The organism is Streptomyces sp. NPDC030799, assembly GCF_055572255.1.
Genome location: NZ_JBVIDS010000002.1, coordinates 376,871 through 492,213, shown reverse-complemented (window position 1 = coordinate 492,213; position 115,343 = coordinate 376,871). Strand labels below are relative to the sequence as shown.

General features: G+C 69.9%; 95 protein-coding genes and 3 pseudogenes (1 of these 98 cut by a window edge). 55 read left to right on the top strand and 43 right to left on the bottom strand.

Annotated features, from left to right (window positions below; genetic code table 11):
- The 3 genes from ACZ41I_RS06125 to ACZ41I_RS06115 all read right to left on the bottom strand — a co-directional run.
- Positions 1–952 carry the 5' end (the start) of an ATP-binding protein gene (locus ACZ41I_RS06125; RefSeq protein WP_468513288.1) on the bottom strand. The gene continues 1,508 nt to the left of window position 1, outside the view, so the window shows 952 of its 2,460 coding nt (coding positions 1–952); its start codon is at positions 950–952; its stop codon lies off the left edge, out of view.
- A 118-nt stretch (positions 953–1,070) separates the two neighbouring features.
- Positions 1,071–1,910: an intradiol ring-cleavage dioxygenase gene (locus ACZ41I_RS06120; RefSeq protein ID WP_468513287.1), complete on the bottom strand. Its 840-nt coding sequence runs from the start codon at positions 1,908–1,910 to the stop codon at positions 1,071–1,073.
- A 255-nt stretch (positions 1,911–2,165) separates the two neighbouring features.
- Positions 2,166–2,525, bottom strand: coding sequence for a transposase (locus ACZ41I_RS06115; protein ID WP_363219111.1), 360 nt, complete (start codon positions 2,523–2,525; stop codon positions 2,166–2,168).
- A 697-nt stretch (positions 2,526–3,222) separates the two neighbouring features.
- On the opposite strand from ACZ41I_RS06115, the gene ACZ41I_RS06110 reads away from it, so the two are divergent.
- The 3 genes from ACZ41I_RS06110 to ACZ41I_RS06100 are packed head-to-tail and all read left to right on the top strand — an operon-like array spanning position 3,223 to position 7,131.
- Positions 3,223–4,461 (top strand): hypothetical protein, encoded by a 1,239-nt coding sequence (locus ACZ41I_RS06110; RefSeq protein ID WP_468317843.1) that lies wholly within the window; start codon positions 3,223–3,225, stop codon positions 4,459–4,461.
- The gene (locus ACZ41I_RS06105) at positions 4,448–6,565 is read left to right on the top strand and encodes a tetratricopeptide repeat protein (RefSeq protein WP_468513286.1); all 2,118 of its coding nucleotides are present in this window, start codon (positions 4,448–4,450) and stop codon (positions 6,563–6,565) included. Before ACZ41I_RS06110 ends, ACZ41I_RS06105 begins: the two co-directional genes overlap by 14 nt.
- A complete protein-coding gene (locus ACZ41I_RS06100) occupies positions 6,562–7,131 on the top strand; it encodes a flavin reductase family protein (RefSeq protein WP_399762826.1) in 570 nt (189 codons plus the stop codon). The genes ACZ41I_RS06105 and ACZ41I_RS06100 overlap by 4 nt, the downstream gene beginning before the upstream one ends.
- Here ACZ41I_RS06100 and ACZ41I_RS06095 read toward each other — a convergent pair.
- Complete coding sequence (locus ACZ41I_RS06095; protein WP_468317836.1) at positions 7,123–9,045, bottom strand: CASTOR/POLLUX-related putative ion channel; 1,923 nt, start codon at positions 9,043–9,045, stop codon at positions 7,123–7,125. The two genes, ACZ41I_RS06100 and ACZ41I_RS06095, sit on opposite strands and share 9 nt — an antisense overlap.
- 218 nt (positions 9,046–9,263) lie before the next feature.
- Here ACZ41I_RS06095 and ACZ41I_RS06090 point away from each other — a divergent pair, with 218 nt between their 5' ends.
- On the top strand, positions 9,264–11,258 hold the full coding sequence (locus ACZ41I_RS06090; protein WP_468513285.1) for a flavin monoamine oxidase family protein: 1,995 nt from the start codon (positions 9,264–9,266) through the stop codon (positions 11,256–11,258).
- A 102-nt stretch (positions 11,259–11,360) separates the two neighbouring features.
- On the opposite strand, the gene ACZ41I_RS06085 is transcribed toward ACZ41I_RS06090, so the two are convergent.
- The 3 genes from ACZ41I_RS06085 to ACZ41I_RS06075 all read right to left on the bottom strand — a co-directional run bounded on the left by ACZ41I_RS06085 (position 11,361) and on the right by ACZ41I_RS06075 (position 15,006).
- Positions 11,361–12,962, bottom strand: coding sequence for a M4 family metallopeptidase (locus ACZ41I_RS06085; RefSeq protein WP_363219160.1), 1,602 nt, complete (start codon positions 12,960–12,962; stop codon positions 11,361–11,363).
- Between the two features lie 147 nt (positions 12,963–13,109).
- Complete coding sequence (locus ACZ41I_RS06080; protein ID WP_363219159.1) at positions 13,110–14,090, bottom strand: LysR family transcriptional regulator; 981 nt, start codon at positions 14,088–14,090, stop codon at positions 13,110–13,112.
- Positions 14,091–14,271: 181 nt separating this feature from the next.
- On the bottom strand, positions 14,272–15,006 hold the full coding sequence (locus tag ACZ41I_RS06075) for a flavodoxin family protein (RefSeq protein ID WP_363219158.1): 735 nt from the start codon (positions 15,004–15,006) through the stop codon (positions 14,272–14,274).
- Between the two features lie 143 nt (positions 15,007–15,149).
- Between ACZ41I_RS06075 and ACZ41I_RS06070 the strand changes: the two genes are divergently transcribed.
- The 13 genes from ACZ41I_RS06070 (at position 15,150) to ACZ41I_RS06010 (ending at position 28,610) form a co-directional block, all read left to right on the top strand.
- The gene (locus ACZ41I_RS06070) at positions 15,150–16,046 is read left to right on the top strand and encodes a LysR family transcriptional regulator (protein ID WP_468513433.1); all 897 of its coding nucleotides are present in this window, start codon (positions 15,150–15,152) and stop codon (positions 16,044–16,046) included.
- Positions 16,047–16,259: 213 nt separating this feature from the next.
- Positions 16,260–16,979, top strand: coding sequence for a YqjF family protein (locus ACZ41I_RS06065; RefSeq protein ID WP_399762832.1), 720 nt, complete (start codon positions 16,260–16,262; stop codon positions 16,977–16,979).
- A gap of 225 nt (positions 16,980–17,204) precedes the next feature.
- On the top strand, positions 17,205–17,345 hold the full coding sequence (locus ACZ41I_RS06060; protein WP_468513284.1) for a hypothetical protein: 141 nt from the start codon (positions 17,205–17,207) through the stop codon (positions 17,343–17,345).
- 25 nt (positions 17,346–17,370) lie between these two features.
- Positions 17,371–18,057, top strand: coding sequence for a hypothetical protein (locus tag ACZ41I_RS06055; protein WP_468513283.1), 687 nt, complete (start codon positions 17,371–17,373; stop codon positions 18,055–18,057).
- On the top strand, positions 18,054–18,599 hold the full coding sequence (locus ACZ41I_RS06050) for a hypothetical protein (RefSeq protein ID WP_399762835.1): 546 nt from the start codon (positions 18,054–18,056) through the stop codon (positions 18,597–18,599). The genes ACZ41I_RS06055 and ACZ41I_RS06050 overlap by 4 nt, the downstream gene beginning before the upstream one ends.
- A 239-nt stretch (positions 18,600–18,838) precedes the next feature.
- Positions 18,839–21,625 (top strand): helix-turn-helix transcriptional regulator, encoded by a 2,787-nt coding sequence (locus ACZ41I_RS06045; protein ID WP_468513282.1) that lies wholly within the window; start codon positions 18,839–18,841, stop codon positions 21,623–21,625.
- Positions 21,626–21,930: 305 nt separating this feature from the next.
- Positions 21,931–22,350 carry a hypothetical protein gene (locus tag ACZ41I_RS06040; RefSeq protein ID WP_468513281.1) on the top strand — a complete coding sequence of 140 codons (420 nt, stop codon included), beginning with the start codon at positions 21,931–21,933 and terminating at the stop codon, positions 22,348–22,350.
- Between the two features lie 103 nt (positions 22,351–22,453).
- Positions 22,454–23,041: a MarR family winged helix-turn-helix transcriptional regulator gene (locus ACZ41I_RS06035; protein ID WP_468513280.1), complete on the top strand. Its 588-nt coding sequence runs from the start codon at positions 22,454–22,456 to the stop codon at positions 23,039–23,041.
- A gap of 639 nt (positions 23,042–23,680) precedes the next feature.
- Entirely contained in the window at positions 23,681–23,788 is a 108-nt protein-coding gene (locus ACZ41I_RS06030) for a keywimysin-related RiPP (RefSeq protein ID WP_116152784.1), read from the top strand.
- Between the two features lie 158 nt (positions 23,789–23,946).
- A complete protein-coding gene (locus tag ACZ41I_RS06025; protein WP_468513279.1) occupies positions 23,947–25,788 on the top strand; it encodes an asparagine synthase-related protein in 1,842 nt (613 codons plus the stop codon).
- A 129-nt stretch (positions 25,789–25,917) separates the two neighbouring features.
- Positions 25,918–26,178 (top strand): lasso peptide biosynthesis PqqD family chaperone, encoded by a 261-nt coding sequence (locus ACZ41I_RS06020; protein ID WP_363219149.1) that lies wholly within the window; start codon positions 25,918–25,920, stop codon positions 26,176–26,178.
- A gap of 74 nt (positions 26,179–26,252) precedes the next feature.
- The gene (locus ACZ41I_RS06015) at positions 26,253–26,669 is read left to right on the top strand and encodes a lasso peptide biosynthesis B2 protein (protein ID WP_363219148.1); all 417 of its coding nucleotides are present in this window, start codon (positions 26,253–26,255) and stop codon (positions 26,667–26,669) included.
- Between the two features lie 3 nt (positions 26,670–26,672).
- Positions 26,673–28,610, top strand: a complete 1,938-nt coding sequence (locus ACZ41I_RS06010; protein WP_468513278.1) for an ABC transporter ATP-binding protein — start codon at positions 26,673–26,675, stop codon at positions 28,608–28,610.
- A gap of 102 nt (positions 28,611–28,712) precedes the next feature.
- Here the strand turns inward: ACZ41I_RS06010 and ACZ41I_RS06005 are convergent, their stop codons facing one another.
- Together ACZ41I_RS06005 and ACZ41I_RS06000 are read right to left on the bottom strand one after the other, a co-directional pair.
- Positions 28,713–30,155, bottom strand: a complete 1,443-nt coding sequence (locus tag ACZ41I_RS06005) for an alpha/beta hydrolase (protein WP_468513277.1) — start codon at positions 30,153–30,155, stop codon at positions 28,713–28,715.
- A 275-nt stretch (positions 30,156–30,430) separates the two neighbouring features.
- Positions 30,431–31,297 carry a class I SAM-dependent methyltransferase gene (locus ACZ41I_RS06000; RefSeq protein WP_468513276.1) on the bottom strand — a complete coding sequence of 289 codons (867 nt, stop codon included), beginning with the start codon at positions 31,295–31,297 and terminating at the stop codon, positions 30,431–30,433.
- 128 nt (positions 31,298–31,425) lie between these two features.
- Between ACZ41I_RS06000 and ACZ41I_RS05995 the strand changes: the two genes are divergently transcribed.
- Complete coding sequence (locus ACZ41I_RS05995) at positions 31,426–32,010, top strand: TetR/AcrR family transcriptional regulator (protein WP_468513275.1); 585 nt, start codon at positions 31,426–31,428, stop codon at positions 32,008–32,010.
- Positions 32,011–32,110: 100 nt separating this feature from the next.
- Here the strand turns inward: ACZ41I_RS05995 and ACZ41I_RS05990 are convergent, their stop codons facing one another.
- The 5 genes from ACZ41I_RS05990 to ACZ41I_RS05970 all read right to left on the bottom strand — a co-directional run bounded on the left by ACZ41I_RS05990 (position 32,111) and on the right by ACZ41I_RS05970 (position 37,985).
- On the bottom strand, positions 32,111–33,301 hold the full coding sequence (locus ACZ41I_RS05990) for a permease (protein ID WP_468513274.1): 1,191 nt from the start codon (positions 33,299–33,301) through the stop codon (positions 32,111–32,113).
- A gap of 62 nt (positions 33,302–33,363) precedes the next feature.
- Positions 33,364–34,290, bottom strand: a complete 927-nt coding sequence (locus ACZ41I_RS05985) for a hypothetical protein (RefSeq protein ID WP_468513273.1) — start codon at positions 34,288–34,290, stop codon at positions 33,364–33,366.
- 101 nt (positions 34,291–34,391) lie between these two features.
- On the bottom strand, positions 34,392–34,838 hold the full coding sequence (locus ACZ41I_RS05980) for a hypothetical protein (RefSeq protein ID WP_468513272.1): 447 nt from the start codon (positions 34,836–34,838) through the stop codon (positions 34,392–34,394).
- 172 nt (positions 34,839–35,010) lie between these two features.
- Positions 35,011–35,733 carry an LmeA family phospholipid-binding protein gene (locus tag ACZ41I_RS05975; RefSeq protein ID WP_468513271.1) on the bottom strand — a complete coding sequence of 241 codons (723 nt, stop codon included), beginning with the start codon at positions 35,731–35,733 and terminating at the stop codon, positions 35,011–35,013.
- A 47-nt stretch (positions 35,734–35,780) separates the two neighbouring features.
- Positions 35,781–37,985: an MMPL family transporter gene (locus ACZ41I_RS05970; protein WP_468513270.1), complete on the bottom strand. Its 2,205-nt coding sequence runs from the start codon at positions 37,983–37,985 to the stop codon at positions 35,781–35,783.
- A gap of 159 nt (positions 37,986–38,144) precedes the next feature.
- Here ACZ41I_RS05970 and ACZ41I_RS05965 point away from each other — a divergent pair, with 159 nt between their 5' ends.
- Positions 38,145–38,768 (top strand): TetR/AcrR family transcriptional regulator, encoded by a 624-nt coding sequence (locus ACZ41I_RS05965; RefSeq protein WP_399762859.1) that lies wholly within the window; start codon positions 38,145–38,147, stop codon positions 38,766–38,768.
- Between the two features lie 298 nt (positions 38,769–39,066).
- On the opposite strand, the gene ACZ41I_RS05960 is transcribed toward ACZ41I_RS05965, so the two are convergent.
- From ACZ41I_RS05960 to ACZ41I_RS05950, 3 genes are read right to left on the bottom strand one after another with little or no spacing between them, the layout of a single operon-like run.
- Entirely contained in the window at positions 39,067–40,716 is a 1,650-nt protein-coding gene (locus tag ACZ41I_RS05960) for a serine/threonine-protein kinase (RefSeq protein WP_468513269.1), read from the bottom strand.
- A gap of 55 nt (positions 40,717–40,771) precedes the next feature.
- A complete protein-coding gene (locus ACZ41I_RS05955; RefSeq protein WP_468513268.1) occupies positions 40,772–42,370 on the bottom strand; it encodes a serine/threonine-protein kinase in 1,599 nt (532 codons plus the stop codon).
- Complete coding sequence (locus ACZ41I_RS05950; protein ID WP_468513267.1) at positions 42,367–44,124, bottom strand: FHA domain-containing protein; 1,758 nt, start codon at positions 44,122–44,124, stop codon at positions 42,367–42,369. The genes ACZ41I_RS05955 and ACZ41I_RS05950 overlap by 4 nt, the downstream gene beginning before the upstream one ends.
- Positions 44,125–44,213: 89 nt before the next feature.
- Between ACZ41I_RS05950 and ACZ41I_RS05945 the strand changes: the two genes are divergently transcribed.
- A complete protein-coding gene (locus ACZ41I_RS05945; protein WP_468513266.1) occupies positions 44,214–45,308 on the top strand; it encodes a hypothetical protein in 1,095 nt (364 codons plus the stop codon).
- A gap of 807 nt (positions 45,309–46,115) precedes the next feature.
- Positions 46,116–47,750 (top strand): serine hydrolase, encoded by a 1,635-nt coding sequence (locus tag ACZ41I_RS05940; protein ID WP_468513265.1) that lies wholly within the window; start codon positions 46,116–46,118, stop codon positions 47,748–47,750.
- A gap of 205 nt (positions 47,751–47,955) precedes the next feature.
- On the opposite strand, the gene ACZ41I_RS05935 is transcribed toward ACZ41I_RS05940, so the two are convergent.
- Genes ACZ41I_RS05935 through ACZ41I_RS05925 form a run of 3 tightly spaced genes read right to left on the bottom strand, consistent with a single transcriptional unit; the run spans position 47,956 to position 52,708 of the window.
- On the bottom strand, positions 47,956–49,317 hold the full coding sequence (locus tag ACZ41I_RS05935; RefSeq protein WP_468513264.1) for an MFS transporter: 1,362 nt from the start codon (positions 49,315–49,317) through the stop codon (positions 47,956–47,958).
- Between the two features lie 8 nt (positions 49,318–49,325).
- Positions 49,326–51,338 (bottom strand): PEP/pyruvate-binding domain-containing protein, encoded by a 2,013-nt coding sequence (locus ACZ41I_RS05930; RefSeq protein WP_468513263.1) that lies wholly within the window; start codon positions 51,336–51,338, stop codon positions 49,326–49,328.
- Positions 51,335–52,708 (bottom strand): ATP-grasp domain-containing protein, encoded by a 1,374-nt coding sequence (locus tag ACZ41I_RS05925; protein WP_468513262.1) that lies wholly within the window; start codon positions 52,706–52,708, stop codon positions 51,335–51,337. The genes ACZ41I_RS05930 and ACZ41I_RS05925 overlap by 4 nt, the downstream gene beginning before the upstream one ends.
- A 326-nt stretch (positions 52,709–53,034) precedes the next feature.
- On the opposite strand from ACZ41I_RS05925, the gene ACZ41I_RS05920 reads away from it, so the two are divergent.
- On the top strand, positions 53,035–54,321 hold the full coding sequence (locus ACZ41I_RS05920) for a PAS domain-containing protein (protein WP_468513261.1): 1,287 nt from the start codon (positions 53,035–53,037) through the stop codon (positions 54,319–54,321).
- Here ACZ41I_RS05920 and ACZ41I_RS05915 read toward each other — a convergent pair.
- The gene (locus tag ACZ41I_RS05915; RefSeq protein WP_468513260.1) at positions 54,243–54,977 is read right to left on the bottom strand and encodes a hypothetical protein; all 735 of its coding nucleotides are present in this window, start codon (positions 54,975–54,977) and stop codon (positions 54,243–54,245) included. The two genes, ACZ41I_RS05920 and ACZ41I_RS05915, sit on opposite strands and share 79 nt — an antisense overlap.
- Positions 54,978–55,077: 100 nt before the next feature.
- Between ACZ41I_RS05915 and ACZ41I_RS05910 the strand changes: the two genes are divergently transcribed.
- The 7 genes from ACZ41I_RS05910 (at position 55,078) to ACZ41I_RS05880 (ending at position 62,999) form a co-directional block, all read left to right on the top strand.
- On the top strand, positions 55,078–55,572 hold the full coding sequence (locus ACZ41I_RS05910; protein WP_468513259.1) for a cytochrome P450: 495 nt from the start codon (positions 55,078–55,080) through the stop codon (positions 55,570–55,572).
- A gap of 116 nt (positions 55,573–55,688) precedes the next feature.
- Positions 55,689–56,081 (top strand): nuclear transport factor 2 family protein, encoded by a 393-nt coding sequence (locus ACZ41I_RS05905; protein WP_468513258.1) that lies wholly within the window; start codon positions 55,689–55,691, stop codon positions 56,079–56,081.
- Positions 56,082–56,308: 227 nt separating this feature from the next.
- Positions 56,309–58,222 (top strand): P-loop NTPase family protein, encoded by a 1,914-nt coding sequence (locus tag ACZ41I_RS05900; RefSeq protein ID WP_468513257.1) that lies wholly within the window; start codon positions 56,309–56,311, stop codon positions 58,220–58,222.
- Between the two features lie 116 nt (positions 58,223–58,338).
- On the top strand, positions 58,339–59,826 hold the full coding sequence (locus tag ACZ41I_RS05895; RefSeq protein WP_468513256.1) for an MFS transporter: 1,488 nt from the start codon (positions 58,339–58,341) through the stop codon (positions 59,824–59,826).
- An 85-nt stretch (positions 59,827–59,911) separates the two neighbouring features.
- Positions 59,912–61,276 carry a carotenoid oxygenase family protein gene (locus tag ACZ41I_RS05890; protein WP_468513255.1) on the top strand — a complete coding sequence of 455 codons (1,365 nt, stop codon included), beginning with the start codon at positions 59,912–59,914 and terminating at the stop codon, positions 61,274–61,276.
- A gap of 83 nt (positions 61,277–61,359) precedes the next feature.
- A complete protein-coding gene (locus ACZ41I_RS05885; RefSeq protein ID WP_468513254.1) occupies positions 61,360–62,580 on the top strand; it encodes an alpha/beta hydrolase family protein in 1,221 nt (406 codons plus the stop codon).
- A gap of 83 nt (positions 62,581–62,663) precedes the next feature.
- Positions 62,664–62,999, top strand: coding sequence for a P-loop nucleotide/nucleoside kinase family protein (locus ACZ41I_RS05880; protein ID WP_468513253.1), 336 nt, complete (start codon positions 62,664–62,666; stop codon positions 62,997–62,999).
- On the opposite strand, the gene ACZ41I_RS05875 is transcribed toward ACZ41I_RS05880, so the two are convergent.
- Together ACZ41I_RS05875 and ACZ41I_RS05870 are read right to left on the bottom strand one after the other, a co-directional pair.
- Positions 62,975–63,517, bottom strand: coding sequence for a DUF4232 domain-containing protein (locus ACZ41I_RS05875; protein WP_468513252.1), 543 nt, complete (start codon positions 63,515–63,517; stop codon positions 62,975–62,977). The two genes, ACZ41I_RS05880 and ACZ41I_RS05875, sit on opposite strands and share 25 nt — an antisense overlap.
- A 400-nt stretch (positions 63,518–63,917) precedes the next feature.
- Entirely contained in the window at positions 63,918–65,216 is a 1,299-nt protein-coding gene (locus ACZ41I_RS05870) for a phospholipase D-like domain-containing protein (RefSeq protein ID WP_468513251.1), read from the bottom strand.
- Positions 65,217–65,508: 292 nt separating this feature from the next.
- Here ACZ41I_RS05870 and ACZ41I_RS05865 point away from each other — a divergent pair.
- Together ACZ41I_RS05865 and ACZ41I_RS05860 are read left to right on the top strand one after the other, a co-directional pair.
- Positions 65,509–65,801, top strand: a pseudogene (locus ACZ41I_RS05865) (SDR family oxidoreductase); the annotation flags it as partial.
- 21 nt (positions 65,802–65,822) lie between these two features.
- Positions 65,823–66,755: a DUF2510 domain-containing protein gene (locus ACZ41I_RS05860; protein WP_468513250.1), complete on the top strand. Its 933-nt coding sequence runs from the start codon at positions 65,823–65,825 to the stop codon at positions 66,753–66,755.
- Between the two features lie 207 nt (positions 66,756–66,962).
- Here the strand turns inward: ACZ41I_RS05860 and ACZ41I_RS05855 are convergent, their stop codons facing one another.
- From ACZ41I_RS05855 to ACZ41I_RS05845, 3 genes are all read right to left on the bottom strand, one after another.
- A complete protein-coding gene (locus tag ACZ41I_RS05855) occupies positions 66,963–67,613 on the bottom strand; it encodes a peptidylprolyl isomerase (protein WP_363220180.1) in 651 nt (216 codons plus the stop codon).
- Between the two features lie 488 nt (positions 67,614–68,101).
- Positions 68,102–68,323, bottom strand: coding sequence for a helix-turn-helix domain-containing protein (locus ACZ41I_RS05850; protein ID WP_133024831.1), 222 nt, complete (start codon positions 68,321–68,323; stop codon positions 68,102–68,104).
- Positions 68,323–68,814, bottom strand: coding sequence for a DUF2975 domain-containing protein (locus tag ACZ41I_RS05845; RefSeq protein ID WP_468513249.1), 492 nt, complete (start codon positions 68,812–68,814; stop codon positions 68,323–68,325). Before ACZ41I_RS05845 ends, ACZ41I_RS05850 begins: the two co-directional genes overlap by 1 nt.
- A 508-nt stretch (positions 68,815–69,322) precedes the next feature.
- Between ACZ41I_RS05845 and ACZ41I_RS05840 the strand changes: the two genes are divergently transcribed.
- Positions 69,323–69,826, top strand: a complete 504-nt coding sequence (locus ACZ41I_RS05840) for a DUF4253 domain-containing protein (protein WP_468513248.1) — start codon at positions 69,323–69,325, stop codon at positions 69,824–69,826.
- Here the strand turns inward: ACZ41I_RS05840 and ACZ41I_RS05835 are convergent.
- The 6 genes and pseudogenes from ACZ41I_RS05835 to ACZ41I_RS05810 all read right to left on the bottom strand — a co-directional run.
- Positions 69,785–70,190: pseudogene (locus tag ACZ41I_RS05835) on the bottom strand (transposase); the annotation flags it as partial. The gene ACZ41I_RS05840 and the pseudogene ACZ41I_RS05835 sit on opposite strands and share 42 nt — an antisense overlap.
- A 113-nt stretch (positions 70,191–70,303) precedes the next feature.
- The gene (locus ACZ41I_RS05830; RefSeq protein WP_468513247.1) at positions 70,304–71,275 is read right to left on the bottom strand and encodes an antibiotic biosynthesis monooxygenase; all 972 of its coding nucleotides are present in this window, start codon (positions 71,273–71,275) and stop codon (positions 70,304–70,306) included.
- Positions 71,276–71,281: 6 nt separating this feature from the next.
- On the bottom strand, positions 71,282–73,999 hold the full coding sequence (locus ACZ41I_RS05825) for a molybdopterin-dependent oxidoreductase (protein WP_468513246.1): 2,718 nt from the start codon (positions 73,997–73,999) through the stop codon (positions 71,282–71,284).
- The gene (locus tag ACZ41I_RS05820; protein ID WP_399762905.1) at positions 73,996–74,823 is read right to left on the bottom strand and encodes an FAD binding domain-containing protein; all 828 of its coding nucleotides are present in this window, start codon (positions 74,821–74,823) and stop codon (positions 73,996–73,998) included. The genes ACZ41I_RS05825 and ACZ41I_RS05820 overlap by 4 nt, the downstream gene beginning before the upstream one ends.
- 842 nt (positions 74,824–75,665) lie before the next feature.
- A pseudogene (locus tag ACZ41I_RS05815) lies at positions 75,666–75,791 on the bottom strand (transposase); the annotation flags it as partial.
- 84 nt (positions 75,792–75,875) lie between these two features.
- The gene (locus ACZ41I_RS05810) at positions 75,876–77,660 is read right to left on the bottom strand and encodes a sigma-54-dependent Fis family transcriptional regulator (protein ID WP_468513245.1); all 1,785 of its coding nucleotides are present in this window, start codon (positions 77,658–77,660) and stop codon (positions 75,876–75,878) included.
- Positions 77,661–77,843: 183 nt separating this feature from the next.
- Between ACZ41I_RS05810 and ACZ41I_RS05805 the strand changes: the two genes are divergently transcribed.
- From ACZ41I_RS05805 to ACZ41I_RS05775, 7 genes are all read left to right on the top strand, one after another.
- Positions 77,844–78,869 (top strand): NAD(P)-dependent alcohol dehydrogenase, encoded by a 1,026-nt coding sequence (locus tag ACZ41I_RS05805; RefSeq protein ID WP_468513244.1) that lies wholly within the window; start codon positions 77,844–77,846, stop codon positions 78,867–78,869.
- Between the two features lie 17 nt (positions 78,870–78,886).
- The gene (locus tag ACZ41I_RS05800; protein ID WP_468513243.1) at positions 78,887–80,488 is read left to right on the top strand and encodes an extracellular solute-binding protein; all 1,602 of its coding nucleotides are present in this window, start codon (positions 78,887–78,889) and stop codon (positions 80,486–80,488) included.
- A gap of 81 nt (positions 80,489–80,569) precedes the next feature.
- Entirely contained in the window at positions 80,570–81,448 is an 879-nt protein-coding gene (locus ACZ41I_RS05795; protein WP_399762913.1) for a carbohydrate ABC transporter permease, read from the top strand.
- Positions 81,449–81,480: 32 nt separating this feature from the next.
- On the top strand, positions 81,481–82,290 hold the full coding sequence (locus tag ACZ41I_RS05790; RefSeq protein WP_399762915.1) for a carbohydrate ABC transporter permease: 810 nt from the start codon (positions 81,481–81,483) through the stop codon (positions 82,288–82,290).
- A complete protein-coding gene (locus tag ACZ41I_RS05785) occupies positions 82,287–83,384 on the top strand; it encodes an ABC transporter ATP-binding protein (protein ID WP_468513242.1) in 1,098 nt (365 codons plus the stop codon). Before ACZ41I_RS05790 ends, ACZ41I_RS05785 begins: the two co-directional genes overlap by 4 nt.
- A gap of 1 nt (position 83,385) precedes the next feature.
- Entirely contained in the window at positions 83,386–84,465 is a 1,080-nt protein-coding gene (locus ACZ41I_RS05780) for an ABC transporter ATP-binding protein (protein ID WP_468513241.1), read from the top strand.
- A 222-nt stretch (positions 84,466–84,687) separates the two neighbouring features.
- On the top strand, positions 84,688–85,020 hold the full coding sequence (locus tag ACZ41I_RS05775; protein ID WP_399762919.1) for a putative quinol monooxygenase: 333 nt from the start codon (positions 84,688–84,690) through the stop codon (positions 85,018–85,020).
- 35 nt (positions 85,021–85,055) lie between these two features.
- Here the strand turns inward: ACZ41I_RS05775 and ACZ41I_RS05770 are convergent, their stop codons facing one another.
- From ACZ41I_RS05770 to ACZ41I_RS05760, 3 genes are read right to left on the bottom strand one after another with little or no spacing between them, the layout of a single operon-like run.
- Positions 85,056–85,628: a VanZ family protein gene (locus ACZ41I_RS05770; protein WP_468513240.1), complete on the bottom strand. Its 573-nt coding sequence runs from the start codon at positions 85,626–85,628 to the stop codon at positions 85,056–85,058.
- 53 nt (positions 85,629–85,681) lie between these two features.
- The gene (locus ACZ41I_RS05765) at positions 85,682–86,410 is read right to left on the bottom strand and encodes a DUF3152 domain-containing protein (RefSeq protein ID WP_468513239.1); all 729 of its coding nucleotides are present in this window, start codon (positions 86,408–86,410) and stop codon (positions 85,682–85,684) included.
- A 48-nt stretch (positions 86,411–86,458) separates the two neighbouring features.
- On the bottom strand, positions 86,459–87,346 hold the full coding sequence (locus tag ACZ41I_RS05760; protein ID WP_468513238.1) for a HAMP domain-containing sensor histidine kinase: 888 nt from the start codon (positions 87,344–87,346) through the stop codon (positions 86,459–86,461).
- 132 nt (positions 87,347–87,478) lie between these two features.
- Here ACZ41I_RS05760 and ACZ41I_RS05755 point away from each other — a divergent pair, with 132 nt between their 5' ends.
- Positions 87,479–88,039, top strand: coding sequence for an aldehyde dehydrogenase family protein (locus ACZ41I_RS05755; RefSeq protein ID WP_468513237.1), 561 nt, complete (start codon positions 87,479–87,481; stop codon positions 88,037–88,039).
- A 181-nt stretch (positions 88,040–88,220) separates the two neighbouring features.
- Here the strand turns inward: ACZ41I_RS05755 and ACZ41I_RS05750 are convergent, their stop codons facing one another.
- On the bottom strand, positions 88,221–89,333 hold the full coding sequence (locus ACZ41I_RS05750; protein ID WP_468513236.1) for a catalase family protein: 1,113 nt from the start codon (positions 89,331–89,333) through the stop codon (positions 88,221–88,223).
- Positions 89,334–89,532: 199 nt separating this feature from the next.
- On the opposite strand from ACZ41I_RS05750, the gene ACZ41I_RS05745 reads away from it, so the two are divergent.
- Together ACZ41I_RS05745 and ACZ41I_RS05740 are read left to right on the top strand one after the other, a co-directional pair.
- Positions 89,533–90,690, top strand: coding sequence for a peptidoglycan-binding domain-containing protein (locus tag ACZ41I_RS05745; protein WP_468513235.1), 1,158 nt, complete (start codon positions 89,533–89,535; stop codon positions 90,688–90,690).
- Positions 90,691–90,888: 198 nt separating this feature from the next.
- Positions 90,889–92,397, top strand: coding sequence for a DUF4246 domain-containing protein (locus ACZ41I_RS05740; RefSeq protein WP_468317703.1), 1,509 nt, complete (start codon positions 90,889–90,891; stop codon positions 92,395–92,397).
- A 257-nt stretch (positions 92,398–92,654) separates the two neighbouring features.
- On the opposite strand, the gene ACZ41I_RS05735 is transcribed toward ACZ41I_RS05740, so the two are convergent.
- The gene (locus tag ACZ41I_RS05735) at positions 92,655–93,158 is read right to left on the bottom strand and encodes a hypothetical protein (RefSeq protein ID WP_468513234.1); all 504 of its coding nucleotides are present in this window, start codon (positions 93,156–93,158) and stop codon (positions 92,655–92,657) included.
- A 260-nt stretch (positions 93,159–93,418) separates the two neighbouring features.
- Between ACZ41I_RS05735 and ACZ41I_RS05730 the strand changes: the two genes are divergently transcribed.
- From ACZ41I_RS05730 to ACZ41I_RS05715, 4 genes are all read left to right on the top strand, one after another.
- Positions 93,419–93,709, top strand: a complete 291-nt coding sequence (locus ACZ41I_RS05730) for a hypothetical protein (protein ID WP_468513233.1) — start codon at positions 93,419–93,421, stop codon at positions 93,707–93,709.
- 477 nt (positions 93,710–94,186) lie between these two features.
- Positions 94,187–95,488: an MFS transporter gene (locus ACZ41I_RS05725; protein WP_468513232.1), complete on the top strand. Its 1,302-nt coding sequence runs from the start codon at positions 94,187–94,189 to the stop codon at positions 95,486–95,488.
- The gene (locus tag ACZ41I_RS05720) at positions 95,485–97,884 is read left to right on the top strand and encodes a phosphotransferase (RefSeq protein WP_468513231.1); all 2,400 of its coding nucleotides are present in this window, start codon (positions 95,485–95,487) and stop codon (positions 97,882–97,884) included. Before ACZ41I_RS05725 ends, ACZ41I_RS05720 begins: the two co-directional genes overlap by 4 nt.
- A 197-nt stretch (positions 97,885–98,081) precedes the next feature.
- Positions 98,082–98,423 carry a hypothetical protein gene (locus tag ACZ41I_RS05715; protein ID WP_399762938.1) on the top strand — a complete coding sequence of 114 codons (342 nt, stop codon included), beginning with the start codon at positions 98,082–98,084 and terminating at the stop codon, positions 98,421–98,423.
- 416 nt (positions 98,424–98,839) lie between these two features.
- Here ACZ41I_RS05715 and ACZ41I_RS05710 read toward each other — a convergent pair whose 3' ends face one another.
- Complete coding sequence (locus tag ACZ41I_RS05710; protein WP_468513230.1) at positions 98,840–99,679, bottom strand: SDR family oxidoreductase; 840 nt, start codon at positions 99,677–99,679, stop codon at positions 98,840–98,842.
- A gap of 92 nt (positions 99,680–99,771) precedes the next feature.
- Between ACZ41I_RS05710 and ACZ41I_RS05705 the strand changes: the two genes are divergently transcribed.
- Positions 99,772–100,143: a winged helix-turn-helix transcriptional regulator gene (locus ACZ41I_RS05705; RefSeq protein ID WP_399762941.1), complete on the top strand. Its 372-nt coding sequence runs from the start codon at positions 99,772–99,774 to the stop codon at positions 100,141–100,143.
- A 144-nt stretch (positions 100,144–100,287) separates the two neighbouring features.
- On the opposite strand, the gene ACZ41I_RS05700 is transcribed toward ACZ41I_RS05705, so the two are convergent.
- Positions 100,288–100,884 carry a TetR/AcrR family transcriptional regulator gene (locus ACZ41I_RS05700; RefSeq protein WP_468513229.1) on the bottom strand — a complete coding sequence of 199 codons (597 nt, stop codon included), beginning with the start codon at positions 100,882–100,884 and terminating at the stop codon, positions 100,288–100,290.
- A gap of 386 nt (positions 100,885–101,270) precedes the next feature.
- On the opposite strand from ACZ41I_RS05700, the gene ACZ41I_RS05695 reads away from it, so the two are divergent.
- From ACZ41I_RS05695 to ACZ41I_RS05665, 7 genes are all read left to right on the top strand, one after another.
- Positions 101,271–103,730 (top strand): ATP-binding protein, encoded by a 2,460-nt coding sequence (locus tag ACZ41I_RS05695; RefSeq protein ID WP_468513228.1) that lies wholly within the window; start codon positions 101,271–101,273, stop codon positions 103,728–103,730.
- Positions 103,731–104,280: 550 nt separating this feature from the next.
- Complete coding sequence (locus ACZ41I_RS05690; RefSeq protein ID WP_399762947.1) at positions 104,281–105,015, top strand: chitinase; 735 nt, start codon at positions 104,281–104,283, stop codon at positions 105,013–105,015.
- A 192-nt stretch (positions 105,016–105,207) separates the two neighbouring features.
- On the top strand, positions 105,208–106,032 hold the full coding sequence (locus ACZ41I_RS05685) for a thaumatin family protein (protein ID WP_468513227.1): 825 nt from the start codon (positions 105,208–105,210) through the stop codon (positions 106,030–106,032).
- Entirely contained in the window at positions 106,029–106,952 is a 924-nt protein-coding gene (locus tag ACZ41I_RS05680) for a glycoside hydrolase family protein (RefSeq protein WP_468513226.1), read from the top strand. The genes ACZ41I_RS05685 and ACZ41I_RS05680 overlap by 4 nt, the downstream gene beginning before the upstream one ends.
- 128 nt (positions 106,953–107,080) lie before the next feature.
- Complete coding sequence (locus ACZ41I_RS05675; RefSeq protein ID WP_468513225.1) at positions 107,081–107,509, top strand: septal ring lytic transglycosylase RlpA family protein; 429 nt, start codon at positions 107,081–107,083, stop codon at positions 107,507–107,509.
- Between the two features lie 41 nt (positions 107,510–107,550).
- Positions 107,551–107,955 (top strand): hypothetical protein, encoded by a 405-nt coding sequence (locus ACZ41I_RS05670; protein WP_468513224.1) that lies wholly within the window; start codon positions 107,551–107,553, stop codon positions 107,953–107,955.
- Between the two features lie 124 nt (positions 107,956–108,079).
- Positions 108,080–108,295 carry a hypothetical protein gene (locus ACZ41I_RS05665; protein WP_468513223.1) on the top strand — a complete coding sequence of 72 codons (216 nt, stop codon included), beginning with the start codon at positions 108,080–108,082 and terminating at the stop codon, positions 108,293–108,295.
- A gap of 280 nt (positions 108,296–108,575) precedes the next feature.
- Here ACZ41I_RS05665 and ACZ41I_RS05660 read toward each other — a convergent pair whose 3' ends face one another.
- Positions 108,576–110,162: a protein kinase domain-containing protein gene (locus tag ACZ41I_RS05660; RefSeq protein ID WP_468513432.1), complete on the bottom strand. Its 1,587-nt coding sequence runs from the start codon at positions 110,160–110,162 to the stop codon at positions 108,576–108,578.
- Between the two features lie 386 nt (positions 110,163–110,548).
- On the opposite strand from ACZ41I_RS05660, the gene ACZ41I_RS05655 reads away from it, so the two are divergent.
- Positions 110,549–111,925, top strand: coding sequence for an MFS transporter (locus tag ACZ41I_RS05655; RefSeq protein ID WP_399762956.1), 1,377 nt, complete (start codon positions 110,549–110,551; stop codon positions 111,923–111,925).
- A 48-nt stretch (positions 111,926–111,973) separates the two neighbouring features.
- On the opposite strand, the gene ACZ41I_RS05650 is transcribed toward ACZ41I_RS05655, so the two are convergent.
- The 3 genes from ACZ41I_RS05650 to ACZ41I_RS05640 form a co-directional block, all read right to left on the bottom strand.
- Positions 111,974–113,893 (bottom strand): helix-turn-helix domain-containing protein, encoded by a 1,920-nt coding sequence (locus ACZ41I_RS05650; protein WP_468513222.1) that lies wholly within the window; start codon positions 113,891–113,893, stop codon positions 111,974–111,976.
- Positions 113,894–113,969: 76 nt separating this feature from the next.
- Positions 113,970–114,785, bottom strand: coding sequence for a 3-hydroxybutyrate dehydrogenase (locus tag ACZ41I_RS05645; protein WP_399762959.1), 816 nt, complete (start codon positions 114,783–114,785; stop codon positions 113,970–113,972).
- A gap of 54 nt (positions 114,786–114,839) precedes the next feature.
- Positions 114,840–115,319, bottom strand: coding sequence for an NUDIX hydrolase (locus ACZ41I_RS05640; protein WP_363217808.1), 480 nt, complete (start codon positions 115,317–115,319; stop codon positions 114,840–114,842).
- Positions 115,320–115,343 lie beyond the last annotated feature (24 nt).

The window sequence follows — 115,343 nt, the reverse complement described above, 5'->3', positions numbered from 1 at the left end:
GCCTGTGGCTCCAGTCGACCGCTGCGGCGAGCCCGCTGTGGCGTGGAGGTCCGGTTCTGCTTCCCCCGGACAGCAGGTCCAGCTGGGAGAACTGGTCGTCCAGCCCTGCCAGGATGTCGCTCGGCGAGAACGCACCGACGTGGCGGGCCGCCAGTTCGACGGCGAGCGTCAGGCCGTCCAGGCGCCGGCAGATCTCGGCCACCAGGTGGCCGTTGCCTCGATGGAGTGTGAACCCGGGTGAGTTGCTCGCGGCGCGGTCGACGAAGAGGCGTACGGCATCGGACTGCAGGAGGGCCGTCACATCGTCTCCGGCGTCGGCGGGCGGCAGGGACAGCTCACCGACCCGGAACACCGTCTCTCCGGGCACCCTCAGGGCCTCCCGGCTGGTGGCCAGGATCCGCAGACCGGGACAGCGGCCCAGCAGGGCCGCCGCCAGTCGGGCGCACGGCTCGGCCAGATGCTCGCAGTTGTCCAGAATCAGCACCCGGGAGGCGCCGCCGATCGCCCGGACCAGAACGTCGGTACCGGTCCGGCCCGCCCGTTCACCCACTCCCAGTGCGGCGGCCAGGGTCTGCGTCAGCAGCGCGCTGTCCTGGAGGGGGGCGAGTTCCACCAGGTCGACTCGCGTGAAGCGCTTCGGTAGCCCCTTGGCGAACTCCAGCACCAGCCGGGTCTTGCCCACCCCGCCCGCACCGGTCAGCGTGAGGAGGCGCGAGCTCCGCAGAAGTGTGCGCAGGCAGGAGAGCTCATGCTGCCGGCCGACGAAGGAGTCGAGCGCCGACGGCAGGACGCTCGCAGCGGCCGTCGGGACCGCGGCCGTGACATTCGAAGCCGCCCTTCGCCGCAGCGCCCGCTGCCGGCAGGCGTTGGAACAGTACCGAGCCGGCCGGCCCCCGTGCCGCCTCACGACCAGCGCTGTGCCGCAGACATCGCATGTTCGACTCCGGCTCATCCCCGATTCCTGGCCGCACCGCCCCGGGACGAAACCATCGCCTTCAGCCATGTGTGCCCGCGGAGGAATGCGGTGGCCGACACCGGGGCAGGGCCGGCCACCGCAGGGTCCGGGTGCGTCAGGGGGTGGCGGCGGGGTCGATGCCGAGTACGACGGTCCCGGTCACGCCCTTGCCGAGGTCGCTGCCTGCCTGGGTGAGGGTCAGCAGGGTCGAGGAGCCGCCGTTGCGGTAGATGCCGTCACGCGCGTTGAGGGTGCGGGTGGCCGTGTTGTTCCGGTACGGGGACAGGGCGGCGACCTTGGTGTTGTACGCCTCCGGAAAGTAGAGCTGGCCCGTGTGGGACACGTGACCGCCGTGATAGGTGCCGCCGGAGACGGTGCCTCCGCCATGCGTCTTGACGTGGATGTGCAGGGCCCGGCCGACGTACCACCCGGGGTAGATGGTGGTGAACTCCGCGACACCGGTGGAGTCGGTCAGCTGCACGCCGCGCAGGAAGGTGGTGTCCGGGGTGGAACCTCCGGCGACGTAACCGGAGTAGACCCCGAGCGCGTCGCAGTGCCAGATGTCGACCGCCGTCTGGGGCAGCGGGGCGCAGGTCGCTGCGTCGACCACCGTCACGCGCAGGGTCAGCGGAACGCCGGCCTTGCCCTCGGTGATGTTCTTGCGGACCGTCTCCAGGTCCAGGTAGTACGGCCCCTCTGTCTGCTCGGGGGTGAGGACGCAGGCGGCGGCCGGGCGGGCGGCGGACCGGGGTGCGGTGGCGGGCCGGGGTTCGGTGGCGGGCCGGGGTTCGGTGGCGGCGGTCGCCTGTGTGGCGGCGAGACCCAGTGCGGCGACGCCGAGGGTGGCGCCGCCCAGGGTGGCTATGACGGACCTGCGGGTGGCACCTGAGGGACCGTCGGACGGCCCGGAGCCACGCTGTGGCTGCGCGGTGTTGTGGTGGGGGATGTCAGTCATGGTGTGAGCATGACGCCCGCGACGGCCCAGGGGATCGCTCGGACGACCCACGAAGCGACCGCGTTACGAAACAAGTGATCGGCGTGCACGACATCACCGACAGAGCCTCACTGCCCGCTCCGTCACCACGTTCGGTGACGGAGCGGGCGTTGTCCTGCCGTCCGGGAGGAGCGGATGTGCGCCGAGGTGAGCGCTCGGGCACAACACTCCGGATAACGGCATAACCGACATAACGGGCATCTCACGTGGTGGACATCAGCAGGGGCCCGAAGAGGTGCGCGCTGCCGCTCTCCTGCCGGCCGCGGCGACGACGTCGTTGATCCACAGCTCGTCGGCGTGTCCGGCGGCGGCTTCTTCCAGACGGCCCCAGAGGGACGCGCGAGTCCAGGTGATGAAGCGGCGGTGCGCAGTGGCGGGTGAGACCCCTAACCACGGCGGTAACTGCCGCCATGTACACCCCGAGGTGAGGACGTAGACCACAGCGGTGAAGGTCTGCCTCTCGTTCAGCGGCGCGGTGCCGCCGCCCTGCCTGCGCCCCGTGAAGCTCGGCAGCATCGGTTCGACCAGGTTCCACATCCCGTCCGGCACCAGCCGTCGGGCCAGCTCGTATTTCATGTGACCCCCCATTCCGCGCCCGGCTTTCCCCATTCCGCGCGCCCTGCCTAAAGCAATATCGCCGGGGCCACGTGAGACAAGGATTCGCGTGGCCCGTGACCGCAACTGCGTTCGACGCGCCGACTATGGCCTTCCCGCGGGCACTTGTCCACCGCCGCCGACATTCATAACTGAACGTTTGATTCCCCTTGATGAGTGAGGAGGAGACCTCTTCGATGACGGTCACAGCGCCCCGTCCAAGCCGTTGACATGCCTGTCCCGCAGGATGTAAATCTGTCGAGCGTCGGACGGAGATGCGAATCCCGATGTGGTGAACAAGGTCGTTCGGCGAAGCATTACAAGGAAAACGCAGGCGTCTTTCCGGTTCATCGTCCAGGCTATTCTTCCATTGCGCGAGCGAATTACTGCGCGGAACTCACGCGTTATTCATGGTCGTGGTGTTCCTTCTCGGCCCACTCCCAAGAGCGCCCGAGACATCGGGTACGCCGTCCGGATCCCCGGCGGCGCTGTGCACCACTTCGCAGAGAAGGAGATCCCCATGAAGAAGATCGCCGTGCGCAAGGCCGGGACCGTCCGCCTGACGTCCGCCGCCGCGTCCGCGTACTGCTGCGGCACCGCCTGATCCCAGGCAGGTGCGCGCCGGGCCATGTCGCCCGGCGCGCACCGCACACCGGTCGCCAGACAGTGAGGTGAGGCAGTGACGACACCGCCGTCCAGGAATCTCGACGAACCCGTACGGCTGCATCCGCTCACCTATCTCGAGGAGGGCGACGAAGTCACCGTCGGCCGCGCCGACATCGAGTCCTACGGCCTCTTTCCACCCGACGGTGCCGCGCTGCTGCGCCGTCTGGAGGCCGGTACACCGCCGAACGCCGCGGCACGGTGGTACACGGAGCAATACGGCGAACAGGTGGACATGGCGGAGTTCCTCGACGTCCTCGAAGAGCTCGAACTCGTCGTCAAGGCCGGAGAGAAAGTGGCCGCGCCCACGGGCCCGGTGCGCTGGCAACGGCTGGGCCGCGCCGTCTTCTCCCCCATCGCCTGGGGGATTTACGGCCTGATCGTGCTCGCCGCACTCGTGGCCATGATCAGACAGCCCCACTTGGCACCGCACTACCAGAACTTGTTCTTCACCCGACGGTCTCTGGTGCTGCTCACCCTCGGCATCGTCCTCGGCCAGGTGCCGTGGATTCTGCTGCACGAGGCCGCCCACGCTCTCGCGGGGCGGCGCCTGGGCCTGAACTCCACGCTGTCGATCAGCCGGCGGTTCTACTACGTGGTCTTCGTGACCGCCCTGGACGGCCTGGTCGCCGTACCCCGTCGCAAGCGGTACCTGCCGATGCTCGCCGGCATGATCACCGATGTCCTGGTCGTCAGCGGCCTGACCCTGGTGGCCGCGGCCCTGCAGGGCGCCGACGGCGTCACGGCCGATGTCCGGCGGCTGCTGCTGTCGATGGCCTTCGCGGTCGTACTCCGGCTGGTGTGGCAGTTCTACTTCTTCCTGCGCACCGACCTGTACTACCTGGCCATCACCGTGCTCGGCTGCAACGACCTGCAGACCACCGCCCGCCAGATGCTGCGCAACCGCCTCATGCGGCTGCTGAACAAACCCGGGCGCATGGCCGACGAGAGCAGGTGGGGCGAACGCGACCGGCAGATCGCCCGCTGGTACGCGTGGCTGATGGTGGCCGGGTACGTCTTCCTCACCGTCACACTGCTCACCGCCGCGATCCCCACCGGAATCCGCCTCACCGAGGTCGCCGTGCACAAGCTCGGCAGCGATCTCTCGCCGGCCAACGCGGCTGACGTGCTGACGTTCCTCGTCATCAACTTCTGGGAGCCGGTCTTCGCCGCCTACCTGGCGCTGCGCGCATGGCGGCGCCGCACCCGCACCTCCGCCACCCCCGCAAAGGAGACCGCACATGCAGCAGGCTGACTCCGCGCCACCCGCCCATCTGAGGGTTCAGGGCGGAACACGGCAGGACCGGGCCACAGCCCTCGACGGACTCCCGCTGCCGCCCCTGCTCCTGCCCCCGGTCGACGCCCACCGCCGGCTGCGCGGCCCCTACACAGCGGTCGGCACCATCGCCCGGGCCCTGGTCCCCGGCGTGCTCGCCGCCGATCCCGAACTCGTGCGCCGGCATGACATCGAACTGCTGTCGGCGGCACCCGAGTTGGCGGCCATCGTGCCCAACTCGCGGGAGACGCTGACCTCCATGGCGCTGCCCGCCGAACGTACCCGCTTCTACGCCAGGCTGCGCACCCGGCGGATCGCCAACGGGCTGGTGGAATTCGTCCGCGACGCACTGCCCGTGCTCGGCCACGACGGACCACGGCGCCTGGTGGTGGAGAACGCCGAGCACGCCGAGACCACGGACGAGGAGTTCCTCGCCGCGTTGCTGCGCCGCGTCGGTCCCGGCACCCTGACCGTCGTCCTGTGCGGCGCGCACTCCCCGGACCCCGACGGCGTCCTGGCCCCCGCGCTGAACCGGCACACCACTGCCGTGCCCGTGACCCCGACCGTAGCCGCCCCGGCCAGCAGCACGGACGAACCCGCATGGCGCTGGGTCGCCTCCGACGGGCTGCTCGACGGCCCCGACGGCACGGCCGCCCGCACCGCCTACGAGGCACTGCCCGCCGCCGAGCGCGCCGCCCTCCACGACCGCCGGGCCGCGCACCTGCGCCGGACCGAGGAGCTCTCGCTCACCCTCGGCGCACTGCCGTACCACCTCGAACGCGGCAGCGACCCGGTGCGCGAGGCCGTGCCCGTCCTGTGGGCGGCGTCGGACCACTGCCTCGTCAACGGCTTCTACACCGCCGTCGTCGACTACGGCCGGCGCGGCCAGCACCTCGTCGACGGACGGGAGAACACCGCGCAGTGGTGGAAGTTCGGCGTACAGCTCGGGCTCGCCCTGTCCATGCTCGGCCGGACGAAAGAGGCCGAGGCCGTCTACGACGAGGCGCGTCTGCTGTCGACCGACCCGGCGGTGCACATGGCGTGCGCCTACTCCACCGCCATGCTGTACACACGGCACAACGACCCCGCCGACCGGGACGAGAAGAAGGCCAAGTCGCTCCTCAACGGCGCGATCGCCACGGCCTCGTTGCTGCACGACAGAGTGGAGCAGGCCTTCCAGAGCGCCTTCTACAAGAACGGGCGTGCCCTGGTGGAGGTCAACCTCGGCGACCCCGAGGAGGCGCTGCGCCTGGTCACCGAGTGCATCGACGACCTGGACCGGCAGCTGACCCCGGACGAACACCGTCTGCACCGCTCGGTGCTCAAGAACAACCGAGCCCGGGTGTACGCGGGCCTGGGGCGGCTGGACGAGGCACTCGCCGACTACGCCGTCGTCATCGACCAGGACCCCAACCACGCCGAGCACTATCTCGAACGCGGCAACCTGCTGCGCAGGCTCGGCCGCGGTGACGAGGCCCTCGCCGACTACTCGCGCGCACTGAGCCTGTCGCCGCCCTTCCCTGAGATCTACTACAACCGCGGCGACCTGCGGTTGAGCAGGGGCGATGTGGCCGGCGCGCTCGCCGACTTCAGCTATGTGATCGAGCAGGATCCCGAGTTCGTGGACGCGTACGTCAACCGCGCGGGTATCCACCTCGGAGCCGGTGACCTGGCCGCCGCGCTGGAGGACGCCCGGGCCGGGCTGCGGCTCGATCCCGCCAACGCCCATCTGCACACGGCAGTCGGACAGGCGCTTGCGGAGGGTGGTGAACTCGCCGAGGCGGAAGCCGCCTACGACCGCGCGGTGGATGCCGATGCGACCCTGGTGAGCGCTCTGTCCGGACGCGCGGGGGTGCGCTACGAGGCCGGGCGCCTGCAGGACGCCCTGGACGACCTGTGCCGGGCGGTGGAACTCGATCCCAAGGACGCCGCGTTGCGCTACAACCGCGCCTTCCTCTACCAGGAGAGCGGCCGGCGGCAGGAGGCTCTGGAGGACTTGGAGCTGGCCGCCGTGCTCGACCCGGAGGACGCGGAGATCGCCGAGGCGCTGTCCGCGTTGCGTGGACGGCCGGACGCCGCGTGAAGGTGTCTCCCGACGCCGCGGTGACCGCCGAGGACACGGCAGGGCCGGCTGAGCTGCGGAGTGCCGCGCCGGCCGGCCCGGGCTCGCGTGCGCTGCGCGATGTCCTCGGCCGCTATGCGACCGGAGTCACCGTGATCACCTGCGTGGGCCCGCGGCGTGCCCCGGTCGGTGTGACGGTCAACTCCTTCACCTCCGTGTCGCTCGATCCGCCCCTGGTCCTGTGGTGTCTCGCGTTGTCCTCCCGCAGCCGGCCCGCGTTCACGGATGCCGAGTTCTTCGCCGTCCATGTGCTCGCGGCCGACCAGCGGGAACTGGCATCCCGTTTCGCCGGTCCGGGCCGGCGGTTCCAGGGACTCGCCACGGAGCCCGGACCGCACGGCGAGCCACTGATACCGGGGGCGGCGGCGACGCTGTGCTGCCGCCGCGTCCGTCTGCTTCCGGCCGGTGACCACATGGTCGTCCTGGGCGCCGTGCAGCACCACACACATGCGGCGCACCGCGTCCTCCTCTTCGCGGACGGCGCCTATCACGAGGGCCCGCCGGGGAAGCTCGCACGGTCATGCTGAACAGTCTTGGCCTGAACAGTCATGGCCGACGACGACCACCTCGTCCTCGACCGTCCAGTGGCGTCGCTCGGCTTTGGGCGGGTTGATCCGCACGCCGTAGCCCGGACTCGTCGACGTGTCGTCGTGGCTTCGGTAACCGATGGCACATTCGCCGCGGTGACGTGCCGCGGCCACGACTGTGGCGAACGAGGTCTCACGCCCCGGCAGCACGTAGTCGGTGGCAGGCCGCAGGTGAACAGCGGCGCCGTCGGCGGAGAACAGTTCCTCGAACACCGCCGCCAGGTGCCGGTTCTGCGAGATCTGCGCCATGAGCAGGCCGATGAGCTTGCCGCTGATGATCACGTCGGCTCCGGGGCCGATGGGGGCCAGTGCCCGGTTGCGGTCGTCGATCAGTTCGGTGACGACCGGCAGCTCGCGTCCGGTGGCTTCCTCCAGTTGACGCAGCAGCAGGAGGGTGACGAGCGTACGGTTGTCGGGGTCGTCCGGCGGTTGTCCGGGAGCGGGGTCCTGACCGAGCACGATGACGCTGTCATAGGAGTGAACGTCCAGCCGTCGCAGGGTCTCGGGCCGGGCGATGTCCCCATGGTGCAAGGTCAACGTCAGGTCGCTGCCACCGTGCGCGTCCGCCTCGCTGACCTGCCGCTTTGTCGCTTCACCAGCGTTCGCCACCACGTCGACGGCCGATCCGGGCCGGGCGCGGCGGCGCAGCTGCTCCACGACGAGCGGCGCTCGGCGGTTCCAGCCCAGCAGGAGTACCCGCTCCGGTCGCGCGGGTGTGGAAGGGCCGGTCGCCATCGCCGCCGTCTCGACCAACTCCGCGCAGTCGTGCAGGCAGGCCGTGTCGTCGTCACGGGAGACGACGATGAGCAGGTCGTCCGGAGCCATGGCCGTCTGCGGTGGCGGGTTGAGCAGGGGGGTGTCTCCTCGCACGATGCCGACGACACTGGACGTCGGGCAGCACAGCAGAGCGTCGCCGAACGGGCGACCGGCCAGGGCCGACGCGTTGACCAGGTAGAACTCGTCGCCGGCGAAGTCGAGCAGCTCCCGGTGGACGAGCGAGAGCCCGGGGCGGCGGGCGGCCTGGACGATCATCCGGGCGGTGACGGTGTCGCTCTCCAGGACGACGCCGTCCGGTCCCGCGGCGAGACGGGCGGCCAGGCGGTAGCGGTCGTCCCGGACGGCGGCGACGACGGGCGGGCCGGCTCCCTCCGTGGCCAGGGCCGCCCTCAGCGCCAGCAGCGTCTTGACCACCTCGGCGTCGGCGTCGGGCTCGTCGTGGGGCAGGACCAGCACGACACCGGCCGTGGCGGGACCGGCCAGGGTGAGCACGGCGGGGTCGGTCGTGGGACCGCTGCGGCAGATCAGCCGCGTACGGCCGACGGGACCCACCTTCGTGCTCAGGGCCTCCTCCATGGCGGTCTTGTCCCGGTCGGCCAGCACGACCACCGCACCGCGCCGCTGGTTGGCGTTGGCGGCCACCAGCTCGCTCACCACCGTGAAGACCTGCTCCGACCACCCGAGGACCACGGCGTGCCCCTTCTCCAGCACGGTGGAACGGCCCCGTCGCAACGCGGTGAGCCGCTCCGTGAGCGCCGTCGTGATCAGGCCGACGACCGTCGAGACATACAGCAGAGCGACCAGTGCGAGCAGCACCGACATCGTCACGCGCAGCGGCGTACCCGTCGCACCGCCCAGCCGCAGTGTCTCCCCGGTGAGGTGCCACACCTGCGCCAGCCGGCCCGTCGGGGAGGTTGGCGCGCCGGGGTCGGTCCAGACCAGTACCGCACTGGCCGGGACGACGATGGCCAGACACACCAGCGCCATCCAGCCGACGAGAGCGGAGGCACCGCGGGCCAGCGTGCTGTCGAACCAGTAACGGGCTCTGTCACCGAACGAAGTGCGCCACTGCGCCACCCTTCCCCCTCCTTCGCCGGATGCGCCTGTGGCAGTGTGGGGGATGCGCCGCGGCGGCAAAGGGGAGTCCGCTCGGCATTCATCCCTTCGGGTTTCCGAAGCCGTCCCCGGCGGCGGACCTGCTGTGACGTCAGGGTTTGTCGCCGTCTTCGCCCCTTCGGGTCAACGCCGGAGCGAAGGGCGGACGCCTGGTCACGGTCGCCAGTACAAAGGCCGCCATGACTGAAGATCACGCGGTGGTGCGCGCGGACGGCGGCCTCTCCCGAAGGAGCTTCGCGACGGTGGCCGGCACGGCCGCCGTCGCGACGGCCCTGAACGGCGGTGTCGCCGCGGCTCTGCCCGCACCAGCCGCCCCGGGGGACAGCCGTGGCACCGACTTCGACCGGTGCCTTGCCGTCGCTCGTGCGCTCCTCGTACTGGACTCCGACGACCGCCCCCTCGTCCCCCGTTACCAGCGTGTCCTCCAAGAGGGGCTGCCGGCTCAGCGACGGACACGTCCCAAGAACGTCCTGGTCATCGGCGCCGGTCCGGCCGGGCTGGTGGCCGCGTGGCTGCTGAAGAGGGCAGGCCACCGGGTGACGGTGCTGGAGGCGAACGGCAACCGCGCAGGCGGACGCATCAAGACCTTCCGCAAGGGCGGCCATGAACACGCCGAACAGCCCTTCGCCGATCCCCGTCAGTACGCCGAAGCGGGCGCGATGCGCATCCCTGGCAGCCATCCGCTGGTGATGGAGCTGATCGACCGGTTCGACCTGAAGAAGCGGCCTTTCCACTACGTCGACGTCGACCACGCGGGACGTCCCGCGGGCCGCACCTGGATCCACGTCAACGGCATCCGCATGCGGCGCGCCGACTACGCCCGCGCGCCCCGCCGCGTAAACCGGTCCTTCGGCGTCCCCCGGGCCCACTGGGACACTCCGGCCGCCGCCGTCCTGCGCTCCGCGCTGGACCCGGTGCGCGACGAGTTCAGTTACGTCGACCGCGGCGGCAAGCGGGTCGACAAGCCTCTCCAGGAGCGGCTGCAGGGCTGGGCCCGCGTGGTGCAGCGGTTCGGTGACTGGTCGATGTTCCGCTTCCTCACCGAGCACGCCCGCCTCGACGAGCGGACCATCGACCTGGTCGGCACCCTGGAGAACCTCACCTCACGCCTCCCGCTGTCCTTCATCCACAGCTTCATCGGCTCCTCCCTCATCAGTCCCGACACACCTTTCTACGAGTTGGCGGGCGGCACGGCCGTACTGCCGGACGCCCTCCTGGAACGCGTGCGCAAGGACGTGCGGTTCGACCGCCGTGTCACGCGCATCGAGTACCACCACCCCGACCGCCCGTCGCCGGACACCGAGCACGTCCGGAGCAAGGGCCCGCTCGTGTGGGTGGACACCGTGTCGGAGGGCCGCGACGGTCCCGTCGTACGCGAGCAGTTCACCGCGGACGCCGCCGTGGTCACGGTGCCGTTCTCCGGACTGCGCCACGTACAGATCGACCCGCCCATGTCGTACGGCAAGCGCCGCGCGGTGTGCGAACTGCACTACGACAGCGCGACCAAGGTGCTGCTGGAGTTCAGCCGCCGCTGGTGGGAGTTCGACGAGGCCGACTGGAAGCGCGAGCTGGACGCCGTCGACCCCGGCCTGTACGACGCCTACCGCACCGGCCGCACCGCCGCGGACGGCAGCCTGCTCGGCGCCCATCCCTCGGTGCCCGCGGGACACATCACGGCGGGTCAGCGCACCCACTACGCCGCGAACCGCGCCGTCGCGCGCGACCAGCCGGAGGCGGTCGACGTCGTGGGCGGCGGCTCGGTGTCGGACAACGCCAACCGATTCATGTTCCACCCCTCCCATCCGGTCCCGGGCAGCGCAGGGGGTGTGGTCCTGGCCTCCTACAGCTGGGCCGACGACGCGCTGCGCTGGGACTGCCTGGACGACGAGGCACGGTACCCACACGCCCTGTGCGGCCTGCAGCAGGTCTACGGCCGGCGCATCGAGGTCTTCTACACCGGCGCGGGCCGCACGCAGAGCTGGCTGCGCGACCCCTACGCCTACGGGGAGGCGTCCGTGTTCCTGCCCGGGCAGCACACGGAGTTGCTGCCACACATCCCCGTGCACGAAGGGCCGTTGCACTTCGCCGGGGACCACACGTCCGTCAAGCCGGCGTGGATCGAGGGGGCCGTGGAGTCCGCCGTGCGTGCCGCCCTGGAGATCCACACCGGATGAGTCACGCGGCCCGCTGAGCCACGACGCAGGAGCAGGCCCCGGCGCACCCGGCGCCGGGGCCATCCGCTCTCGCCCCGTGACCTCAGGCGGTGCGCCGGTGCGTCACAGCACGTTGACCGCGCTCCAGGCCGCGGCCACGGTGGCGTACTCGGGGCTGGTGGCGCCGTAGAGGTCCTTCGCCGCGTTCAGAGTCGCGGTGCGGGCGCCCTTGTAGTCCGTGGTGGAGGTCATGTAGACGGTCAGCGCCCGGTACCAGATGGCGGAGGCCTTCTTGTTGCCGATGCCTGTGACGGTGGAGCCGTTGCAGGTGGGGCTGTTGTAGGAGACACCGTTGATGGTCTTGGCGCCGCTGCCCTCGCTCGCGAGGTAGAACCAGTGGTTGCCGACGCCCGAGGAGTAGTGCACGTCGAGCCGGCCGACCGACTTCGACCAGCAGTCGGCGGAGCGGCCGTCCAGGGACGGCTTGTCGAAGCGGCGCAGCCAGGGCGGGGTGGACTGGTCGCTGAAGAGGTAGTCGGGGGTGTCGACCGGGTTGTTGGCGTACCACTCGACCATGGTGCCGAGGATGTCGCTGGTGGCCTCGTTCAGGCCGCCGGACTCACCGCTGTAGCGCAGGTTGGCGGTGGCCGAGGTGACGCCGTGGGTCATCTCGTGGCCCATGGTGTCGAGGTCGACCTGCTCGGGGTCGGTGGTGCCGTTGCCGTCGCCGGTCATCATGCAGAAGCAGGAGTCCGACCACTGGGCGTTGTCCCAGTCGGTGCCGACGTGGACGAAGACGGTGGCGCCGCGGCCGTCGTTCTTGATGCCGTTGCGGCCGAAGGTCGTCTTGTAGTAGTCGAACGTCTCCGCGGTGTTGGCGTGCGCGTCGACGGCGGCGGTGGCCCGGTCGGCGGAGAACTTCTCGCCGTCGCCCCAGATGTTGTCGGCGTCGGTGAACAGGGTGCCGGAGGAGCTTTTCAGGGACGAGGACGAGACGTTGTGGGCGTCCTTGGTGATGTGGCCGCGCACCGGGTCGATCAGGGCGAAGGTGCCGTCGGCCTGCTGGGTGGTGTCGATGCCGACGTCGCCGGTGTACTCGGAGTGGCCGGTGCCGGTCGCCTCGCGCTCGGCGTCGTAGTTCTCGATCGCCTTGCCGGTGGTGGCGTCGGTGACGAAGACCTCGCCGTGCGGCTGGCCCTTGTCGCCCAGGCCCTGCACGGTGGTGCGCCAGGCCAGGCGGGGTGTGCCGTCGGCGGCCCACACGATGAGCTCGGGGGTGGACTTGGCCTTGCGCACCAGCCCGTGCGCGCGCTTCAGGGCGCCGGCCGCGGTGCCCTTGGCGTCGATGGCGGGAGTGACGGACTTGAGCGCCACCTTGTGGGCCTTTGCTCGGGTGGAGCCCTGCAACGAGCCGTCGGCCTTCTGGTGGACGACGAAGTCGCCGCCGACGACGGGGAGACCGCGGTAGGTTCTCTCGAAGCGGACGTGCTGGGTCCCGTCGGCGTCGATCACGACGTCCTTGACGTGGAGTCTTTGGTCCGGGCCGAACCCGAAGGTGTCGGCGTGCCGGGTCACGTTCGCCTTGGCCTGGGCTATGGCCGTGTCGCGGACGGAGGTTCCGTGCTGCACTGCACGGGGCTGCGAGTGCGCGGGTATGACCATCGCGCCCGTGGTGAGGGCGCCGGCGGCGGCCATCACACAAAGGGCGAGGAGGGGACGGGTCATGGTGGGGTGATTCCTTCGCTCGTCGTGGGGTGACGACGTCCTTGGGACGTTGACGCGAAGTGTTCAACAAGTGACATGTTCCTGACGTGACTTCATTTGGGATATAACGGCGGAGCTATAGGGCAGGAGAAGCCGTGGCCCGGCCCGTCATGTGCCGTCGCCGAGGGCGAACTCCGCTCCCCCGTCCTCCCACCAGGCCAGATACTGCGGCCGCTGCCGCACCAGCGACAGATAGGCGGCCAGCAGACGCTCGCACGCCGCGTCGGCGAGCTCGGGCGGAACCGATTCCGTGTTCCAGGCCAGCAGCAGCCGCCGGTGAAACGGGACGTTCACCAGCGGCCGCTGCACCGTGCCACGGGCGGAGACATCGGCGGTCGGCCATACGCCGCAGACGGCACGCCGGCCGGCGACCAGGAGCTGCGCCACGGACAGGTCCGGGGTCACATGGGCGATGCGGGGAGTGAACCCCGCCGACCGGCAGGTGAGACGGAGGTACGCGTGCACACCGCTCTCGTCGGCCTCCGGCATGACCCAGTCCTCGTCCGCCAGCTCATGGAGGCCGACCCTCTCCTGACGCGCCAGCGGGTGGTCTTCGGCGAGCAGGACGAAGACCGGCTCGCGGAGCAGTGTGCGGGTCGCCACCGACTCGCCGACCGGAAGGGGAAAGCCGGGGAATTCACCGAACGCCGCGATGTCGCATTTCGACAGGCTCAGCAATTTCACCAGGGTGTGCACGGAACGGCGGGCATCTATGGTGAGCCGGCGTTCCGGGACGAGTTCGAAGAGGGCGGAGACCAGCAGGGACACCAGAGGGCCGGCGGTTCCGCCCGCCCTCAGCGGCGCGGCGGCCTGTCTGTCCGCCTCGGCCGCCGACCGCGCGTACTCGCGCAGCCGGTCGAAGCCGACGACGAGGTCACGGGCGCAGCGCAGGACGTACTGTCCGTTCTCGTTCGGTTTCACCCCGTCGGCGCCGCGGATGAAGAGCGGGCCGCCCAGCTCGTGTTCGATCCGCTTCAGCTGGGCGCTCGTGGCCGGCTGAGAGAGCTGCAGTCGTGCGGCGGCCTTGCGGATGCTGCCGGCCTCGGCGACGGTGAGCAGGATACGCAGGTGCCGGAACTCAAGGTGCATGACCATTCCCCGCTCAGCGCCGGGAGACCGCTGCACCCCCCGTGACCAGCAAAACCAGTTGCCCGACGGCATGGTGCCCCAGAGTCTGACGCTCCCGTGGGGGCGGCAAGCACGGGACGGTAAAGCTTTTCAGTCGTCTTGGCGGAGAGTCGAGGGCCGCACCATGCGACACGAGTGACAGTCAGGCGCCGGTCAGCGCTGCCGGTGCGTCGTCCGTCTCCCTGAGGGAGGCCGACAGGGCGCGGGCCTCGTGTTCGGTCATCCGGGAGGTGTCGTACGGCACGGCGTTGACCCAGCGCTGAGTCAGCCGGGCGATCCGCTCGCCGTACCGCTGCGCGGTGATCCGGTCGCCGCGTGATCCGGCGTGCTCCGGCCCCTGGTCGGCGTGGCTCTGGCTCATCAGACCCAGCCACGAGCCCAGCCGGTTGACATCGTCGCGGGCGCCACCGCTCCAGTTGTTGCCCGGCATGTCGCCCACGCCGATCCACTGCATGCCCATCTGCGCGGCGAAAACCGCCAGTTGCTCCAGGACGGCCAGCTTGTCGCCGCTCTGCGAGGCGGACATGGTGAACCCACCGGCCAGCTTGTCCTTCCACGCCTGCGTCGTGAACGGCGTGAACGCCGCCTCCATGAACGCCTTGAACACCGCCGACACACTGCCCATCAGAGTGGGGCAGCCGAGGACGATCGCATCCGAGCGCTCCAGCAGCGCCAGCACCTCCGCATCGTGCCAACGGCCCGCGGTGACGTGCTCGGCCCGGATCTCGACGAGATGCACCCGGGCACCCGGCACCAGCCGCGCCCCGTCGGCGAGATGCTCGGCCAGGACCCGGGTGTGTCCGTGCACCGAGTGGTAGACCACCGTCACCGTGACCGTCGGCGCATCCTGCTCACGGTCAACAACCTTGACTGCCATGTCGCTTCACTGCTTCCAGTCCGTGGGGGAATCCTGCTTGCCCAGCCATCACACCCCGCGTGCGACACGGCATCAACGCCGAACTCCGGCATGCAGCGATCGGTCGCACCGATCGATCGCGTTAGCCTGGTCCCGTGGACAGGATGGAACTGGAAGCATTCGTCGCGGTCGCGGAAGAGCTCCACTTCGGCCGCGCCGCCGCGCGCCTGCACCGGGGGCAGCCCACCGTCAGCGACGCCGTCAGGCGGCTGGAGAACACCCTGGGCGGACGGCTGTTCCACCGCACCAGCCGCCGGGTGTCACTGACCGATCTCGGCGAAGCGCTGCTGCCCGACGCCCACGCCGCCCTGGCCCAGCTGCGCCGCTTCCAGCAGCGCGGACGCTCCCTGGCCGCCGGCGACCGGGCCCGGACCACCCTCGTCGTCGCCCACGCCGAATACACCGACCACCAGGTGCTGTTGCGCTGCCTGCCGCAACTGCGCGACCGTTTCCCCGATGTGGCGATCGTGCCGGAGGCCATGCCGACCACGGCCCAGCTGACCGCCCTGCGGGCGGGGACGATCGGGCTGGGCATCGGCTGGGCGACCGGCGACGTCACCGGCGTACGCGCGAGGGTGCTGTCCACGGAGAGGTTCATGGCGCTCGTACCCGCGGCCCACCCCCTCGCCGGACACGCCGAGCTGAGCGCGGCCGAACTGTCCACCACCGGCCTGCTCACCTGGCCCCACCAGATCAACAGCGGTCTGTGCGACCGCCTCCTGTCCGCCTTCCACATCGGCGGAGCGGACCTGCGCATCATCAGAACCGCCGACAGCGTGCACGCCATCGCCGCTCATGTCGCCGCGGGAACGGGCATCGGCATCACCGTCGAATCCGCACTCGACCACCAGCCACCCGGTCTGCGCATCATCCCCCTCGCCGGCCCCTCGACCACCGCCGACCAGGTCGTCCTCACCCCCGCCGAGCCGTCGGACACCGCCATCGCATTGCGCGACCTGCTCCTGCACGCCTCGGCAGAGTCGCATTCCACGGATCACTGAGCGGTGTCCGGACGCGCCGACCGACGGGGTGGAGAGCGCACGCCGGGCAGCAACCGCTCGAACTGCGCCGGGCGTGGCCGCCCGGGGTCCCGCGCCGCTCGCCGCCGACGCCGGAACGTCGCCCTGGTCCGTCCGGGGCGGACCGTCCCCGTTCGGCCGTGCTGCATCGCCCGCGCCGGGTTTCGACGCGGACCTCCTGGGGAGTCGGTGCGCGTGGTCTCGTATGAGCCGGAGCAGCGCGTGTACCTCCCGGCACTACGTGCCGGCTGGCTCACCCAGACGTTCGTGCACTGGGCCTACTCCCCCGACCAGGTACAGCGCCTGCTGCCGGAGGGGCTGACGGTGGACACCTGCGACCAGTGGGCGTGGGTGAGCCTGACGCCATTCGTGATGACCGGCGTACGCCCGCCCGGGATCCCGGCCGCCCTGCCCTCCTTCCCCGAGACCAATCTGCGCACCTATGTGCGCGGGCGGGACGGCAGGGACGGGCTGTGGTTCCTGTCCATCGAGGTGAGCTGCCGGATCATGCTGGCCGCCCGTGCGGTCGGTGCGCCGTACCACCTCGGACACCTGACGCTGCCGCGCGGCGGTGATGTGCTGACCTACACCGGGGCGCGGGGGCGTGGCGGGCCGTCGTACCGCGTGGTCGTCCGTCCGGGTGAGCCGGTCCGGCCGACCCGGCGGGACGTGTGGCTGACGTCGCGGTGGCGGGCCTTCACCCGGGGCTGCGGTCTGCTCCTGCAGACGCCCGTCGAGCACGAGCCGTGGCCGCTGCGCGCGGCGCGCCTGGAAGACCTGGAGGAGACCCTCACCCGTGCCGCAGGGCTGCCGCCGCCCGCGCAGGAGCCGCTCGTGCACTTCTCCGACGGTGTCACCGAGGTCCGGTTCGGCGTCTCGCGCCCGGTGCGGCCGGCAGTGAGGAGACAGGGATGAACCCGGTGCTCGTAGCGCGGGGCCAGGGGCTGTTCAACCTGGTCGGCGGCGGCCGGCCGCTGCTGCGCCTGCGCAGCTTCGAGTGGGTCTTCGGACCGAAGTCCGAGGAATGGCTGCAACGCACGACGGCCGGGCTGCCGGCCACGGCGGGCTGGAGCATGCTGCTCACTCCGGCCACACCGGCAGGAGCGCGCCAGGCCCGGGCGCACGGGCCTCGGGACGGCCGTGACCCTGCTCGCCGTCGACCTGGTGTACGTGCCGATCGGCCGCATCCGTCCGACCTGTGTGCTGGACGCGGCGATGCAGACCGGATGGCTGCCGGCACGGCGGCGGTGCGGCCGACTCGGCCCGGCCGCGGGCGGATGAACCGGACCGCCGGCGAGGCACCCTGATGCGCCGATCCGAGTCGACTGGCCAGCTGCTCTTCGACGGGTGGATCGCCGGTATGGGCACCACGTCCGGCGCCCGCCTGGTCCTCGGCCACTGGCTCCGCTCCCCCTTCGGGCCGTTCAGCGACGTGATGCTTGAGCGGGCCGACGGCCACCGCCTGTTGCTGGCCCCCACCAGGCGGATGGCGGACTTCATCGCCGGCACCTACGCCTTCGACGAGGTCCGGGTCGCACCCGTACGAGTCCGCGTCACCGGCGACGACTGGACGGTCACCGCAGGTCCGCTGCTCGACGTCCGGTTCACCGCCGGCCGGCGCGGCCCCGTGGGGCTGCTGCTGCGGGCGGTCCCCGGTGTACTGGCCGCGCGGCCCTTCTGGACCGTGGTGACGAACCCGCTCGCCCGCCTCCTCCTGGGCGTGCGCACCCGTGGGACGGCGGGCGGCGGCCGACACGAGTGGTACGGCGCCCGCGATCTGCATCTGATCACCGCGGCGACCGCGAACCTCCAGGGGCGGGACCTCGGCTCCCTCACCGCGGTGGCACCGCCCGTACGGTTCGGCTTCGGCTCCACGCCACGCATGCCCTGCCTCGTACGCGTCATGACGACGGTGGGTACACGGCGCAGGCCTGCACCCTCCGCGTGCACGCCGCCGCGGGAATCACGCACACATGAAGGAGGCTTCCGATGAATGCCCCACCACGCTCGGGCGCACTTCGGCGGCACCCGTCCGCACACGGCGCCGACATGAAGTTGCTCGGCATCTATCTGAACGACCACCTCGCGGGCGCCACCGCGGGCACTCAGCGGGTCGGCCACCTGGCACGGGTGACCCGTGGTTCCGCGCTCGGCCGGGCGCTCGGGCCTGTCGCCACCGAAATCGCCGAGGACCGGACGGCGCTTGTCGGCATCATGCGGGACCTGGGCGTCCCCGTCCGTCGCTACAAGGTATGCGCGGGCTGGGTGGCAGAGAAGCTGGCGCGGCTGAAGGGCAACGGCCGGCTGGTACGACGCTCTGCGCTGAGCACCGTGCTGGAGCTGGAGGCGCTGCGGCTGGCGGTGGAGGGCAAGGCAGCCGGATGGCAGACCCTGCGCCGGCTCACCGGGACGGACGAGCGTCTGGACCCGGCCCTGCTCGACAGGCTGCTGGAGCGAGCCCGACGACAGCAGGACACCGTGGAGGAATGGCGCATCCACCAGGCCGAGGCGGCGCTGCGCACCACGGCCGGCTGAGCGAGGGCTCCGCAGGCCGTGGCCCACGCCACCCGACCGCGCACCGAGTAGCCGGCCCTGTTCTTTCCGCGGAACGGTATGCAGGTTTCTCTGGTCGGGGCGTCCTGTGACTTGAGCGGGTCACTCGGTCGGGTGAACGCGCCCCGCCGTGAAGAACCTCCAGCCGGAGGCGGTGCGTGATGGCGTAAGGGTGACCGACCCCGCGATTCACGAGCACGCTGAACCAGCGAGGAGCCGATTTGTCGCCGCAGACGCCCGAGCAGGTCCCCGAGTCCCTGTTCCTGGGCAGGGAGAGGGAACTGAGCAGTCTGAAGGACCGGCTGGACGCGGCGGCGCGTGGCGCGCCCCAAGTCGTCCTGGTCGAAGGGCCTGCGGGGATCGGCAAGACCTCACTTGCCCGGTCCTTCCTGTCCGGCGTCGCCTCGGACTGCTGCGTGGTGAAGGCCAGCGGCGAGGAACTCGAAATGGAGCTGAGCTACGGTCTCATCGCGCAACTGGTACCCCAACTGCCCGACGCACCGGCAGCGCTGCGGGAGCCGGCCCTCAGCGTGCCGGGCAGCGCCGCCCCTCAGGACCCGATCGCGGTCGGCGCCCTGTTCCTCGACGCCCTGGGGCAGCTTCAGAACCAGGCCTCCGTGGTGCTGCTGATCGATGACGTCCACTGGGCGGACACGCCCTCACTGCACGCACTCACTTTCGTGCTGCGGCGGCTGCGCAGGGACCGGGTTCTGGCCGTGCTGATGACCCGGGACGCCAATGATCCCCGGCTGCCACAAGGGCTGCACCGCATCCTCCACGACGACACCACGCTCGCGTTGGCACTGGAGGGCCTCAGCGTCGCGGACGTCGTCGCGCTCAACAACGCTCTGGGACCATCGGTCCTGCCCCGCTGGGCAATTGCCCGGCTGCAGGAACACACACGCGGAAACCCGCTGCACACCAAGGCGCTTCTGAGGCAGCATCCCGCAGACGTCCTCGGTGGCAACGCCCTCCTGCCGGCTCCCCGCCGATACGAACAGCTTGTCACCGCGCGGCTCGCCCGGTGCAGCGACGCCGCACGCCACCTGGTCAAGGCCGCCAGCGTCCTCGGCATGTCCAGCCCCCTTCACCAGGCGGTACAGGTAGGTGCCGTGGCGGACCCGCTGGGCGCGCTGGCGGAGGCGATGGCTCACGAACTCCTGGAGGAGGATTCCGCCGGTGCCGTGCCCGGCGTCGCCTTTCCGCATCCGTTGCTGCGGGCGGCTGTCTATCGCGGGCTGGACCCGGCCGAACGCTCCCGCCTGCACCACCTGGCGGCCGCCCGCTCCGACGACCAGCATGTCGCGCTGCAGCATCGAGTACATGCTGCCGTCGCACCGGACGGGGATCTCGCGGACGCACTCATCGGCTTCGCGGCACAGCAGGCGGAGAAAGGCGCCTGGGCGGCAGCCGCATCCGCTTCCGCGGCCGCCGCGCGGCTGTCCACGCAAGGAAAGGTGCGCGAGCGGTCGTTGATGCGTACCGCCGAGTACCGGCTGCTCGCCGGCGACGTCAGCCAGGCGGCCGAACTGGAGTCGACGATACGTGAGATGGCGCAGGACCCCGAACAACACTACGTACTCGGTCATCTCGCCCTCACCACAGGCCGTCTGGACGAAGCGCGCTTCCGGCTCGCCGCCTGCTGGGAGAGCTGCGACGCGGCCACGGGAGCGGAAACCCTGAGGAATGCCGCCGAGCAGATGGCCTGGCTGTGCCTCATCCAGGGCGATGCGCCGGGCATCGTGGCATGGGCGCGTCGCGGGCTCGACCTGCCGCCGGGAAAGCGGTCGTCCTTCTTGCGCGACTCCCTCGCCATCGGCCTGGCGATCTCCGGCGACTACGACGCGGGCATCCGATCCCTCGACCACCTCCGGCCCAGCGGCCTTCGCGACACCCCAGAGCAACTGGACGGTCTGCTGGCACGGGGCATGCTGCGACTGTGGAACGGCCAACTGGGCGAAGCCCGCCAGGATCTGAAGGACGCCTTTGCCTCGCATCGGCGCGGCGGACTGCCGTACGCGGCTCTCGTGGCGCTGGGTTTCCTCACCGACACCGAATTCCGCGCGGGACTGTGGGACGAGGCCATCGCCCACGGCACTCAGGCTGTGTCCCTGGCCGAGGACACCGACCAGATCTCCATCCTGGCGGTCGTGCACTCCGTCACCGCGTTCCCCCTCGCCGGCCGGGGCGACTTCGAGGCCGCCGAAGAACACGCCAGGACAGCCGCGCGCCACGCCCGGGTACTCGGCGACGTCAACGACGGCGCCTTCGCCGCGACGGCGCTCGCACTCGTCCGCACTGCCCGCGGTGACGACGAGCGCGCGGTGGCCGAGCTGATGCCGTTTCTGAGCGAGGAGATCGTCCACCGAAGCGGTCTCGAAGAGGCCGAGATCGTCGCCTGGCGCCCCCTGCTCTGCGAGGCCCTGACCCGGCTGGGCCGCAAGGACGAGGCCCTCGACGTGCTGCTGCCGTACGAGAGCCGTGCGGCCGAGCGACAACGATGGCTCGAACAGGCGTCGGCGGCGCGTTGCCGGGGCCTGGTGGAGGAGGCCCACGGCAACCGGGAAGCGGCAGACCAGGCGTTCCGGAAGGGGTTGCAGCACTGCGAGCGGGGAGAGCCCTGCTGGGAAGAAGCGCTGCTCCACCTCTCCTACGGCACCTTTTTGCGCCGTGCCCGCCAACACCCGAAAGCGGTGGCCGAACTTCAAGCCGCCCACAAGACATTCCTCCGATTGCAGGCCACGCCGTACCTCGAACGGTGCACAGCCGAGCTGGCGGCCTGTGGCGGCGGCACGGCGGCAGCCCGGGGCGGTGTCCGTCCTGCCGGTCTCACCCCCCAGGAGCTGACCGTGGCCCGACGCGCCATGCAGGGCATGTCGAACCGTGAGATCGCGCAGGAGCTGGTCCTCAGTGTCAAAACGATCGAGTACCACCTGGCCAATGCCTACATGAAACTCGGCATCACGTCCCGCATGGGACTGATCGGCAAGCTCGGCAGGGACACCTGACACCGGCCCGTCGGCAGCCGATACCCGGTTCCCCCGTCACGGGGCCGGGCGATCCGCAAAACCCGGGGTCGGACCCAGGGGAAATCCCCGGGGTGCGTGCGGCCGTTCCTTCGTAGCGTACAGAACGGACGGGAGCCCGCTGCCGAACAACCGTCCAGCAGCGGAGCCGCATCCACGTGCGGCACAGAGCCTCGTCACCGAGCGTTTCCGATTCCGATCTGTATGGGGGGACCATGCGGTCTTGCGCGTCGGCCCCGGCCTCTCGGTTCTTCTGCGCCTTGATGCTGGGCTTGATCCTTGTGACGATGAGTGGCTGCTCATCGCACGACGTGGATTCCTCGGGCCGGGATCCCGACCCGGTGTTCTCCACTCCGGACCCGGAGACCTCCACTCCGGACCTCGACACCACGCCACCTGAGACCGAGGAGACCGAGCCCCAATGGTCCGTCCCTGAGAAGGTGGTGGGCGTCTGGTGCGGTGGCGCGAACGACCAACCGGACGGTCACTGGACGTATGCCTTCACCGACGAGGGCGAGGTCGTGGCAGCGAACGAAAGGATCGGCTTCCGCGGCCACGTCGTCACCGAAGGGAACATCATGACCTTCTACGTGAAGGGGAGCCGTCCCGTCCAATCGACATGGTCAGTGGGTTACGAGGAAGCTCTCGGCATGAACCTCCTCTACCTCGACGGCTACAGCTACGTCCCGGGAAGGTGCGACTCCTAGGACCGCTCCGCGCCAAGGAGCGCCCGCGGCCAAGTGGCCGCGGGCGCCCCCTTGTTGGGCACTGCCCGCTGCCTCACTTTCCTTGACCGAGCATGACAAGGTCATGTATGACTTCATTATGAAGCACGTAACTAATGCAGACGGACTCGCCCGCGATGCGGACGGGCTGTTCTACGACCCTCAAGTACGAGCCGCCATGGGCGAGTTCACGGGAGGAGGCGACACACTGCACCTGGAGGCGGCGGCCGCCGCACGCGCGGCTCACAGGTCCGTCGAGCGGCTTCGCGCCCACGGCTCGGAAGGCCGCGGCCTCAGCGCCGGAGCCGTCGACGTGCTGATCCGCCTGCGCACCCTCGGCGAGGCCGGGGCGAATCTCGGCGACCTCGCCCGCTCCGCAGGGATGACCCCCCGCAACGCCACCGGCCTCGTCGACACGCTCGAACGCGAAGGACTCGTGCGGCGCGACCCCGCCCCAGCCGATCGCCGATCCGTCCTCGCCCGCATCACCCCCGCCGGCCTGGCGTGGCTGGACGAGTACCGGGCACCGACGCAGCGGGCGCTGGCAGCGCTGTTCCGCGGATTCACCGACACCGAACTCCACCAGCTCCGCCACCTGTGCCTACGGCTCGTCCAGAATCAGCAGCTCATCGCCGCCCACCTCGCTGCCGCCGAAGGAGGCGCCCCTGCATGACCACGGCTGCGACACGCGCCACCGTCGGCTCCACTTCCAGAGCCCCCTGGCACGCCGTGGCATAAACATGCCCACCGGGCCACGGTTGCGCGAACTCGGATGCCGTCCAGCGGTCTGGATATGAAATTTCTGTGACAGTTCCCGTCGGTTCTCGTCGAAGACTTACAGGTTTCTTGCCTGGAGAACTGGTCGAAACGTAGGCCGGTAATTGCAAATTCTACAGTTGAAGCCGGGGTAATTCCGGCTTTCCGTACGACGGTTGAAGGGTACCTGACCTGCGCAAACCGGTCGCGGCGAGTTGGGTCTGTGCGCCTCGGACGCAGCTGATTTCATTCGGAGACAGGGCGAAAACCTTTTCCTGTACCCCCAAACCCCTTCTTCATGGCCGGCGTTCCGGCACTTTCGGTGGCAACCGCCACCCAATGGATGCACAGTTCACTTCTCGTCTGGTGTGGCGCCCCCACCACGCACTGTTGTGATGATCTGATTGCTACCCCTAGGGTGACTTACCGAATTGGCCGTCCGCGGGTCCGGAACCGCGCTGAACTGCTGATTCAAGCAGGCGCCTGTGCCAACGTTCCCTTCAGCCGACGGAAACGGCGACAGCTGATGTCGTCGTGAACGAAAGGATGTGTGGCCATGACGTACGAGCGTCCGACCCTCACCAAGGCCGGCGGATTCCGCAAGACGACGGGCCTGGCCGGCGGCACCGCCAAGGACCTCACCGGCGGTCACCAGCTCATCTGACCACGAGGTGACCGGGCCCTTCTCTCGCCCCTTCGGCGCGAGGTGACCGGGGCCCGTCCAAGGCGGCGGAGGGCGGTCACCCACTGTCCTCCGCCGCTCCACCCGGCCTGCCCTCCCCGCACCCGCGGACGCGCCATCGACCGGAGGTACGTGAGTCCATGAACAGCCCCGCGTTGCTCGCCGTGGTGCCCGCTTGGTTCGTGGTGCTGCCCGATACCGACGAAGCGGCAGCCGTGGCGGCCAGGGCTCTTCCGCACGCCACCGAAAGCCACCCGCACGCGTCCGGCCGGCCGTGGCTGATGGGGCGCTGGAATCCAAGGGAGCTGACGGTCGGCGAGTGCGGCGGAGTGCGTCTCGCGGTGTTGGGTGAGCACGCCGTCACCTCCGAGGAAGCATCCGACGCGGCGGCCGCGGCCACCGACCTGGCCTGCCTCGACCGCTTCGCCCGTTCCTGGCACGGCAGTTACCACCTACTGCTCAGCCTGCACGGCCGGATACGTGCTCAGGGCACCGTGACCGGTGTCCGGTCTCTGTTCCATGGCGGGGCGCAGTCGGCTCAGCTGGCGGCCGATCGGGCCGATGTCCTGGCCGAACTGATCGGAGCACCCCTCGACGAGGGCCGACTTGCCGTCCAGATGCTCAGTCTGGGCGTGCTCCACCCGCTGGCCGCGCGACCTGTGTGGCGCGGAGTGGAAGCCCTGCCCGGCCACGACTACCTGGTTCTGGAACGCGACGGCCGGGCACACCGGAAGCGTTGGTGGTGGTTGCCGCGTCGCGACGTGCCCTTGGCCGAGGGCGCGGCGATGCTGCGCAATGAGCTGCGCCGAGCCGTAGAGATCCGGGTCCGGGACCGGGACCTGGTCACAGCCGATCTGGGCGGTCTGGACTCGACCGCCGTGGTGTGCACCGCCGTGGGCGCCGGCGCCAAGGTCGTCGCCTACACCGCGGCGACTCACGACCCTCGCGGCGATGATGTGCACTGGGCCCGTCGCACGGTCGAGGAGCTGTCATCGGCCGGCGGTGCCGAGGGGCGCATCGAGCACCACATCGTTCCGGCCAACGACTTTCCGCTCACCTTCGACGGCGTGAACGCGCTGACCGACGTACTGGACGCTCCGTCGCTGTATGCCGTGGACCGCAACCGACGGATGAGTCTTCTTCACCTTGCCGCAGAGCGGGGATCCACCGTCCACCTGAGCGGATTCGGTGGTGACGAGCTGCTTGCGGGCGCCTCCGCCCGCGTTCACGACCTGCTGCTGCGCCACCCGCGCACCGCTGTCCGCCACGCCCGCGGATACCTGGCCAAGTACCGCTGGTCGCGGCGGCAAGCCGCACGACAGCTGCTGGACCGGCGTCCGTACGGGGCGTGGCTGGAGCAGACGGCGACCGACCTGACCGGCCCGTTGCCCTCGCTGGAGGAGCCGTTGTTCCAGTGGTGCTCGCCCGCCCGGATGCCGCCGTGGGCCACCGCGGACGCCGTCGACGCGGTGCGCGCACTCATCCGGCAGGAGGCTGAGGTGGCGCGGCCCTTGGGTCCCGGGCACGGAGAGCACCGCGAACTGGTCACCATGCAAGCGGTGTCCCGGTTCGCCAGGCACCTCAACCAGATGACACGTCGGCGCGGCCTCCTCTTCGCCTCCCCCTTCTACGACGACCGTGTGGTGGAAGCCGGCCTGGTGGTGCGCCCGGAGGAACGAGTGACTCCCTGGCGGTACAAGCCACTCATTGTGGAGGCCATGCGCGGCGTCGTCCCCGAGGCCAGCCGCACCCGCGCCACCAAGGCCAACGCCACATTGGAGGAGGAGGTCGGGCTGCGGCGGCACCGTAAGGCGCTGCTGGCGCTGTGCGAGGACTCGCGGCTGGCCAGGATGGGCCTGATCGACGCGGACGCGTGGCGCGCCTGGTGCTCCGGTCCGGTGTCGGCGGAGCTGGAGAACGTACTCCTTCACCCGACCGTCGGCTGTGAGGTGTGGCTGCGCACGTGGGAGACGTTGGGCTGATGCGCCCGCTGCCACATGCCACCGGTCATGTGCCCTTCGACGCCCCGGCCGCCACCGACTGATCCTCCTGTGACACGCCGACGACCCCTGCCACCACCGACACACATCCCTCGTTACGGAGGTCTTCCGATGAAGCTGGAGTTGCGCGGCGGCATCCTGATGGCCGAGACCGAGTACGGCCTTGCCCTGCTCGACGAGAACAGTGGCGAGTACTGGACCCTCAATCCCACCGCCGCCGTGGTCCTGGAAACGATGCTGGCGGGCCGGGGCACGGACGAGGCGGTGCATGCCCTGACCGAGCGGTACGACGTCAGCGACAGCCTCGCCCAGCAGGACGTCGACCGCATCCTCACGGAACTGCGATCGGCTGGGCTCATCGGCGAGAACTGACAGGCAGAGCGGCCGGCGGCCCAAGAAGCCGGAGCACTCCCCTCACGACGTCCGAACGTGCAGAGAGGAAAGCCATGTCGACGCCCGAAGCGGTTCCTTACCGGCCTCGTGCCGTACCGCTGCCCACCCGGTTGGCGGCCCGTCTCGCCGTGGGGTGCGCCCACCTGCTGGCGACTCAACCACCCGCCCGGATACGCACCCTGCTGCGCCAGGTGCGCCGTGGCGCACGCCCGGCCTCGGTGGCGCAGACCGCGGCCGCTTTGGACACCGTCCTGGCCGTGAGCCTGACCGCCGGCGGCCGCAAGGGGTGTCTGCCCAGGTCGCTGGCGACGGTCCTGCTGTGCCGGATGCGCGGCCAGTGGCCCACCTGGTGCGTGGGGGTGCGCAAGCAGCCGCCGTTCGCCGCGCACGCCTGGGTGGAGGCGGATGCACAACCGGTCGGCGAGGACTGCCCTGCCGATTATTTCCAGCGCTTCTTCACGGTCGACTGAGCCATGGCCGGATCGCCGCCCGCCCCCACGCGCCCCGGCACCGGGACAACGGCCCAGGCCGCGTCGGCCGTCTCCGGAGGCGGGGCTCGGTCCGGCGCGCCGGCCACGGGCGCCGGGGCCGAACGCGCTGCTTCCCCCACGGGTGCCCTCAGGACCCGCTCCGGCTACCGGGCCCTGGCGGCTTCTCTACGGCCGCACCGTCGCGCCGGACTCGCCGGGGCGCTGCTCGGGCTGATCGGCAGCGCCCTCGGCCTGGCCCAGCCCCTGGCGGCCAAGACGTTGATCGACGACCTGGGCACGGGGCGCACGGCCATCGGTCCCGTACTGGTCCTGGCCGCGCTGCTGCTCGGTGCTGCCGGGTTCTCCGCGCTTGGCCAGTACGTCCTGCATCGCACCGCGGAGTTCGTCGTGTGTTCCGCCCGGCAGCGGATCACCGGGCGCCTGCTCCGGTTGACCGTGCCCGAGCTGGACAGGCACGAACCGGGTGATCTGATCACCCGTGCCACCTCCGACACCATGCTGCTGCGTCAAGCCGCCACCCAGTCCGCGGCGCCCGCCCTCACAGGCGTTGTCGTACTGGTCATGACGCTGGTGCTGATGGCCCTCCTGGACCTGGTCCTGCTCTCCGTCACGCTCACCGTCATGGCGTTGCTGGGGGCGGTCGTAGGGGCTGCGACGCCCGCCATCGGCCGTGCCACCCGGCAGGCGCAGGAGTCGGTCGGCGAGATCGGCGCGGCTCTGGAGCGGACTCTCGGGGCGGTGCGCGCGGTCAAGGCTGCCGGGGCTGAGCAGCGGGAGACAGTCGTTCTGGACCGGATGGCGGAGGACGCCCGTCGCACCGGGGTACGCGCCGCCGGCTGGCAGGCCCTGTCGGCGGCCGCGTCTGCCGTGGCCGGGCAGGCGTCCTTCCTGGCGGTGCTCGGCGTGGGCGGTGCCCGGGTCGCCTCGGGGACGATCAGCGTGTCCACCCTGGTCGCCTTCCTGCTGTATCTGTTCGCGCTGGCCCCGAGGATCAACCAACTCGTCGAGGCCGTGGGGCAGCTCCAGGTCGGTGCGGCCGCCGCCCTGCGTATCGAGGCGGTTCAGCACATGAACGCGGAGACCGCCGAACCGTCTGTCCCCGGCACGTGGTCCACCAGCGCCGCAAAGGCCGGGAGGCGGCCTCAGCCGTCGGCGGCCACGCTTCGCTTCGAGCAGGTGGGCTTCCGCTATCAGCCCGGGCTGCCCGCCGTCCATCACGGCATCTCCTTCACCGTGCCCGCCCGAGGGGTGACTGCGCTCGTGGGCCCCTCCGGCGCGGGCAAGACCACCACCTTTTCCCTGCTCGAACGTTTCTACGACCCGGACACCGGCCGCATCCTCCTCGACGAACGCGACGTGGAACAGTGGCCCTTGGCCGATCTGCGCGCAGCGATCGGTTACGTCGAGCAGGATGCGCCCGTGCTGTCCGGCACACTGCGCGAGAATCTCACCCTGGGCGCACCGCACACGCCGGACGACGACCTGCACGAGACATTGCGCCGCACCCGGCTGGAACCTGTCGTCGCCCGTCTTCCGCAGGGGCTGGACACCTTGGTCGGCCACCGGGGCAGTCGGCTCTCCGGAGGTGAACGCCAGCGCGTGGCCATCGCCCGGGCCCTCCTGCGCCGCCCTCGGCTACTCCTCCTGGACGAGGCCACCTCGCAGTTGGACGCCGACAACGAAGCAGCGCTGCGGGAGACCGTGGCGGAGGCGGCGCGGAACATCACCGTGCTCGTGGTGGCGCACCGGCTGTCCACCGTCACCACCGCTGATCGCATCATCGTCATGGAGGCGGGCCGGGTCCGGGCCGTGGGCACCCACGCGGAACTGCTCGAGTCCGATTCCCTCTATCGCGACCTGGCCATGACTCAGATGCTCACCGCCAGGCCGACGGCCGCCGGTGGGGGCGTCCATGAGTAGCTGTTGCCTCTCCGGACCTGAGGGCAGCGTGGTCGGGTGGGCCGGGGGTGCGATTGCCCCGGCCCACCCGGCCCTCCTGGCCGGCGGGAGGGTTGCGTCGCGTTACCTGGCGCCGTGGATGGCCTGGGGGTCTGTGACCGGCAGGGCGGGCTCGGCATGCGCGGTGGCGGGCGGCGTCACATAGACCGGGGTGGGGTCGGGTTCGGGTGCGCACGTCTTCGCGGCGACGCCTTTGCCTGCGGGGAGGCGGCCGTCTCGCAGGTAGTCGGTGAAGGTGTCGTCCAGGCAGGCGTTGCCGTGGAAGAGGATCTCGTGGAAGCTGCCTCCGTTCTGGACGACGAGTCTGGATCCGGGCAGTGCCTTGTGCATGGCGAGGGCACCCGGGTAGGGGGTGGCGGCGTCCTCGGTTGCCTGGAAGAGAAGGACGGGCGGCAGGCCCTTGCCGGTGATCTTCAGTCGGCCGGCCGGGTTGCCCTGGTAGGGCCAGAACATGCAGGCCGCGTTGTACCACATGTTGTTGTAGGTATAGAAGGGCGCGACGGCGTTGACCTTGGCCTGGTCCCTCTTCCAGAACTCCCAGTCACGCGGCCAGTTGTTCTCGGTGCACTGGACCGCGTTGTACGCGGGGAAGGTGCCGTCGTCGGCACCCGGGGCGGCATAGCGGTTATAGGCGCTCTGCAGCGGGCGGGTGTCGTTCTTGGTGAGGTAGGCCGACAGTACGGTTGCCATCTGCGGCCAGCGCAGGAAGTTGTAGCCGCCACCGTAGAAGGTGTCCTCGAACTCTGCGGGGCCGATCTTGCCGGGGGCCGGGGCGGCGGCTACCGGGCTGGTCCGCAACGCGGCTTCGACCTGGTAGTACTTCTGCTCCACGGTGGCGGCGTCCGTGCCCAGGTGGTAGACCGAGTCGGCCTTGGCGGTCCATGCCGCGAAGGCGTCGAACCGGCGCTGGTGTTCCCTGTCCTGCAGGACGTTGTGGTCGTACCAGCTGATGGTGGGGCCGACGATGCTGTCGAGCACCATCCGGCGCACGTGCGAAGGGAAGAGCTGGCCGTACGTCGAGCCCAGCGAGGTGCCCCACGAGCCCCCGTAGAAGTTGATCTTCTGGACGCCGAGCGCCCGCCGGATGCTGTCCATGTCGCGCGCGTTGTCGACGGTGGTCATGTGCGGCAGGAACCAGCTCCAGTTCGCGGCGCAGTCGGCGGCGTAGCCGGCCGACTTCTCCAGCCATGCCTGTGAGGTGCCCTGGCTGACCTGGTAGTCCGGCCGCTCGGCGTCGAAGTAGTGCGCGTCGCAGGTGACGTGGGGTTCGCTGCCGTTGGTGCCGCGGGGGTCGAAGCCGATCCAGTCGTAGGTCGAGGCGACGTCCTGAGGAATCCTGCCGGAGATGTAGGCGGGCATCCACAGACCGGAGTCGCCGGGGCCGCCGGGATTCAGCAGGATGGGCCCCTGCCGTTTGCTCTTGGGCGCGGTGGCCGGGAGCCGGTTCACCTTGATCTTGATCTTGGCGCCGTTCGGCTGTGTGTAGTCCAGCGGCACTTCGAGCATGGCGCACTGCAGCGCAGGAGTTGTCGCGTCGTTACACGAGCTCCAGATGAGTTTCCCCTGATCCGCGCCTCCTGGCGTGGTTGAGGAAGCCGAAGCAGGGGCGATACCCGCGCAGACTCCGCCGATGACGGCGACGACCGATAACAGGGCTCTGACTTTTGTCATGGAAGCATCATGTGGCATGTGCAATATCACATAGCATCTACGGAGTAGGCGTTACCCAACCGTGACGCGCCAGGGTGGTCCAGGCCGGGGGATCGGGCTCGGGCAGGGCTCTACGGCCTGCCCGAAGGCTCAGTCGGACGGTCCGCTGTGACCAGCCACGACGTGCTGCGCAGCCGCACCGTGCCGTCCGCTGCCAGGTGGTTGCGCAGATGGTCCGTCAGGGTGAGGCGGGCGCGCGCCCGCGCAGTCACGTCGGTCTGCTCCAGCAGGTGGCGACCGGGGCCCGTTCCCAGCAGGAACTCCGCCGCGTCCTCGGCTCCGTGTCCCCATGTCCCGCATGCTTGCGCCTGGTCGATGGCGATGTCGGTGAATCCGGCCGCGGTGAGGACGTCGCGGATGCGATCCGGACTGGCCAGGGAAAACATACCGGGCAGTCCCGGCCTCCCGAAGTCGCCGGCCGGCAGGAAGTCGCGCATCGACTCCACCGCCGCCACCCAGCCGTTGAGCCCGGCATCGGCCGGGCAGACGAACGCGAGGCGCCCGCCGGGCCGCAGCGCTCGCTCGACGTTGCCGAAGGCCGTCACGGGGTCGGCGAAGAACATCACCCCGTAGCGGCTGATCGCCGTGTCGAACGCGCCCGACTCGAAGGGGTGCACCTGCGCGTCGCCTTGGGCGAAGGAGACGTTGGTGATGCCCTCCCGCTCCGCGCGGGACCGCGCCTCGGCCAGCATGGGAGCGGAGAGGTCGAGGCCCAGCGCGTGCCCTCGGGGTGCCCGGAGGGCGGCGAGCCGCGTGGTCTGCCCGGAGCCGCAGCCCAGGTCGAGAACCCGGTGGTCCGGCGCGATGCCGGCGGCGTCGAGCAGCGGCTCGTTGAAGCCCTCGTTCACGGCGTTCCAGCGGTCCTGATTGCGGGCCCAGTGGGCACCTTCGGGGCCGTTCCACGCCTTTTCCTGGTCGGTGTTGACGACGTCCGGCACGGGGGTCCTCCTGTGGTGGATGACGGAGAATGGGCGTGCGCCCAAACAGTATGGGCATGTGCCCAAACTGGCAATCCCAGCTACCATCCGAGGAGTTGCGGCCTTGAGGCAGAACGGGAGAGCGACCCATGTCACCGCGCGGAGTGGCCACGCCGGACGTACGCGAGCGGCTGTTCGCGGCCGCCGAGCGTGTCGTGGGCAGGGACGGGCCCGGCGCACTCACCAGCCGGTCGGTCACCGCCGAAGCGGGCTGCGCCAAGGGGCTGTTGCACGCGCACTTCGCCGGGTTCGACGAGTTCGTGGCCGAGCTCTGCCTCGACCGGTTCGCGCGGACGGCGGCAAAGGCGCAGGCCCTGTCCGACCTCGCCGGGCAGGGCTCGGTGGCGCGGCATCTCGACGCCGTCGTCCTCGCGCTGTTCGACTCCGGCGGCCCTGCCTTGTCGGGCCTCGCCCTGAGCCGCCCCGCGGCCGCGCAGCGCATCCGCACGGCCCTGGAAGGCGGGGCGCCCGGCTTCACCGCGATCCAGGAGGCCATCACCGGCTATCTGGAGGAGGAACAGAAGCTCGGCCGGGTGGCGGAGACCATCGCTCCGGACACCGTGGCCCTCGCCATCGTCGGCACCGCCCACCATCTCCTGATGACCAGTTGGCCGGGCACACCTGATCCACGGCTCGCTATGAAGCGCCTGGTGGCCGCGTTGGTGGAGGGCTAGGGACGCTCGGCGAAAGGACCGGAGTCACAGAGTGGCACCTCCCAGGACGCACGTAGCCCGTGGGCAGAACCGGCCCTCCGCCCACGGGTGGGGCCACGCTTCAGTGGTGGTGCCTGCCGTGTGTGTCCCCTGCTGGGTGCCCGTGCTGCAGGTGACCGGTGTCGGGTGAGCCGCCCATCATGCGGAGCATGGACAGGCCGCCGGTGCGCAAGAAGCGCACCAGGAGCACCGCGGCCAGGAGGAGGAAGGCGATGTTGAGCCAGGTGGTGTAGTTCCAGCTCACGCCCTCCATGGGGATCTGCGCGTCGGCCTGGTCGGGGATCAGTCCAAGCCCGCCGAAGGAGAACTCGACGATGTATCCGGCACCGACCATCGCGAGATAGAAGGTGCCGAGCAGGAAGGCGGCTGTCTTGGCGCCGTAGTACTTCCGGTAGATGTTGAGGATCGGCAGGATCAGCAGGTCGGCGAAGATGAAGGCCACCACGCCGCCGAAGCTGATGCCGCCCTTCCACAGCACCACCGCCAGCGGCACATTGCCGATGGAGCACACGAACGAGGCGATCGCCACCAGCGGGCCGACGATCGGGCCCCACAGTTTGGAGGCGAGGGGGTGGCCGTCGAAGAAGAAGGTGCGCCAGAAGGAATCGGGCACCCAGGCGGCGATGGCGCCGGCGATGAGCAGGCCGACGACGAGGTCGCGCAGGATCGCCGCCCACTCCATGACGAAGACGTGTGAGGTCGAGGTGAAAGCCTCGCGGGAGAGCAGGCGCCGGGCGAAGGTGCGCTCGCTGTGAACGGACATGTCCATCGCGGCGTGGCCCTCCATCGAGCCGGCCAGTCCGCGTTCAGCCTGCTCGCGGGCGGTGCGCAGGAGTTTGTCACGCAGGAAGATGCGGAACAGGACCGCGAGCAGGGTGATCATGATCGGGCCGCCGACGAATTCGGCGGCGGTGAACTGCCAGCCCATCAGCAGGGCCAGGATCACGCCGAGCTCGACGACCAGGTTGGTGGAGGCGATTTCGAAGGCCATCGCGGCGGTGAAGTCCGCTCCCTTGCGGAACAGTGCGCGGGCCAGCGCGACCGCCGCGTACGAGCAGGATGACGACGCGGCGCCCAGGCCGGCGGCGATGGCGAGGGTGCGGGGTCGGCCATCGCCCAGGAGCGAGACCACGGTGGACTTGCGGACCACGGCCTGGACGACGGCGGACAGGGCGAAGCCGAGAATCAGGGCCCAGGTGATCTCCCAGGTCATCGATCCGGCAATCGACAGTGCGTGCAGTACGGCGTGCATCTGTGAAGCCTTCCTCCGTCAGGGTGCGGGACGCCGCCGTATGGGCGGCGCCCCGCCGGGGTTCAGCCGACGCGCAGGGTCAGGGCGGCAGTGTGGAGCTTGCCGCCGATCTGGAACTGCAGGAACAGCCGCCAGTTGCCGGAGACGGGCAGCTCGGCGTGGAAGGTCAGGTCCGGGCCGCCGTGGTCGCCGGTCACCTTGGTGGTCGGGTGGAGGTGGGCGAACGCGGCGTCACCTTCGTGGAATGCGGTCAGGTGGGCGTAGGTGTCCAGGTAGGGCTCAAGGCCGGTGACCGGCTTGCCGTCCTTGGTGATCGAGACGGTCAGCGGGTGTGCCATGCCGGCCATGGGCTCGCCCTTGACGGTGACGGTGTACCCGTCGGCCTGCGTGCTGGTGGCGGGTGCGGGCAGCGGGGTCCTGGCGGCGTTCCCGGGCACGGTGACGGTGCGCGAGAGCACGAAGTCCTTGCCCCTGCCCGCACCGGTGTTCGGGGTGAAGGAGGCGAACAGGCGCCAGGAACCCGGTGGGAGGGAGGACACACCAGCGGTCCAGGTGCCGTCGGCGGCCATGGTCGGGTGGATGTGCTGGAAGCCGGTCAGGTCGGAGCGGATCGCGTAGAAGTGCATCCGCTTGGTCTGGTCGAGGGCGAAGCCGGTGACCGGCCGGCCGTCCGGGCCCGTGACCCTGAACCGGTAGGCGGTCTGCTTGCCCGACGGCAGCGTCGCTTCCTTGGAGGTGAGGCGGTAGCCGTCCTGGGTGTCGGACAGGCCGTTGCCGGAGGCCATGTGATCCATGCCGGGCATGTCCCCCATCGACGGCGACGCGCCAGGCGAGGAGGACGCGGAGGACTTGCTGCCGTGGCCCATGCCGGGCATGGACGAGGAGTCGCTGGAGGAGCCGCAGGCAGCCGACGTCAGCGCGAGAACGGCTGCGGCGCCGGCCGCTGCGAGGCCGCGGCGGCGCGCGGTGAAACGGTACGAGGTGACCATCGAAGTGGAATCTCTCCGGGTGGGCGCACCACACCGGTGGTGCGCGGAACGAGCAGGAACGGTGCCGGTTTCCGGCTTGGCCGGGGTCCGGCGCGCACCTGTCACGTCCGCGCGATACACACCTGAAGCAGGAGCTCTCGTCCGCCGTCCGGGGGTCCGCGCCGCCCCCTCCCGTCGGCCGTTGCCCGCAGTCGGGTCAGCGTCCACAGGGCGGGCACGGCTGCACCTGCCACGGTGAGCAGGCCGGGCGCAGGCAGCGGGGTCCGCTCGTGAGCGGGGGTCGACACGCACAGCACTCCAGGCATCCGGGAGACGTCGACGGCCCGGACGGCGGATCCTGGACCGTGCCCGGTCGGCGCGTGGGCCGTGAGCAGGGCAGCGGTGTCGTGGCCACTGGGCATCGGCGAGGCCGCGGTCATGACGCCATGGCAACCCTCCGCGGCCGTGGCCGGGGCTCCGTGCATGAGGAAAAGCCCGAGCAGCACCGCGCACACGGCCAGCAGCCGGGCTGCGCCCCGCCTGCCTGCCTGTGCGCTGTCCACGGCCATGCCCTCCTTTTCGTTCAGTCTCGCTGCAGGATACCCCGGCAGGGTATCGAGTGGTGGGAGTAGTGTTCGTCAGACGTGACCGTTGTCCGTCAGCCTCCCAAGGCCCGCTCGACGACGCCGCGGCGGCCGCGGCCGAGGAGGCCGGCTACGGGGTGACGCGCGGACCGGACCGTCAAGCGGCTCCCCCGGCCACGGTCGCTGTCGGGCCGGCCGCGATCGAGAACGCGAGGACGAGGCCGTGGCCGGTTGCGTGTGCCGAGGTCAGCGCGACGCCGCGGGGCAGGCCGGTGACGGCCAGGGTCCGGGGCGCGAGCTCGTCCCGCAGCCCGGAGGCCCCGGAGCGGGCCGCGAGGTCGTCGACCGCCACACTGCGGCCGAGAACGCTGACGGTCGTGGGCGTGACGGTGAGCGCGTCCGCGGTCGTGGACACCTCGGCCCGCACGGCGACCGGCAGTCCGAGGCGGCCGATGTTCCCGCTCAGGAGCAGGGCGCCGTCCTGACCGCCGGCTGTCACGCCGTCCGCGCCGAGCGCGCCCAGGTGCCGGGTCACCTGGTCGTATCCGACGGTGGCGGTCCCGCTGCCGCCGGCGCTGTCGCCGCCCGTGGTGACGTCCTTCAGCCGGACGGACACGTCCATGACGGTGTGCTGACGGCGCACGCCCTTGGCGCTGACCTCGATGTCGCCGACGTCCCCGGCGAGGGTCCGAAGTCCCGAGAGCGGCGTGGTGAGATCGGCGTGCACCGGTCCGTCCGGCTTCAGCCAGGTCGCCGCACGGGCGGCGATGCGCTCCTCGGTCCTGTGCTCGATGAGAAGATCGGTCGCGCACACGAGGGCGGCCAGTATCGCGATGATCGCGCCAAGGACACGGGTCTTGCTCCGACGGTTACCGGTCACGTGGTCACTCACTCCGGAACGATGGGCTGGGCGGGCGGGTGAGGCGGTCAGGCGGACAACTTCGGGAGAAACCGGTCGAGTCGGCGGGGGATCCACCAGTTCGCCTTGCCCATGAGGAACATGGCGGACGGCACCAGGACGAGGCGGACCACGGTGGCGTCGACGATCACGCTGATCGCCAGTCCCAGGGCGAGCATCTTCACGACCACGGTCGGCGAGGCGGTGAAGGAGAGGAACACCGCGGTCATGATGAACGCCGCCGCGGAGATGACGCGCGCCGTCGCGGACAGCCCCTCGCCCACGGCAAGCCGGTTGTCACCGGTGCGCTGCCAGGCTTCGGCGATGCGGGACAGCAGGAAGATCTCGTAGTCCATGGACAGGCCGAAGACGATCGCGAACATCATCATCGGGACGTACGACTCGATCGGGACGGGCTCTGACAGCCCCAGCAGCGAGTCGCCCCAGCCCCACTGGAAGACCGCGACGAGCACGCCGTAGGACGCGGCAGTGGTGAACAGATTGAGGACGACGGCCTTCAGGGGGATCACCACACTGCGGAAGACCGTCATGAGCAGCAGGAAGGCGAGGACCAGGACGATGCCGATGACGATCGGCAGTCGCTCGCCGACGGTGTCGCGGAAGTCGGCATGACCGGCCACGCTGCCGGTGAGATAGGCCCGGGCGCCGGTGCCGTCGAGGGCCTTCGGCAGTGTCTGCCCGGAGAGGGTGTCCAGGAGAGCGTCGGTCGCGGCGTCCTGCGGCCCCGTGGTCGGGGTGACCGTGGTGACGAGGACCTTCCCGTCGGCGCTCGGCTCGACAGGGGTGAAGGAAGCCACGCCATGGGTGTCCCGGAGAGCGTCGGTCACGTCGTCGGAGATCCGGGTGACCGGGGTCTTCGACCTGCTCACGTCGACGACGGTGAGGATCGGGCCGTTCGCCCCGGTTCCGAAGCCCTGCCCGTCGGCGTTCGCGATCCAGTCGTAGGCGGTACGGGTACTGCTGCCGGGCCGGTCGGCGCCGGCGTCCACGTGGCCGAGGCGCATCGACAGCAGCGGGACGGAGCACATGCCGAGGACGGCTAGGCCGATGGCCAGGAAGGTCCAGGGGCGCCGCGAGACGAGTCCGGCATAGCGGTGCCAGCCGTCGTGCGCCCCTGTGCTCTCGGCGACGGGGCGGCGCAGCCGGAGCCGGTCGATGCGCCTGCCGACCAGGCCCAGGGCTGCCGGAACCAGGGTGAGGGCGGCACCGGCGGTGACGACGACGGCCAGGGTGGCCGCCAGGCCGATCTTGCCGATGAAGCTCAGCCCGCACGCATACAGGCTGAGCATGGCGACGGCGACCGTCACGGCGGCGATGAGGACGGCGCGTCCACTGGTGTGCGCCGTGCGGGCCGCGGCGTCGACCGGATCGCGACCGTCGATGAGGTCCTGGCGGAAGCGCGTGGTCAGGAACAGGGCGTAGTCGATGCCCACGCCCAGGCCGATCATGCCGGCGAGGGTCGTGGAGGACGTCGCGAAGGACACGGTGGCGGCGACGATGCCCACGATGCCCAGGCCGATTCCGACGCTGATCAGCGCGGTGACCAGGGGCAGCAGCGCGGCGAGGACGCTGCCGAAGGCCAGCAGCAGGATGACGAGGGCGACGGCGACGCCCACGCCTTCGCTCAGCTTGTCGTCGGCGGGTTCCCTGACCACCTGTTCGAGGTCGCCGCCGTAGGCCACCCCGAGTCCGGCCGCCCTGGCGGGCTGCGTCGCCCTGTCGAGTCGCGCGGTGTAGTCGTGGCCGAGATTCTTCAGCTGCTCGTCGAAGGAGACGGCGGTGTACGCGGTGCGCCCGTCGTCGCTGGTCACGAGCGTGGAGGTGGCGGTGACGTGCGGGAGGCCACGCAGGTCGGCCAGCGTTCGGTCGAGTGCGGACTGCCGCTGGGCCACGGTGCCGGAGTCGATGTGGAAGACCACCTTGCCGCTGGGCCGGCCCGCTTGGGGCAAGGAGGTGGCGAGGAGGTCGGCGCCGGTGCGGGAGGCGGCGCCGGGCAGGCTGACCTCGTCGCTGAAGGTGGGTGCGGCGATGTGCCGCCCGGCCAGGGCCGCCACGAGGACGAGCAGCCAGGCGGCGATGACCGCCGCCTGATGCCGGGCGCAGAAGCCGCCGAGGCGGCCGAGTACGCCGCGCGTCGGGGCGGGGTCCGCCGAAGGTTGCGCGTCGGCGTGCGCGTCGGCCTGCTCCAAGAGGTGCTGCGAGGGTCGGGGCACCGGGGCCTCCCAAGAAAAGTGTCACGAGTGACACGTACTCTAGAGAAGAAGTGGCATGAATGACAATTGGCATTCGTGCCAGTTTCGGCTCACGGTACTCAGGTCGCGTGACATGGGTGTCAATTGACAGTCGCGACACCATGGCAGAGGCTTCGACACATGCAGAGTGAGATCGCCCCCGCCGGACTGCGCGAACGCAAAAAGGAGGAGACGCGGCGCCTGCTGTTGGAAGGGGCCGCGCGCCTGTTCAAAGAGCGCGGCTTCGAGGCCACCACCGTTGCGGACATCGCCGCATACGCGAACGTCTCCGTGCGTACCTTCTTCCGCTACTTCGACAGCAAGGAAGCCCTGCTGCTGCCCGACGGCGTCGAAATCTTCGCGTACGTCGAGAACGCGCTGTCGCGGCGTCCGGCCGACGAGGAGCCCCTGGACGCGGTGTGCAACGCCCTGCTGGCGGCGGCCCAACCGTTCTCGGCCTCCACCCTGACCGCCCTCGGCCATCCGCTGGAGGACATCGAGAACGTCGTCACGGCCCGCCTCGTCCAGGCGTTCTCCGACTTCGAGGAGCGGCTGACCGCGCTGGTGCACCGCAGGCTGCCCCCGGACACGCCCGACGCCGACCTCAAAGCGGCCGTGATCGCCTGCGCGGCCCTTTCCGCAGTGCGTGCCGTGCTGAGGACACGCCGGGCGCGCCGGGCATCCGGCATCACGGACACGGGCCCGGCGCCCCTGCTGCGGGCCTTCGGGATCCTGCGCGAGATCGGCTCCCCCCAACGTCCATGACGGCGGCGGGAGGAGAGGAACCCTGGCCTGGGCCCGGCCGCATGGCCGGCCCTCGTCGCAGCCGGGCCACGACCTCGCGGCTCTCTCAGGATGAGCGCCAGGTTGACGTGGACCGTACCCCCAGGGGGAGAGTCCCCGCCCGGTGACAGCTGGTCCGTGCTTCAGCGGTGCGTGGTGGCTTGAGGTTGCCCGTGATGACGGTGGGGAAGCAGCGTCCGGCCATGGGCGCGGCCGAGCTGGGCAAGTCGGCGATCCGTTGCTGGTGGTGGCGGGGCCGCACGTCGCCGCGGTGTGGCTCTCATGGACAGACGTAGGTGAAACTCGCCCTCGCCTCCATCGGGGCCGCCTGGTGCGAGATCCTCAGGCGGGCGGTCCCCCGGAAGCGGCCCGAACCGCGGACCGTCCAGCGCAGGTGCACCCTGAGCCGGCGCTCGCCGCGGTGGGCGGTGCGGACCAGCTCGCCCGAGTCCTGGCCGTCCGCGCGCAGCCACCGGTATGTGACAGGACCGCCGTGCCCGTCGGTGGTGACGACACCGATCAGGTCGGCGGTCTGATCGCAGTGCAACGGCCCGGCGGGGGCCTGGACACGCACGGCGACGACCGCGGGAGCGGGGCCCGGGCGCAGCAGCAGCCAGAGCAGGACGGCGGCGATCGCGACGACGGCGGTGGTGAGGATCCAGCCCCGGCGTCTGCGGCGCGAGCGTGGGGAGGTGGCCGGCGCCGCCTCGGTCCGCCATCGTGCACGCAGGGCGTCCTGGTCCTCCGAGGGAACCCCGGGCCCGAACCGGAGCAGTATCTCGCCGCAGTCCTCCCCTGTCGCCACCGGAGGCGAGGCGGCACGGTTGCGCTTGCCGAGTACGGTCGCCCGGGTGTCCGGAGCGGTGGGGCGCCGAGCGCGGCCGGCCGTGGTGAGCCGGTCGGCGACGGCTGGTGGGTGAGATGCGGGGGCGGCCAGGGGAACTCGCGGGTCCGGGCCCGTGACGCTGTGGGCGCCGGCGGCCGTGGCGAGTTGGTCGGCGGTGGCTGAAGGGTGGGACGCGCGGTCGGGCGCGGGTGCAGGGGGTTCGGGGGCGGTGGGGCGGGGAGCGGGGGCCTCTGTAGTGGGCGCGGGGTGACGGTCCGTCGGTGGAGTCGGGCGGTCGGGGGCCGCTGCAACGGACGGTACCGGTCCCTTCGGCGGCACGAACTCGGGGGCCGACGCGGCAGTCGCCGCGCGGAGCGCCGTACGGCGCAGGAAGTCCGCCGGGAGTGCCGCGCGCCCGCCCACCAGGGCGGCCCGGGCCGCCGCCAGCCCCTCCGACTCGGCGGTGGCAGCGCAGCGGGCCACCAGGTCCGCCGCGGGGGTTCCGGGCTGCGTCCAGGCGGCGCCGAGCGTGCGGGCCAGGGCGGCCCAGGCAGCGGTGTCGACTGCCGGGCGGCCGGCGTGCGGCGTGTCGCCCGGCACCCGTCCTGCGGGCACGTCGCCCAGCACCGTGCTCAGCTCCGCCTCGGCCAGCAGGGCGACCCCGTCCGGGGCCGGCACGACGGTGTCGGGGCCGAGTGAACCGTGGGTCAGGCCTGCTGTGTGCAGGGCGAGGAGGGTCTGCGCGGTCTCGTTGAGGATGCTGGCCACGCTGCCCGCGTCCGGGCGAGGGTCGTTGGCCGACGACAGGACGTCGGCCAGCGTGGGGGCCGGTGGCCGGGCCGTCAGCAGCCACACCTCACCGGCCTCCGCCACGAGGTCGACCGTAGCGAGCAGGCCGGGCAGCCTGAGCTTCGCGGTGGTGAGCACCGCCGCCGCCAGGCGCTCGCGCGTGCCTTCGGGTGCCAGCAGGGCGCGGTCGATGCGCAGCGCGCCGAGGGTGGGCTCGCCGGACCGGGCGGGGAGAAGGGCATGCCAGGTGCCGTGGCGCGTGTGCCGTGACCAGCCGGACAGGGGGCGGCCGGCCACTGTGGTGGCTGTCGTCATGTCGATCCGTTCTCGTCGCGGCAGGGGGTGGCTCCCGGGTCCGTCGGGAGCATGGTCAGCACGGCGGTGCGTCCAGGGAGGCCGTCTGGGGACCGTTCGCTGCCGCCGGGTCGCTGCTGAGCGTGACGTCCCAGGTGCCCCGGCACGGGTGGTTGGAGAAATCGGCCTCGAAGGTCAGGTCGTACCGCGTGCTCCCGGACAGGGGCCGGGATTGGGAGCCGTACGGGTCGGCGGGTGTGTCGACGTAGTAGTTCGCGGTGACGGTCAGCGGACCGGTGCCCGTCGTCTCGACCGACACCGCCGCGATGAGCGTGCCCGGTTTCTGTCCGCGCTGCCAGGAGCCGATCGTGAGGGTGACCGTGCCGGGGGTGGCCACGCTCGGGGACGCGGTGGCCGGCGGCTCGGCCGGTGCGGTCGTCTCCGTGGACGGGGTCGGCGAGGGCGACGGGCTGTCCGCGGGCGTGACGGAGGGCGGTGCGTCGGCCGTGGGCGGGGCGGCGGTCGGCGAGGCGGATGTGGAAGGTGAAGCGCCCGGCTCGGTGGGCGAGTCGACCGGTGACGGGGATGACGGGGATGACGGGGTCGAACTCGCCACCGTCGTCGACGTGTCGTGCGGGCGGCCCGTCGCGTACGTCGCTCCGCCCGTGACGACCACCAGCGCGGCCACCCCGCCGGTCGCCACCTTCCATCCCCCTCGCTTCAGTCGGCCCAACAGGGTCAGCGCACTGGCCGAGCCGTCGAGCGCGGCGGTCGTGGTGAACGGGAACAACAGGGCGAGCAGCGCGGCGAGTTCGGCCAGCCTGCGACGGCCGCGCTGCTCCCAGCCGGCGCCATAGCCTTCGGTGGCGGACCGCTCCAGGGCGGCGAGGAACGTCCCGACGTCGGGCCGGTCCGCCGGGTCCTTCGCCAGACCCGCGCGCAGCAGCACACGCACCGGCGGGGGTACGTCGTCCAGCGGGGCCGGTGCGCGCAGGTGCTGCAGCCGCAGCGCGGTCACGTCGTCACCGGGGAACGGCCGCCGGCCGGTCAGGCACTCGAAGAACACCACGGACGCCGCGTAGACGTCGGCCGCCGGGCCGGCGGGCTCGCCGTTCCACTGCTCCGGCGCCATGTAAGCGGGCGTGCCCGCGGCCTCGGTCTCCCGGCCGCTGCGCACCGCGATGCCGAAGTCGGCGAGCGCGCTGGTGCCGTCGGCGCGGACCAGGACGTTCTCCGGCTTGTAGTCGCGGTGCACCACCCCGGCCGTGTGGGCCGCGCCCAGCCCGAGCAGGGAGCCCTTGAGCAGGACGAGCGCGGCCTCGGGGCCGGTCGCCCCGTGCCGGCGCAGCAGGTGGCGCAGGCTGACGCCGTCCACCGCCTCCATCACGATCGCGGCACCGGCGCGTGCCTCGACGTACTCGTACAGCCGCACCACGCACGGGTGCCGCAGCTCGCCGAGCAGCCGGGCCTCGGCCCGGAAACGGGCCAGGAACTCATGGTCCGCGCGCAGGCGCTCGCTCAGGTACTTGATGGCGACGGGCACACCGGTCGTGGTGTGCCGGGCGAGGACGACCCGGCCGCCCGCTCCCTCGCCGAGCGCGCGGACGGCCTCGTAGCCGGGTACGGTCCAGCCGCCGTCGGCGTGCGTGTCCTGGGTCATGCCGTCCTGGGTCATGCCGTCCCCTCCACCGGCGCGGGGAGCCCGGTGCCCTGCGGTACGTCCTTCGCGTCCCGTCGGCGCCGTACCCGGCGCAGCAGCCAGCGCACGGGCGCGGACCACACCGGGAAGGCGACCAGGGCGACGACGGCCGCCTCGATCACCGTGGTCCACGGCTCGGCCAGCCGGCCATCGAGCAGGTCGACGATCCGGGAGCGCCAGGCCAGCAGGGCGAGGGCGAGGAAGCCGTAGGTGCCCACGACGACCGCGAGGCCGTAGGCGGCCATGCCCGCCTGGCGCGGGCCGGGCCGGTTGCCCGCGCGCAGGTCTCGCCACAGTCCCGTGCGGAAGTAGGCGCTCGCCTCCTCGCGCAGCCGGGGCACCCGCAGGGCGTCGGTCAGCGCCTGGTAACCGTCCAGCGGCATCAGCGGGTTGAAGTTGTAGAGGGTGTTCAGGTAGAGGCCGAAGGCCAGGTGGTAGAGGATGGCCGAGACGGGTCCCGCGGGCAGCAGGGCCGCGCCCGTGGCGCACCAGCCGGCCAGCGCCGCCGTGGACAGCGGCCCGGACAGGGCCACCACGACCCGTGACCAGCGGGAGCCGAACCACATGTCGCTGGTGTCCACGAACGCGAACGGCATGCCCATCATCAGCAGGAACCCGCCGCGCCGGACCTTGCGGCCGTACGACTTCACGGCCAGCGCGTGCGTCAGCTCGTGGACGAGCAGCGCGGTCACGTATCCGGCGGCCAGCAGGACCGGGCCCCACACGCCCGCTCCGCCGAAGTCCAGCAGGTGGTGCCGGCCCTGGGCGGCGAAGAACGCGACGAGGCCGCCGGCGACCGACAGCCAGGCGAGCAGCACCCCGGTCCGGGTGAACAGCCGCCAGCCGAAGGCCCGGTAGAGCCGGGTCACCAGTCGGTCGAGGCCCGGGACCGAGACCTCCAGCTTCAGCAACGCCCGGTACACGGCACTCGCCGCGCGCCGCCAGCCCTTCGGCCGCTCCTCCTCCGGCCGGCCGGGCAGGCCGCGCAGCAACCCGGCTTCCGCGAACGCGGTCAGCGCGGACTCGATGCGGGGCAGGGCGAGTTCGCCGTAGCGGTCGGCGTAGGCGAACAGCAGGTCCCGTACGGTGTTGTCACCGTCGACGGCGTGCCAGAGGAAGACCTGGCGCTCGTCCAGTTCCAGATAACGGCCGGTGCGGGTGCTGCTGAGCACCCAGCGGGGAGCCCCGCGTTCGGTGGGGACCTGCTTGAGGGCCCAGCCGGAACGCCGTCGGGGACGCGCGGTGAGCGGGCCGTTCGCCTCCGGGGCCTCCTCCTGTCCGGCGGTGGGCAGATGGGTCAGCTGGGTACCGACGACCATCGTGCGGGAGCCGATCCGGGCGTCGCGGGGCTGCTCGAACACCAGGCGTACGTCACCGACGGACAGCTCGGTGCCGTCGGCGAGGCCGGCCGCGCCGCCGTGCAGCTCGACACCGCCGACCGCGATGCCGTTGAAGGAGTCCAGGTCCTCGATCCGGAAGCCCTCGGCGGTGCGGAGGATACGGGCGTGGCGGCGCGAGACGCTGCCGTCGGACAGGACGACGTCGTTGTCCTCACCCCGGCCCAGTGTGGTGACAGGTCGGGTCAGCGCGACGAGCAGCGTGGGGTCGTCGAGGCCGCGCAGCTGGGGCGCGGCGTACGACGTCGGGGCGGCACCCCGGCGAGGGGTGCCGCAGTGCAGGCAGTACGGGAAGTCGCGCCGCACGTGGACGCGGCAGAGGTGGCAGAGCATGCGGTGGCTCAGCCCGCGCCGGAACCGCTGGCGAACGTTCCTCCGTCGAAGCCTGCGTCGGCATCCGCGGCGGGGCCGGAGTCCGGCAGGTGCGTGGCGGCGTTTCCGAGGCCGGAGGCGGGCAGGCCGCCCTGGACGATGATGTGATCACCGGTGCCATCCTCGCCCGAGGCGGGCAGGCCACCCTGGACGATGATGCGGTTGCCACCGCCGGGCTCACCGAAACCGCCGGGACGCCGACCGACGTTCTCCTGGCTGCCTCCACCGTTTCCGTCGCCACCACCGTCACCGCCGCCATGACCACCGCCACCGCTGGGACGGTTGGTGTTCTCCGGGTCACCACCACCCTCACCACCACCGCCGCCACCCTCACCACCACCATGACCACCGCCACCGCTGGGACGGTTGGTGTTCTCCGGGTCACCACCACCCTCACCACCACCGCCGCCACCCTCACCACCACCATGACCACCGCCACCACTGGGACGGTTGGTGTTCTCCGGGTCACCACCACCCTCACCACCACCGCTGTCACCGCCACCATCGCCGCCGTCGCGGTCGTAGATGCCCCCGTGACCGAAGTGGCCGGCGTCGCTGCCGCCTTCACCGCCTACACCACCGAAGCCGCCGTCCCCACCGGCACCGCCGAAGCCGCCATGGCCACCGAGATCACCGAACCCACCGTCACCGAGACCGCCGCCACCGAGGCCGCCCTCGCCGAATCCACCATCACCGAACCCGCCGGCGCCCAGTCCCCCGTCACCGAAGCCGCCGTCGGCACCGCCGCCGAACCCGCCGAAGCCGTCCTCGGCTCCGCCGAACCCGCCGTCGCCCCCGGCGACGAAGTCACCGAAGCCCCCTTCGGCACCCCCGCCGACCTGCCCACCGAGCCCGCCGAGGTCCGCGTCCGTACCCGCGTTCCCGTGCTCGTCGAAACCGCCGAAGCCGCCGAAGTCGCCGAAATCTCCGAACTGTCCCTGACCACCGGCCGATTCGACGGGCGACCGGTCCAGCAGCGGGCCGCCGAGCAGGCTGTGGGAACCAGTCGACGCCACGTCGACACCGCCGACGCCCCCCTGACCGGCGGCGGGATCCGGCAGCTCCGACGAGTGGCCGGCGGAGGCCGGGCCCCCGGCGTCGTGGTCGCCGGAGACCTGGTCCGCCGGAACGGCGTGATCGGTTGATACGGCGTGGTCGGCCGGGACGTCGTGGTGCGCCAGCGCATGCGCCGCGCTTCCGAAGAACAGGGACGATTTGGACAGCCGTGGGTCGAGAGCGGCCGGTCCCCCGTCGGTGCCGGACTCGACGCGGAGGGAGCGGAGTTCGGCGACCTGCGCGGGCGACAGGCCGAGTCTTCGCGCCACCTCGTCGGTGTCGCCGTCGAGCTCGGCGCGGAAGGCCGGGTCGACGGCCAGGCGGGTCAGGGCAGCACGGTATGCGTCGTCGGTCATGGTTCGGTCTCCGTCGGTCTGCGGGCACTGATGCCGATCGCGGCGGAGCCGAGGATCCCCCTGGTCGGCGGCAACTGCCATTTCCGGCCATCCCCGCCGATACCTGCAGGAGACGTTATAGAGCCTTGGCATGGGCGGCGCAAGAGCAGCGAGCAGGGCAGTTTCCGGGTGCCGGGCACCCCGGAGGCGCCGAGCACCCACCGATCAGAAATGGCCACCGACCCAGCGACCCGCCGCCGAAATGGCGAACAGCCGGAGCGGGCCCCTGTCGGCCCACGCTGCCCCGGTGCGTCGCCCGGTTTCTCCAGACCGTCGGGGTCGATGAGCGGCAGCATCCGCTCAGGTTCTGTTCATCGAAGGTCGCCACGCACTCCAGGTGATGCCTCATGGCGCTCGCTTCTCACCCGTTCGGCGATGCCCGAGTGCCGCGGTCCACCGCTGTGGTGAGTATGGAACGGGCGCCAGGCGTGTTCGTTTCGCGGACGACCGCGAGATCGCCATGCAGGCCCCTGGGAGCCCTGAGCGCGAGGAAAGCGGATCATGGCGAATCGGAGTCGCAGGAGCAGGCTGCGCCGGCAAGCCCGGCTGGGCGCGGCGGTGCTGTGTCCGGTCGTGCTCGGGGCCGTCCTGTCAGGGTGTGCCGGCAGGACGGACGCCATCACCAGCAGTCCGTCCGCCGCTGCGTCGCTCGCCCCCACGCCACCGAAGCAGCCACCACCTCGATTGACGCGGACGCAGGTGATGACCGCCGTCGGCCGGCTCGACGGCTTGGTGGGGAACGCCATGCGGCAGACCGGAGTGCCGGGGGTCGCCGTGGGCGTCGTCTACCGGGACAAGGTCGTGTACGAGAGGGGCTTCGGCGTCCGCGAACTGGGCAAGAGCGACAAGGTCGACCCCGAAACGGTCTTCCAGCTGGCGTCGTTGTCCAAGCCGCTGTCGTCCACCGTCGTCGCCGGGACCGTGGGGCGCAAGGTCGTCGGCTGGGACGATCCGGTGGTTGACCATGATCCCGGCTTCGCGCTCAAAACCCCGTACGTGACCGACAACGTGACGGTCGCGGACCTGTTCTCGCACCGCAGCGGACTCCCTGACCACGCTGGTGACCTGCTGGAGGACCTGGGTTACCAGCGCGACTACATTCTGCAGCGCCTGCGGCTGGAGCCACTGGCTGCCTTCCGCGCGAGCTACGCCTACACGAACTACGGCTTCACCGCGGCGGGTGTGGCGGTGGCCGACGCGGCGAAGAGCAACTGGCCGCAACTGGCGGCGAACACGCTGTTCAGACCTCTGGGGATGGATCACTCCAGCTACCGGCGCGTCGACTACGACAAGGCCGCCGACAAGGCGTCGGCGCACGTCGAGGTCGACGGCCGCTGGAAGCCCTCCAGCACGGAGAACGCCGACAGCCAGGCGCCTGCCGGCGGTGCGAGTTCCACGGTCGACGACCTCACCAAGTGGATGCGCCTGCAACTGGACAACGGCGCTTTCGGCGGGAAGCAGCTGGTCGATCCGGCAGCCCTGGACCAGACCCGCATCCCCCACATCGTCGCCATGGCCCCACTCGCCCCGGCGGGTACGCCCGGCTTCTACGGGCTGGGCTGGGATGTCGGCTACGACCAGGACGGGGAGCTGCGTCTGAGTCACTCCGGCGGCTTCGAGCTGGGCGCCGCGACCGAGGTCACCCTGCTGCCCGGCGAGCGGCTCGGCATCGTCGTACTGACGAACGGACAGCCCGTCGGCGTGCCCGAGGCGGTGGCCGCCGCGTTCTTCGACATCGCCCGGAACGGCAGGCAGACCGTCGACTGGCTGCCCTTCTACGCGAAGGTGGTGAAGGCCGCTGTGTACACGGGCATCTCCCCCACGAACTACGCCAAGCCGCCTGCCCACGCCACACCGGCCAAGGCGGACGACGTCTATACGGGCACCTATGCGAACGCGTACTACGGGCCGGTCACCGTCACCAGTGACAAGAGGGGCAACCTCAGCATGACACTGGGCCCACGCAAGATGTCGTTCCCCCTGAGGCACTACACGGGCGACACGTTCAGCTACCAGACACAGGGCGAGAACGCCGTCGGCCTGTCCGGCGTCACGTTCCACCCTCGTTCCGGCAACGCCATGAGCGTCACCATCGAGCACCTCGACGCCAACGGACTGGGCACCTTCACCCGCTGAGCCCCCTCGTCATCAGAGCGAATTCTCGCCGAGTGTGACCGGTGCCGTGTGGAAGCGGGCGTACAAGGCCTACGGCCTCAACCACGCGACCTCCGGCACCGGCACGCTGTTCTCCCGGTCCAGCGAGCTACGACTCGCCCACACAGAACGGCTCCACGGTCACCGGCATCGGCCGGTGGGTGCCGCCCCTGGCCCTCGACGTCACTCAGGGATGCGGGGCCAGACCCTCGTCGACGGGCAGCGCGACGGGCTCCTCCACCGGCTGTGCGACTGCCTTGGCGGAGGCCGCCTCGGCGCCATGTGTTCCAGGGGTCGCACGCGCGGCCGTCGCCAAAGTCACGCGGCGCAGGGCCAGATGAAGCGCCGGCATCAGCACGCAGGTGACCGCGGCGGACTGCCACAGCAGCGCGTCGAGCCGGCCTGCCGCCAGATACGCGCCCGCGGCCACCGCGGCCACCGCACACACCCCGCGGTCCACGATGCTCTCCACCGAGAGCAGCGTGGCACGCGGGGCCCCCTTCGGTATGGCGTCGTTGATGAGCTTGCGCTGCACCGGATAGCCGAAGCCGGTGATCGCGGCGAACGCGCACAGCAGCCCGACCACGGCCCAGGGGCCACCGACAGTGGTGCCGGCGAGTGCGGCGGCGAGTGCGACGCTCAGCAGGGACACCCAGGCCGCGGGCGACAGCCGCGCGCTCAGCCACTGGGGCCGGGCGGAGGCCACTGCCTCGGCGACCGTCATCGCCGCGAGGACACTGCCGTGGCTGCTCTCCGCGATGCCGTGTTCGAGCAGCACCGGCTGGAACAGATTGACCTGGCAGATCCGCGACAGCGTGAAGACCGCCACGCCCTGCACCATGAGCAGGGCCAGCCACGGTGACGACCGGAGGGCGCGCAGGGCAGCGCCCGTGTCCCGCAGCAGGGTTCCGCTCCGCCGCCCAGCAGTGCCCGCCCCCGCGCCCGGGTCACCGGCGGCGATCCGGGGCAGGGCGAGGGCGCAGCCGAGAGAGCCCGCAGCGCTCGCCGCGCTGAGCACGTACGGCGACTGGTGGGCCACGGACATCAGCGGTCCGACGAGCGGCCAGCAGACGACCTTGGCGGCGAGCCCGAGGGCACGCGCGGTGCCCTCCGCCCTGAGGTAGTGGGCGTCCGCTCCCTCGGCACGCAGGCCGTCGTACAGGCAGGCGCTCGCCGCGCCCGAGGTCAGGGAGCGTCCGGCGGCGATCGCGAGGAAGTGCACGAGGAAGCCCGTGTACGAGGGCGCCAGCACCGGCACCATGTTCGCCGCCGTCATGACCACCGCGCCCGCGCGCAGGCAGTTGCGGGCACCGACGCGGTCGGCGACGACTCCCGTGGGTATCTCGAACAAGCAGAAGGCGATGTAGTAGCTGCTCTGGATGCCGAAGATCTGGCCGTCCGACAGGCCCGCGGCACGCTGGTAGGCGTAGAACACGGGCATCCACCACAACAGGTTGAACAGCAGCTGGAACCCGTTGTTGAGGCGGATGATCCGGCGGGCGGCCGGGGTCATGGCCGGATCCGCGCAGCGGCGCCATACACAGGTCATGGAGCGCCTCACCGGGCGTACGGGCGGACCTGGACCAGATGGAACGCCCCCTCGGCGGTCATGAGCCACTCGATGTCCAGGGCGTCGTCGGGGTCGCCCTCACTGAAGTGGGACTGCAGCAGGCGCCCCACCAGGGCCAGTTCGCCCAGTGCCGTGCGCGTTTCCGCCGGGAGGTCCTCACCCGACGAGCCGACGTCCACGGTGCGCCCGCCGCCCTCGACCGTGTTGTACAAGTACTGGTGGGGCAGGACCTTGCCGTCGACCACCCGCTCCGGCGAACCGGCGGTGCAGTTGACGTACACGTTGCGGAAGTCCTCACGCCGGGTCGGGTTGCAGGTCACCAGCACACCCCCGAGGCCGGCGGGCACATACTCCTGGATGATCACTCCCATGTAGGTGTCGTCCAGGACGATGCCGGCCTCGTGCCGCAGGCGTACGCTCCGTGGCGACAGCAACGACGTCCACACCTGCCGCACCGCGTCCAGCAACTGCTCCGCTCCGCGCACGGTGGTCACCGAGTCGTAGATCCCGGCCGCAGAGAATCCCGGCAGGTCCTCGGCGTTGGAGGACGAGCGCACCACCAGACGACATCCGTCGGCCAGCAGAGCCGGCACCGCGCCAGTGACGGCGCGTGCCACCTCGTCGGGGATCGGCGTGCTGTGCATCAGGCGCTGCAGGTCCAGACAGAGGGAGTCGATCACGTCGAGCGCTTCGAGTTCGAGCGCCATCTTCAGCTTGCCGATGCCCTGTTGCAGAGCGGGCGACGAGGTCAGGAAGAGATGGTGCAGGCGGAACGGGAGCGCCACCCCCTCGGGTGCCCGGACGGTGGCCGCCACGCGTTCGGCCGCCGCGGCCTGCAGCCGTTCCACGGGCGCTTCCGGCTCACCGAGCCGTAGGGCCAGGTGGCTGAGCAGATCGGGCCGCGGCGGGCGCGGGCGTGCGTAGAACGCGGTCAGGTCCGCCGTGCGGCTGTCCAGGACATGGTGCAGTTCACCGAGGTGGGCGGCCTTGGTGCCGTAGCTGTCGCGGTCGTCGCGCCGCAGCCGGTGCAGAGCCATGACCGGCGCCTCGTCCAGCAGGGGTGCCTCGATGCGGATGCGCTGCTGGTGCCAGACCGGCCGCTCGAGGACCGGGGCGGCGGACAGCCGCTCCAGGGTGACGGCGTCCTCGGACACCCGGTAGCGGACCCATGCGCCATCGAGTCCTTCCTGCTGCACCAGCGCGTCCAGGTCGCGGACGATGGCGTTCGGGATGCCCCAGCCCGACGCCAGGACGTTGGTGTGCGAAAGCGGCGTCGTGGGCTCCGTGTTGACGAATCCCGCCACCCGGGGCACGTCGTCGGGCAGGCCGGCCATCGCGACGATGTCCGCCCAGCCGAGCTGTGGGGCGGCGCTGCGGTACTCCGCCGGATGACGGAAGTAGCGCAGCCGGCCTTCGGCCACGCCCGGGTTGAGGCAGGTCCGGGTCCGGTTGCCGAACAGCTCCTGGCTGAGGATGCGCGGTACGCGTGCCTCACCGACCGAGGCGAGTTCGTGCTCCTGCCCGTGGTTCGCCGGTTTCAGCAGCAGGGGGAGGCGTCCGTCCACCCTCGCGCGCACGTAGTGGTAGAACTCCTCCAGCAGCGCGGCGTGCATGGTGTCCGCCTCGGTCGTCTCCAGGACCAGGAAGGGCCGCTCGGAGCCCTCGGCGTCCTCGTCGCTGTGCAGGGACAACACACCGAGCAGGAAGCGGCGGTCAGGCGCCATGTACACGGACGCGTTGAACGCGTCCAGGTCCGTGTCCAGTTCGTCCATCCTCATGCCGAGGATGCGCGTGGCGATGTAGTCGACGTGGAAGGGGTGCACCCGGGTGTCGAGCAGGTGCCAGGTGTCCTCGGACCGGTCCACCACGACCTTCAGGTACGGGTGTCCGGCGAGCACGCCGGACAGCGCGCGGAACAACGGCAGCGAGAGGTTGGCGCCGACGACGGTACGGTCGCCCGCCGTGTCGGGGATGTCGGCCCTGTGCGGTGCGTGGGTCATGGCCGTGCCCCCTCGGTGGCGTCCGTGGGCAGGATGCCCGGCAGCGCGTCGACCAGTGCGGTGAAGTCACGGACGACGGACTGCGGCCGGTCCGCCGACAACAGGCACAGGCCCGCCATGGTGTTGGCCCCGGCGGCAGGCTCGTAGACCGGTACGAGGGCCCCGTCCGGCAGCGAGCTCTCGCGGACGACGGACAGCGTGCTGCCGACGCCGACCGGCGCCGAACGGACGACCGCCGAGGAGTCCCACCGATGGCGGCGGGGCCACGGGGTGCCGTCGCCCTGCACGGCGAGGACCACCAGCGATCCGGCCGCGCCGGTGGCATCGTCGGGCGTCAACGCCCGTGCGGGCCAGGCGGGTGAGCCGCCGAGCAGGTGGTCGGTGAACATACCGACCAGGTCCAGGCCGAAGACCTCCTCGATCTGCGGCACCGTCATCGCACCGCCGAACCGCGCGGCCGTCTCGATGACCCACATACGGCCTTCCCTGCCCAGCTTGATCTCCGTGTGGGTGCCGCAGTTCTCCAGTCCCAGGGCATCCACGGCGCGCCGGGTGAGGGCCACGATGGTGTGCTGGGCGTCGCTTCCCACGGCGGCCGGGGTGATACCGGCGCGCTCGGTGAAGGGCGCCACCGTCGGCATCCGCCCGCTCAGGCAGACGGGACGGAATTCTCCGTCGACGACCACGCCCTCGACGCTGACGTAGTCACCCCAGCCGGGGCCGTCGAACCACTCCTCGGCGCATCCGCTGACGATCTCCTCGACGATGAAGTCCTCGGAGGCGCCGGGAACGTGCAGCTCCGCGAATCCGAGCAGCGCGGACTCGGCCATCACCGCGCGCGACCGCCACCAGGCGTCCAGCGCGTCCCCGGGCCGCTCGATGATCTGGTGTGCGGTGGAACCGGCGCTCCATGCCGCCTTTAATAAGAGTGGACATGACAATTCCATGGTTGCGCGCTGCAGCTCGGCCGCGTCGGTGACGGCGCGGAACCTCGGCTGCGGTATGCCCCTGCGCTCCCACGCGGCACGCATCAGGCGTTTGTCGCGGGCGAGGGCGGCGGCGGGCCCGGCCCCCCTCAGCCCGAGCCGCCGGGACGCCTCGGCGACCGCGACCACCGCGTACTCCGAGAAGGTGAGGACGGCGTCCGCCCCCACCTCGCGGGCCCGGGCGGTGATGAGCTCGACCAGGTCGCCACCGCGGGCGTCGCGGGGTGTGACCACCGACGCGCACAGCCCTACCGCGTCATGGGCCACGGGGGCGGGCAGTTCGCTGAGGGCCAGCAGGTGCACCGCGGACCTCGCGGCCACCCGCGTCAGGGCATGGCCCACCGGAGGGCCGCCCTTGGCATGGACGTACAGCACCTTGCTCACGGAACTCCAACTCCTTCGATGTCGTCGGGCGGGCAGATGGCCGCGCGGCGTGTGGTCCGCGGCTGCGTCGGTACACCGACCACCATCACGCCCTCTCCTTCAAGCGAACCAGCACCCGCCCGCGTCCGAGACACCGAGAATCCCGAAGCACTCAGGCAAATGCCTTACTGCTGCCGCCGATTCGCGTGAGGTGAAGGTACGGTCATGCGCTAGCGCCGCCGACGCCACGGCGCGGAGCGTCCGCCCCGCTCGCATGCCCCATCTCCCAGGGGATACGCATGAGGTATCACCCAAAGTGATGTGGTGCAGGGTTGAAGGAGTGGAACGTGGAAGAGGCTGATTTCAAAGCGTTGCTCGAGCCCCTCGCGGTGTCCTGGTGGGAAGCCGACAGCGGTCTGAGCGTGGTCGACAGCGGGGGCGCCGCGTTCGACGACCGGCGCACCACCCGGCGCTTCCTCGAGGCCCTCCACGCGGACGGCGGCGGCCCGTCCAGCGCGTTCGGCTGCGGCCCGTACCACGCGTGTTTCGAGGGCAGAACCTTCCACGTCCACTGGCCGGAACTCAGCGGCGGGCCGGGACGGCAAGGCAGCAGGGGGATGGCGATCGAGGTGGTGGACCGGCCGGACGACGACCCGTACGCCGCCTTCGCCGACCTCGCCCCCGCCGCGGCCTTCGTACGCGACGCCACAGGCCGTTACCTGTGGGCCAACCACGCCTACGCCCAGTTGTACGGCACCACGCGCGACGCCGTGATCGGCCGTCACCTCGCCGACGTCGACGAAGCAGGTGACATCACCCGGTTCCTCGCCCTCGACCAGGAGGTCCTGACCCGCGGCCGACCGGTGCGGCACACCCTCACCTACCGGCGCGTCGACGGCTGCTCCGGCCGGGCGGCGGGCTACCGCTTCCCCGTCCGCTGGGGCGCGGCCCGCTGTGTCGCGGGCATCTACGTCGACGTCACCGACTACGCCCGGGTGCTGGACCAACGGCACCAGGCCGAGGCCGACTTACAGGCCCTGCGCGACCGCAGCGGACTGCTCTGCGTCCGCCTGACCCCGGACGGCCGGATCAGCGAGGCCGGCACGGCGGTCGCCGACGTCCTGCGCATCCGGCTCTCCGACCTGATAGGCCTGCCGGCCGACACCCTGCTCGCCAGGACACCCGAACGGAGCGCCCTGCACCGGATCTGGGACGACCTGATCAGCGGCCGGCGCCGAAGCGCCCGCACCTGTGCCGTACTCGTCGACCGGGACGGCTGGCGGCGCCGGACCCGGATCCATCTGAGCACCGTGTGCGGTACGACACCCGGTGTGTCCGGCGTGTGGGCCGTCGGCACTCACCTCGGCCTGCGCCATCAGGCCCGACCGGACCTGACGGCCGCACAGGTCCGCATACTCGCCCTGCTGGCGGCCGGGCACAGCAACGCCGACATCGCGGGGGCGCTTCACCTGTCCCGGCAGACGCTGGACTACCACCTGAGCCGCCTGCGCGCCCTGCTCGACGCCGCCACCCGCCCGGCGCTGGTCGCCCGAGCCTACGTGCTCGGCATCCTCTCATCACAGACCTGGCCGCCCCGGTCCGCGACGGCGTCGAACCCCGCAAGCCCGGTCTGAACGCTCCGCTCCCGTCCGGTCCCCGCCCGAAGAAGGCGCTCGTACCGCTGACATGGCAGCCGATCCGCACACCCAACGCCGTGGCGCCGGGCGGTCCTCGACTGCCGGGAGAGGGACGCCTGGAGCGCATCGAGCGCGTCCTCGACGTTCTGGGCGCGATCGCCCGTCCGGTCGCCGAGCAGGGCGTCGCCGAGCATCCCCTGCAGCGAGCGCCACACCTTCGGCGCCTCGTCCGGGGAGACCGACGCCAGGGCACGCCGGACACGCCCGATGCGCCCCGGCGGGTCGTCACCGGCCGTCGGCGACCCGCCCAAGGAGGACAGGACGGCCCGCAGTTCGGGCGAAAGGTCGTCGCCGATCCCCTCGGCGATCGCGGCCTCGACGCCGATGTGACGGGCCGGCACCAGAAGGTCGACGTACTGCCCGTAGAAGCGGGCCCGGGCGGGTTCTCCACCCTTGCGCAGCTGTTCGGCCAGACACTCGAAGAGCTCCACACCGGTGTCGCACAGCAGCTCGGGGTGCTCGTCGGGCGCGCGCCGGACGTCGTCCCAGCCTCGGGCGAACGTCAGCTTCCGCACCGCGTCGCCCAGCTCGTCCCAGGCTGCCTGAACCGGGTTCCCGCTGCGTTCGGCCTCGGGACGGGGGTGAAGGGGCATCCACTCAGCGTACGAGCGCCGTCGCCCGGCGTTGAGGGGTTTCGTGTTGTCCAGCGCCGGGGGTGAAGGCCGACGCGATGGCCTGCTGAACCGCCCTTCCGTGAGCCGGCACCCCGAGCAGATGGCGCAGGTCCGCCAGGACCCGACCCTGCTGCCCGCCGCGATCGCCGAGACACTGCGCTGCACCCCGCCTGTCCAGCTCGTCCCTCGTCAGGCGGAGCGGGACGCCGTGTTCGCCGGCAGCACCGTCCCGGCAGGAGCCACCGTCTCCTGCCTCATCGGCGCGGCCGACCGCGACCCCGACGCCTTCGCCGCCCCGGACACCTTCGACATCCCTCACCCGGACCCGGCCACCGCGCGCTCCTTCACAGCCGCCGCCCAACACCTGGCTTTCGGCTCCGGACTGCACCAATGCGTCGGCGCAGCCTTCGCACGCGCCGAGACCGAGACGGTCGCCGCGATGCTCCTCTCCCTGCTCGACCGGCTCCGCTACACTCCCGGGGTCCCCTACCGGGAGACCGGCCTGTACACCCGCGGCCGTGCCTCCCTCACCGTGGACTTCTCCCCTGCCCGGAGCAGTCCCGGGCCTCACTGACATCCGCAGATCCCTCCGTGCCCTTGCCACCGACCGTGCGGGGCGGGCATCACCTTCCCTCGGCCGCAGCAGCCGGTCCCGCCCTGTACGGCCATCCCCTTCAGGAGAAGACAGCGATGACACCGACCGACATCACCCGCGCCATCAACGACCTGCTCTTCAACCCCGGCCTCGACCTCGCCACAGCCCTCGATCGACACTTCACCCCCGACTACCGCCAGCGCACCGACGGCGTGTGGAGCGACCGGACCTCATTCGCCCAGCACATGACACGCCTGCGCTCCCTGGTCCGCAGCGGACACATAGAGGTCCACGACGAACTCCGCGACGGGCTGCGCTACGCCGACCGCCACACCGTCACCGTCACCCAGCACAACGGCCGCACCTCCAGCACCGAGGTCTACCTCTTCGCCGAGTTCGCCCCCGACGGTCGCTTCCGACGCGTCGAAGAGACCACCCTCCTGGTCACCGGCCACCCCGACGACGGAAACCTGGGGCTCATCAAATGACGGGGACGGCACCTTCGGAGCACGCTGCCTTCCGAAGGCCCCCGTGAGGCCCGCGCGAACCTCAAGGGTCTGGAAACCCTCTAGGGGAACGAGTGCGTGGCGCGGTCCCGTTCCGTCGGAGCGCGCGGATGGGAGCAGCCTTGGTATCCGTAGGAGAGAGACTCAGCAGTGCGCGCATACGGGCCTTCGTCGGTCGGGACGAGGAACTCGGGCGCTTTGCGCGGGCATTGACCGGCGACGCACAGGCGCCGTTCGCGTTCTACGTGTTCGGGCCGGGCGGCATCGGGAAATCGACGCTTCTGCGGTGTCTGGTGGACCGAGCCCGTGCGGCAGGCCGGCCGCTCGTCGAACTCGACGGGCGTTTCGTCAGCCGGGACCCGGCCGATTTCGAGCGCGCGGCCCGTTCTCTCCTGGACGTTCCCGGCACGGTGCTGTTCGTGGACTCCTTCGAGCACTGCCAGTGGCTGGAGAGCTGGCTGTGGCAGCACTTCCTGCCTCGCGCCGCCGACGGCACCCTGGTCGTCCTGGCCGGTCGGCTCACTCCGCAGCCGCAGTGGACCGCCGACCCGGCCTGGGCCGGGCTCCTGGACGTCACCGAGTTGAAGCCGTTCTCCGAGGAACAGGCCCGGAGCCTGCTGGCCACAGCACAGATCCGGCCCGAACTGCGGGACCGGGTGCTCCGCTTCGCCGGAGGCAATCCCCTTGCTCTGTCCCTCGCCGCGGCCGCGGGATCGACGGGCTGCAGCCGGGAGGAGCTCTGGACCCCTTCGGCGGATGTCCTGCGGACCCTGTTGACCGGGCTGATCGGTGAGGTGCCCACGGCGGCCCATCGCCGCGCCCTGGAGGTGGCGGCACAGGCTCACTCGACGTCCGAGGAACTGCTCACCGCGGTGCTGCCCGACGAGGACGCCCATCTGCTCTTCTCCTGGCTGCGGGACCTGCCCTTCATGGAGTCCTCGCACCGGGGCCTCCACCCGCACGACGCGGCACGCGAGACGCTGGCCGCCGACCTGCGCTGGCGGGCTCCCCACGCTTTCGTGACGATGCGCCAGCGATTGGCCGAGGAGTACCTGCGCCTCCTGCGCGAGGCACCCGAGGACCGGGTCTGGACCGTCACCGACGAGCTCTTCTACCTCTTCCGAGAGGGGAAGATCCTGGCCCGTCTCCGCACCTGGTCCCGCGAGGACGAGGTGCACGACCGCCCTCTGTGCCCGGACGACATGGACGTGGTACTCCGGATGACGGAGGAGACCGAGGGACCCGCCTCGGCGGACCTGGTCCGCTACTGGGCGCAGCGCCAGCCGCAGGCCTTCAGCGTCTACCGTCTCGTGAGCACGGGCCGGACCGTGGCGTTCACGGCCCGACTCGCCCTGCCGGCCCCTCCCGACCCCCAGGACCTGGCCACCGATCCCGTCGTCGCCGCAGCGTGGGCGTACACCGACGCCACCGCGCCGGTGAGCCCCGGCGAGCACATCGGAATCAGCCGCTTCTCGGTCTACCCGGAGCGGTACCAGGTCCCGTCCCGTGTCATCGACTTGAGCAGTTCCCGCGCTCAGGCGGAGGCCGCCCGCGCGCGGGGCCGCGCCTACGGCTTCGCCGTCTGGCGGGACGCCGAGAGCTGGGCCGAGCGCGTCGAGGGCACCCTCAGCGACACCGGTGCGCGACCGAGAGTCGGTGGGCACACCTACGGCCTGTTCGGCGTCGACTGGCGCCAAGTGCCCGTCGAGGCCTGGCTCGACCGTTTCATATCGGCGCCTGACGTCCCTGCCCCGTCCGGGGTGTCGGGCTTCTCGCGCACCGCGTTCGACCAGGCCGTACGCGAAGCCCTGACGCACTGGCGCGACCCGGCCGCCTTCGCCGCCTGCGCCCTGACGCGCACCCGCCTGGCGGCCGACCTCGCCGACCCCGTCCAAGAGCTGCGCGCCCTGCTGCGCCAAGCCGTCGACGACCTCGCCGGTGACCCGCGCGGCGTGCGCGCCCGCGAGGCCCTGACGGCTGGCTACTTCTCCGGCGCGCCCACCCAGGAGGCCGCCGCCCGCCGCCTCGGCCTTCCGTACGGCACCTATCGGCGTCACGTGCGCCAGGGCATGGATCTGCTCTGCGAGGCCCTGTGGCAGCGGGAGCTGCACGGTCCCCGATAACAACGGCACCCGCCCGCCGTCGGCAGAACCGGGTGGACAGGTGCGGACAGGAGTGGACAGTCATCGCCCCTGAGGGGCCTGGATAGTGGACACCGCCCCGCACGAGGGTGTGCGCCATGGACCTCCCACGCACACAGCCGGGGCGCACGCCGCCCGCCGCTCGGCGGTCAGCCGTGCTCGCGGTGCTCGCCGCAGCCCAGTTCACCGTCATGCTGGCGACTTCGATCGTGAACGTCGCGCTGCCGCAGATCCGCGCCGGGGCCGGCCTGTCGGACAGTGGCACCACCTGGGTGGTCAACGCCTACAGCCTGGCGTTCGGGGCGCTGCTGCTGGCCGGCGGGCGGGCGGCCGACCTGCTCGGTCGCCGCCGGGTACTGGCCGTCGGCCTCGCTCTGTTCGCGGCTGCCTCGTTGGCAGCGGGAGCGGCTGCCTCCCCAGGCGTTCTCATCGCGGCCCGCGCCGTTCAGGGCCTCGGTGCCGCCGCCATCGCCCCGGCCGCGCTGGCCCTGGCCATGGACCTGTTTCCGCCCGGCTCCGGGCGCGGCAAAGCACTGGGGGTGTGGGGCGCGGTCTCCGGCGCGGGAGGTGCGGTCGGGGTCCTGCTGGGTGGTGTCCTCACGCAGGCGTGGGGCTGGGCATGGATCTTCCACTCCGTCGCGCTCGGGGCGGCGCTGGTCCTGACCGCCGTGGCGGCCCTGGTCCCACGAACGGCGGGCCGCACGGCCGGGCGGTTCGATCTGCTGGGCACCGCGACCGTCACCCTTGCCCTGACCTGCCTGGTCTGGGGGCTGACCACCGCACGCGGCGCCGGCTGGACGGACGGCCGGGTGCTGGGCGCCCTCGTCGCCGCCGCCGCACTGCTCGCGGCTTTCGCCGTGATCGAACTCCGTCGGCCGAACGCACTGATCCCGCCCCGGCTGTTCGCCACGGGCCGGGTGGCCGCGGGCAACCTGCTGATGGCCCTGCTCGGGTCCGTGTGGATCGCCCTGTTCTTCTTCCTTCCGCTCTACCAGCAACAGGTCCTCGGATACGACGCCTTGGCCGCCGGGGTGGGCCAACTCCCGCTCGCCGCCGCCAACATGCTCGGGTCCGCCCTGGCCCCGCGCCTTTCCCGGCGCATCGGCGCCACCGCGACCGTGACCGCGGCCCTGCTCACCGAGGCCGCAGGCCTGCTGTGGCTGTCACGGCTCAGCGCCGACGGGACCTACCTCGCCGACGTCCTCGGTCCGAGCATCCTCGTCGGCCTCGGTCTGAGCGTCGCCTTCGTCCAACTGACCGCGCTCGCCGTGGACGGCGTACCGCCGCAGGACGCGGGCCTGGCCGGAGGCCTGGTGAACACCACCCGCCAGGTGGGCGGCGCGATCGGCCTCGCCGCCCTGGCGACTCTTGCCGGCTCGGTCACCGCGCACGCCGCGGTCCACCAGTCGTACGAGGAAGCGCTCACCGCCGGCTACCGGACCGCGTTCGCCGTCTCGTCCGCCATTCTGACCGCCACAGCCCTCCTCGCGCCGCTCCTCAGCCGCCGTACCGATGCACGTACCGCAACCGCGCGGACGAGGCCGGCTTCCCACCCGCGAGTCCCCCGCACCACCCGCATCGGCTGAACCCGGAGAACCGGCTTCCAACCTCAAGGACCGTGTCGGCCGTATGCCTGACCAACTGTCACATCCACCGAGAGAGGTTCCTGCCATGAGTACTGCCAAGCCCTACCTGACCGGCCACTACACCCCCGTCGCCGACGAGATCACCGCCACCGAACTGACCGTGGAGGGCACCCTGCCCCCCGAGCTGACCGGCCGGCTGCTCCGCAACGGCCACAACCCCAAGCCCGGCGTGACCCCCACCCACTGGTTCACGGGCAGCGGCATGGTGCACGGCATCCGGCTGCGCGAGGGACGGGCCGAGTGGTACCGCAACCGCTGGGTGCGCACCCCCGCCCTGGACGGCGCCCCCTACCTGACCGAGCACGGACCGGACCTGACCGCCAGCACCGCCGGCACCCATGTCATCGAGCACGCCGGACGGCTGCTCGCGCTGTGCGAGGCGAACCACCCCTTCGAGCTCACCCAGGACCTGGAAACGGTGGGCGCCTACGACTTCGACGGCAAGCTGCGCACCGCGATGACCGCGCACCCCAAGGAGGACCCTGTGACGGGGGAACTCCACTTCTTCGGATCCTCGCCGTTCCCGCCGTACCTGATGTACTACGTCGCCGACGCCAAGGGCGAGATCGTCCACAGTGCCGAGATCCCGCAAGCGACCGCCTCGCTCAAGCACGACTTCGCCATCACCCGCCGCCACGTGGTCTTCGTCGAGGGCAACGTCACCTTCGACCCGTCCGAGCACTCCGGCATCCCGTACGGCTGGAGCGATCAGCACCCCTCCCGTATCGGAGTCATGCTCCGCGGGGCCGACGGAGCCCGGCACATCCGCTGGTTCTCCATCGAGCCGGGCAACATGCTGCATGTCTGCAACGCCTACGAGGACGGCCAGGGCCGCATCGTCCTGGAGGGCCCGACCGTGGACCGCGAGGGTTTCCGCCTCTCCTGGAACTGGTGGGTCGGCGCCCCCGGGCGCAGCACCGAGCCCAACGCCCGTTCGTACATCCGCCGCTGGGTCATCGACACGGCCGCCGGAACCGTCGACGAGCAGATCATCGACGACCTGCCGGTGGAGTTCCCGACCCTCAACGAGGACTACCTCGGCGCCGAGAACCGCTACTACTACGCCGTCTCCTTCCCCGACGAGAAGGGCTTCGGCGGCTACGGCCTCGTCAAGTACGACCGCACCACCGGCGCCCGCCGCATCCACCAGGTCGGCGACGCTCGGCTGCCCAGCGAGGCCGTCTTCGTCCCCGCCGCCGGCGCCACCCACGAGGACGACGGCTACCTGCTCACCGTCGTCTCCGACCTCAAGCAGGACGCCTCACAGCTGCTGGTCCTCGACGCCTCCGGCCTGGACCGGATCGCCACCGTCCACCTGCCCCGCCGGGTTACCGCCGGAATCCACGGCTCCTGGATCCCCGACAGCGCCCTGACCGGCACCGAGGGCTGACCACCACCCGTCCTGGGGGACGGGCACGGCTCGTCCCTCAGGGCGCCGGAGCCCCCACCGACCCCTCACTCCGAGGAGCGAACATGAAACCCCTGTTGTTCCCGAAGGACGCCCAGTTCTGGTACGAAACCCTGCGGTCGTTCGGCCACATCGCCTACGGCGGCGCCGACTTCGGCGAGGTCGTCTCGACGAGCGTGCGCATCGCGGAGGGCGACTACGACAGCTGGCACGACGAGTGGCTGGCCACCGCCGACCGGGTGTCCGCCGAGGCCCGGCGGGCCCTGGCGCAGGGCCACCCGGTCAGCGCCCGTGACGGATTCCTCCGGGCGTCGAACTACTACCGGTCGGCGGAGTTCTTCCTGCACGGCAACCCGTGCGACCCGCGCCACCACCACGCCTACGACCGCAGCGTGGAGTGCTTCCGCGCCGCCGCGGAACTGTTCACCGGCCCACGGATCGAGCCGGTCCGCATCCCGTATGAGGGCGGCACCCTGCCCGGCTACCTCTACCGGACCGACGCCTCCACCACCGCCCGGCCGACCGTGGTCATGCACAACGGCTTCGACGGCACGGCGGAGGAGATGCACTTCTTCGGAGCGATGGCGGGTGTGGAGCGCGGCTACACCGTCCTCGTCTTCGAAGGCCCGGGGCAGCCGGGGCCGTTGCACCGCGACGGACTGGTCTTCCGTCCGGACTGGGAGAACGTCGTGGGCCCCGTCCTCGACTTCACGCAGACGCTGCCGGAGGTCGACGGGGACCGGATCGCCCTGCTCGGCAACAGCATGGGCGGTCTGCTCGCCCCGAGAGCGGCGGCCTTCGAACGCCGGCTGTCCGCGGTGGTCGCCCTCGACGGCGTCTACGACCTCGGCCAGGCGATCACCAACATCGTGCCCGGCGACCGGGACGAGACCGAACGGCGGCTCCGCGCGGCCTCGGACCCCGAACTCGACGCGTGGTTGGACCATTTGATCGCCACCGACCCGGTCATGCGATGGGCGTTGAACCACGGCATGTACGTGATGGGAGCCGACACCCCCCGGGCCTTCGGCGCCGCCTATCTCGACTACCACCTTCGCGACGGCCTCGCCGAACAGATCGAATGCCCCACGCTGGTCTGCGAGGCCGTGGAGGACCTCTTCTTCGCCGACCAGGCCCGCCGGCTCTACGACCACCTCACCTGCCCCCGGACCCTGCTCGAGTTCACCACGGAAGAGGGCGCCGACGCGCACTGCCAGGCGGGCGCTCAGCGACTGGCCCTCGCCCGTATCTACGACTGGCTGGACGACACAGTCTCCCTGCGGTGAGCGCTGGGCTGCTCTGTTGCCGAGGCGCTCGCCTCAAGTGCCGCTCGACCCACCGTCCACTTGCCCACCGACAGTCTTTACGTGTGGACCGCTCGGGCTTCGTCCTGCCTTACCTGCCGGAAGCTCAGCGCCAGAACGAGGTCGTGCGGAAAGTCATGATCGACGCGGCGTGCGCATACGCGGGCGGTGGTTACGACGTCGTTCTGGACGGCATCCTCGGCCCCTGGCTGCTTGACGCCTTCCGTGCCGAATGCCGAAAGCGTGATCTCGGCCTGTCTTACGTTGTCCTGCGCCCCAGCCTGGAGGTGACACTTTCGCGAGCCTCACAGCGCGAATCCGGCGCGGCAGGGCCGGGGCGGCCGGCCCTGCCGGTGCTCAGAGGCCGTCCAGTTGGTTACAGGCCGACCGGGTTGACGTAGGTACCCGGGTGGGTCGCTCCGTCCTGCTTGAGGATCTGGCCGCCGAACGGCCACTTCAGGGTGAAGTGTGTCGTCTCGTTCGGCGGGGTGACCAGGAACTTCTCCGGGACGAACTTCTCCTTCTGCGGCGTGGACTTGGCCACCGGTAGCAGGGTGATGCTGAAGTCCGCCGTGTCCCCCTGCCCCAGGGTGATCTTTTCGGGCTTCTCGGAGGAGCGCGCCAGCGACCAGGTGCCGTCGGTCTTCTGAGCGCCGACCATGTCGACACCGGCGAAGCCGGACAGGGTGCAGGTGTGCTTGCTCCGGTTGGTGAACCAGATGTACGCCTGGGTCTGCTTCGCGGTCTGCCCCATCTCCGGCTTCGCGTCATCCCCCGTGGCGAAGCCGGCCTTCAGGTCGGCGGTGTGGCAGCGGGTCGGCCCGGCCTTGGCGGGGGCGGCCGAGGCCGGGATGGCGGCAGCGGCAGTACCGGCGACGACAACGGCCGCAAGGGCCACGGCGGTCAGCTTGCTCTTCATGATGTTTCGGATTCCCCTCGATACGAATCGGCACGCGAGGTCAGTGCGTGCCTACGCCACTGAAGACGTGCAATGGCGGGGGGACGTTCGGTGTACCGGGGAACTTTTCCCGCCAATCGGGTTCACCACTGTGGCGCGTACGAGCACTCATGTGTCCTCAGGCTCAGTCAGCGAAGTGCTCGCCACGCCAGAGCCCGCCGAGGCAAGTCAAGCTGAGCAGGAGCCGGTCAGGAGATCCATCTGGCCCGGGATCAGCTCGACCTGCTGGAGGCAGCTGCCGCGTTGCGGCGGGCGCCGGCCTGCCGGCGCGGGAACACCCTGGCCGGCATGTGGCCGGCAAAGAGTGTCTGGCCGTAGCTGGTGATGACGACGGGTGGTTGTCGTCCAGGCCGATGTGTCGTCAACCGCCGCAGGCGGAGCGGATCTTGTAAAAGGTGCTCAGGTACTTCGAGTGGTAGGACGCGTCGACGATCCGTACGAGCGCCTCGTCGGCGGAGCGCAGGGACGACCCGGTCAGATTGGCGCTGCCTGTGTAGACGCGCGGTGTGGTGTCTCCGCTGTAGTACCCGTCGATCAGGATCTGCTTGTTGTGCGGACGGACGTCGATTCCGGGGCCGTTGGGAATACGACACCTGAGGTGCTGGATGCCGGCGGTGTCCAGCTTGGTGGTGATCGTACTGTCGCTCTCGGCGTAGACGATGTCGATCCAGCATCCCTTGCCGCGCAGCTCGGCCAGCTTGTCGGCGACCTGGACGCGCGAGCCGTAGAAGCTGTACATCACGATGCGGATGTCGCTTTGGTGCTGCAGCCCGTCCGTGCCGGTGTAGGCGCAGCTGATCTCGTTCAGCGTGTTGACGACGGTGTCGGTGGCCGGGTTGTAGTACGAGGTGTCACCGCGCGGGAAGAAGAAGCCCCGGTAGGTCGAGCCGGTCGGGGTGGAGAAGTACGCATTGTTGTTGCCGCCCGCGAGGGTGCGCCCGTGGCGGAGCATCTCGTGATAAGTGGCGTAGCCGTCGTAGACGGCGGCGTCCGTGAAGGTCACGGCGTCGTTGAAGGACTCGACCTTGTACCAGTCGGAGAGGTTCGAGGACGTCTGGAAGACGACCTTCGGGTAGCTGGTGCCGTCGTCGAAGGGCCCGATCCTCGAGAAGATGAAGAACTTGTTGTGGTTGTAGGCCGGTTCGGGTGGCGCGACGCTCAGGCAGCCGCGCTGGACGTCGTCCACGCCGTCGGCGTCCTCGAACTTGTCGTCGCAGACGACGATCCAGGAGCGGGCGGCGTCATTGTTTCCGAGTCCGGCCCTGAGGGACTCGAAGGCCGGATTGGCGTACTCGGCGCCGTTACCGTCCACGTAGGTCGAGTCGTCCACGATGAGCTTGACGTCGACGCCGCGCCGGTGGGCGGTGAGCAGCGCGTCGGCGACCTCTTGGTCCTGGAACTCGTACATCGAGCCGCGGATCTCCGCCCCGGCGGGCGTTGCGTCGATCAACTGCACCAGCTGGGTGAAGATCGCCTTCTGCTGTGCCGGCGTGCCCAGCGGGTCGTTGAACACGGGCCCGTTGACGACCGGCTTCGTCAGAGCGGCGGCGGGTGTCGCGCCACCGAGGAGAAGGGCGGCCACCAGGTGCAGTACTACGGCGATGGGCGGCAGCGTACGTCGGTGGCGGACCGCACGAGGGCACGCAATCGAACGGGGCATCGTCGCCCTCCTTGAGGTGGGTCCACGGTCGATTCAGGTATGAACAGCTCGGTGGCATGACAGGGGCGGCCGGTCACACAAGCAGCAAGATCACTTCGCGTAGGGTCCCAGTAGGCCACTGGAGGCCCGGCAATCACGGCATTCGGTGCGCCGGGCCCTGCCGGCCTACTTCCGATGGCGCAATGCCCACGGCAACCACCGCGCCTGCCGAGACCGATGAACAGGTCCAGGACCTGCCGGCCGGTCGACGGAGACGGGCGTACCGCCCTGCAGGGCGGTGGGACGTCAACCGGTCTGTTTCGCGCGGGAAGGCACCCGGGTCAGCGTCCTGTGCCCCGGCCCGGTCAACACCCCCTCCTGCGGGAGCTGTTCGCCGAGGACGCCGAGCCGGCCGCGCGCCGCCTGGCGCACGTCCCAGTCGTCCGGTTCACGGAGGCCGGGGAAATCGCCGCGGCGGTCGCGGTCCTCGCCGGCGACGACTCCTCCTGGGTGAGCGCCACCGACTTCCTGGTGGACGGCTGGATCACGCGTGTACCGGACCCGGGCCGGCCGGTCAACCTCGGTGGCCGCGCCGTCAGTGCGTGAGGGTAGGGTGTCGCCGTGGACATGTCGACCCCTGGGTGGTATCCGGACCCGTGGCACGAGGGCGGCGGCCCGGCCGGGCATCGGTGGTGGGACGGCGCGACCTGGACCGAGCATGTGCAGGCGCCGCAGCCGCCCGCCGGGGGCAAACAACGCCACGGCCTGGTCGTGGGCCTCATAGCCGGCGCCCTCGTGCTGGTCGCCGGGGGTGTCACGGCGACGGTGGTACTGACTGGCGGCGACGGCGGCCACAAGTCACCGTCGGCCCACGGGCCCGCCTCCCCTGACCCGCACACGCCGAGCCCGTCGGCGTCGCACCGCGCCCAGCCGAGCCCTTCCGGCTCCGCGGGCGAGGGCCGCCTCGGTGGCGTGAGCCGGCCCCCGGGGCAGCGCCCGGCCGTCACCGGACACGTCGACGACACGGTCAACGCCCTTCGCGTTCCCGTGCTGCGCGGCTGGCGGGGCACCTCCACCAAGAACGGCGCGGGCCTCGGGTACGGCACCGTGTACCACTGCCCGGCGGTGCCCGCCGACTACTGCCTGCCCGGCGGGGCGTACACGCGGGTCATCGCCCATCCTGGCGACCTGCCCCTCAAGGAGCTGGCAGAGGCCGAGATCGGCGAGGTCGCGCAGAGCACGTACGGTACCAACACGAGCGGCCGGAAGGACTACGGCGGTATCACCGGACATCGCCGGACCGCCGCAGGGGCTGTGACGGTCGCGGGCCGGCAGGGGTACTTCATCCGCTGGAAGGTCAGCACGGGCAAGGGGCCCGGCGCCGTCGTGGAAGCGGTGGTGTTCCCCTCGCCGCGGGTCCAGGGCCGCTATCTGCTGCTCGGCTTCGGCTTTGACGACAACAGCGGGGGCCCGTCCGTGACGGACATGCAGTGGATCACTGATGGCATCGAGCGCCTCGCCGGCAGCGGCAGCGGCAGCGGCAGCGGCACCAGCGTCTGACCGTGGCGCCGCCCGGCCGTCACAGGAACGTCCGGCCCTCGCCGCGGTACGTCGGCACGGTCGCTGTGGCCTTGAGTTCTCCAGGTCGGTCGCGTCCCCATGGAATTTCTTCCCCGCTGGACGGTCTCGTCGGCCAACTCGTACGACACCGACCATGACCGGGACGAACGAAGCTTCCGGCAAGGGCCGGGCCGGCGCAGGACGGTACTACCTGCTCTTGATTTGTACGCGCTTGATGTTCACCGGCAGCGTCGGAAAGCCGTCTCCCGGCCCGTTCTGGTCGTCCTCGCCGCCCCCCGCGATCTTCTGGAGCACGTCGAGGCCCGCGGTGACTTTGCCGAACGGCGTGTAGGCGGGCGAGAGTTTGGTGTCCTTCCAGACGAAGAAGAACTGGCTTCCATTGGTGTTGGGCCCAGCGTTGGCCATCGCCACCGTCCCCGCAGGATAGGTCGCCCCGGTCAAGTTCTCGTCGGGGAAGGAGTAACCGGGCCCGCCACTCCCGGTGCCGGTCGGGTCGCCGCACTGGAGCACGTAGATGCGCGCGGTGGTGAGCCGGTGGCAGTGCGAGCGGTCGAAGTAGTGGCGCTGGGCGAGGAACTTGAAGGAGTACGTGGTGCAGGGAGCCTTGTCGGTCAGTGCCCGGAAGGTGATCGCGCCCTGGCCGGTGCGCAGCGTCGCGCTGTACGGCTTGGCGGCTTTCACCGGGTCGAAGACCGGTATCCCCTTGAAGTTGTCTGCGGGAACGGCCGGCGTGTAGGTGCAGGCGGCAGGGGGCGGGGTGTCGGCCGCGGCCTGCGTCGCGATGCCGAGCAGGAGCAGGGCGGAGGCGGTGAGCAGGGCGCTTGGCTTACGGAGCACGAGACGGTTCCCTTCGGGTCAGCACCGCATGGGTATGTCATGGCCGCCTCATCCTGCCCGCTCCGTCGTCCGGGTGAAACCCCGCGCCACGACCGTCAAGCTGGGCCGGCGGGCACCACGGCAACTGGGCGGCAGGACACGGACAGCACGACGGGCAGCCCTCTGACCGGCCCGCCGGCTGCGGCCGTGGCGGTGCCCCTGGCACGCCCCGGGTGGCCACTTCCAGGACTCCGGGCCTTCCCGGCGGCTGTAGACACAGGCGTGCCGGGAACCACTCGGCGTCGTCCCGGCCGAGTCTCCAGAGCCGCGTAGGCGATCAGCGCAAGCATGACGACCAGAGCATGCCGTATGCCGCGCGGATCGCGAGGGTCGGGCGCCTCGGCCAGACGCTCCAGCAGGCCCGGGTCCTGCCCGGGTACGGCCCCGGGATGCTCGCGGAGTTGGTCGAAGGCAAGCGGGACCGGCGACGGCGCGTCGGCAGGCACGGTTCATTCGCCCGCGGTGTCCTCGGCCTCCCAGCGAAGCAGGTCGCCTGGCTGGCACTCGAGCACCTCGCAGAGCGCGGCGAGCGTCGCAAAGCGCACCGCCTTGGCGCGGCCGTTCTTGAGTACCGCCAGGTTGGCGGGCGTGATCCCTACGCGGTCCGCAAGTTCGCCCACGGACATCTTCCGCCTGGCCAGCATCACGTCGATGTCGACGGCGATCGGCATCAGATCACCTCGTCCAACTCGGCCTGCATCTGCGCCGCTTCGGCGTCGCGGGCGACGGCCTGGGCGAGCAGCATGCGCAGCACGAGCACGATGAGCGCGACTCCCAGGATCGCCACGCCAATCCCGCCCATGATGAGGGTGACGCCCGGGTCGTCCCGCTGGCCGGGCGCATTCAGGGCCGTGACCGCGAACCACACGAGAGCAGCCGCAACGATCGCTCCGATGATGACGTCCACGTACCGGAAGGCGGCGTGGGAGAACACGGTTCCGCGCCGCACCATCGTTACCAGTCGCCATACACAGACCAGGGCGACCTGGGCCGTCCCGATGCCCAGGATCGTGATCACGCGCAGCGGGGTCAGCGGGAGTGACCCGCTCTCCGGGTCACTCCCGCTGACCAACGCCCACACCATCAATGCCTGGACGAACACGGTGCCGGCGAGCACCACCACGAGCACGGCGCGCAGCGCGTGCACTGTCAGCCTTCCCATTGACCCACCCTTCCATCGAACCACGATGGAAATCTATCGAATCTCGATAGGTGAAGCAAGGGTCGGGTCGGAGGGCGGGCGCACCGTGGCAGGACGCCGCCCCCTCCCGCAGCATGGTGCGATGCGAAGTTTTTCGATCTTGCCGAAGTCGACCGCGCGTCTTCCCGGATCAGGGATGGCCGGTGTCAGTGACCGCGGCTAACGTGCGCGCATGTTCTCATCACTGCCCGATGGGCTTCCGCCGGGCCGTTGCCTCCCCGAAGTCGTCCAAGGCGACGCCTCACCACCGCGCATGTGGCTGTCCGAGGAACCAGTTTCGGACCCCGTGGGGTCGTGGACGCACTGCCAGAGTGCACGGCAGGAAACCGGACTGTGGCCACTGCTCGTCTCCACCCCATACGGACCTGGACGGCCCACCGCCCTCGCGGCCATCGACGCACTGGACCTTCACGACGTGCTGGAGCGGGACTGGCACTCCTATCGAGCCTTCCAGCTGAGGCAGCTTGCGATGCCGCAAGAACCGCAGGACCTGCCAGAGGGCGTCGAACCCTGGGACGAGGATCCCGGGGCGCCGTTCGACCGGTGGCCCGGCCTGGCGGCCGGCATCCCTTCCCCGGCCGGAGCCGACCCTGATGCCGCCGCCCGCACCGCCATCGCCCGGCTCATGGCCGGCCCTTACCCGCTGCCCAAGCCTCATCTGGCCCTGGTTCCGGCCACCCGCTCCGCCGACATTCCCGCGGTCATGGGCTGGCAGGCGGAAGCCCCTTTGCCCCTGCTGTGCGCCCTGCTCCGCAGTTGGGAGGACCGCTTCGGTGCACGGGTCGTCGCCTTTGACGGCGCAATGATTCACGTCTCCGTCGCCCGCCCGCCCCGGGACGCCGATCATGCCACCCATCTCGCTCTCGAACATGTGCTGACGGGCGCCGACAACATCAACGACGGCACCGTCCCGTATCCCGACTACGCCGCCTCACTCGTCAACTCTCCCGTCTGGTCCTTTTGGTGGGACTGACAACGGCCGACACGGCAAGCTGAGCTGCCGGTGTGTGATCAGGCAGCAGGCGAGTTTCAGGAAGGCTTCATGGATGTCGGTTCGGCGTTCCCAACGGACGCGGAGGCGCCGGAAGCCGTGGAGCCAGGCGAAGCTCCGCTCGATCACCCAGCGACAAGTGCCAAGCCCCGTGCCGTGTCGGGTGCCGCGGCGGGCGATGGCCGGCACGATGCCACGGGCCCGGACTTGGTCGCGGTACAGGCCGTGATCGTAGCCACGGTCGGCGAAGAGCGATTCGGGCTTGCGCCCGGGGACGGCCCACCCGGCCGCGGATGGGTGGGATCGCGACAAGCAGCGGCAGCAGCTGGGTGACGTCGTTCCTACGGTATGGCGACACGCAACCGTCCCCCGCGAACGCCAGGAAGTGGTGCCGTCTCATTGGCGGGTGCCAGGTCAGCACCGAAGCAGCGCCGGAACTCAACACTTCACGGTCGCCGGTCAGGGCAGCGTCCAGAACCGGACCGTGACGAGGTAGAAGACGACAACCCAGAAGGCCATCGCCACCACGACGACACCGAGGCCACAAAGGTTGGCCCTTGCCGGTTCGTCCGGCGGTGGCCGCAGCCATCGCCCGAGCAGCGGGTTCACGTAGTAGGGCATGGTCAGGAAGCTCATGAGGAAACTCGACAGCAGGTTGCCCACGAGCAGGCCGATCCAGAGCGGCATGTGCAGCGGGGACAGAGCGAGCGTCAGCAGTACTACCGTCGGGTACAGGCCGACCCAGACGGCGAGGGAGGTCCTGGTCTCGGAGGGCGGCGGCGGTGCCTGCTTGCCGTTGCCCTCGAAGGCGAACCAGCTGCCGAACGAGTTGTCGATCATACGCAGTTTGAAGTCGCTGAACTTCTCGCCCTCGGCCAGGATCTCCTGCCGTTGGGGCGACGTCAGCCAGGCGTCGAGGTGCTCGGCGCTGTCGTAGCGGTACAGCGTGGTCCATTCCTCCTGGAGTCCCTCGATGGGGCGGAAGAGCTCGGTCCCGCGAAATCCCTCGAACTTGCTCTCCTCCTGGACCATGCGGTGCTGCCAGGCGAGGAAGTCGTCGACTTGGTTCGGGGAGACGCGATGAGTGACCACCACGGTGACCAGCGGATCCAGTGACTGGGTGCCGCTGCTGACCACCTGCTGGGTCGCCGGGCCGTCGAAGTACTTGGCGCCGACGTCGAGATACGTCTGCCTGGTCGCGCTGTTGATCCACGCCTGCAGATGCGCCACGGAGTCGAACCGGTACACGACGACCCAGTCGGGTTGCCGCGGTGTCGGCGGGGAGATCTCGGCGCCCAGGAATCCGGGGTAGTAGGAGGCCGCGGTGTTGAGGTCCCGCTGCCACGACTCGAATTCCCGTTCCATCCCGGGCAGGACCTTCTGGCCGATGATCGCCGTCGCCGCGGCGGCTACATTCCTTTCGGTGTTCATGGTGGCTCAACCTGTCGACACCGACTGCTGCGCAGGGAGCCGGCTGTAAATGCGTTCCGGGGTCAGCGGCAGCGCACGGTAGCGGACGCCCGTGGCGTCATGCACCGCGTTCGCGAGCGCGGGAGCGACCGGGTTGATACAGCACTCCGCCATCCCCTTCGCCCGCATGGGCCCCACCGAATCCGCCGAGTCCACCAGGAGGACTTCGGTACGGGGGATGTCGGCGTAGGTGGGGATGCGGTAGTTCCGGAAGTTCGGGTTGACCATGACGCCGCTCTCGTCGAGGTGATGGTTCTCGGTCAGTGCGAAGCCGATTCCCTGGGCGACACCGCCCTCCACCTGTCCCCGGACCTGCGCCGGGTTGATGATCACCCCGGCGTCCGCCGCCTGCACGCTGTACAGGATCCGTATCTCACCCGTCACGCGGTGCACGGCGACCCTGAACCCCTGCGTGTTGGAGGTGACGCTCCGGGGCGAGCCGTATGCCTTGCGTGCGGCGGTGAAGCGGATTCCCCGGGTCCGGGCCAGCGCGACAAGTTCGGCCAGCGACACCCGCCGGTCCCCGCAGACGACACCGTCGTCGTCCATCGTGCACATCACGACATGGACGCCCGTGTGGGCCGCGGCGAATTCGAGGATGCGGTCGCGCACGGCATTGGCCGCCCGCAGGACCGCGTTGCCCGCCACGAAGAGACCTGCGCTCGCGAAGGCACCGGTGTCGAATCCCGTGCGGTCGGTGTCGGACTGCACCAGACGGATCCGCGAGGGTGTCGTGCCCAGCTGGTTGGCTGCGATCTGGACATGGGCCGTGGAGGTTCCCTCCCCGAACTCCGGTGTCCCGACGGCCAGTTCGTAGATGAGGTCGTCGCCCAGCGTGACCCAGGCCTCGGACAGGTGTTCCGTCGGGGGTGCGGTCTCGTGCAGGGAACTCGCGACGCCGGCTCCGACGAGCCACTCGGGACCCGGGGGCGGCTGGTCGGCGGTACGAGCCAGGGCGTCGCCCACCAGGTCGATGCACTTGGCGAGCCCGTCCTCGGTGAAGATCACGTCGTCGGGGCCTTCGTGCATGGCGAGCAGGGGCTCACCCGGTCGCACGATGTTGCGTCGGCGCAGTTCCAGCGGGTCGATGTGAAGAGCGCGGGCCAGTTCGTCCATCGCCGACTCCACGGCGAACGCCGGCTGCGTCATCCCGTAACCCCGCAGCGCCCCGCTCGGCACGGTGTTCGTGTAGACGGAGTACGCGTCGTACTTCTTGTTGGGGCAGCGGTAGATCATGACGGCGGCTCCGCCCGCGTACACCGTTTCGCCGCCGTGGTTGCCGTAGGCGCCCGTGTTCGACACGTTGCGTACCTGGAAGGCGGTGAGCGTTCCGTCGGCCTTCGCGCCGAGCTTGACCGTCAGGGTCATCGGATGCCGGGGCGAGGCCGTGGTGAACTCCTCCTCACGGGTGTATTCGAGACAGGTGGGCCGGCCGGTGTCCAGGGTGGCGAGGGCAACCAGATCCTCCGCGATCACTTCCTGCTTGCCGCCGAATCCGCCGCCGACGCGCTTGCAGAACACCCTCACCTGGTCCGGGCGCAGCGCGAACAGGTACTCCAGTTTGACCTTCGCGATCGACGGTGACTGCGAACTGGTACGGACGTTCAGCCGGCCGCCCTCCATCCAGGCGATCGAACCGTGAGTCTCCAGATGCGCGTGCTGCACCCGCGGTGAGAAGTACGTGCCTTCGTGGATCACGTCTGCCGCGGCGAATCCCGTGTCGACGTCGCCGAGGTGCGAGTGGAGTTCGAGCAGGATGTTGTGGACGGGGTCGCGGACGAAGGGATCATGGGAGCCGTGCAGTTGGGGTGCGCCGTCGGCCATCGCCGCCTCAGGGTCGAATACCGCCGGCAGCACCTCGTACTCGACCGCGAGACGCCGGCAGCCCTCCTCGGCCGCCCCGACCGTGTCGGCCAGGACCGCGGCCACGCGCTGGCCGGCGAAGCGGACCGTGTCGTCGAGGATGTAGGTGTCGTCCGGGTCGACCAGGTGGTCGGTGTGGATCGCCGTGGTGAAGCGTCTGCGGGGTACGTCATCCCAGGTGTAGACCCGGTGCACGCCGGGCACCGCGAGGGCGGCGCTCTTGTCGATCGAGAGGATCCGGGCGTGCGCGTGGGGTGAGTGCAGCACCTTGAGGTGCAGCATGCCGTCGATCTGCGTGTCCATGGTGAACTCGGCGTGCCCCGTCACCACGTCGTGGCCCGCCGGCGCGCCGACGCTCTTCCCGACGGCTTTGCCCGGTGCTGCCGTCTCCACCGCACTGACACCCTTCACGGCGTCCTCGATCGCCCGGTATCCGGTACAGCGGCAGAGGTTGCCCTTCAGCGCCCGTGGCAGATCCGCCTTCTGGTCCTCGGTGAAGGTCGCCGACGTCATGATCATCCCTGCGGTGCAGAAACCGCACTGGAACCCCGGCGCTTCCTCGAACTGCCGCTGCACGGGATGCAGGGCGCCGGGCCGTCCAAGGCCTTCGATCGTGGTCACCTCACGGCCGTCCGCACGGAACGCGGGGGTGATGCAGCTGTGTACCGGTACGCCGTCGAGCCACACCGTGCAGGCGCCGCAGTCGCCCGCGTCGCAGCCTTTCTTGACACCGAAGTGGCCGAGTTCGCGCAGGAAGGTGCGCAGGCACTGGCCGGGGGCCGGCTCCCGGCCGAATTCCTTGCCGTTCACGATGTAGCTCATGCCAAGTCCCCAGCCGTGAGTTCGCGGCGGATCTCTTCGGCGAAGTGCCGTGTGAGATGCCGACGGTGGTCAGGGGTCCCATTGGGATCGGCGAACCAGACGTCGGCAGGCACGGCGTCGATGCTCTGCTGCAGGGTTCGGGCATCGGGCAGGGAGTCGAAGGCGATGCGTACCGGCCGTGTGGTGCCGGCGGTGACGGTGAGCAGCAGGTCATCCGCTCCCAGCCGTTGCGTGCCGACGAGGAACACCGTCGACCGGCCGAGCCGGGTCAGCGTGAAACGACGGTGCGCGGTGCGTTTGCGCAGCGCGTGCGCCGGAATGGTGATGCGCCGAAGGATCTCTCCGGGGGAGAGGACGTTGCGGTGGTCGCCCGTGACGAAATCAAGGGCGTCCACGAAGCGCACGGAGCCATCGGCCGCCCACAGTTCGTACTGCGCCTCCAGCGCGACCGTCAACGTGATCATCGGACCGGCAGGCAAGGACATGCAGATGTTTCCGCCGACGGTCGCCGCGTTCCAGACCTTGAACGAGGACAGGAACGCCTCACAGCTCTTCTGGAAGAGAATTCCGGCGGTCCAGTCTCCCGGCCAGGGGAAGACGTACAAGTCGCGAATGGTGCATGTGGCGCTGATCTCCAGGCCCTCGTCCGTCGGAACAAGAGGCTCCCAACCCAACGCCGTCAGGTCGATCAGCCGTCGCAGGTCCGGCTGCTCCGTGGAATAGAGCCATGTTCCGCCTGCGAGCCAGGCATCGCCCTCGTGCCAGTCCATGCCTGGCCGCTCGGACGGTCGCCGGATTACTTCGGTGATGGTGTTGAGGTCCATGAGAACCGACCTACGGGAGAACGGACCTACGAGAAGGCAACCGTCCCTGGCACTGTTGGAGTAGATCTCCCGCTGACCGAGCTGGTGTCGGCCGCCATGCCACACCGTTGGGGGCGGCTGAGCCGCGACGGCCGGCGGGCACTGAAACTCTTGCTACAGCTTATCCCAGCGGATGAGGGCCCGGCCGAGGACAGCTGACAGTAGCCGGTGCACCCCGGACAGCCACCCCCGCAGTTCATCGGGCGACAGCAGGTCGAGAACCAGATCGACTGCATTCACCTGCGATCGAGCCACGGCCGACTTGGCCGCAGACAGTGCCACTCGTTCCACACGCCGTACGGCTCGGAGTCCCTTCAATGGAGCCTGGGCCGGACAGGCCCCGGACAGACGGTTTACCTCCAGCTCATCGAAGAGTCCCCACGCCTGCGGTGGGGCCGCAACCGCGAAGCGTACGAACAGGGGCTCCACGCCGTCGGTCTCCGACAGTTGGCGATGCGGGCTCCACAGCAGCGACGTCTTCGCGCACCCCGGCTCCCCGGCAACCAGCTGGGCGCTCACTGATGACCAGCCCGGCGAGTTGACCCGGCTGCCGCGCGGCCGGGTGAGCTGCACATGGTCCGGCGTCGTAAGAGCGCGGTTCCAGTCGATCGTGTCCCCCTGCCGTGATGTAGGGATCAGCCCTCGGTGGTACCGGGGAGGGCCTCGCCGCCAGCCGGCACCGCACATGACCTTGCGGATGCCCTTGACCAGCCGGATTGGCTGTCGGAGACAACCAACCGCACCCCGCAAAGCCCCGCTGGCGCAAGCTGCGCAAGAACGCGGTCCAGGACGCCCACCCCGGTACAGATCCGCGAGACCTCATTCTTGGAGATGCCGGTGTCCGCACCCAGGGGCACGTATGCCCCCATCACCACCGCATACAAGGCTCGGTCGATCCGGCGGCGGCGCTCCAGCAGCGAGGGGAAGAAGGGTGGCCGCGCGGCATCCCCAGAGGCAGCAGATGGTCCCGGGCCGGGCGCAGGGCCAGGGCACCCGTGCCCGACGGCGGCCCGTCAGGTCAGGCTCGACGGGACGATCCCGTAACGGCGCATCTTGCGGTACATGGTGGCCCGGGAGATCCCGAGGTCCTGCGCGGTGCGCTGGACGTTGGAGTTGCGGTCCATCAATCCACGCAGAATGGCGTCGCGTTCCAGCGCCTCGATGGTGGTCAGGACCTTGTTCGACGACACCCGGCATTCCGGCGGCAGGTGCTCCACCTGGATCACCCGGCCGGAAGGGCGCCGTGCCAGGCCGCGGATCACCGACTCCAGCTGCCGGACGTTCTCCGGCCAGGGGCATCGCTGAAGCAGGGACAGCGCGTCAGGGGAGAAGGTGCTCTCGCCGCTCGGCCGGTACCTGCGCAGGAACAGCCGCGCCAGGTGTTCGATGTCCCTGTAGCGATGACGCAGGGGCGGCACTTCCACCGTGGGACCGCAGAACTGGTCCGGCTGGTCGTCGGTGCTGACCATCGAGGGCTGGCTGGTCATCACCAATTGCCCCGCAGTGGTGCCGTCCAGGTGCGTCAACAGGCTCCTCAGCCGCTGCCGCAGCTGGTCGCCCAGCGTGTGGACGTCGCGCAGGACGAGCACGTTGGACGGTACGGCAAGCAGCTCGCCGATGTCGTGCAGCCAGCGCTCGGTGACGGCCGGTGCATCCGACAGCGGCGGCTGAGCCATCTCCAGCCGGCGTCCGGCGCCATGGGCCCGGTGCAGGGCTTCCACCAGCGTTCTCTTGCCGACGCCGGCTTCGCCGAGGAGATGAAGCCATGTTCCGGCGACGAACGCCGCTTCGCTGTCGGCGACCGCGCGCAACCACTGCGGGGAACAGCCCACCAGTCCCAGGACCGGCCGGGCGGGGGTGGCGGAAACCGCGGGGCCGGGCCGGGAGCGCCCGATCAGCCGGACTCGGAGGACGGCGCCCGCGTCGCTGTCCTCGCGCCGACAGCGACTGACCCTGAGTTCGGCGACCCGCCCGGAGGGCAGGGCGATGCTGGGCGTCCCCTCCATCCGGGGGTCGTCGGCGATCTCACGTGCGTGGTCGAGCAGCGCATAGTGGTCAGGCCCGGTCACCGCCGCCCTGAGCTGCTCGTTCATCATGACGACATCGCGGTTGAGGGCCAGCACGGGCCCCGGGCGCACCGAGGAGCACGCCGCCATGTAGTCCTGGAAAAGAGCCCGCTCACGCCGCGAGGTGATCGCCGCGATCTCGGCCTCGATCTGGGCCGCGACCGAGCGGGCGAAGGCCATCAGCATGCCGTCGGAGCCCTGACGGATGGTGGTGAGGTTGAAGGCTCCCAGCAGGGTGCGCCGGGTGGGGTGCAGGATCGGTACGGCCGCGCAGTGGAAGTTCCGCAGCTCTTCGACGTAGTGCTGCCTTCCGGCGATCATGACCGGCCGGCCGCTGGCCAGCGCGGTCCCGATGCCGTTGGTGCCCACGTAGCGCTCGGCGAACACATGGCCCGGGGCCAGACGCACGCGGTTGAGGTGCGTCGTCAGACCCTCGTGGGACACCTTCCGGGACAGCACCACACCGTTCCGGTCTGTGATCATCGTGGACACCGGGTCGTCGGCGAGCTGCTCGTGCAGCCTGTCCAGGATCGGCAGCGCCGCCCTGGCCAGGGGACTGTCCAGATTGGGGTTGTCCAGGTAAGGCGCGTCAAGGCTGCCCGACTTCACGTTGTACTCGAGCGAGCGTTGCCAGGAGGCGACCACGAGCGGCCGGGCGCTCGGGTCCTTGGTGACTTCCAGATAGAGCTCTCTGGCTGCTCTCAGTGAGCTCCCGGGCTGGTGTCGGGGCATTTAACACTCCCGTGCGGCGCGCGTCACATTCCTCGGTGCAGTGATTGGACCAGCCCGGCCGCGCCGGCGCCTACGACGTGTATCACATTGAGACATCCGCGGACGGATTCTGAGACATCCACCTGCGAACGGCGGCCTGTGTAATCGGCGCACCACTCACCCGCCGACTCGCAGGGAGCCGCCATGAAAGCCGTGCAGGTCATCGAGTACGACGAGCCGCCCGTGCTCGTGGACGTGCCGGACCCGCAGATCACCGGTCCGCTGGATGTGATCGTGAAGATCGGGGGCGCCGGGGTCTGCCGGACCGATCTGCACATCCTCGAAGGACAGTGGAAGGAGAAGAGCGGGGTCGCCCTTCCGTACACGATCGGGCACGAGAACGCCGGCTGGGTCGCGGAGGTCGGGCAGGCCGTCACCCACGTCAAGGTCGGTGATCCGGTCATCCTGCACCCGCTGGTGACCTGCGGTCTGTGCCGCGCCTGCCGGGCCGGCGACGACGTGCACTGCATGAACTCGGCCTTCCCCGGGATCGACACCGACGGGGGCTACGCCGAGTACCTGAAGACCACCGCCCGCTCGGTGGTGCCCCTCGCCCCCTCCCTGGAGCCTGCCTCGGTGGCGGCCCTGGCCGACGCCGGGCTCACGGCGTACCACGCAGTCGCCAAGGCGACCCGGGTGCTGCGGCCCGGTGACAGGGCCGTGGTCATCGGCGCCGGCGGACTCGGACACATCGGCATTCAGGTGCTGCGGGCCCTCTCACCGGTCGAGATGATCGTCATCGACCGCAGCCCCGAGGCCCTCGCGCTGGCCAAGGAACTCGGCGCCGACCACACGCTCGTCGCGGACGGCAGCGAGGCCGACCGCGTGCGGGACCTCACCGCGGGGCACGGCGCGGAGGCCGTCCTCGACTTCGTCGGTGAGGGCGGCGCCGTCGAGACGGGCGTGGCCTGCCTGCGCCGCAACGGCAACTACTACGTCATCGGCTACGGCGGCCACCTCCACGTGCCCACGATCGACGTCATCTCCACGGAGATCAACTTCATCGGCAACCTCGTGGGGTCCTACAACGACCTCTCCGAGCTGATGGTCCTGGCGGCACGCGGCAAGGTCACCCTGCACACCCAGCGGTACCCCCTCGCCTGCTTCCGGCAGGCCCTCGACGACCTGGACGCCGGCGCCGTGCGCGGCCGAGCGATTCTCGTTCCCTGACACCGCAGGAGAAGCCCATGCGCAGCAGACCGTTCACGGGCCTGGTCGCCGTCGCGGCCGTCGCGGCCCTGACCGCCACCGCATGCACCGCCCAGAACCAGGCACAGGAAAAGCCCAAGGAAAAGGCCGCGCTCTTCCAGCCCGGCTCGGAGATCAGCTACCGGAAGCACGGCAAGAACTACCCGGCGACGAAGGTCAAGGACGTCCCCGGACCCTGCAGCTATGAGTCGATCAGCCGCAAGGACTACTCCGGACAGACACTGAAGATCATCAGCCACGCCGTTCCCGTCATCGGCGAGCCGACCCAGCTGCACGCCAAGCAGTTCGAGGACATCACCGGCGGGAAGGTCGAGGTGGTCAACGTCCCCTTCGGCGAACTGCACCAGAAGATCCTCACGCCCCTGCAGGCGGGCCAGCCGGCGTACGACGTCATGTTCTACCCGTCCCTGTGGATCGGCGACATGGCCCCGTACCTGGCCCCGGTGCCGAAGAGGTACCTGGACACCCCCGGCATGAAGGACGTCACCAAGGCCTACATGGACGTGGCGACCTGGAACGGGAAGGTCGTGCAGTACCCGGTGGACGGTGACCGGCACTACCTCAAGGTCCGCACCGATGTGCTGAAGGACCCCAAGTGGCAGGCGGAGTACAGGAAGGCCACGGGCAAGGACCTGGAAATCCCCAGGACGTGGGCCGAATACCAGCAGATGGCCACGTTCTTCAGCGGCAAGGACGTCGACGGTGACGGCAAGCCCAACTACGGCAGTGCCGAGGTGACCAAGCGCGACGACCTGACCTTCTCCGCGTTCATCAGCCGTGCGGCGCCGTACGTGAAGAACCCGGACGTCAAGGGCGGAGTGTTCTTCGACGTCAAGACCATGAAGCCGCTGATCAACACGCCGGGCTTCGTCCGCGCCCTCGACGACATGGTGAAGGCCAAGTCGGCCTGGGCACCCGGCGGTGCCAACTTCGGCCTGGGGGACGAGATCTTCTCCTTCGGAGGCGGCCAGACGCTGATGTCCTACTCGTGGGACGACGCGTTCATCCAGGCCCAGCAGCCGGACAGCAGGATCCGCAACAAGGTTCAGGCCGCACCGCTGCCGGGCTCCACGGAGGTCTACAACCGGAACACGAAGTCGTGGGAGAAGAAGGCGAATCAGGCGCCCTACTTCACGTGGGGATGGACCTCGGCGGTGGCCAAGGCCTCGCGCCACCAGCAGATGGCCTTCGACTACCTGTGCTTCTTCAGCAACGAGGCCAACGCCGCACTCGACCTGACCATCGGCCGATTCGGTGTCAACCCCTACCGCAACGCCCACTTCGACCCGGCGTTCTGGGAGAAGCAGGGTTGGAACAAGGACGTCGCCGAGTCGTACGTGCGCACGCTCTCCGGCATGGAGAAGAGCACCAACCGCGTGTTCGACCTGCGCGTTCCCGGTGTCAACCAGTACATGTCCGCGCTGGCCAACGGTGTCGCCGCGGCTCTGGCGGGACAGAGCTCCCCGCAGCAGGCACTGGACGACGTGGCAAAGGAATGGTCCAAGATCACGGACCAGATCGGCAAGGACAAGGTCCAGAGCGCCTATCGCAACGTGGTCGCGCTTGAGGACAACTCCTGATCCGACGCGAGGACGCCCCGGGTGGCCGGACCGGACCGGCCGGCCACCCAGCGGCGCCCGCCCTCTTCCGCAAGGAGAACCATGGACGGCCTGCGCCGGCACAAGAGCATGTTCCTGCTGCCGGGACTGCTCACGCTCTTTCTGATCATCATCTTCCCGCTTCTGTTCACCATCCGCGTCAGCTTCTCCGGCTGGAACGTCAGCAACCCTCGGATGGACTTCATCGGTGGGGCCAACTACACCGCGATGCTGCACGACAGCCGGTTCTGGGCCTCCATCACCCGGCTGGTCCTGCTGGCGGGCGGCACGGTCCTGATCCAGTACGTCATCGGGTTCGGCATGGCCCTGCTGGTCTGGCGCAACGTGCGCGGCCGCAGATTCTGGCGGGTGCTCTTCCTCGTCCCCATGATGACCACGCCCGTGGTCATGGCCGCCATCTGGCAGACGATCTTCCATGAGTCGCTGGGGCCGCTGAACGATCTGCTGGGGATGCTGGGCCTGACGAAGATTCCCTGGCTCACCGAGTCCGGTCCGGCGCTGGTCGCGCTGATGACCGTCGAGGTCTGGCAGTGGACGCCCTTCATGTTCCTGCTGCTGCTGGCAGGCCTGCTCAGCCTTCCCAAGGAACCGTTCATGGCCGCCGCGATCGACGGCGCCGGCACCTGGCGCACCTTCTGGAAGGTGACCTTCCCGCTGATGGCACCGGTCTCGGTCGCGGCGATCATCATCCGGCTGATCGAGGCGTCGAAGATCTCCGACAGCGTCTACGTACTGACGTCCGGCGGGCCGGGGTCCTCCACGGAGACGCCGGGCTACTACCTGTACATCCAGGGGCTCCGCGATCAGCAGACCGGGTACAGCGGGGCGATGTCCCTGACCTATCTCGTCCTGATGATCGTCAGCCTCACGGTCGTCGCCGCTCTGCTCACCAGGGCCTTCAAGCTGAAGGGGGACTCATGAGGTCGCGCCTTTATCCCGTATTCAAATACACCGTGATCACCCTGTGGGCCTCCTTCGTCGCGGGACCGTTCCTCTGGGCGATGACGACCAGTTTCAAGGACGCCAACGCCGTCCAGGGCGGTCCCACCTACGTCCCCTGGGTGCAGTACAAGCCCACCCTCACCGGCTGGCGCAACATCTTCGGCGGAGCCGGCGGCATCGATGTGATCGATCCCTTCGTCAACAGCGCGATCATCACCATCGCCGCGTCCGCCATCAGCCTGGCCCTGGGGTCCCTGGCCGCCTATGCGCTGTCCCGGTACCGGTTCAGGCTGGGCTTCATCAAGAACAGCGACATCGTCTTCTTCTTCGTCTCCCAACGCATCATGCCGCCCGTCGTCCTGGTGATCCCCTTCTTCTCCCTCCTGCAGTGGGGCGGCCTCCTGGACAGCATCCCGGGCCTGGTCATCGTGACGGTCGCGCTGCTGCTGCCGATCGCGGTCTGGGTGATGGTGGACTTCTTCGACGGCATCCCCCGGGAGATCGACGAGATGGCCATGCTGGACGGCTGTCCCCCCTTCCAGACCTTCGTACGGGCGATCCTGCCGAACTCCCTGCCCGGGCTGACCGTGGCGGCGATGTTCTGCGCCGTGTTCGGCTGGAACGACTTCTTCTTCGCCTTCCGGCTGACCTTCACCGAGGTCCAGACGCTGCCTCAGGCGGTCGTCGCCCTCAACTCCTCCATACCACCGTGGTGGACGCTGTCCGCCGCCGCGCTCTTCGGCGTGGCACCGCTGATCCTGCTCGCCCTCTGGGTGGAGCGCTATCTGTCCAAGGGGAACCTGTCGGGAGCGGTCCGATGAACCTCAGCGCCACTGATCTGTGCCTGACCGTCGACGGCGTCGACCACCTCAGGAACGTGACCGCCACCTTCCAGCCGGGACGGCTCCACACCGTCATCGGCCGGACGATGGCCGGGAAGACGACGCTGCTGCGGGCCCTGGCCGGCCTGCAGAAAGTGGACTCCGGCTCGCTGACCCGGGCGGGAACCGACTTCCTGAAGACGCCGGTGTGGCGGCGCGACACCGCCATGGTCTACCAGCAGTTCATCAACTACCCGCATCTCGACGTGTTCCACAACGTGGCCTTTCCGCTGAAGCGGGCCGGGCTGTCACGGGAGGAGATCCAGCGACGGGTCCGGCAGAGCCTGGCGAGCGTGGGGCTCGCGGACTTCGAGAGGCGCAAGCCCTCCCAGCTCTCCGGCGGCCAGCAGCAGCGCGTCGCGATGGCTCGCGCCCTGGCCCGCGGTACCGGCATCCTCCTGCTCGACGAGCCACTGGCGAACCTGGACTACAAGTTGCGCGAACAACTGCGCGACGAGTTCAAGGCTCTCTTCTCGGACCGGGGCGACACGATCGTCATCTACACGACCACCGAACCCGCCGAGGCGATGATGCTCGGGGACGTGGTCCTGGTCATGCACGAGGGGCGGATCCTGCAGACCGGCACCCCGCAGGAGGTCTTCGAACGCCCGGCGACGACCACGGTGGCGTCCATCATCAACGACCCGCCCATGAACATCTTCCCGGGCCGGCTCAAGGGCGGCCGGGTCACGGTGGCCGGCTTCCAGGCCACGCACGTCTCCGCGCACCTGGCCGACCTGCCCGACGGCGCCTACCAATTCGGCCTGCGCGCCACCGATGTCAGCCTGGCCTCCAGCGGGGTCGAGGGCCAAGTCACCTTCGTGGAGATCTCCGGCTCCGAGACCTTCGTGCACGTGGTCGTCGGCGAGACGCCCTTCGTCGTACAGATCGAGGGCATCCACGACGTCGCCCTCGGCGACCTGGTCACGCTCCGGCTCCGTCCCGACCGGCTGTTCGCCTTCGACGAGCAGGGGACGCTCGTGCGGACACCTTCGAACGATCTCGCTTCAGTGGCTTCAGTGGAAGGGCGTTGACATGGCACAGTTGGACATCGTCGACGTCGGACACGCGTACGCGCCGGGCGTCGAGGAGGAGCGGTGGGCTCTCAAACCGCTGAATCTCACCTTCGACTCCGGCAGGACCTATGCGCTGGTCGGCCCCTCGGGCTGCGGCAAGACGACGCTGCTGAACATCCTGTCCGGCCTGATCAGACCCTCGCGGGGACAGGTGCTGTTCGACGGCGTCGACGTCACCGCCCTGCCCACCAAGGCCCGCAACATCGCCCAGGTCTTCCAGTTCCCCGTCATCTACAAGTCGATGACGGTCTACGACAACCTCGCCTTCCCGCTGCAGTGCCGGCGCTGGGACAAGGCGCGGATCGACGCCAAGGTCCGGCAGGTCGCCGAGGCCCTGGACCTGCACGACCGGCTCAGGCAGCCCGCCCGCGGGCTCACCGCCGACGACAAGCAGCTGATCTCACTCGGCCGCGGCCTGGTCCGGGACGACGTGGCGGCCGTACTGATGGACGAGCCGCTCACTGTCATCGACCCGCAGCTGAAGTTCTCGCTGCGGCGCAGGATCCGTGAGATCACCGAGCAGTTCCGGCCCACGGTGATCTACGTGACGCACGACCAGTACGAGGCGATGAGCTTCGCGCAGGAAGTGCTGGTCATGAAGGACGGCCGCGCCGTACAGCAGGGCACCCCCGAGCAGCTCTTCGAGGCGCCCTCCTCCACCTACGTCGGCTACTTCATCGGCTCACCGCCGATGAACTTCCTGACCGTGGACCGCAGCGACGGGCGCTTCGCGCTGGGCGGCCGCACGCTGTCCGTTGCCTGGGACCTCGCCCGGAGCACGACCGGGATCCAGGTCGGCGTCCGGCCCGAATACGTCAAGGTCGTCCCGGAGCCCGGCCCCAACACCTTCCCCGGCCGGCTGCGGGGCGTCAGCGACCACGGCGCGCAGCGCGTGCTGGAGGTCGAGGTCGCCGGGCAGCTCGTCAGGACCAAGACGCCACGTGAGGAGGGAGTTCCGGTCGGCGAGGAGGTGCTCGTGCATCTGCCGCGCACCAAGGTCCTTCCGTACGTGGACGGCCAGTTGGTACTCCGTCCGTAACGACCGTCGCATGCCCCCGCCCCCGGCCCGCCCCGCCACGGCGGGCCACCCATCAGACGGCACGCCGCGGCGCTCGGGGGGCGCCGCGGCCGTACGGCGGAATGCCGCGACGCGTCCGCTGTCGTGGGGTCGGCGAGCCGACGACGGCCCATCGAGTCGTACGATCCGCTGTACGCAACGCCTGTTCGATGCAGGACGCACAGACATCAGCGAAGGAATCCCATGATCTTCATCACCGCCAAGTTCCGGGTCCGTCCCGAGCACGCCGACCGCTGGCCCGAGATCGCCGCCGACTTCACCCGGGCCACGCGCGCCGAGCCCGGCTGCCTGTGGTTCGACTGGTCGCGCAGCGTGGACGACCCGACGGAGTACGTCCTGGTCGAGGCCTTCCGTGACGACGAGGCCGGGGTCGCGCATGTGCAGTCCGCGCACTTCAAGTCTGCGCAGCAGACGCTGCCGCCCCATCTGGTCGAGACGCCGCGCATCGTCAACGCGACCGTTCCGCAGGACGACTGGTCCCTCCTCGGGGAGATGGCGGTCCCGGGACAGGACTAGCGCCGCGCCCTGTCCGGACGCGTCCTCACCGGGCGTCAGCGAGCAGTGCGCTCACGGTACGATCGCTGCGGCTCCCCGCTCCGTCGGCTGCGGGTGCGGGTGCGGGGGAACGGCAGGGCGAGTGCGGTCATTCCCAGCGCAAGGCCGAGCAGATTGCCGGCGATGTCCTGGGCGTCGGCAGCGCGCAGCAGCCACGGCACGGCGTACTGCACGGCCTCGATACCGAACGGCAGCGTGGCGGCGGCCACAGCCGTCAGCACGGCACGTGTCCTCGGCCGGATCTGGGCGATGGCCACCCCCAGCGGGACGAACAGCGCGACATTCAGGCTCTGCTGGTTGACCGTGGCCAGTTCGGCAGGCCGGGGAACGTGCCAGCTCGTCTGCCAGACCGGATCGGCGTAGCGAAGGTTGTCCATGTAGTGGGCGTCGAGGTTCGGAAGCAGGGTGAGCGTGACGATGCCGCCGAGTGAGAGCACCAGGAGAAAGGCGGTGAACGGGACAACGCCGAGCCATCGGCCGAGCCGGTGGCGGCACAGCAGTGCGGCCAGGACGGAGAGCAGCGTCCCGGGCCAGAACAGCGGGGTGGCATGCAGAACTGCTTCGATCACGGAGGGTCCTTCAGGTCGGCAGCGGTGGAGCCGGTGCGGGTCGGCGGCACGGCTCAGGGGGCGGCGGGGCCTTCGACGGGACGGCCTGCGCGGTCGAACGGCCAGGCGTTGGGCGTGCAGCCGTGCAGTCCCTTGATCTGCTGCATCATCACGGGAGCCGGGTGCCCCGGGCCGGGACAGCGCTGGTGGCCGCGGCCGAGGCGATGGCCGACTTCGTGGTTGACGATCAGCGCGTGATAGGTGGCGGACCGGCCCCGGTAGAAGGGGCTCAGCAGCAGCCATCGCTTGACGTTGACCACGACATCGGTACCGCCCTGGCAGTTGACCTCGCCGCCGGTGTCCAGGCCGAAGAGGGCGCAGAGCCGGTCCGTCGTGGCGGGAGAGGCCAGGTGCACCGCGAAGTCGTACGGCGGCCGGTCGACGCGTTGGAAGGCGGTGCCGCTCGCGCTCCAGCCACGCGGGTCCGCCAGGACGCGGTCGACCTCCCTGGCGAACGCCTGCGGATCCTGGCCGGTGCCGTCCTCGACGTCCACGGTGTAACGCAGCGGCTTGCCGTCGCCGGACACGGCCGAGCTGCCGGTGGCACGGGTGAACGTCCCCCTGCCGTCTCGCGGGACCTCCCCGGCCGGGGCGACGGTGCTGCCGGGCGACGCGGCGGCCTGCCCTCGGCCGTCGTCATTCCCGGCCACGACGTACAGGCAGGCGAGGAGCGCCCCCAGCACGCCGACGGGCAGAACGGCGGTACGCCACGGATGTTCCTTGGTTGAACGGCGGTGCCTCATACGGCCATTGCACCGACCTCGGTGTGAACCGGGCGTGAGCGTCGGCTCTCACGGCCGCCTCGTCCCGGCGCTGCCTTCTCTGGCCGGCAGCGTCACGCACACGGTCAGCCCTCCCCCGGGGCGCGGCGCTGCGGCCGCATCACCGCCATGGGCCTGGGCCACGGCCCGTACGATGGACAGGCCCAGGCCGCTGCCGCGCGCCGATCCGATCCGGTCGGTGAGGCGGCGGAAGGGCTCGAAGAGCACGGGGATCTCATGCGCGGAGATCACCGCCCCGGTGTTGGTCACCTCGACCTGCACTCCCCGCGCGCCGTGCCGCGTGGTGACCTCCAGCTGGCCGCCGCGCCGGTTGTGGCGCACCGCGTTCTCCACCAGGTTGCGGATGAGTTGCTCCAGCAGGATCGGGTCGCCGACGGTGGGCGCGGGAGCGAGCCGCTGTGCCATGCGCACCTCCTCCTGTGCCGCCTCCGGTCCGGCCGCCTCGATGACGGCCGCGCAGATGTCCGCCAGGTCCAGCGGAACGCGGTCGGTCAGCGCATCCTCGGCACGGGCGAGAGTGAGCAGGGCATCGATGAGGCGCTCGTGACGGGCGTTGACGGCGAGGAGATGGGCACCCAGCTGCCGGGTTTCGGGCGGCACGTCGCGCTGGTTCATCGCGACCTCGACCAGGGTCCGGTTGATGACCAGCGGAGTCTTCAGCTCGTGAGCCGCGTTGGCGATGAAGCGTTCCTGGCCCGCGAAGGCACTGTCGAGCCGGTCGAGCATCTGGTCGAAGGCGTCGGCCAGCCGCTTCACCTCGCCCGGAGGAAGGTCGAGGGCGATGCGCCGGTGGAGGGTCCGCCCGGCGATGCGCTCGGCGGTGGACGTGATCCGGTGCAGGGGGCGCAGCAACCGTCCGGACACGAGCCAGCCGGCCGTCGTGGCGAGCACACCCACCACCAGGACGGTCAGACCGCCCTTGGTCAGCAGGTTCCTGCGCAGCGGACCTCCCCCAGGCGGTCGTGGCCACCGTGGCGAGCGCGTTCGCCAACTCGGGTCAGACCTGCACCGCATGACACCCGCCTCCTGGTGCACACCAGCCAGTACGACGAAGCCGTCGACCTGGCGGCCGAGGCCGCCGACGACTGCGTCGTGGGCGATCCGCTGTCCGAGCAGACCACGATGGGACCGCTGATCTCCCACGAGCCGCGGCAGCGCGTACGAAGCTGCATCGCCGAGGGCATGGCCGACGGAGCCCGCCTGGTGACCGGCGGCCCGGAAGCTCCCACCGGACTCGACACGGGCCACTACGTGCAGCCGACCGTCTTCGCCGACGTCCGGCCGGACATGTCCATCGCCCGCCAGGAGATCTTCGGCCCCGTGCTCTGCATCCTTCCCTACACCGACGAGGAGGACGCCATACGCATCGCCAACGACTCCATCTACGGGCTCTCCGGAGCCGTCTGGTCCGCCGACCCCGAAAGAGCCGCGGCAATCGCCCGCCGGGTCCACGCCGGCCAGATCCAGATCAACGGCACGCAGATCGACCTGCTCGCTCCGTTCGGCGGCTGCAAGCAGTCCGGCAACGGCCGCGAACTCGGCCGCTACGGACTGGAGGAGTTTCTGCAGACCAAGGCCGTCCACGCCTGAACGTGGCTCCGACGGCGCATCGGGCACGCAGCTCCGGGGAGTCGCGGAGCTGCGTGCCACGGCCGGGCAGAGCAGCCGGTGAACGCGATCGTCGCGGCGCAGCAGTCGATCGCATGTCGTGGTGGACAGGATGCTCCTGCGGCCCGACGACGGCGGCTGCCCCCGCGTGGCGGCGAAAAGCTCAGCCCAGCAGCTCAGCGCTGCCGACCGGTTCACGCCGTTCTTGTCCGTTGATGCGGTGCCGTTCGATGGACGAGCGCCGGTACACCTCCTGCCGCACCCGCTGGATCTCGCCGATGGGCCGGTGTTCCTCGCGTGATCGCCACGGCGTGATCGACGTGGCGTCGGCGGCCGCCAGGTTGTCGCGCCCGCCGATGTCCTGGCGCGGGAGATCCACCCGGGCGACCGTCACCCAGGGGGACAGGTCCTCGGGCCACTTGACGGACGTGTTGTCCACCGGCATCCGGGCCAGATCGGTGTTGAGCTGGACCTGGAGCTCGAAGGAGTGGTCTCGCTCCGCGGCCTCGGCCACCAGGGTGCGGCGGAATGCCTCGTTGTCCGCGCGCACATCCACGATCGGGTGCGTGAGGGAGGCCAGGGACGCGGCCGTCGGCACGGTACGGATTTTGGCGATGTGGTCGCCGTACCGGAAGGCGCCCATGCTGTTGTAGGTGTACGACAGCAGGTTCCTGCGCGGAACGGCAGTGAACGACAGCATGGCGAGCAGTTCGTCCCACAGCCAGCTGTCGGGATCGGTGAGCGTCTGTCGGCGGGTCAGGAAATCCGCCAGCCAGGTCTTGCGGCGGGCCGGGTCCACCAGGGCCTCGGGCAGTTCGGCGAACAAATCCTCGATCACCATGTAGTCGTAGGCGGTGTTCGCGAAGAAGACCTCGTTGTTGATCAGGTTGAGGTCGAAGGTGCCGCTGTCTCGTTCGTCGTCCAGCAGTGAGGGGCCGGCAACCCCGAACAGCTTGATGCCCATTCCGCACGCCGCGCCCAGCTGGTGGTCGGGGCGGTCGTGGCCCAAGCCGTTCGAGTAGCGGACGACGGCGTCGTACGCGGTCGGCCGGGCGAAGATTCCCTGCCCGTAGAAGCCAGGGTTGTCACCGACCGTGACCGTGGCCTTGAGGAGGCCGTAGGTCTTTGCGTGAGCGGCGCGAACAGCTCGGCCGACGGTTTCGCGCTCGACCGAGGCGCGAGTACGACGTGCCACCTGGGCGACAACTGCCTCCATCTCCTCCTCGTAGGACGGACGTTCGGTGGGACGGTATTCCTCGTAGCGGACGGGCTTCATGATGCCGCCTCCCTGTCGTGGTGCAGTATCCACAGACGCTAGTACGCAATTTGATTGTGCACAACGTAACTGTGGGCTATCACACGTGCCCGCGGCAGCCCACCCGCTCCGTGAAGGTGACCGGGCCCGGTAGGCCGAGACATGCAACTGGACCACCGGCCGGGCTTTGACTGAGGCGTGGGTTACATACCGGCGCCAGATGAAGACAAGGCCGCGCGGCCTACGTATTGCCCTCCCAGAGAGAAGAAGCAGGGAGACCCGCCACCGGGGCGCCCTTGGCCCGTCAGGAACAAGACAAGCTGAGGAGGACCGGGTGCGCAGCGACGACGCCAACCCTGAGCGGACTCCCGCCTCGGGCCCTGACATCGCGCAGGAGATCAGGGACTCCTTCCAAGCCGTGCTGGAGGCTTTGGATGCCGCACGCGCCGACCTCCTGGGCGACGAGCAGCCGAAACGCGTCGAGAGCCCGCCTCGGCCCGAGAGCCGGCACGGTCACCCGGCCGAGGATGCCCGCTTTCCCCAGCCGACCCCGTCCCCGTCCTCGGCTCCGGCTTCCGCCACATCCGGCCGGGCGCTTCCGGTCAGACGTGTGCCGTCGGTCACGCAACCAGAACGTCCCGAGCCCCACCGGTCAACCGCCGCCGAATCGCTGCGGACTGGCGGGCCGCACCAGGCCGACACCCCGCATGCTGCCGTGCCGGAGCCACCGGCGTTGCCCCGAGGGCTGCAGGCCGTCCCGCCCCCGTCGCTGGAAAAGCCGCCGTCGACCGGCGGACCGGGCCCGGAGGCTGTCTCACCAACCATGGATTTCGCCAGTCCGGCTCCTTGGCCGGAAAGCGGACGGACCGGGAGTCCCCGGCCGGGCAGGACCCATGGCAGACGGCGGCGACTCACGAGCCGCAGGGACCTGCGAGTCTCCGGAGTCCTGGCGCTGGGCGCGGCGAGCGGATTGATCCTCGCCGCTTGGCTGCTGACCGACCGCAACGCCGAGCCTGCCACCTCCTCTTCGCTCCCCGGGCACACGCAAGCCCCCCTGAGTCCCGCACCGAAGGGACCCCCTCCCGCGGCTCCAGGGCAGACCGACCGCCCGCAACCCGGCACACCGGACCCGCCGCTCCCCGAAATACCGGGCACGGGCGTCCTGCGCCAAGGCGACAGCGGCCATGGGGTCTACGAGTTGCAGGTACGTCTCCGACAGATACCGGACATCTACGACGGCGGCGCGATCGACGGCCGCTACGACGCGGAGGTCGGAGCGGCCGTGGCTCTCTTTCAGAAGCGGTACGGAGTCCGCGGCGATGAGAGCGGGGTCTACGGCGACAACACACGCTTCGCCCTCATGCTGCGAACCAAATGACCAGGGGCAGAAGGCCGGGGGTCCGCCTGCACCTTTCTACGGTGGCGCACATGGCCTCCGCAGCAACCGCTCCCCCACCCCCGCAAGGCCGACCCCGACTCCGCGACCGCCTTCACCAAGAACTGTTCAGCTGCTGCGCTGTCACTCCGCTGAAGTATCCTTCCCGCCACCGCACACCGCTTGGGAAGACCAAGAGAATTGACTGACCTGTCTGCTTTCCCGCTGCCCTTTCACGCTTCCCGTTCCATATCGTTCGCGACACCCCGAACGCTGCGGGAACTTCAGATGATGCAGTGCAGCTCACACATCCGGGCGAAGCCGGGGTGGTTCGACAAGATGAACGATGCCGACATCGTCGCCAGGTGGACACAAGAAGCGGTCGCTCAGGGTCTCACCGAAGCGCAGGTTCGTTACGTGCTCGCGGAACTCGTGCATTACGCCGCGCTGCGGGACGGACGGACCGGCATCGAGGTGTCCGCCGTCGACGGGGTGTGGCAGTCGGACACGCTGGTCGACGAAAAGCTCAGATCCCGGCTGCGCGAGGCGGTTCGGGTTCTGGAACAGGTCCCCGAAGCAGAACAGGACTGGCATCCCGGATCCGACGGCCAGGTACTGGATCTGGTTCATCCCTCACTCTTCTGCCTCGTGAGAGAGGTGAGCGGCGCGCCCGAGCGGGCTTGGCAGAACCCGACGGACCGTTACTCGAAGTACGAATTCTCGGAGAAGTTCCAGTGGCTGCCCACGGACGTCGACGTCAGCGAGGACGGCGATGTCACCTTCCGTTCGTACGTCAACAACGTCCACCCCGAGACGCACCGCGAACTTGCCTCTGTCCTGCCGGACTTGTTCGCACGCTTTCGCCCACTGTTGGAGCACGTGCTCACCGATCTGCGTCATCCGCGGCCCCTTCGGATCGAGGCCGATCCTTACGGGTGGTACGACTCGGAGCCGGAGTACCCGGACAAATCCTCCTACAGTGATGATGAGGCCTACACAGAAGCCCTCCGCGCATGGGAAGAGGCCCAGGACGACTGGTGGGAAAACCGCCGCCCGGTCATCCCGGACGCCCCGGCCTTCACCCCGCCCGAGTTGCCCGATGAATCCGCCCGAGTCGACCTGCGCGGCCGCCGTCTCCAGGTCATCGTCAAACTCGCCACCATTCATCTCACCCCGGACAAGCCCGAGTACCCCGGCGGTTCCTGGCATGTCGAGGGGATGTTGAACGAGCGGATCGTCTCGACCGGCATCTACTACTGGGACAGCGAGAACATCACCGAAAGCCGCCTGTGTTTCCGGGCGGCACTCGACGACCCGCACTACGAGCAGAACGACGACAACGGTGTGCGCGAGGTCTACGGCCTGGAGGACGAAGACGCACTGAACCAGGTACTGGGATCGACGTCGACGCCAGCGGGCCGCTGCCTGGCGTTCCCGAACATCCTGCAACACCGCGTCGGATCATTCCGCCTCATGGACCCCACCCGCCCGGGACATCGCAAAATTCTCGCGTTCTTTCTGGTCGACCCGTCGGAAAGGATCGTCTCGACATCCGACGTGCCGCCGCAACAACCATGGTCCGACACGTCGACCATGACGCTGGAACAGGCCAAGAACTACCGCGAACAACTCATGCAGGAACGCAAGTTCTTCGTCGACGAACACAACGAGCAGCTCTACGAACGAGAATTCTCCCTCTGCGAGCACTGAAACTTCTCCTGTCCTGAGTACGTGCAGGTCAGGAGAGCGGGGACAGCCTGGACGAGGGGCCGCTGCGGCGGGTGGAGCATCTGACCCGCCGGAGCACTCCTGGTAATGCTCGGGCTGTACGCGGTGGTGGTGGGAGGGACGAGCGCGATCACGGAGGGCCAGCGGTCGTAGCTGACCCGCATCGGACCGGACGGGCTGTCGGCCATACGGTGCTGGGAGAGCTTGATGGTAATCACGCACGGCAACGCCCGTCGTCGTCAGCTGCGGGGTGGCCCCGGATGCCAGGCCTGATATGGCACGGCTCCTGGCGCGGATTGCTGGTGCGGCATCGCCATGACCGGGCGGTGGGTGCGCAGGAGCGCCTCGAACCCGGCGTGCAACTCGCGGGCACTGTCGGGCCGGGCGGTGTAGGCGACGACGGATCCGTCGACGCGCTGGATCGTCACCACGGCACCGCTCCCCGGATTCTCCTGGCCCAGCCACACTCCGCCGAGGGCGGTGGCAGGCACCCACCCCGGCTCGGACTCCGGGCCGCCCGCGCGCCATCGGCGCAGCACCTTCCGCCGATAACCCGGGATCATCAGACCCGGGAGCGTCACCACGACGATGAAGAAGGCCACGATGTTCCCCACCACCCCGGCCGCCCACCGCAGCAGCGCCAGGAGCGTCGCGTAGCAGGCCGAGACGATGAACACCCACAGGCAACCAACGGCGACGACGTGCGGCGCACCAACCTTGTTCAGCAGGCTGTAGAGACCCACTGAAGCGAGCAGCACCAAGACCGTGAGACATCCGGCCGTGTCACCGAGGAGCGCTTCAGCGACACGGCCTGCGAGCCGGTCACGTCTGACGACGAAACCGTGGTCATGGAATTGGACACGTACACGTCCCCCGGGAGCGGCCCTGACGCCGGCAATCTCACGCACGCCGCTCACCCTAGACGAACGTCCGCAGCTCAGACGCCATCCTCCTGGGCATCACACGGCATCCCGGCCGACGAGGCGTTGGGACACACCGGCTGATGCTCGTAGCACGCGGTACGGCTACCCCACGCCGAGCCGGCCGTGCCGTCGGCGACGCCACCGGCGTCACCGAGATCCTCGCCGTAGTGGTCGTCCACCGGAGCCCGTGGAAGGACAGGGCGCTCGGCCTCGACCAGCCGCTCGGCACCTTCTGGCCCGAGGCCGCCGCCCATCCGCTCGGAGCCGTCGCCACCCGGCGTAGGACGTGTTCGCGGACTTTGCCGGCGTCTTCGCTGCCCGGCCGTCTCAGCCTCGCCGTCCTGTGTGATCTGCTGGTCCCGAACTGCTGAAGGAAGCCCGCGCTCGCCTCACCCAGCAGATCGACGGCCGGACCGTCGGCGGCCTGTTGTACCTGCTGAAGCCGGCCGAGGACGTCAGCTTCCAGCACACCGACGGCCATCGGCTCTGACGCCGATTCCAGGCGACTGTTCTTCGGTCGCTCGTTGTCGAACTGGCGAGAATCCTCGCCAAGCGCCGGGGTCGCCGAGAAGTAGTCCTCAAAGGAAAGCCCTCCGGCGGCGACCTGTCGAGCCGCTCAGCAGGGCAGCCGCCCACCTCGGCCGCGCATCCCCTTGAAGGGGGCGGGTTGTCGGCCGCGGCCCGTACCGCGGTGCCGAGGAGGGCCGCTTCCCGTCCACCTGCGTCCAACTACCTGACCGGCAGGCCACGATGGCGTGATCTCGCGAACCCTTTGCTGCGCTGATCGTTGTTGTAGGTATGACGGTACGACGGTGGGATGGGCGAGGGGTGGCTGGGAGCGGGGTGTGGTGAGTGACGCCATGGTGGAGGGCAGCCTCTGGCGGCATCGGGGCTTTGTCCAGTACTGGAGTGCGAACGCTGTTGATCTTGTGGGCAGCGGTGTCACGCAGGTGGCGCTTCCGCTGATCGCGGTGGTGGTGCTGCATGCCTCGGTCTGGCAGGTCGCGTTGTTGTCGTTCGCGCAGAAGCTCCCGCCCCTGCTGGTGTCGCTGCCTGCCGGGGCCCTCGCGGACCGGTACCGCAAGCGGCCCGTGATGGTGGGTGCGGCGCTGGCGAGCGGCGCTGCGTTCCTCGTCGTCCCGCTTGCCGATGCCATGGGCCGGCTGTCTCTGGCGCTGCTGTACGGCGTGGCGCTGGTGAGCGCGGTTTCGGAGGTGCTCGGCTCCACCGCTCGTATCAGTTTCCTTCCGTCGCTGTTGCCTCGTCCACGGCTGTTGGAAGCCAACTCGAAGCTCGGTGGCATCAATTCGCTGGCCGACAGCGTAGGCTCCCAGCTCGGCGGCGCCGTGGTGACCGTCCTCGGCGCTGCCCCTGCCATCTATCTGGACGTCGCTTCCTACCTGGCCTGTGCCCTTCTCCTCGCCCGCGTCCACACCCCCGAAGCGGCTGCGGCGCGGCCCTCGACGCATACGACCTTCCGCGCCGAGATCGCCGAGGGAATGCGCTATGTGTGGTCCCATCCGACCATCCGGCCGTTGGTGCTCGCCGCCACCGCGTACGTCTCCGTCATGGCTTTCCTGAGCACGCTGTGGTCCGTCTTCCTTCTGCGTCAGCTGCACTATTCGAGCGCGGCGCTGGGCACGACGCTGAGCGTGGCGGCGCTCGGCGGGTTCTGCGGCGCGCTCGTCGTCCGCCGGGTGGTCGCGCGGTACGGGCCGGTGCGCGTCATGCTCACCTCCCTCGCCCTGGCCCCGTTCACTGAGGTGCCGCTCCTCCTCGCCACGCCCGGTCGCCCTTGGCACATCGCCATCGCTGTCGCCATGTTCGTCCAGTTGGGGTGCGCCGTCGCGCAGGGCTCCACGCAGCGCACCATCCGTCAGGCCGTCTGCGACCCTGCTCTGCAGGGTCGCATGCTCGCCACGAGCCGTTGGGTGGTCTACGGCTCCCAGCCGGTGGCCGCCCTCCTGGCCGGCGCTGTCGGGACCTGGCTGGGGTTGTGGAACGGCCTGGCCGTCGGCACCCTCGCCCTGGCCGTCCCGTTCCTCGTCCTGCGATCTTCCTCGCTTGTCGATGTGCCTCAGAGCACCGCCGTCTCCAAAGAAGCCGATCGGGCAAGCGTATGCCCGCACAATGAAAGTGATGCCGCATGAACTCCGGAGGATTTCCGGGCCAGACCCGTCCATCGCGCCCCGTCGGCCGGTACGTTCCTGCCAGGGGCATCTACACGGAGTCGGCCCGCCTTCAGCGGCTCGGCTGGCTTCGCTCCGTCACCCGGGCGGGGCTGAGCTCCCTGCAGCACACACAGCTTGACGCCGGCAAGCTGACCGGGAACATCGAGGGATTCGTTGGTGCCGTCGAGATCCCAGTCGGCATCGCCGGGCCCCTGCTGTTCTGCGGGGAGAACGTCCAGGGTGAGATCTATGCCCCCATGGCGGCCACCGAAGGCGCCCTTGTCTCGTCGGCCACGCGGGGCGCCCTGGCCGTCACCATGGCAGGTGGGGTCACCACCCGGGCCGTCTCCCAGGCGATGACGCGCGCGCCTGTCTTCGCCTTCTACCGGCTGTCGGCTGCCGGCCGTTTCGCGTCGGCGATCCCCCGGCATATCGGCGACCTCCGCGCGGCTGTCCGGCAGGTCTCCCACCACGCCGAACTCGTCTCGATCGAACCCGTGGTGCTGGGCAGGACCGTTCATCTGAGGTTCAGGTACACCACCGCGGACGCGGCTGGGCAGAACATGACCACGGCCTGCACCTGGCACGCTTGCCAATGGATCCTGAAGCAGCCTCACCTGACCGGAGACGAGGAGCTCGAATCCTTCATCATCGAGGGCAACACCTCCGGCGACAAGAAAGCGTCGGCCCAGGCGATGGCGGAAGGCCGTGGAACCCGGGTGTCCGCTGACTGTCTCCTGCCAGGAGGCGTTGTCGAGCGGGTGCTGAAGACAACCCCGGACGAGCTGGTCAGGGGCTATCAGCACATCGCAGCGGGAGCTGTTCACAGCGGCGTGCTGGGCTCGAACGCCAACACCGCCAACATGGTGGCGGCGATCTTCACCGCGACGGGACAGGACATCGCCTGCGTGCACGAGTCGAGTGTGGGGCAGTTCATCCTCGAACGCAGGCCGGACGGCGTCTATGCGAGCATGACCCTCCCCAGCCTGGCGATCGGTACGGTCGGGGGTGGCACCCACCTGCCTGCGCAGCACGAGCTGCTGGAAGCGATGGGGTGCACGGGCCGGGGAAGCACGGCTCGACTGGCGGAAATCATCGCGGGCTTCGCACTGGCCCTGGATCTCTCGACGGTCTCGGCAGCCGTTTCCGGGCAGTTCGCCAGCGCCCATGAACGCCTCGGTCGCAACAGGCCAGTCCGCTGGTTCCAGCTCGACGAACTCGACCCCGAATTCTTCGAGTCGGCGCTGGGCACCTCCGAGTCGCCGGGTGCCAAGGTCACCAGCGTCGAAGCCTTGCACCTTCCCATGGGGCCCAGCGTCCTGTCGGAGCTGACGTCGCGCACGGTGAAGAAGGCCGTCGGGCTCTTTCCGATGCAACTGAGGGTCAACCGCGGTGATGTCGAGGAAAAGCTGGACGTCATGGTCAAGATCAAGCCCACCGACCGGGAGGTCATCAAGATGGCCGGACTGGCGGCCGGACTGTGCGGCGGCCCGGTGGCAACCCACTACCGCAGATTCGAGGAACGTCTCGGCTTCGTCGGGTGCGATGTACGGGAATTGGCTCTGTACGAGCAGACCGATCCCCGTTTCACCAGCCTGGTGCCGCGCCCCTACCGGACCTATCGCGATGACCGCAGGGAGGCGTACGTCATCGTGATGGAGTGCCTGAGCGACATGGAACTGATGGACACATCGGAGCATGCCCGCGGATGGTCACGCCGACATCTCGGCATCACCCTGCGCGACCTCGGAAAGCTCCACTCCATCTGGTACCGCAAAGAACCGGCGCTCCTCCGGATGCCGTGGATCGGGCACGTCCCCAATGCCGCCGACATGATCGGGATGAGGGACCTGTGGCTGGCCCTGGCCGACCACTCGGTCGAGGAGTTTCCTGAAATCGTCGACGGACGCCATCACGATCGGCTGGTCTCCTACATCGGAACCATCGACCGCTGGTGGCCGCAGATCGAGGCGATGCCCAGAACCCTCGTGCACAACGACTTCAATCCCCGCAACCTCGCCGTCCGGGCGGACGGCAGGCTGTGCGCGTACGACTGGGAACTCGCCACCCTGCACATCCCCCAACACGACCTGGCCGAACTGCTGTGCACCGCCCTCGACCCCGCTGACATCAACGCGACGCTCGTCGGAGAACTCTCCGAACTCCATCGCAGGTCACTCGAAATCCACGCCGGAACCGCCGTCGACAGGGCCCAGTGGGAATCCGGGTACCGCCTCGCCCTCAGGGACCTGGCGGTCAACCGCTTCGGGCTCTACTTCGTGGCACACACCGTTCGTCACTACGGCTTCCTCGAACAGTGGTGGCGGAACCTGTGGGCTCTGATCGACCTGGCGGAAGCGGCCGATGAGAGCTGATTCCCGATCAGGGGCAACCATTTGCCGCTTTGCGTTTCTTCGGACCGTAACTCGGATCACTCCATTCCGTTAGTCCAGGTGGGCGAGAGGCGGTAGTACCACATGAAGTGGGCCGCGCTTCCCCCGTCCCTTATCCCATTTCCAAAAGACAAGGCGGACCAATGGGTTCACTCAAGCGATTCGTAGTTCTGTCCGGTATGGCGGTGGCAGTCCTGGCCTCCCCCGCGTCCATCGCGGCAGCGAGCGCCGACACGATCGACCTCGGGGCGGGCGGCCTGCTGTCCAACATCGACGGCCGGAACGCCTCGGCACACTCCAACCTGTGCGGCGCCAGCAGGGTGGGCCTCCTCAGCGACCGGACCTGTGTCACCCGGTACGACTCCCACCACCGCCACGACAACGACCGTCAGGTGACCGGCCCGAGCGGCGGCCTGCTCTCCAACACCGACTCCCGTAACGCCTCCGGATTCAGCAACAACTGCGGGACGGACACCATCGGAGTCCTCAACCACACCACCTGCGTCACCGAAGAAAAGTAGGACACACGGGCAGGCCACAACCGGTACAGCGGCGCGCCCGACACGCCGTAACTTGCGCATCGGCGACACCGACCTCGGGCCTTCCTCCGGCACCCGAAAGATCTGCTCGGCGCCGAACAATGCGATTGGCCACATAGAGGGTGCCGTGCTCGCCCTCGTCGTCGTCCAGCCGGATCTCGATGCGTCCGTCGGCGGCGCCAGTCGGGTGCGCGTCGGGCGCGTGCAGGTCCCCCAGCAGGAACGGCTCGTCCGCGAGGACCCTGGCCCTGCGGCGGTCTGTTCTGCAGGGCCTGCCCTGAGGGCCACCTGCGCGGCCCTGTACCACGCGCGTCGACGACGGTGGCACTACGCAGGCGGGTGGCCTCGTGCGGCCGCAGCCGTACGAGGCCGCCCTGGGGCTTCGGTTGGGTTGTGCCTCAGCGGAAAACGGCGATGCTGCGGGCGACCCAGTCGTCGAAGGGGCGCGGGGCGCGGCCGAGGACTCGTTCCACGTCCGGGCTGATCCGCAGTTCGGCGGGGTTCGGGGCGGAGATGATGTCCAGGGTGTCGTCGGCGAGTTCCGCCGGCACGAACCGGGTCATCGTGGCCTTGGCCTCGTCGCGGGTGAGTTCGTGGAAGCGTACAGGCGAGCCGAGCGCGGCGGCGATCGCCTCCGCCTGCTGACGCGGCGTGATGACCTCCGGCCCGGTCAGCTCGTACACCCCGCCGGTGTGCCGGTCGTCCAGCAGGCAGGCCGCCGCGACCTCTGCGATGTCCGCCGGGTCGATGACCGGCACCCCTACGTCGCCGAAGGGCGCGGCGACCGTCCCTTGCGTGCGGATGGACTCCGCCCAGGCCAAAGCGTTGGAGGCGAAACCGCCCGGTCGCAGGACGGCCCAGTCCAGGCCGGACTCCCGCAACGCGTCCTCCACCGCGCGCATCGCGACCCGTGACGCGCCGAGCGGCCTGGTCGCCACACCCTGCGAAGACAGCAGGACGACCCGGCGGACCCCACTGGCCGCGGCCAGGCCGATGATGTCGGCCGGCCTGGCTTCGGGGGCGTGCAGGTCTCCGGACAGCAGGAGGAACAGGGCCTTCGCCCCGTCCAACGCGGGTGTGAGGCTTGCCGGCTCGGCCAGGTCGGCCGTCACATGCCGGACTCCGTCCGGCATCGCCACCGCGTGCCGCGACACCGCGGTCACCTGCTCGCCCGCCTTGGCCAGGGCCTGCGTCAAAGGTCGGCCCACATTCCCGGTAGCCCCGGTCACCACGATCACGTTCAGCTCCTAGTCCGTTGTGTGCTGCGGTAATTGACGCTAGGAGGCGGGCTTACTTTTCGTAAGAACATACCCAGAGGTAAGCTCCCGACGTGAAGGAAGGTGCGCAGCTGACGCAGGCTGGGACAGGCAATCGGTATGAGGTGTTTCACACCGACTGCCCCGCGCGAAACGTGGTCGACCACGTGACCAGCAGATGGGGTATCTGGGTGCTGATCTCCTTGCGGAGCAACGACCTTCGGTTCCACGAGCTGCGCGACAGCATCCAGGGCATCAGCGAGAAGATGCTCGCTCAGACCCTGCGCGCGCTGGTCCAGGACGGCTTGATCTGGCGGGAGGTAGAGCCGACGACGCCGCCCCAGGTCACCTACGGGCTGTCCGAGTTCGGTCAGGACGTCAGCGAGCCGCTGACGGACTTGTTCAACCGGATCACACAGCGGCTAGCGCCGCGCAGCCCGGGATAGTGCGGTAGTGGTCGGCCTCGAAGGCGAATCCAGCGTGACCTGGTGACCTACAGCCTCCAGGCCGCGCTGCGCAGCAGCGACCTGGGACAGTGCGGGGAGACCTCCTCGAAAGGCTCCCCGGGTGACTGGCAGGTCGATGGTCGATCAGGGCAGGCCGGCGGCGTCCAGCCCGGAGCGCAGAAGGGTGAGCAGGTCGGCCAGCGCCGTCGGCGGATCCGGTTCGAGCGTGACGAGCATCACCGCGTCGATGATGAATCGGGCCACTGCGCGGATCCGCAGATCGGGGGTCTCCAGGCCACGGTCGGCCGCGAGCGCGTCGGCCAGGGTGTCCGCGTGCCGTAGCCACATCTGCTGCCAGTGGGCGCGCAGTGCCGGGGTGCCGTGCACGAGCGCGAGGAATGCCTCGAACTGTTCCCGCTCCCGCGGATCCGCTGCAGGCAGTGACATCAGGTACTCCTGCACGGCGTCGAGTACGTCACGGCCAGGAGAGCGCTGACCGACCGCGGCGACGAGGCCGGCATCGATCTCCGGCTCCAGGTCGAAGAGCAGCGCTTCCTTGCTGCGGAAGTACGAGAACAGGGTCGGCACCGAGACATCGGCGGCATCGGCGATCTCCGCCACGGTGACCGCGTCGTAGCCGCGTTCGAGGAACAGCCGCAAGGCCGCGTCGGCCAGTGCCCGGCGGCTGCGGGCCTTCTTGCGCTGCCGCAGGCCGGGCGCTGAACGGTTCGGTTCAGTCACACGTCGAACCTAACAGGTTCCACAGCGATGCAAATTCTTAAGTGGCTTAAAAACTTCAGTGGTTGAAGAACCGTCAGCTGCTGTGCTTCACTCGTGCCGCCGGCCGCCGAGTCGGCAGGCGGCAGTGGAGAGGCCCCCGAAAGTCCCGTCGGCGATGCCGCCCTCCATCCATTGCCCCGCCCGAGATCCAACAGCGTTCAGCGCCGGTGAGTCCGAGTGACAATCGACCGCTGCAGGTGAACGCCGCCTGGACACACCACCGCCCACTGCTGAGACGCCGCCACGGAGAAGCAGGAACTCCCGCCGTAATTCGAAAGGAGTATCAGGTGCAGCGCGACGTAGATCCTCATGGGATTCGGCTTGAATCACCCACGTTCTCTTGCGGTATGTGCGGCAGACCGATTCGCCGAGGCTCCGCAGATGACATCGGGACCGGCAAGAAGCGTTCGCGATACTGCTCGAACGCCTGCCGTCAGCGCGCCTACCGTCAGCGGCTCAAGAACGACGGAATCAGTGCGTCGACCACAACCGGGATATCCCGTTTGAGCAGTTTCATCGGCCGCATCGATGAGCTGGTCGAGCTGAAGCGGCTGGTGCGCACCACACGACTGCTGACCCTGACAGGGCCCGGGGGTGTGGGCAAGACGCGCCTGGCGGTGGAGTTGACGGCTCTTGAACAGCGCGGCGGACGCTGTGAAGTCAGCCTTGTCGAACTGGCGTCGGCGACCACGGGGGAGCAAGCGCGGCAGCGGATCACCGAAGCGCTCGTGGGAACCAGGGAAGGGCGTGCCCCCATGGTGGGGGCACGGAGCGGGACGGGCTACGACCGCGATCGGCTTCTGGTGCTCGACAACTGTGAGCATGTGCTCGACGACTGCGGGCTGGCCCTCAGCGCGTTACTCCCTCGCTGTCCGGGACTGCGCGTCGTGGCCACCAGTCGCGAACCCTTACGGTTACCGGGCGAGACGGTGTACTCGGTGGGCGGTCTCTCCCTGCCGGATCCCTGTGGCGGCGGATCGCTCGACGGCTTGCTGCGCTCGGACGCCGTCCGGCTCTTCGTCCACCGGGCTCAGGCCGTCTCCTGCGGATTCCAGCTCACCGAGGACAACGCCGTACACGTCGTCGCGTTATGCGCCAGGCTGGACGGGCTGCCGCTGGCGCTGGAGCTGGCGGCCGGTCTCGTTCGGGCTTTTCCGCCGGGCGAGATCCACCATCGGCTGGACGACCGCCTTTCCCTCCTGACCTGCGGATGGCGTACGGCGGATCGACGTCATCAGAGTCTTCGCTCGGCCATCGAATGGAGCTATGACCTGCTGACGCCTCAGGAGCGGTCGCTGTTCCGGTCACTGTCGCTGTTGCCGGGCGGATTCGGGACGGATGCCGCCGCGGCCGTCGCCGCGGACCATGGCATACCCCCGTCGGCCGTGCCGCAGCTGCTGGCCGGCCTTGAAGCCAAGTCCCTCATCGTCCCCGGTGCCGACCGGGCGGGTTCCGCCCGGTTCCAGATGTTGGAGTCGATCCGGTGTTACGGGCACGAACGGCTCCGTGCCGAAGGTGAGGAGATACGGGCCTACGACCGTCTCGTGGACTGGCTTGCGGAACTCGCGCGCCCGTTCCGGGACGCAGCACTCACCCCTGCCAGGACCTGCCGACGGCTGGAGGAGGAACGCGACAATCTCACGTCTCTGCTGCAGTGGTTGAGCGTGGGAAGCGACCCACGCCAGCTCCTCCTCGCCGGGGCGCTGGCCCTCGTGGACATCAACCGGGGGTACGCGGCGGAGTCCCGGACGATGCTGGCCGGGGCGTTGGACCGAACGGATCCGGGGGCGGGCGACCGCAGCATCGCTCTGTGCATGCAGGCGCTGCTCATCGCGTGGGAGGGGAACACCGGCGAAGCGGTACAGCTTGCGCTGCGGGCAGTGACGCTCGAGCGCCGGCGCCCGCAGCGCCGCGATCATCTGATCTGTCGCATGCTGCTGGTGCTGACCCTGGCCCGGACGCAACACGGCGACCAGAGCTCGGGGACCGATCTCGAGGAGTGTTTGGAGATCAGCCACCGGCTCGGCGATCGCGTCATGACCGCGTTCTGCCTGATCCTCCTCGCCTGGCAGTTGCTCGGCGCCGGCGATACGGTCCAGGCGGTTCGGCTGGTCGACCAAGCCCTCCCGATCCTGCGGGGCGAGGCCAATCCGGTCCTGCTCCGGGTGATGCTGCACACGGCCGGCGTCCTCGCCCTGGAACGGGACGACTGCGCTGCGGCGGAGGCGTACTTCGCCGAGGCGCTGGGAGACACGAACCACGTGAGCGACGCGGCTCACCTGGGCGCAGCCGGTCCCGCGCTCTGGGGCCTGGCTGTCAGCGCGGCGCGGGGCGGTCGGTTCGAGCGGGCGCTGCGGCTGTTCGCGGCCGTCGAAAGGTACGACGTGTCCGCGGCCCTCGTACTGCCTCCCTGGTTCCGGGCGCGGGTGGAGGAGGCAGCAGCCACAGCGCTGAGGGCGCTGCCCAAGGAACGGGCCGAGGGTGCGCTTGCGGCAGGGCGCCGGCTGGGTCCACGACAGATCATGCACTATGCACGGGACGAGCAGCCGGCAACCGCACCCGATGGGGACGACCCGCTCAGCCCGCGCGAACGGGAAGTGATCGACCTGGTGGCTGCCGGACTCACCAATCGACAGATAGCGGCCCGGTTGTATCTGTCGGTTCGCACCGTCGAGACCCACGTCCGCAATGTCCGCACCACGCTCGGGCTGCGTTCCCGTACCCATGTCGCCGCATGGTCCGCACGGCGGGCGCAGGCCGTGCCCACACGCACCGAAGGAGGGGCCGGGGCAGGGTCCGTGGTGTAACGGTGTTCGTCACCGCAAACCACGTCCGCTGATGTGCCGTTGACGAGCCGGAGCGGCATCCGCGCCGCCAGGGTGAGGAAGGCACGGCGGCCGGCGCCGCCAGGAGAGATGAGTGACCCCTGGCGGCGCCTTTTGTGCGCTCGCACGTCGTGCCGTTGTCGCCGTAGCCGACGCCAAGGCTGCGAGGCCGCCCGATCCGCCGACCCGTCATGTCTTCCTCCACGGCCCCGAGCCGCCGTCCTGTGCCACCGGCGGCGGGGCCCGCTCGGAGGCCGCATTTCCCATGTCCAGCGCGACGGGGCGGCGGAGACGAGACCGGTGTCCGCGTCACGTCGGCGTAACGGTGGGCATTGCCGATGCGGCGGCTCTCCGGGCTGAGGATTCTTGTATGCGCAGTTCGATCCCGTGGCGGTGACCGAAAGGAAGAGGCCCGCCTGCTGATGCGACGCCGCCCTTGTCCGCGCCCATGCGGGCGTGCAGCGACGGTCGCGCCGGAAGCGGATCGCCCCCCATCCAGGCACTCTTCGAGGAGTTCTCCGTGCGCATTGCCATGTCCACTACACATATGGCCGTGGCCGCCGCAGCCGTGGTGGCCGCCGCATCGACGGTTGTCCTTCCCGCCACTTCTGCCACAGCCGTGACCGCAAAGCCCGCGGCGGCCTCGGCCGACTTCGTCGTAAGCCAAGCCCAGTTCCAGCACATGTTCCCGAACAAGAACCCGTTCTACACCTATGCCGGGCTGCGGAACGCGATGAACTCCTTCCCGGCCTTCGCCCACACGGGCAGCGACACGGTCAAGAAGCAGGAGGCGGCAGCCTTCCTGGCCAACGTCAGCCACGAGACCGGCGGCCTGCGATACACAAAGGAGCAGAACCCCGCCAACTACCCGCACTACTGCGACGCGAGCCAGCCGTACGGCTGCCCGGCCGGCCAGGCGGCCTACTACGGCCGCGGACCGATGCAGCTGAGCTGGAACTTCAACTACAAGGCAGCGGGTGACGCGTTGGGCATCGATCTGCTGCACAACCCGAACCTCGTGGAGACCGACGCCACGATCTCGTGGAAGACCGCGCTGTGGTACTGGACCACTCAGTCGGGTCCCGGCTCCATGACGCCGCACAAGGCGATGGTCAGCGGTGCCGGATTCGGTGAGACGATCCGCAGCATCAACGGCGCGCTGGAGTGCAACGGCCAGAACCCCGCCGAGATGCAGGACCGTGTCAACCTCTACCGGCAGTTCACGCAGACCCTGAATGTCGCCCCCGGAGACAAGCTGACCTGCTGAACGCGCCGGTGGCGGCGGTCCGCCACCACCACGCCGCCATCGCACGCTGTCGCACCCACCGTGGCGCCTGGCCGGCAGGCGACGCCCTTGGCCCCAGGAAGCCGGCACACAACCGGCCTCCCCTCCGCCTTGCCGCGGTCGCCTTCCCGCGCCCTCCAGAACCCGATCGTTGACTTCATCCGGCGAGGAATCATGCGCAGAACACCTCTGAAAATCCCCCTGCGGCTTTCCCTGACAACCCTCCTGACCGGCCTGGTCGCCACGATCGCAGCAGCGCTGTTGGCGGCCACACCGAGTACGGGCGCGGGTGCGGTTGCTCCACGCTCCGTCGCACCGGCTGCCGCGGCGGCGGTCGACCACACGGTCACGTTCGTCAACAGCAGCGGCAGGAAGATCTGGATCGGTAGCGCTGTCAACGCCGACGAGTCGAAGAACTTCGACAAGCTGCCGATCCTGGAGCCCGGCCAGTCGGCGACGGTGACCATTCCCGAGACGACGGCGCCCGGCCACTGGCGCGGAAAGTTCTTCGCGCGCATGGGATGTACCGGGACACCAGGCAGCACCTTCCACTGTGCGGTCGGGGACTGCGGCAAGTTCGCCGACCATTGCGCCAAGGGCACCGGAGAACAGCCCGTCAGCCTCGCCGAGTTCAACTTCGACTCCAAGGACGCTGCCGCTCCCTGGTACGACGTGAGCTACGTGAACGCGTTCTCGGTGCCGATCACGATCGCCCCCCGGAACGTGAGCCCCGGCGGTGGCGGATGCGACACGGTGGGCTGCGCGAACAACCTGCTGCCGAACTGTCCCGCGGACAATCTGACGCGCTGGGCGGACGGCAAGCCGATGCTGTGCACCAACCCCAACCGGGACGCCAGGACGGCCTACAGCGACATGATCGCCTCCCATTGCCCGAAAGCCTATGGGTGGTCCCGGCAGGACCAGGAGCCGGGCAACAAGGTGATGCAGCAGTGCAGCAAGTGCAGCGGCTTCCTCGTGACCTTCCACCGCGCCTCGTGACCGCAGACCACGCGGCCCCTGGCCGTGCATGCGGCTCGACGAGCGGCCGGATGAAAAGGAAGGAAGAAGCCATGCGAAAAACACCCGACTTACGTGGTCTCGCCGTGATTCTGGCGGCTCTGACCCTGCTCGCGTTCGGCAATCGTGCGGGCACCCCCACCGGCGCGGTGAACGCGTCCTCCGCCACGGTGAAGAAGAAGGGCGTCAGCGCCTGGAACTTCACCGGCGTCACCAACGCGCTGGCCGACTCGAAAGCCGGTTGGTTCTACACCTGGTCCTCGGGCAAGCAGCAGATCACACCGCCGTCCGGGGTCGAATTCGTGCCCATGATCTGGGGCAAAGGCTCGGTGACCGATACGGAACTCGGTCAGGCCGAACAGCAGGGCAAAACCCTGCTCGGGTTCAACGAACCCGATATGCCGGGGCAGGCCGACATGACCGTGCCGCAGGCGCTCGATCTGTGGCCCCGGCTGCAGTCGACCGGCATGCGGCTCGGAGCGCCTGCCGTCGCCACCGGCGCCGACGTCGCGGACGGCTGGCTCGACCGCTTCATGAAGGGCGCCGCCGGCCGTCACTACAAGGTCGACTTCATTCCCCTGCACTGGTACGGCGGGGACTTCGACGCCACGCATGCGACGGCCCAGCTGCGGAACTACCTCCAGGCCACCTACAACCGCTACAAGAAGCCGATCTGGCTCACGGAGTACGCACTGATCGACTTCTCCACCGGCGCCCCGAGGTATCCGACACAGGCACAGCAGGCCGCGTTCGTGAAGCAGTCGACCGCCATGCTGCAGGGGCTGCCGTTCGTCGAACGGTATGCATGGTTCACCCTCTCCACCAGCCGCGGTGACGGCACCGGACTCTACAACGGTGCGACGGCCAACGAGGTGGGCGCCGCCTATCGCGCGGCCGGCTGAGAAACAGCCCCCTTCATCCGGCAACAGCCGGGCCGGGCGCACGCATGCCGCCACGGACAAGGAGCACCACGCTCCCTTCACCGGTCCACCACGCCGTGAAACGAAGCCACATGAAACGAGGAACGAGCATGAGCAAGCGAAAGCTCTACGTCCCACTGGCCGCAGGGGCCGTCGCGCTGACCGCCGTACTGGGGCTCTCCCCGGCGAGTTCGGCCGCGCCCAGGGCCCCGCAGGCCGGGACCTGCTGGGCGACGCACTACGGTCCCATACCCCCCGGGGCCCTCACGGCCAGCGGCGAGGTCTTCGACAACAACAAGAACACCGCGGCGACCTCACTGACACGCAATCCGCAACTGCCGTTCGGGACCCGTGTGAAGGTGACCAACGTCGCGAACGGCAAGTCCCTCGTCGTGCGCATCAACGACCGCGGCACCTTCCAGCAGACGCCGCAGGAACCGAAGTGCCTCGACCTGACCGACGGTGCCTTCGGCCGTCTCGGCGGCAGCCTCAACCCCGACGCCGGCCACATCGTGGTCCAGCAGCAGGTCCTGAACTGATCCCGGGCTCTCGACACCACTGTCGCCAGAAGGAGAACTTCGTGATCACCATCAGGCAGAAGACGGTAGTCGGACTGGCCGCACTCGCGGCCGGCTTCGGTCTTGTCTCTCTCGCCGCCCCCGCCGGGGCGGCCGCTCCCGCGGCCCCCGTCATCCACCGCTGCGACGCGCACCACACCACTCCCGGGAGCCACCTCTTCGTCCGGCTCCAGACCGGTGACGAGGGACTCTGCTTCACCGGCCAGGGCACCACGACGGACGTCCAGAACCTGACCCCGTTCGAAGCGATCAACCTCAAGCCCGCCGACGGCAGGCTCATGCAGGTGACCGTCACCTACGTCACCGCGATGGGCGAGCAGAAGGACAAGGACCTCAACCGCGAGGGCCAAGTCTTCAGGTTCCCGGGTTACGCGTTCCTCAAGAAGGTTGTCATCAAGCCCCTTTGACGACCGACGGGTCCCTGGCCGGTGGCCCTCGGTCCCTGGCCGCCCAGTCCGGGACGCGCCACCCGCAACACCCGGCGAACCGCAGATTTCGTCCGGCTCGCAGGGAAAACCACTCGGCGCGGCCGTGGAAGACGGCGGCCGCGCCGAGTACCGCCCACGCACCGTTCCGCCCGGGGAGTTCGTACCGCCGGAACACCCTGGCCGCCCGGGCAAGACGCCGTCGCTCGCCTCAACCGAGGCCGTGGGCCTGCGGAAGGCCGCCGGCCGCAGCGTGATCGCCCAGCATCGCCTGCTCCCCCACGAACTGGCACTCTTCGACACCAACGCCCGTATGCGCTGAACGCCTGCCGGGCATGGCGCAGCGAGCACGAGTGCTGTCCCACCTTCGAAGACCAGTTTCCTCTCGCGGACCAGCTCTGGGACTGCGGCCCGTCTTCCTCGGCGTCGCTGGACTGGGACCTCGAACACACTGCACGACTCCACGGCCCTGGCTCCGGCAGCGATACGTCATGGCCCGGCCCCACTAAGCGCACCAGTTCCTCGTGGCTCCGCTCAAGGCCCGCACACCCGCAGACTCGTGCGGGTCCTGTCCGGGGGCCGTGCGCGTTCGTCCGTCCCTCTCATCGGCGGGCTGCGGTGACCTTCACGCTGCACTGCAGATCAGCGAGGTATACCTGGGTGTGTCCGCTCGGGTCGAGCTTGAGCGGGCCGCCGCCTTTGGAAACTGTTCCCAGGTCGACGGCCTCTCCGTTCGTGGCGTCGCGTAGATCGAGCCTGCAGTCGCCAGCGCCGTTGAAGTCCATCACTCGCACGGATATCGGCCCCCGCGGACTGAAGGCTTCGGTGTCGCCCGTGCCGTACTGGCGGGTGAAGGGCGGCGCCGTCGCTCCCGCTCCGGATCGGTGGATCACCTGGCAGCCCGAGTTGTTGGCCGCCCAGCGAAACGGTCCTGAGGTGTGTACCAGGAACGACTTGGTGCCGTAGTTCTCAAATTCCTGCTGCTGACCGGTTTCGGTGTTGGTCAGCGTAACGGTGCAGCCATTGTCCCGGCCCCCGATCTGGTCGCTGACGACGAGCCGCCACGGTGACGCTGCGGTGAAGCCTTCGGATGCGCGGCTGCTTCTCTTCCCGGACGGCTCGCTCTGCGAAACCTTGGCGGGCCCGGTGTGGTCCGGCAAGAGCTGGGCCGCGGCCGTTCCACCGGCCGCGAAGACCACGGCCGCACCGGCGGCCCATGCGACACGTCGGCGCCGCGGGTGTTTCGCTGGTGTGACACCCGTGAGGCCCGGCACCGCTCCATGCGGCGACTGCACGCCGCTCTGCAGGCCCGAGAGCACCCTCTCCACCTCATCCCGCATCGCCTCGGCGGTAGGGAAGCGGAGCGCCGGGTCCTTGCTCAGCGCCCGGGCCACCAGCGCGTCCACTGCCGAGCTGATCGCCTGGTTGATGCTGGACGGCGCCGGCGGCTGCTCCTGGATGTGCTGGTAGGCGATGGAGAAGGCGGTGTCCCCGTCGAACGGCGGCCGCCCGGTGAGAAGTTCGAACAGCATGCACCCCACCGAGTACAGGTCGGTTCGGGCGTCGATGCTCCTGCCCAGCGCCTGCTCCGGTGCAAGGTACTGGGGCGTGCCCACCACCGCACCCGTCTGCGTCATGGACGTGACACCGGACTCCAGAGCGCGGGCGATGCCGAAATCCATCACCTTCACCACCCCGCGCGGGGTGACCATCACATTGCCCGGCTTGATGTCCCTGTGAACCAGTCCCTGTTCATGAGAGGCGGCCAGCGCCGCGAGCACATCCGCGGTGATCCTCAGAGCACGGTCGCAGGTCATCGCGTCGTGCTTGTCGATCTCCTCTCGGAGCAGTGCGGACAGCGACGCGCCCTCGACGTACTCCATGACGATGTACGGCACCGGGCCGACGTCCGGAACGACGTCTTCACCGCTGTCGAACACCGCCACGATGTTGGTGTGGCTCAGCCGCGCCACCGCCTGTGCCTCGCGGCGGAACCGTTCGCGGAACGACGGGTCGTGCCCCAGGCCGGTGTGGAGCGTCTTGACCGCCACCAGGCGCCTCAGCACGGAGTCGTGTGCGAGGTGGACGGTCGCCATCCCGCCCTGGCCCAGTAGCCGCTGCAGCATGTACCGGCCGTGGCCCACCGTGCGCGATCCGGCACCCGCCTCACCCGTGGTGTCATCACCCATCGGTCTCAACATCCCCCTCGCCCGCCGGGCCGCGTGCGCTGCGCGCCCGTGGTCCGCAGACCACCGGGGCCTCGCTCGGCCCCCAAACGAGCACAAGATTATCGGCACGGACCACCGCACCACCGGCCGCGGTGACCGACGGGCCGGCGCCGCGGACACCGCCAGGTCTGTGCGTCGCCTCCCGATAATGCCCGAACAGCGCAACTCGGACAGCGCCCGCCTCAGTCCCATTGAGGCCGTCACCGAGGCCCCGGCAGCCCCCATGGGGTGCGCACGCACTCCCAGTCCCAAAACTATGGTGTCCCACCACATACGCCTCTGACCTGCACGTTCCTACGGTGTGGCGACACGCAAACGTCCCCGTCGAACGCCAGGAAGTGGTGCCGATGTCCTCCCCCGCGACCGCTCCGCCAGCCCCGTCCAACCTCCCCCGCATCGTCGCCGCCAGCCTCATCGGCACCACCATCGAGTGGTACGACTTCTTCCTCTACGGCTCGGCCGCCGCGTTGGTGTTCAACAAACTGTTCTTTCCGGGCTCCGACCCGCTCGTCGGGACGTTGCTGTCGTTTCTGACGTATGCCGTCGGGTTCGCGGCCCGTCCGTTGGGAGCGCTCGTGTTCGGGCACTACGGTGACCGGCTGGGGCGCAAGAAGCTGCTGGTGCTGAGCCTGGTGCTGATGGGCGGGGCGACGTTCGCCATCGGGCTGTTGCCCACGCACGCCACCGTCGGGTCCGCCGCGCCCGTACTCCTCACCGTGCTGCGGCTCGTGCAGGGGTTCGCGCTCGGCGGTGAGTGGGGCGGTGCCGTTCTGCTGGTGTCGGAGCACGGGGATGCCCGGCGGCGTGGTTTCTGGGCCTCGTGGCCGCAGACTGGCGCGCCGGCGGGGCAGTTGCTCGCGACCGGTGTGCTCTCGCTGCTGACCGCCGTGCTCTCCGACGACGCCTTCGGGACATGGGGCTGGCGGATCCCGTTCCTGCTCTCCGGCGTGCTCGTGCTCATCGGCCTGTGGATTCGACTGTCCGTCGATGAATCGCCCGTGTTCAAGGAGGCCTTGGCGCGGGTCGAGGCCCGGCGCGCGGACGAGCCGGAGAAGCTGCCGCTCGTCTCCGTACTGCGGCATCACTGGCGGGACATACTGGTGGCGATGGGCGCGCGCATGGCCGAGAACATCAGCTACTACGTCATCACCGCCTTCATCCTGGTCTACGCCACCACCTCGGCCGACGTCTCCAAGCAGACCGCGCTCAACGCCGTGCTCATCGGTTCCGCCGTGCACTTCGCCGTCATCCCGGCCTGGGGCGCGCTGTCCGACCGGGTCGGCCGGCGGCCGGTGTATCTGTTCGGCGCGGCCGGAGTCGGGCTGTGGATGTTCCCGTTCTTCTCTCTCACGGACACCGGTTCGTTCGGGTACCTGGTCATGGCCGTGACCGTCGGGCTCGTACTGCACGGCGCCATGTACGCACCCCAAGCCGCCTTCTTCGCCGAGATGTTCGCCACCCGGATGCGGTACTCGGGCGCGTCCATCGGCGCCCAGTTCGCCTCCGTGGCGGCGGGCGCGCCGGCCCCGCTCATCGCCACCGCACTGCTCGACGACTACGGCAGCTCCACCCCGATCGCGCTGTACGTGATCGCCGCCGCGGTGCTGACCCTGGTTGCCGTGGGAGTGGCCCGGGAGACGCGGCACCGGGATCTCGCCCGCGTCGAGGACGAGAGCGGCGAGTCCGCCGGTGCCAGTCCTGCCGCCGAGGCGCGGACGGTCTGACCGGGGAGTGCTGCACCCGTGATCCCCGTACGGCAGTCCGTACGGGGATCAGTGTCTGTCCGAGGCCGCCAACCGGTGCAGCCTGAGGGCCAGTTGGATCTCCAGGGCGCGGGCCGGGCCCTGCCAGTCCTCCCCCAGCAGCCGGCCCACCCGCTCCAGCCGCTGGGCGACCGTGTTCACATGGACGTGCAAGGCGTCCTTGGTGCGGGCGGGGCTCATCCCGCAGGCGAAGTAGGCGTCCAGGGTGTGCAGCAGTTCCGTGCCACGGCGCTCGTCGTAGGACACGACCGGGCCGATGGTGCGGTCGACGAAGCCGGCGACGTCCCGGTCGCCTGCGAGGAGCAGACCGAGGAAGCCGAAGTCCTCGGCCGCCGCGCCGTCCCCGGCCCGGCCCAGCAGGTGCAGCGCCTCCAGACAGCGACGGCCCTCGGCGTAGGCGGCTGCGACGGCCTCGGGGCGCACGGTGAGGTCGGTGACCGGGGCCGAGGCGCCGACTGTGACAGGTTGGTGGACGGCGGTGCCCAGATGGCGGGCCGTGCGGCGGGCCACCTCGGTGGCGGTGTCGCCGGCGGTGAGCGGCAGCAGCAGGACGGTGCCGCCGTCGCGTGCGGCGGCCAGGCCCTGCCGGGTCGCGGCGAGGTGGGAGGCGGCCGACCACAGGCGACGGCGGGCCGCGGCCTCCTCCTCGGCGTCGGCCGCCGGGCCGTCGAGGCGGGCGGCGAGCACGACATGGGTGGCGTCCAGGTCGGCGTCGAGCCGGGCGGCGCGTTCGCGCAGCAGGCGCGGATCCCGGTCGCGCGCGTCCAGCAGGTCGTCCAGCAGCTCGCCGCGCACGCGCTGTTCGGCCTCGGCCGCCGAGCGGCGGGCGAGCTGGAGCAGCGAGGTGACCATCGCCGCGCGTTCAAGGGTGCGCTGGTCGACGGGGTCGAGGCCGGGGTGCCCGCGCAGGACCAGCGCGCCGAGGAGTTCGCCGCCGGCTGCGACGGCGGCGATCCAGTCGCTGCCGAGCCGTACGGCGTGTCCCTCGGCGCGGGACGCCTCCAGTGCCTCTGCCGGTGCTGCCTCCGCCTCGGTGAACTCGACGGTGCTGTCGAGGACTTGGGAGACGGCGGCGGCCACGTCGTGCACCCCGCCGCCGTGCAGGACGAGTTCGGCGAGCCGGTCGTGCACGTCGGAGGCACGCTCGATGACGGCGCTGCGGTCCCGGATGATCTCGTTGGCGCGCTCCAGGCCGGCCAGGGCCGCGCGGGTCTCGGTGAGCAGATGGGCGGTGTCGATCGCGGCTGCGGCGAGCGCGGCGAAGGAGCCGAGCAGGGCGATCTGGGCGCGTTCGAAGACGCGTTCCCGGCGGTCGGCGGCGAACAGGACGCCGATGACGTGCGGGCCGAGCATGAGGGGGACGCCGAGGATGGCGACCAGGCCTTCGTCGCGGACGCCGGCGTCGATGGTGAGGGTGTGCTGGAAGCGGGCGTCCTTGAAGTAGTCGTCCGTGACGTACGGCCGGGTCGTCTGGGCGACCAGGCCGCCGAGCCCTTCGCCCATGCCCAGGCGCAGTTGCTGGAAGCGGGCGGAGACGGAGCCCTCCGTGACCCGCATGTAGGTGTCGCCGCGCGCCGGGTCGTTCAGGGTGAGGTAGGCGACGTCCGTGCCGAGCAGGGAGCGGGCGCGCTGCACGATGGCCTGCAGGACGGCGTCGAGATCGCGCAGGCCCGCGAGGTCGTGGGCCGTTTCGAAGAGCGCGGACAGTTCGGCCTCGCGCCGTCGGCGTCCCTCCAGTTCGGCCCGTACGCGCAGGGCGAGCCGCTTGGCCCGTTCCAGCGCGGCGATGCGGTCGGCCGGTCTGCCCTCGGCACGGGCGAGCAGCACCGGCTGCTCGTACGCCTCCGGGGAGGCGTCGCGGGCCAGCAGTTCGAGGTACGCGGCCTCGGCGCTGCCGCTGGGTGCCGACTGAACGTGATCGCGGGACATGGTCACAGGATTCCGTATCGGCCGCCCGGCCCGTCAGGCCTGTGGAAAACTCCGGGGCCGGGCGCCGCCGGGCCCTTCAGTGGGCCGTCCATCCGCCGTCGAGCACCAGCGAGGTGCCGGTGACGAAGGACGCCTGCGGGCTGCACAGGTAGGCCACCGCCTCGGCGACCTCCTCCGGTTCGATGAGCCGCTGCACCGCGCTGTCCTTCAGCAGGACCTCGGACAGCACCCGCTCCTCGGGAATGCCGTGCGCCTGCGCCTGGTCGGCGATCTGCTTCTCGACCAGGGGCGTGCGCACATAGGCCGGGTTCACACAGTTCGAGGTCACCCCATGGGCGGCGCCTTCCAGAGCGGCCGTCTTCGACAGGCCCTCCAGACCATGTTTGGCGGCCACATAGGCGGACTTGAAAGCGGAGGCGCGCAGCCCATGGACGGAGGACACATTGACGATCCGGCCCCAGCCCTGTGCGTACATGTGCGGCAGGGCACCGCGGATGAGGCGGAACGGCGCCTCCAGCATCACCGTCAGCACGGTGTGGAAGACCTCGGGCGGGAACTCGTCGAGCGGGCGGACCAGTTGCAGTCCGGCGTTGTTGACCAGCACGTCGGTGCCGGCGGCGGCGCGTTCGGCGGCGTCCAGGTCGGTGAGGTCCACGACGTGCGGTACGACGGCGCCCACCAGGTCGCCGGTGCGTTCCGCGTGCTGGGCCAGCTCGGCCAGACCGGTCGCGTCCCGGTCGACGGCGCGCACCTGGGCACCGGCGGCGGCGAGCCGCAGGGCGCAGGCGCGGCCGATGCCGCTGGCGGCACCGGTGACGAGGGCGGTGCGGCCGCCGAGGTCGAGAGAGAGGGGCTGCGGGCGCAGGCCGGGCAGCCGGCTGGGCGAGGTCATGTGCCGACCCTAAGCGGAAGCCACCCGTCACCCCATGTGGTGGCAACCCATACTTCAGCCCACAGCCGTAGGGTCAAACCATGTGGGGGCCTCGGACATGGCCTGCTTGATCCGGAAGCGGCCGAACTCCTGGAGATCGGGCAGCGCGTCGACCTCGAACCAGCCCACTTCCAGGGACTCGTCGTCGTTGACCCGGGCCTCGCCGCCCACGGCCCGGCAGCGGATGGTGATGTCCATGAACTGGCAGCAGTCACCGTTGGGGTAGGTGATCGGGTTCAGGGCCTGGACCAGGACGACCCGCTCGGCCACGCAGTGCACCGCCGTCTCCTCGAAGACCTCCCGCACGGCGCAGGCCGCAGGCTGCTCACCCGGCTCCGGGATGCCGGCGATCACCGCCCACTTTCGGGTGTCGGACCGTCGGCCCAGAAGCACCCTGCCCTCGTCGTCGAAAACAATCGCGGTGATCCCGGGAAGCCAGAGCAGCTGCGGGCCGGCGGAGGCCCGGAGCGTGCGGATGAAGTCAGGAGTAGCCATGGGCCCGACCCTAACCGGCCGGGC

Bases quoted from the DNA above. Each gene is read 5' to 3' on its own strand.
- ACZ41I_RS06120 (WP_468513287.1), bottom strand. From the start codon at position 1,910: ATGACTGACATCCCCCACCACAACACCGCGCAGCCACAGCGTGGCTCC.
- ACZ41I_RS06115 (WP_363219111.1), bottom strand. From the start codon at position 2,525: ATGAAATACGAGCTGGCCCGACGGCTGGTGCCGGACGGGATGTGGAAC.
- ACZ41I_RS06105 (WP_468513286.1), top strand. From the start codon at position 4,448: ATGCAGCAGGCTGACTCCGCGCCACCCGCCCATCTGAGGGTTCAGGGC.
- ACZ41I_RS06090 (WP_468513285.1), top strand. From the start codon at position 9,264: ATGACTGAAGATCACGCGGTGGTGCGCGCGGACGGCGGCCTCTCCCGA.
- ACZ41I_RS06085 (WP_363219160.1), bottom strand. From the start codon at position 12,962: ATGACCCGTCCCCTCCTCGCCCTTTGTGTGATGGCCGCCGCCGGCGCC.
- ACZ41I_RS06080 (WP_363219159.1), bottom strand. From the start codon at position 14,090: ATGCACCTTGAGTTCCGGCACCTGCGTATCCTGCTCACCGTCGCCGAG.
- ACZ41I_RS06075 (WP_363219158.1), bottom strand. From the start codon at position 15,006: ATGGCAGTCAAGGTTGTTGACCGTGAGCAGGATGCGCCGACGGTCACG.
- ACZ41I_RS06070 (WP_468513433.1), top strand. From the start codon at position 15,150: ATGGAACTGGAAGCATTCGTCGCGGTCGCGGAAGAGCTCCACTTCGGC.
- ACZ41I_RS06055 (WP_468513283.1), top strand. From the start codon at position 17,371: ATGCGCCGATCCGAGTCGACTGGCCAGCTGCTCTTCGACGGGTGGATC.
- ACZ41I_RS06050 (WP_399762835.1), top strand. From the start codon at position 18,054: ATGAATGCCCCACCACGCTCGGGCGCACTTCGGCGGCACCCGTCCGCA.
- ACZ41I_RS06040 (WP_468513281.1), top strand. From the start codon at position 21,931: ATGAGTGGCTGCTCATCGCACGACGTGGATTCCTCGGGCCGGGATCCC.
- ACZ41I_RS06035 (WP_468513280.1), top strand. From the start codon at position 22,454: ATGTATGACTTCATTATGAAGCACGTAACTAATGCAGACGGACTCGCC.
- ACZ41I_RS06030 (WP_116152784.1), top strand. From the start codon at position 23,681: ATGACGTACGAGCGTCCGACCCTCACCAAGGCCGGCGGATTCCGCAAG.
- ACZ41I_RS06025 (WP_468513279.1), top strand. From the start codon at position 23,947: ATGAACAGCCCCGCGTTGCTCGCCGTGGTGCCCGCTTGGTTCGTGGTG.
- ACZ41I_RS06020 (WP_363219149.1), top strand. From the start codon at position 25,918: ATGAAGCTGGAGTTGCGCGGCGGCATCCTGATGGCCGAGACCGAGTAC.
- ACZ41I_RS06015 (WP_363219148.1), top strand. From the start codon at position 26,253: ATGTCGACGCCCGAAGCGGTTCCTTACCGGCCTCGTGCCGTACCGCTG.
- ACZ41I_RS06010 (WP_468513278.1), top strand. From the start codon at position 26,673: ATGGCCGGATCGCCGCCCGCCCCCACGCGCCCCGGCACCGGGACAACG.
- ACZ41I_RS06005 (WP_468513277.1), bottom strand. From the start codon at position 30,155: ATGCTCGAAGTGCCGCTGGACTACACACAGCCGAACGGCGCCAAGATC.
- ACZ41I_RS05995 (WP_468513275.1), top strand. From the start codon at position 31,426: ATGTCACCGCGCGGAGTGGCCACGCCGGACGTACGCGAGCGGCTGTTC.
- ACZ41I_RS05990 (WP_468513274.1), bottom strand. From the start codon at position 33,301: ATGCACGCCGTACTGCACGCACTGTCGATTGCCGGATCGATGACCTGG.
- ACZ41I_RS05985 (WP_468513273.1), bottom strand. From the start codon at position 34,290: ATGGTCACCTCGTACCGTTTCACCGCGCGCCGCCGCGGCCTCGCAGCG.
- ACZ41I_RS05980 (WP_468513272.1), bottom strand. From the start codon at position 34,838: ATGGCCGTGGACAGCGCACAGGCAGGCAGGCGGGGCGCAGCCCGGCTG.
- ACZ41I_RS05965 (WP_399762859.1), top strand. From the start codon at position 38,145: ATGCAGAGTGAGATCGCCCCCGCCGGACTGCGCGAACGCAAAAAGGAG.
- ACZ41I_RS05960 (WP_468513269.1), bottom strand. From the start codon at position 40,716: ATGACGACAGCCACCACAGTGGCCGGCCGCCCCCTGTCCGGCTGGTCA.
- ACZ41I_RS05955 (WP_468513268.1), bottom strand. From the start codon at position 42,370: ATGACCCAGGACGGCATGACCCAGGACACGCACGCCGACGGCGGCTGG.
- ACZ41I_RS05950 (WP_468513267.1), bottom strand. From the start codon at position 44,124: ATGCTCTGCCACCTCTGCCGCGTCCACGTGCGGCGCGACTTCCCGTAC.
- ACZ41I_RS05940 (WP_468513265.1), top strand. From the start codon at position 46,116: ATGGCGAATCGGAGTCGCAGGAGCAGGCTGCGCCGGCAAGCCCGGCTG.
- ACZ41I_RS05935 (WP_468513264.1), bottom strand. From the start codon at position 49,317: ATGACCTGTGTATGGCGCCGCTGCGCGGATCCGGCCATGACCCCGGCC.
- ACZ41I_RS05930 (WP_468513263.1), bottom strand. From the start codon at position 51,338: ATGACCCACGCACCGCACAGGGCCGACATCCCCGACACGGCGGGCGAC.
- ACZ41I_RS05915 (WP_468513260.1), bottom strand. From the start codon at position 54,977: ATGCCCCTTCACCCCCGTCCCGAGGCCGAACGCAGCGGGAACCCGGTT.
- ACZ41I_RS05905 (WP_468513258.1), top strand. From the start codon at position 55,689: ATGACACCGACCGACATCACCCGCGCCATCAACGACCTGCTCTTCAAC.
- ACZ41I_RS05895 (WP_468513256.1), top strand. From the start codon at position 58,339: ATGGACCTCCCACGCACACAGCCGGGGCGCACGCCGCCCGCCGCTCGG.
- ACZ41I_RS05890 (WP_468513255.1), top strand. From the start codon at position 59,912: ATGAGTACTGCCAAGCCCTACCTGACCGGCCACTACACCCCCGTCGCC.
- ACZ41I_RS05885 (WP_468513254.1), top strand. From the start codon at position 61,360: ATGAAACCCCTGTTGTTCCCGAAGGACGCCCAGTTCTGGTACGAAACC.
- ACZ41I_RS05875 (WP_468513252.1), bottom strand. From the start codon at position 63,517: ATGAAGAGCAAGCTGACCGCCGTGGCCCTTGCGGCCGTTGTCGTCGCC.
- ACZ41I_RS05870 (WP_468513251.1), bottom strand. From the start codon at position 65,216: ATGCCCCGTTCGATTGCGTGCCCTCGTGCGGTCCGCCACCGACGTACG.
- ACZ41I_RS05860 (WP_468513250.1), top strand. From the start codon at position 65,823: ATGTCGACCCCTGGGTGGTATCCGGACCCGTGGCACGAGGGCGGCGGC.
- ACZ41I_RS05850 (WP_133024831.1), bottom strand. From the start codon at position 68,323: ATGCCGATCGCCGTCGACATCGACGTGATGCTGGCCAGGCGGAAGATG.
- ACZ41I_RS05845 (WP_468513249.1), bottom strand. From the start codon at position 68,814: ATGGGAAGGCTGACAGTGCACGCGCTGCGCGCCGTGCTCGTGGTGGTG.
- ACZ41I_RS05840 (WP_468513248.1), top strand. From the start codon at position 69,323: ATGCCGCAAGAACCGCAGGACCTGCCAGAGGGCGTCGAACCCTGGGAC.
- ACZ41I_RS05830 (WP_468513247.1), bottom strand. From the start codon at position 71,275: ATGAACACCGAAAGGAATGTAGCCGCCGCGGCGACGGCGATCATCGGC.
- ACZ41I_RS05825 (WP_468513246.1), bottom strand. From the start codon at position 73,999: ATGAGCTACATCGTGAACGGCAAGGAATTCGGCCGGGAGCCGGCCCCC.
- ACZ41I_RS05820 (WP_399762905.1), bottom strand. From the start codon at position 74,823: ATGGACCTCAACACCATCACCGAAGTAATCCGGCGACCGTCCGAGCGG.
- ACZ41I_RS05810 (WP_468513245.1), bottom strand. From the start codon at position 77,660: ATGCCCCGACACCAGCCCGGGAGCTCACTGAGAGCAGCCAGAGAGCTC.
- ACZ41I_RS05805 (WP_468513244.1), top strand. From the start codon at position 77,844: ATGAAAGCCGTGCAGGTCATCGAGTACGACGAGCCGCCCGTGCTCGTG.
- ACZ41I_RS05800 (WP_468513243.1), top strand. From the start codon at position 78,887: ATGCGCAGCAGACCGTTCACGGGCCTGGTCGCCGTCGCGGCCGTCGCG.
- ACZ41I_RS05795 (WP_399762913.1), top strand. From the start codon at position 80,570: ATGGACGGCCTGCGCCGGCACAAGAGCATGTTCCTGCTGCCGGGACTG.
- ACZ41I_RS05785 (WP_468513242.1), top strand. From the start codon at position 82,287: ATGAACCTCAGCGCCACTGATCTGTGCCTGACCGTCGACGGCGTCGAC.
- ACZ41I_RS05780 (WP_468513241.1), top strand. From the start codon at position 83,386: ATGGCACAGTTGGACATCGTCGACGTCGGACACGCGTACGCGCCGGGC.
- ACZ41I_RS05775 (WP_399762919.1), top strand. From the start codon at position 84,688: ATGATCTTCATCACCGCCAAGTTCCGGGTCCGTCCCGAGCACGCCGAC.
- ACZ41I_RS05765 (WP_468513239.1), bottom strand. From the start codon at position 86,410: ATGAGGCACCGCCGTTCAACCAAGGAACATCCGTGGCGTACCGCCGTT.
- ACZ41I_RS05750 (WP_468513236.1), bottom strand. From the start codon at position 89,333: ATGAAGCCCGTCCGCTACGAGGAATACCGTCCCACCGAACGTCCGTCC.
- ACZ41I_RS05745 (WP_468513235.1), top strand. From the start codon at position 89,533: ATGAAGACAAGGCCGCGCGGCCTACGTATTGCCCTCCCAGAGAGAAGA.
- ACZ41I_RS05730 (WP_468513233.1), top strand. From the start codon at position 93,419: ATGCTCGTAGCACGCGGTACGGCTACCCCACGCCGAGCCGGCCGTGCC.
- ACZ41I_RS05720 (WP_468513231.1), top strand. From the start codon at position 95,485: ATGAACTCCGGAGGATTTCCGGGCCAGACCCGTCCATCGCGCCCCGTC.
- ACZ41I_RS05715 (WP_399762938.1), top strand. From the start codon at position 98,082: ATGGCGGTGGCAGTCCTGGCCTCCCCCGCGTCCATCGCGGCAGCGAGC.
- ACZ41I_RS05695 (WP_468513228.1), top strand. From the start codon at position 101,271: ATGTGCGGCAGACCGATTCGCCGAGGCTCCGCAGATGACATCGGGACC.
- ACZ41I_RS05690 (WP_399762947.1), top strand. From the start codon at position 104,281: ATGTCCACTACACATATGGCCGTGGCCGCCGCAGCCGTGGTGGCCGCC.
- ACZ41I_RS05685 (WP_468513227.1), top strand. From the start codon at position 105,208: ATGCGCAGAACACCTCTGAAAATCCCCCTGCGGCTTTCCCTGACAACC.
- ACZ41I_RS05675 (WP_468513225.1), top strand. From the start codon at position 107,081: ATGAGCAAGCGAAAGCTCTACGTCCCACTGGCCGCAGGGGCCGTCGCG.
- ACZ41I_RS05660 (WP_468513432.1), bottom strand. From the start codon at position 110,162: ATGGGTGATGACACCACGGGTGAGGCGGGTGCCGGATCGCGCACGGTG.
- ACZ41I_RS05655 (WP_399762956.1), top strand. From the start codon at position 110,549: ATGTCCTCCCCCGCGACCGCTCCGCCAGCCCCGTCCAACCTCCCCCGC.
- ACZ41I_RS05650 (WP_468513222.1), bottom strand. From the start codon at position 113,893: ATGTCCCGCGATCACGTTCAGTCGGCACCCAGCGGCAGCGCCGAGGCC.
- ACZ41I_RS05645 (WP_399762959.1), bottom strand. From the start codon at position 114,785: ATGACCTCGCCCAGCCGGCTGCCCGGCCTGCGCCCGCAGCCCCTCTCT.
- ACZ41I_RS05640 (WP_363217808.1), bottom strand. From the start codon at position 115,319: ATGGCTACTCCTGACTTCATCCGCACGCTCCGGGCCTCCGCCGGCCCG.